The organism is Achromobacter sp. RT286_PF (assembly GCF_059760425.1).
On sequence record NZ_JCBAMR010000026.1, the window covers coordinates 1 to 90,436 of the forward strand.

Consider the following 90,436-nt stretch of genomic DNA (forward strand, 5'->3'; position numbering starts at 1 on the left):
AACAAGGTGTTCGGCGGGCCCGGCGGGATCGGGTTGTTGCGTTATGCCGGCGTTACGGGCACTTGGGCGCCGCGGCCTTGGCCAACTCGTCGATCGGGTCCAGATCCGGCTGGCGGGTCAGGTTGTAGTTCAAGTTGGGCGTTTGGCCGGCGATCGAACGCACGCGCAGCACGTTGTTGGCGGCCACCACGAACTCGGCGCGGACGTTACCGTTGCCATCCATCATGATGACGCGCGGCGGGCGTTCGTCGGTGGCGTCCCAGCAACCCTGTTCGGTTACGGCGGGGCCCTTGTTCGGGTCGTTTTCCAGATAGGCCGTGCGGCCACGCCAACGGCCGTTGGGCGCCAGGGTCAACGTCACGCGCTGCGCCGTGCATTGCATGGCGGGCGAGAAACACGGCAACGTGCCCATGTAGGTCTGCGGCTGTGGCACCAGGCTGTGGGCCGCGGCATTGGGAGCAGCGGCCGGGGCGGGCGTGGAAGCGGCAACGGCGGCGCTGTTGTCGGCGCCTTCCGGAACGGGCTGGCCGTCTTCCGTGGTCTGGCCACCGGCGGCGGCTTGCGCGGCTTGGTTCTGGGGTTTGCGAGCGTCGGGCTTCAGGGCGATTTGCACTTGCGACGGCGCGCGGATGACGCTGCGGTAGCCGGCGCCCGATCCCTGGTACTGGGCATCGGTCACCGTGCTTTCAGCCGGGGGGTCGTAATAGCCTTCGGTTTTTTGCTGGGCGCAGCCTGCCGCACCTAGTGCGGTACCGGCCAGCAGCAGCCCCATGACGCTGAGTTTGCGGGATCGGGTAACGATGTCGACGCGGGCGGTCATGGCAGCTTATCCGTGAATTGAGTCTGTCTCCGATTTTACGCACTTATGCGAAGATTCGATACGTTCCCTTAGCCACTCTTGGGTGTAGTCAGCACTTTATGCACAATAAACGACACGGCCGCCGATTTGCTGTCGGCCTTTTGGCCGACGGACGGGGCGCTGGATCTGGCGCTGGGTCTGGCGCGCGCCTTTGTCGCGGGCGGGCATGAACGTGCTGCGACACGCTTTCGATATTCCCTTGGGCGCCTTCATTGCGCTGGCCGCGTTGGCGGGCTTGTTCGTCGGCAATTGGCTGACCGTGCTGACCTATCGGCTGCCTCGCATGATGGAACGCGAATGGCAGGCGCAATGCCTGGACGCGGTGGGCCGGGCGCGGCCCGACAGCCCCGACGGCCTGTTCCATCCGGCATCGCATTGCCCTGCCTGCCACGCGCCGGTGCGTGGCTGGCGGCGGCTGCCGGTGTTGGGCTGGCTTTTGCTGCGGGGCCGCTGCGCCGCGTGCGATGCCGTGATTGCGTGGCGCTACCCCGCCATTGAATTGCTGACCTGCCTGGTGTTTGCCGCCTGCGCCTGGCGCTACGGCGCCACGCCCGTCGCCTTGTGCGCCATGGGCTTGTCGGCCATGCTGATCGCCTTGGGCTGGATCGATTTTGAAACCACGCTGCTGCCTGATGTGCTGACGCAACCGCTGGTCTGGGCCGGCCTGCTCGTCAACCTGTTCGGCACCTTCACCACCTTGCCGCTGGCGGTGATCGGCGCGGTGGCCGGCTATGTGTTCCTGTGGGTTATCTTCCATCTGTTCCGGCTGCTGACCGGGCGCGAAGGCATGGGCTATGGCGACTTCAAATTGCTGGCCGCGCTGGGCGCCTGGTTTGGCGCCGAGTCGCTGCCGATGCTGTTGCTGGCGGCCTCGTTGGTGGGCGTCTTGATCGGCGGCGCGCTCACGCTCAGCGGTCGCGCGGGCCGGGGGCAGCCGCTGCCTTTCGGACCCTACCTGGCATTGGCCGGTATCGTGATGTTGCTGTTGGGTGGCGACGAGGGCTTGTGGTTGTTGATGCGCCAGGCGTGAGCCGGCGGGAAAGGATAGGCATCATGTTCAAGATTGGGCTGACGGGCGGCATCGGGTCGGGCAAGTCCCGCGTGGCCGACATGCTGGCGGACTGGGGCGCAACGCTGGTCGACACCGATGAAATCGCGCGCGCGCTGACCGCCGCTAATGGCGCGGCCATGCCCGCCATCGCGACCGAGTTCGGCGCCGATGCGTTGACCCCGGACGGTGCGCTGAACCGCGACTGGATGCGCGAGCGCGCCTTCGCCGACCCCGCCGTGCGGCAGCGGCTTGAAGCCGTGCTGCATCCCATCATCTCCGAAGAAACACGGCGCCAGGCGGCGGCCGCGACCGGATCGTATCTGGTCTTTGTGGTGCCGCTTTTGGTGGAGTCCTTACAGCGGTGGCGCGGGCGCGTTGACCGCATCTGCGTGGTGGACTGCGACCCCGACACACAGGTGGCTCGCGTGCAGGCTCGCAGCGGGCTGACGGAGCCCGCCATCAGGCGTATTATGGCGGCACAGGCTGCGCGGCAAGTCCGCCTGGAGTCCGCTGACGACGTCATCATCAACGACGGCGCCACAACACCCGAGCAATTGCGCGCGCAGGCAAAGACCTTGCATGACCGCTGGCTTGCGCTGGCGACCACCCAGGGCCGGTAAGCGCAAGCGGGCCGGCACCCTTCCACATCCCGGCCGGCTGGCTGACCACTGATGGGCCTGTAAAAAAGCGTGATTGTTTACGAATACCCCTTCAATGAGCGCATCCGCGCCTACCTGCGATTGGAATACCTGTTCGACAGGTTGTTCTTCTTTGCCCAGGCAGGGGATTCACGCCAACATCAGGTTGCCGTTACTTCTCTTTTCGATTTGCTCGACGCCTGCGAACGCACGGACGTGAAAGGCGCGGTGCTGCAAGACCTTGAACGCCAGCGCATGGCGCTGGTGGGTCTGCGCGATCACCCCGGCGTGGCGCAGGATGCGCTGGAAGCCATGCTGCGCGAACTGGAAAAAGTGGCCACGGCATTGGCCGCGCCCGGCAAGACCGGCCAGTCGCTGCGCGAAAACGAATGGTTGACCAGCCTGCGTGGTCGCTTGTCCGTGCCGGGCAGCGCCACGCAGGTCGACATGCCGTCCTACTTTGCCTGGCAGAACAAATCCGAAGCCGCCCGCCTTGCGGACCTTCAGGCCTGGATCTCACCGTTTCTTGCCCTGTACGACGGGCTGACGCTGGCGTTGCGGCTGCTGCGCGAGTCCGGCCGCAAGACCGACATCGTGGCCGAGCAGGGCGCCTACCAGCAGATGCTGGGCGGCAAGCAGTTTCATCTGCTGCGCGTGTGGGTCGACCCCGAGCAAGGCGTATTCCCCGAGATCAGCGCCAATAAGTACATGATCTGGATACGTTTTTCCACGCAAGACGGCGAATTCAAGCCCCAGCAGGTGGCCCGCGACGTCGCCTTTCAGATGACGTTGTGCAGCTCGTAGGCTGCTCCCTTGCCCGCCTACGGCCGCCGCAAGGCTGATTCTTGTTGCGGCCAGTTTCAACTGGCGCCCGCGATGCGCGAAACGGAACCCGACTAGTAGACAATACGGCTTTCTGCATTAGTGCCGGAACCGTTTCCATGTCCGAAAGTCGTCCTGTTTCCCCACCGTCCCGCTGGACCCGCCGCCGCATTGGCGGCTTGGTCGTGTTGCTGCTGGTGGTTGCCGGTATTGCCTGGCTGGTGCTGCGGCCCGCTGCCAAGCAGGGCGGTCCGGCCGGCGCGCGAGGCCCGGGCGGCGGCCGGCCCCCCGCGGCCGCGATGGCCAACCTGCCCGTCCCGGTGCGCATCGCAACCGCCACCAAGCAGGACATCGACATCTACCTGAAGTCTCTGGGCACCGTCACCGCGTACAACACGGTCACGGTGCGCAGCCGCGTCAGCGGCGAACTGGTCGACGTGAAATTTCAGGAAGGCCAGCAAGTGAAGGCCGGTGATGTGCTGGCGCAAGTCGACCCGCGCGCCTTCCAGGTGGCGCTGGACCAGGCGCGCGGCACGCAGATGCAGAATCTGGCCCAGCTTGAAAACGCGCGGCGCGACCTGCAACGCTATCAAGCCCTGTTCAAGCAGGACTCCATCGCCAAGCAGCAGGTCGACACCCAGGCCGCGCTGGTGCGCCAATACGAAGGCACCGTCAAAAGCGACCAGGCCAATGTGGACAACGCCAAGTTGCAGCTGGATTACGCCCGCATCACCGCGCCCATCAGCGGCCGGCTGGGCCTGCGCCAGGTGGACCGGGGCAACCTGGTGTCCAGCTCCGATACCAATGGGCTGGTTGTCATTACCCAGACCCAGCCCATCTCCGTCGTCTTCACGCTGCCGGAAACCCAGCTGCCCGAAGTGCGTGGCGAAATCGCGGCCGGCCGAACCTTGGCCGTTGACGCGTACGACCGCGCCGACACGCGCCGTATCGCCACCGGCGTGCTGGAAACGCTGGACAACCAGATCGACGTCACCACCGGCACCTTGAAACTGAAGGCCAAGTTTGAAAACGCGGACGACGCGCTGTTCCCGAACCAGTTCGTCAACGTGCGCCTGCACGTGCTGACGCGCAAGGACGTCACCGCCGTCCCCACCGCCGCCATCCAGCAAGGCTCGGCCGGCGCCTTTGTGTTCCTGGTGCAGCCGGACAACACCATCGCCGTGCGCCAGGTCAAGCTGGGCGCCATCAACAACGGCATGGTCGCCGTGAACGAAGGGCTGCAACCGGGCGACCGCGTCGTCACCGAAGGCACCGACCGCCTGCGCGCCGGGGCCAAGGTTGAAATCGTGGGCGGCGCCGAAGTCATTCCCGCCACCCGCGACAAGACGCTGGGCGCGGGCGCCCCTGCCGGCACCACGCCGCCGTCCAAATAAGCCGAGCGCATCGTGAGTCCGTCGCGTCTGTTCATCCTGCGCCCCGTCGCCACCACGCTGGCGATGGTCGCCATCCTGATTGCCGGCTTCATCGCCTACCGCATGTTGCCCGTGTCGGCGCTGCCCGAGGTGGACTACCCGACGATCCAGGTGGTGACGCTGTACCCTGGGGCCAGCCCCGACGTGATGACCTCGCTGGTCACGTCCCCGCTGGAACGGCAGTTTGGGCAGATGCCGGGCTTGAACCAGATGTCGTCCACCAGTTCGGGCGGCGCGTCGGTCATCACCATGCAGTTCAACCTGACCTTGCCACTGGACGTGGCCGAGCAGCAGGTGCAGGCCGCCATCAACGCGGCATCCAACCTGCTGCCCAGCGACCTGCCGGTGCCGCCCACGTACAACAAGGTCAACCCCGCCGATGCCGCCGTGCTGACGCTGGCCATCACATCGCCCACCATGCCCTTGCCGCAGGTGCGCGACCTGGTCGACACGCGGGTGGCGCAGAAGCTGTCGCAGATTCCCGGCGTGGGTCTGGTCAGCGTGGCGGGCGGGCAGCGCCCGGCCGTGCGCGTGCAGGTCAACCCGCAGGCGCTGGCCGCCAACGGCCTGGCCATGTCCGACCTGCGCACCGCCATCGTGGGCGCCAACGTCAATCAGCCCAAGGGCAACCTGGACGGCCCGCTGCGCTCCACCACCATCAACGCCAATGACCAGCTGAAGTCGCCCACCGACTACAACGACCTGATCATCGCCTACAAGAACAACGCGCCGCTGCGTCTGTCCGACGTGGCGCGCGCGGTCGAAGGCGCCGAAGACACGCGCCAGGCCGCATGGGCCGGCGACAAGCCCGCCATCCTGTTGAACATCCAGCGCCAGCCCGGCGCCAACGTGATCGATGTGGTCAACCGCATCCAGACGCTGTTGCCGCAGCTGCGCGCCGCGCTGCCGGCCACGCTGGATGTCACCGTGGTGTCCGACCGCACGCAGACCATCCGCGATTCCGTCGAAGACGTGAAGTTTGAAATGCTGCTGGCCGTGGGGCTGGTGGTGATGGTGACCTTTGTGTTCCTGCGCAGCCTGACCGCCACGCTGATCCCCAGCGTCGTGGTGCCGCTGTCGCTGGTGGGCACGTTCGGCATCATGTATCTGGCCGGGTTCTCTATCAACAACCTGACGCTGATGGCGCTGACGATCGCCACCGGCTTCGTGGTGGACGACGCCATCGTCATGATCGAGAACATCGCGCGCCACATCGAAGAAGGCGAAACGCCGATGCAGGCGGCGCTCAAGGGGGCCTCGCAGATCGGGTTCACGCTGATCTCGCTGACGTTCTCGCTGATCGCCGTGCTGATTCCGCTGTTGTTCATGACCGAAGTCGTGGGCCGGCTGTTCCGCGAATTCGCCATCACGCTGGCGGTGTCCATCCTGATTTCACTGGTGGTGTCGCTGACCCTGACGCCGATGATGTGCGCACGCCTGCTGCGCGCGGAATCGGAACAGAAGCACGGGCGTTTTCACACCGCCACCGGCAACTTCATTGACCGCGTCATCGCCGGCTATGACCGGATGCTGCAAGTGGTGCTGCGCCATCAGCCCCTGACCTTGCTGGTGGCGCTGGGCACGTTCGCGCTGACCGTGGTGCTGTACATGGTGGTGCCCAAGGGCTTTTTCCCGCAGCAGGACACCGGGCTGATCCAGGCCATCACGCAGGCGCCGCAATCCATTTCGTTTCCGGCCATGGCCGAACGCCAGCAGGCCGCCGCGCGGCTGGTGCTGCAAGATCCGGACGTGCAGGCCGTGTCCTCGTTCATCGGTGTCGACGGCAGCAACGCCACGCTTAGCGCCGGCCGCATGCAGATTTCCTTAAAGCCGCAAGCCGAGCGCAGCGGCGATTTGCGCACGGTGATGGCGCGCTTGCAGGAATCGCTGGGCAAGCAGGACGGCCTGACCGTCTACATGCAGCCCGTGCAGGACCTGACCATCGAAGACCGCGTCAGCCGCACGCAATATCAGATGACGCTGTCCAACCCCGACCTGAAGGTGCTGAGCGAATGGACGCCCAAGCTGGTGGACCGGCTGCGCCAGGTGCCGGGCCTGAAGGACGTAACGGATGACTTGCAGGACGACGGCTTGCAGACCTGGGTCGAGATCGACCGCGATGCGGCCTCGCGCCTGGGCATTACGGCCGCCGTCATCGACGAAGCGCTTTACGACGCCTTCGGCCAGCGCCTGATTTCCACGATCTTCACGCAGTCGAACCAGTACCGCGTGGTGCTGGAAGTGCAGCCACAGTTCCAGATGAACCCGTCCGCGCTGGGGCAGATCCATGTGCCCACGGCCGCGGGCACGCAGGTGCCGCTGTCGTCCGTGGCGCACATCACCGAAGGGCGTACGGTGCTTGCCGTGAACCGGCTGGACCAGTTCCCGATGGTCACGGTGTCGTTCAACCTGGCGCCGGGCGCGTCCTTGTCCAACGCGGTCGAAGCCATCACCGCCGCCGAAGCCGAGATCGGCATGCCCGCCGGCGTCGAGACCCGCTTCCAGGGCGCCGCGCTGGCGTTCCAGAATTCGCTGACCAGCACGTTGTGGCTGATCCTGGCCGCCGTCGTCACCATGTACATCGTGCTGGGCGTGCTGTACGAAAGCTACATCCACCCCATCACCATCCTGTCGACCTTGCCGTCCGCCGGCGTGGGGGCCTTGCTGGCGCTGTTGATCAGCGGCACCGAGTTGGACATGATCGGCATCATCGGCATCATCCTGCTCATCGGCATCGTGAAAAAGAACGCCATCATGATGATCGACTTCGCGCTGGACGCCGAGCGCAAGCGCGGCCTGAGCCCGCGCGCGGCCATCCACGAAGCCGCGCTGCTGCGCTTCCGGCCCATCTTGATGACCACGCTTGCCGCCTTGTTCGGCGCCTTGCCGCTGATGCTGTCTTCGGGCACCGGCGCTGAATTGCGCCAGCCGCTGGGCCTGGTGATGGTGGGCGGCCTGCTGCTCAGCCAGGTGCTGACGCTGTTCACCACGCCCGTCATCTACCTGATGTTCGACCGCCTGTCGCGCCGCTGGCGTGGCGTGCGCGCGCCCGCCGCCGGGGACGCGTCATGATCATGTCGGCGCCCTTCATCGTCCGGCCGGTAGCGACCACGCTGCTTAGCGTGGCGGTTGTGATGGCGGGGCTGCTGGCGTTTTTCCTGTTGCCGGTGGCGCCCTTGCCGCAGGTGGATATCCCCACGATTTCGGTGTCGGCCAGCCTGCCCGGCGCCAGCCCTGAAACCATGGCATCCAGCGTGGCCACGCCGCTTGAGCGGTCGCTGGGCAGCATCGCGGGCGTGACTGAAATGACGTCCAGCAGCTCGCAGGGGTCTACCCGCGTGACGCTGCAATTTGATTTGTCGCGCGATATCAACGGCGCGGCCCGCGACGTGCAGGCCGCCATCAACGCGGCGCGTTCGTTGCTGCCTTCCGGCTTGCGCAGCAATCCCACGTATCACAAGTCCAACCCGTCGGACGCGCCCATCATGACCTTGGCGCTGACGTCCGACACGCTGGGCCAGGGCCAGCTGTACGACATCGCCTCCACCATCGTGGCGCAGAAGCTGGCGCAGGTGGACGGCGTGGGCGAAGTCACCGTGGGCGGCAGTTCGCTGCCGGCCGTGCGCGTCACGGTGCTGCCCGGCGCGCTGGCCAATCGCGGCGTGTCGCTGGACCAGCTGCGCAGCACGCTGGCCAACGCCAACTCGAACCGGCCCAAGGGCGTGCTGGAAAACGACCGCTACCACTGGCAGATCATGGTCAGCGACCAGCTCAGCCGCGCCGAGCAATATCGGCCGCTGATCGTGGCCTGGAAAGACGGCGCGCCGGTGCGCGTGTCGGATGTGGCCAAGGTCGAGGATTCCGTCGAAGACCTGTACCAGACCGGCTTCTACAACGACCGCAAGGCCATCCTGATGATCGTGCGTCGGCAGGCCGACGCCAACATCATCGAAGCCGTGAACGCCGTGCGCGCGCAGCTGCCCGTGTTGCAGGCGCTGATGCCGGCCGACGTGAACATGACGGTTGCGCAAGACCGCACGCCCAGCATCCGCGCGTCGCTGCACGAAGCCGAACTCACGCTGATCATCGCCGTGGGCTTGGTGGTGCTGGTGGTGCTGCTGTTCCTGCGCCGCTGGCGCGCGGCCATCATCCCCAGCGTGGCCGTGCCGGTATCGCTGATCGGCACGTTCTGCATCATGTATATGTGCGGCTTCACGCTGAACACCATTTCGCTGATGGCACTGATCGTGGCCACCGGCTTTGTGGTGGACGACGCCATCGTGGTGCTGGAAAACATCATGCGGCATGTCGAGAACGGCATGTCGCCCATGCGCGCGGCGCTGCGCGGGTCGCGCGAAGTGGGCTTCACGGTGCTGTCCATGAGCCTGTCGCTGGTGGCGGTGTTCATCCCCATCCTGCTGATGGGCGGCGTGGTGGGGCGGCTGTTCCGCGAATTCGCCGTGACGCTGTCGGCCGCCATCATGGTGTCGCTGGTGGTGTCCCTGACGTTGACGCCCATGATGTGCGCGCGGCTGTTGCGTCCCGAGCCCAAGGACGCCAAGCCGCCCGGACGGCTCGCGCGCTGGTCCGAACGCGGCTTTGAAGCCATGCTGGACGGCTATCGCCGCAGCCTGCGCTGGGCGCTGGCGCATGGGCGCCTGATGATGCTGACGCTGGCTGTGGCCGTGGGCCTGAACGTGTACCTGTACATGGCGGTGCCCAAGGGCTTTTTCCCGCAGCAGGACACGGGTCAGCTGCTGGGCTTTTTCCGGGTCGACCAGGGCACCTCGTTCCAGGCCACCGTTCCCAAGCTGGACGCGCTGCGCAAGGTGGTGCTGGCGGACCCGGCGGTGCAAAGCATGACGGGGTACGCCGGCGGGCGCGGCGGCAGCAACAGCAGCTTCATGCAGATCCAGCTCAAGCCGCTGGAAGAGCGCAAGGTGTCGGCCGATGTGGTCATCAACCGGCTGCGCGGCAAACTGCAAAACATGCCAGGCGCGCGCATGTTCCTGGTGTCGCAGCAGGACATCCGCATCGGCGGGCGTCAGAGCCAGGGCTCGTACGACTACACGCTGATGTCGGGCGACCTGCAATTGCTGCGCACCTGGATGCCCAAGGTGCAGCAGGCGATGGCGAAGATTCCTGAAATCACCGACGTGGATACCGATGTCGAGGACAAGGGCCGCCAGATCAACCTGGTGATCGACCGCGAGGCCGCAACGCGGCTGGGCGTCAGCATGTCCACGATATCCACGGTGCTGAACAATTCGTTCAGCCAGCGGCAGGTGTCGGTGATGTACGGGCCGCTGAACCAGTACCACGTGGTGCTGGGGCTGGAGCCCAGGTTTGCCGAAGACATTGAATCGCTCAAGCAGGTGGAAGTCATCACGTCGACCGGCGCGCGCGTGCCGCTGCTGGCGTTTGCAAGCCTGGAAAACGGCAACGCGCCACTCAGCGTGCAGCACCAGGGTTTGTTCGTGGCGGACACGGTGTCGTTCAGCCTGGCGCCCGGCGTGTCGCTGGGTCAGGCCACCGCCGCCATCGATGCGGCCGTGGCGCGCATCGGCCTGCCGTCGGACCAGATCCAGGCGGGCTTCCAGGGCACCGCCGCCGCCTTGCAGCAAACGCTGGCGCAGCAGCCGTGGCTGATCCTGGCGGCGCTGGTCACGATGTACATCGTGCTCGGCATTTTGTACGAGAGCTTCGTGCACCCGCTGACAATCCTGTCCACCTTGCCGTCCGCCGGGCTGGGCGCGCTGCTGGCGCTGCTGCTGGTGCGGCAGGACTTCACGCTGATTGCGCTGATCGGCGTGTTCCTGTTGATCGGCATCGTGAAAAAGAACGCCATCATGATGGTGGACTTTGCGCTGGAAGCGCAGCGCGTGCAGGGCATGGCGCCGCGTGAAGCGATCTTCCAGGCGTGCGTGACGCGCTTTCGCCCCATCATGATGACGACCATGGCCGCCATCTTCGGCGCGCTGCCGCTGGTGCTGGCAACCGGCGCGGGCGTCGAGATGCGCCAGCCGCTGGGTATCACCATCGTGGGCGGCCTGGTCCTCAGCCAGATCCTGACGCTGTACACCACTCCCGTGGTCTATCTTTACCTGGACCGTTTTCGCCTGTGGGCATCGCGCTGGCGCGCCCGGCGAAATGACGCCCCTGCTTCCATAGAACCTACATGATCCGACCCAAGCCGTTTGCCGCATCCTTCCTACCCCGCAGCGCCGTCACGCTGGCGCTGTGCGCGCTGCTTGGCGCGTGCGCGGTCGGCCCTGATTACCAACGCCCCGCGCTGGATGTGGGCGCGTCCTACAAGGAAGGGCAGGGGCAAGAGCAGGTAGACGGCTGGAAGCGGGCGGAACCGCGTGACGTGGCCGACCGTGGCAAGTGGTGGCAGGTGTATGGCGACGACACGCTCAATTCGCTGGTCGAGCGCTTGAACACGTCGAACCAGACCATTGCCCAGGCCGAGGCCAATTACCGTCAGGCGCTGGGCCTGGTGCGCGCCGCCCGCGCGGGCTTCTATCCCACCGTGGGCGCCAGCGCCGGCATGTCGCGCGCGGGCGTCGGCACGGGCTCGTCATCGTCGTCAGGCAATGGCAGCAATGTGTCGAACCAGTATTCCGTGACCGGCAGCGTCAGCTGGGAACTGGACGTGTGGGGACGCGTGCGCCGCAGCACGGAATCGTCCGAGGCCAGCGCGGCGGCCAGCCTGGCCGACTTGGCCGCCACGCGCCTGAGTGCGCAGGCGGCGCTGGTGCAGACCTATCTGCAACTGCGCGTGCTGGACGAACAGAAACGCTTGCTGGACGCTACCGTGGCGGCGTATGAAAAGTCGCTGCAACTGACGCAAAACCGCTATGAAGTGGGCGTGGCGGGGCAGGCCGACATCGCCGTGGCGCGCACGCAGGTGGAAAGCACGCGCGCCCAGTCGATTGACCTGGACTGGCAGCGCGGCCAGTACGAGCACGCCATCGCGGTGTTGATGGGGCAGGCCCCGTCGCAGTTCAGCCTGCCGCCGGCGGTATTTGCCTTGCAGCTGCCGCAGATTCCGGTGGGGCTGCCGTCCGAACTGCTTGAGCGGCGGCCGGACATCGCCGCCGCAGAACGTCGCGCGGCCGCGGCCAATGCGCAGATCGGCGTGGCCGAGGCCGCGTGGTTCCCCTCGCTGATCCTGTCGGCCGACGGCGGCTTTCGCAACGGCCAGTTCGCCGACCTGCTGACGGCGCCCGCGCGCTTCTGGTCGTTGGGCCCGGCGTTGGCGCTGACCCTATTCGATGGCGGCGCGCGTGCCGCGCAAGTCGAGCAGGCGCGCGCCGCCTACGACTCGCAAGCGGCCGCCTATCGCCAAGCGGCGTTGGTCGGCCTGCGCGAAGTTGAGGACTATCTGATCCAGCTGCGCGTCATGGAAAACGAACAGACCGTGCAACGCCGCGCGCTGGAGTCCGCGCGCGAGTCGTTGCGCCTGATCCAGAACCAGTACAAGGCCGGCCTGGTGGACTATCTGAGCGTGGCGGTGGTGGACGCCACCGCGCTTAACAGCGAGCGCAATGCGCTAAGCCTGCTGGGCACGCGCCTGGTTGCCAGCGTGAACCTGATCGTGGCCTTGGGCGGCGGTTGGGACGGTTCCTAGGGATAACGCGTAATCCTCTTCGCATTCGTTGACAAGCTTTCTGCGCCGGTTCTTAATGCTAGTGCGTAAAAAGTGACCAGTTGGTCACTTTTCTTGCGCTCTGTCGTCACGCTGCACCGACGCCGAATTCCGTTTGATCACACGCACACAAAAATCTGCGAAGGGGAACAAGGATGGGCTGGTCAATTCAATGGCGCACCGCTTTACGGGCGGCGCGTTTTTCCAGCGTGGCGGCGGTCGCTACGTTGGCGTTGTCGGCGGCGGCCTCCGCGCAGGCATGGCCCGAGCGGCCGATCACGTTGATCGTGCCGTTTCCGCCGGGCGGCACCACCGATCTGTTTGCGCGCACCATTGCGCAGCACATGGCGCCCGCGCTGGGCCAGTCCATCGTGGTGGAAAACAAACCGGGCGCGGCGGGCAACCTGGGCGTTGCCGCTGCGTCCCGCGCGCAGGCCGATGGCTACACCATCGTGCTCGGTTCGGTCGGCACGCAGACGGTCAACCAATACCTCTACAGCAACATCGGCTTCAACCCCGCCACCGACCTGGTGCCGCTGGGCATGATCGCGTCTACGCCCAACGTCATGGCGGTGGCCGCCGATTCGCCCTGGCGCAACCTGGGCGATGTGATGAAGGCAGTGAAGGAAGACCCGGGCAAGTATTCGTATGCGTCGCCCGGCGTTGGTTCGTCGGTTCACCTGACGGGCGCGTATTTTGAATCGGCGGCGGGCTTGCAGATGCTGCACGTGCCGTTCAAGGGTTCGTCGGCGGCGATACCCGCCGTGATCGGCGGCCAGGTCGACATCCTGATGGATAACCTGCCCAGTTCCATGTCGGCGCTGAAGCCGGGCGGACGCCTGCGCGGCATCGCGGTCACCTCGGCCGAACGCAGCCCCGCCGCGCCCGACTTGCCCACGATGGCGGAGGCGGGTTTGCCCGGCTTCGAGGTCACCGCGTGGTCGGGCCTGTACGCGCCGCGCGGCACGCCGGCGCCGGTGGTCGACAAGCTGATCGCCGCCATGCGGCAAGCGCTGAAGTCGCCGCGGTTGCAGCAGTCGCTGGCGCAAGGCGGCGCCACGCCGGGCAACGTGTTCGGCGCGGACCTGGCGGCGTTCGAAGTCAAGGAACGCGCCAAGTGGGGCAAGCTGATCCAAAGCCGCGGCATCAAGGCGGACTGATTTCGCGCCCGGCGATTCAGGCTGGGCGCGCGTTCATTGCAGCGCGAAAGCCGCCGGCTCCACGGCGGGGTCGCGGCCCCGCATCAAGTCCGTCAACATGCGCGCGCTGCCCAGGGCCAGCGTAAAACCCAAGCCGCCGTGGCCGGTGTTCAACCACAGGTTGCGATAGGGCGTGGCGCCGATCAGTGGCTTGCCGTCGGGCCGCGCGGGCCGCAGCCCCGCCCACGCAGCGGGCGGCCCCGACGCATTCAGGTCCGGAAAGAACTGCGTCACATCGCGTTCCAGGCTGCGCACGCGCTGCGGATCGACCCCGCCACCGCTCGTGCCGATATCGACCATGCCCGCCACGCGCAGGCGCTGGCCCAGCCGCGCATAGACCACCTTGCGGCGGATGTCACTGATGCTTGCCGTGGGCGCCACGCTATCGGGCGTCAAGGTATAGGTCAGGCTGTATCCCTTCAGCGGATAGATGTGCAGGTTCAGCCCCAGTGGCCGCGCCAGCGCCTGCGCGCCCATGCCGCCGGCCAGCACGAAGTGGTCGGCCGACAGATCGCCAACGGTGGTGTTGGCGCTGGTGATGCGGCCGCGTTCATGGCGCAGCGCCTTGACCCGCGTGTCGAAGTAAAAGCGCACCGGGTCGGGCGCGGCGCGCAGGATGCGTTCCAGTTCCATGCACAAGCGTTGGCAGTCGCCGGCGTCTTCAGTAGGCGTGTACAGCGCGCCCTGGATGCTGCGCCCGATCGCGGTCAGCGCGGGCTCCATCGCCACGCAGGCGTCGGCGTTCATCACCTGTTGTTCGCAGCCCAGCCCGCCCAGGTAATCGCGTTGCGCCAGCGCGTGCCGGTACGCCGCCGCGTCCTGGTAGACCAGCAGCTTGCCCGCTGATGAAAAGTCAAAATCGGGCTGCTCGTTGCGCACCAGCTCGTGCACGCACAGGCGGCTGTACATGCCCAACGCCAGCAGCTCGCGCGTGGTGGACCGGTTCTTGGCGCGCGTGCAGGCACGCAGGAAGCCGATGCTCCAGCGCCATTGGTCCGGGTCCAGGCGCGGACGAAAGCGCAGCGGGGCATCCTGCGCCAGCAGCCAGGACGGCAGTTTGGGCAGCACGGCGGGGTCGGCCAGCGGCGCAACAAAGCTATAGCTCAGCTGCGCACCATTGGCCATGCTGGTGGCCTGGCCCGGGCCGGAGCCCGCGTCCACCACGGTAACGCGATGGCCCTCGCGATGCAGGAAGTAGGCGGTGGCCATGCCGACCACGCCCGCGCCGATGACAACAATGTGCATGATGCTCCAAGCCGGGCGCTGCGCGTGGCGCGCAGCGCGGAGGGTTGCGCCGGGCGGACCCGGCGTCGGGGATCAGTCCCAATGTGATGGGGTGTTGCGCGCCGGTCGTCACGCCGCCCAGGTGGGCGTTTCGAAGCCGGGCGCGGCGCGGTCGTCGCCGCGCAGCAGGCGGCCGGGGCGCGCGCCCGTGGGGGCGCCGTCTTCCTCGACCAACTGGCCGTTGACCAGTACGGCGTGGATGCCGGTGGACGGCAGCGTCGGTTCGGCAAAGCTGGCCAGGTCGGCGACGGTGGCGGCGTCGAACACCACCACGTCGGCATAACAGCCGGCGCGCAGCACCCCGCGATCTTTCATGCCGAATTGCGCGGCGGTCAGGCTGGTCATGCGGCGCACCGCCTCTTCCAGGCCCAGCACGCGCATCTCGCGCACATAACGCGCCAGCACGCGCGAAAACGCACCCCACAAACGGGGATGCGGGCGCTGATCATGCGGCAGGCCATCCGAGCCGATCATCACGCTGCCGTGCCCGATGACACGCTTCACGTCGGCTTCGTCCATCGAGAAATAAATTGCGCCACCCGGCGACAGCTCTTCGGCCAGGCGGGTGGGGTCCTTGCCTTCGCGCTCGGCCAGTTCGCGCAAGTCCACGCCCTGGATTTCCGGGCGCGTCTGCGACCACGTGACGATGATTTTTTCGCCGGCCGCCACGCGGCGCGGTTCCAAAATGGTGGACGACGCGGCGTAGGGATACACGTCCATGCCCAGTGGCTGGTCGGCGCGCACGCGGTCAAACAGCGCCAGCGTTTGCGCGGTGCGCCCGTGGTTGTGCTTGCCGGTGACCTTGTGGTGCGACAGGATGGCCGGCACGTCGGCGGCGCGCCCGATCAGGAAGGCTTCTTCCATGGCATCGCAGACGTGGTCGGCTTCATCGCGCAGGTGTGTGGTGTACAGGCCGCGCCAGGCCGACAGCGGTTCGGCCACGCCGATCACTTCTTCGGTGCTGGCGTGCATGGCGGTGGGGTAGTACAGCCCCGTGGACAAGCCCGCCGCGCCGGCCGCCATGGCTTCGTCCAGCGCGCGGCGCATGGTGGCGATTTCGGCTTTGTCGGCAGGGCGGTCAAGCCGGTCCATGGCGGATACGCGCAGGCTGGAATGGCCTACCAGCGCCAGGCTGTTGACGGCGGCGGGCGCGGCGTCCAGCGCGGCGGCGTAGTCCTGCATGCGCGCGTAGAGTTCGCCCGTGTGCTTGGCCAGGAGGTTCAGCGGGGGCGGCACCACGTCACCCGGCGTGCGCACGGGCGCCAGGCTGATGCCGCAATTGCCCGTGACCACGGTGGTGACGCCCTGGCTGACCTTGGGCCGCATCAACGGCGTGCCCAGCAGCGCGCGGTCATCGTGGGTGTGGCAATCGATGAAGCCGGGCGACACCACCTTGCCGGCGGCGTCCACGCGATGCCGCGCGCGCCATGACGAGCCATCGCCGATGGCCGCGATGCGTTCGCCCTGGATGGCCAGGTCCGCGCGAAAGGCGGGCCCGCCCAAACCGTCGGCGATCTGGCCGCCGGTGATGATGATGTCGTAGTCGTGCTGATCGGTTTGCGCGGGCATGAAGGGCTCAGGTGGCGGGGTCGGCGGCCGGCGATTTGCCTCGGCGCGCCTCCAGGGTGGCAAGGGATTCGGAATTCAAGGGGTCTGGAAAGCCATGGGACACCAGGTGTTCCAGCGCGCCGCTGATGCGGTCCCAGCCTTCGGGCGTGCGCAGCGGCACGCCCAGGAAGTGGGATTCGGTCTTGCCGCGCAGCATCAGGTACAACACGCCGGCCAGCATGACGCTGACCATCGCCGGCATGTCCACGTCGGGGGCCAGGCCATCGACGCGGTCGATGAAACCGCGCGCCGCGCGTTCCCGCCGTTCGGCCAAGGGCGCCGACACCTCGTTGCGTTCGATCAGTTCCCAGCGGCGCACTTCGCGCAGGGTTTCGTTGCCGGCCAGCGCGTCGATCTGCGCGCGCAGCATCGACATCACCAGTTCGCCCGGCGTGCGCTGGCTGGATTCATCAGCGGCCAGCAACCCGGGGTTGCGCGTCCAGAAGTCCTGCTCCTGCATCCAGGCCAGCATCAGGCCCGGCATGCCGTCGAAGTAGCGGTAGATCAGTTCTTTGCTGACGCCGGCGCGTTTGGCGATGGCGTTGATGCCCACGCCGCCCATGCCCGTTGCAAGGATCTGGTCTTGCAGCGCCTGCAAAATTTGTCTTTCGGTATTTTCGCGACGGGACATGGCCTATTCCTTCATGAGGATGAGGGAGCGGGCGGGGTCCGGCACGCCGGTCACCTGCCCGTCGGCCAGGTCGGCAATGAGTTCGCTGACGGTATGGCCGATACGCCCGCCATCTTGCCAGACTTCACTGCCCAGGTAGACCGCGTTCGCCCGGCGGGCGCCATGAGGCAGCGACGGGTCGGCCTGTTCGATGGAAAGTATGCCTCCGCGTGCATCGACGTGCACGCGATCCTGCGTGGCGCGGATGATCGGCGTGCCCGCGTACAGTCGCAATGCGCGGTAGGAAGCGGTTGTACCGGTCAAGGCGTACCAGGCCAGGTCCGCCATGGCGTGCGCCAGCGGCGCGCACGGATGAATGGAGTTGTGCAGCACGGCCACACGGCAGTCGCCGTTATCGTGCCGGGCCATGCCGTGATCGGGGCGGCGCGACACGCGCTGCGTATTGCCCCAGCCCAGTTCGCCCGTGACGGATAACGCGATCAGGCCCGCGTCGATTTCGGGGTGCGCGCCCAGCACGCGCGCGACGGCGTCGCCGGGCTTCGCTCCGCCCGCCATCAGCCGCAGCGTGGCCACGTTCAGCGGCACGCCGTCCGCGCCTGGGCGATTGGGCAGGCGGTGGCCCGTGACCAGCCCCACGCCATCGGCGCCCGGCAGGAACTGCACCAGGGGCTCGGGGCGGTCCGGCCCGCTTTCGATCAACGCCGCGCGCCGGGCCTGCAACCAATGTGCCGGCAGGTCCAGCGCGCTGACGCCGCCGCGCTGGCACGACGCGTGGTGCACGCGGCCCGCGTAGTCCAGGATGGCCAACACCGCGAAGCCGCCGATGGCGCCATGGCCCATCAGCTCGGCGGCCAGCGCCGCCGCGTGGACTGCCGCGCCCGCGTTGGGTCCCGCCGCCGCTACGCCGATCGTCATCGCTAGTCCGTATTGCTCGTCACGGGATCGACGATGTTCAGGTTGGTGATAAAGCGCTGGAACAGCATGGCCAGCGCCAGCGGGGGCAGCGCCGCCAGCATGCTGGCGGCGGCGAACAGGCCCAGGTCCGCGCGAAAGCCCGGCATCAGCGGCGACAGCCCCAACAACGACGCCGACAGCGTTTGCGCCTGCGTGCCGCCCGTCAGCACGATGGCGAACAACAGGTCATTCCAGCCAACCAGGAACGCGATGATGAACGCCGCCGCAATGCCCGGCAGCGCCATGGGCAGCGTCACGTGGCGCAGCATCTGCCAACGCGTGCAGCCGTCCATGCGCGCCGCGCGCTCGATCTCAACGGGCAGCGATGCGAAGTAGCCCATCAATACCCAGGACAGCAAGGGGATCACGGCGGTCAGGTATACGATCCACAGCCCGAACAGGCTGCCCGCCAGGCCGATGGCGGCAAAGAACACGTAGTACGGAATCAGCAACGCAATCGGCGGCAAGGTGCGGGACGCCAGCAACACGTAAAGCAGCGGGCCCTTGAACGGAAATTCAAAGCGGCCCAGCACGTAGCCCGCCAGCGTGGCGATGGCCGTGCCCACGGCCGCCGCCGGCAGCGCCACCAGCGCGCTGTTCACAAAGCCCGTCATGATGGCCTTGGTCTGCCCGCCAAAGATCGAATCCGATGTCGACATGCCCAACACGCGCAGGTAGTTGTCGAACGTGAACCCCCCCACGTTGTGCGCCACGCCCATGATGATGGCCGACTCGTCCATGAATGACGCCTTCAGCGTCCAGTACAGCGGGAACAAGCACCAGAAGGCGACCAGCGCGACGCCGGCCCCGACCAGCCAGGGGCGCCAGCCTTCGCCGGTGACTTGGGCAGCGTCATTGCGCATGGGCGGCTCCTTGGGGGCGCTTCTTGCGGATCAGCATGAAGTAGGCGGTGGCCAGCAACAGCGACAGCACGGTCAAGAGAAAGGCCGCGGCCGAGGCCAGGCCATACTTCGAAAATTCAAAGTTGTAGCGGAAGATCAGCAGCGGCAGGATCTGCGTGGACGTGCCCGGCCCGCCGCGCGTCAATGAGAACAGCAGGTCGAACTGGCGCACCGCTTCCACCGTCATCACCACCAGCACGATCAACGTGGTGTGTTTCAAGTGCGGCAAGGTGATGTGCCGAAAGCGCGACAGCGGCCCCGCGCCGTCCACGCGCGCCGCGCGGTACAGATCGCGCGGAATCGTCTGCAACGCGGCCAGGTAGAAGAAGCTGCCCAGCGGCGCGATATGCCAGACAAACGCCAAGGCGACCCAGAACAACGCCCAGTCGCTGGACAGCCAGACGGTGGCCGCGTTGGCCAGGCCCAGCGGCGCCAGCAGCCCGGTCAGCGCACCAAAGCTTGGGTTCAGCAAAAACGAAAACACCGTCGCCGTCACCACCTGCGACATGGCCCAGGGCAACAGCGCCAGGCCGCGCACCAGGCCGCGCAACGGCATCTCTTCGTTCAGCACCAGCGCGATGCCCAGCGCGGCCACAAACGAGCCCACGACGCACATCGCGACAAAGCCCAGGCTGCGCCAGATGGCGTCAATGACGGCGGGGTCGGCCAGCACTTCGCCATACAGGTCCGTGCCGACGAACTCCTCGGTGCGCAGGATGGCGTTGGTGTCGTGCAGGCTGAGCCAGAACGAATAGCCCAGCGGCACGCCGATGATCAGCGTGTTCAACGCGTACACCGCCACGATCACCGTCAGCGCAAAGCTCAGGTCCGACATCTCGCGCCCACCGGGGCGCGCGGCGGCCGGGCGTGCCGGCGACAGGCTGGCGGCGCTCATCGACGCGGCTCCTCGCCGCCATGCACGCGCAGCCCCTGTGCGTCGAACAGGTACAGGCGCGCCGCGGGCAGCGCCAGGGCAATCGGCGCGCCAACCTCGTAGCGGCGTTCGGGCGGCAAACGGGCGCGCAGGCGCGGGCCGTCTTCGCCGCCCACGCACACGTCCACGAACTGGTCGGGCCCCACCGGTTCAACGGCCCACACGCTGCCTTGCAGCAGCAAGCCGTCGCCCGCCAGCGGCGCGGGCGCCATGGCTTCGGGCCGGATGCCCAAGGTGGCGGCGCTGCCCTCGGGCAAGGCGCGCGCCGCCGCCTGCAGCGCGGGCGGCAGCACATAGACATTGCCCGCGGCGTGCAGGGCCGGCGCGCCATCTTGCGCGTGCAGCGTGCCGCCAAGAAAGTTCATGCCGGGGTTACCGATGAAATCCGCCACTTCCATGTTGGCCGGGCGGCGGTAGATGGTGTCGGGGTCGGCGAATTGCAGCAGGTTGCCGCCCGACATGACGGCGATGCGGTCGGCCAGCGTCATGGCTTCGACCTGATCGTGCGTGACGTAGATGAACGTGGCTTGCAGCGTGCGGTGCAGGCGCTTGAGCTCGACGCGCATGTCAGTCCGCAGCTTGGCGTCCAGGCTGGACAGCGGTTCGTCGAACAGGAACAGGTCGGGGTTGCGCACTACCGCACGGCCGATCGCCACGCGCTGGCGCTGCCCGCCCGACAGCTGATAGGGCTTGCGGTCCAGCATGGACTGCACGCGCAGCAGGCTGGCGGCCTGGTCCACGCGCGCGCGCACCTCGGCCGACGGCATCTTCTGCATGCGCAGCGGAAAGCCGATGTTCTCGCGCACGGTCATGTGCGGATACAGCGCAATGCTCTGGAACACCATGGCCACGTTGCGGCGGTGCGGCGGCACCTGATCCACGCGTCGATCCGCGATGCGGATTTCGCCGCCGGTGGGCGTGTCCAGCCCCGCGATCATGTTCAGCGTGGTGGTCTTGCCGCAGCCGGACGGCCCCAGCAGCACCACGAATTCGCCGTCGCGAATGTCCAGGTCCAGCGAGCGCACGGCCTGGAAATGCGTGTACGCCTTTTGAATGCCTTGCAGGGTTACGCTGGCCATATCAGCTCCGCTTCAGGATCTTGGCGTACTTCTTGTAAAGCGCATCCCAGCGGGCGCGCAGCTCGGTCGCCACCTGGGCGGGCGTCTTCGACCCTTTGATCAGCAGGTCCTGCGCGATCATCTCGTGCATGCCGGTATCCCATTCCTGATACCAGGGCGCCTTCAGGATGTGCGCGGCAACGGCCTTTTCGCGGCCTTGGAATAGCCACTGGTAGACCTGCTCGGCCTGCGGGGGGTACATCCATTTCATAATCGCGGCGCGGCTTTCCGGATCGCGATACAGCTCGGGAAACGGCACTTCCAGATTGGCCTTGGCGATCCAGTTCTTGTGCGTGGTGAGCTGGCCCGCCTTGTCGCGGTAGCCGAAGTACTTCACCAGTTCCCACAGCGCGGCCTGCTCGGCGTCGCTGCGCTTGCGGGTGGACATGCACAGCAGCGCGTGGCCCACCAGCACGGTGTCGTGCGTGGCGCCCGGCACGACCGGGTTGTAGCTGGAATACGCGGCAATCTGGCTCTTGGCCGGATCGTTGTAGTTAAAGCTGTAGTAGTCGATGTTCAGGTGAAACGCGTGCTGGCCCTTCATCCACGAGCTGGATGTTTCGGTGCCCGACCACGTCAGCACGGCGCGCTGCACCAGCTCGTCGTCCCACCAGCGTTTCCAGTCCGTCAGCACTTTCACGATCGGCGTGTCGGGGCCAAAGGTGGCGCGTAATTCGCCGTCCACGAAGCGCTCGCCTTCGGCAAAGCACTGCGCGATCAGCGCCCACGGCAGGCCGGTCCACGCGTTGTACCAGGGCATCAGGAGCGGGTGTTCGCACAGGCCTTTTTTCTTGATGTCGCGCGCCTGCTTTTCGACGGTGGCCCAATCCCGCGGGTAGTCGGCGGCGTTGGCGGTGCCTTGGAAACCGGCTTCGCCCAGCATCTTCTCGTTGCGGAACAACGCGAAGGGCCCGCCGTTGTAATACGTCAGGCCCAGGTAGCGGCCGTCGGTGGCACGGGCATCATCGACGATGCCGGGAAACATCTGCTTCTGGATGTCGGCCAGGCCGGGCATGTCGTCGATGGCGCGTATCCATCCCGCCGCGTACCAGCGCGACGCCTGGCCGCGCTGCGCATAGAACATGTCCAGCGGGGCCTTGGCTGCCAGCTGCGTTTCCAGCACGGCGGCGTAGTCGCCGGGGATGGGCGACAGGTTCACCGGCACTCCGCTTTCCTGGGTGAAGCGCGCAGCGCCCTGCTGCACGATTTCGCTGCCCCACGGCCAGAAGGCAAAGGTCAATGGCGATACGGGTTGCGCCAGGCCGGGCAGGGGCCAGCCGGTGGCGGCAAGCCCGGCCGCGCCGGCCAGACCGGCGGCGCCGCGCAAGAGGAAGTCGCGGCGGGCCGGGTCGGCGCTGCCATCAAGGGGAAAACGCTGGGGCATGCTGGACTTCCTTGTTGTGGGGACGACGACAAAGAGAGGGTGCAGCGACGACGGTGAAGAGGCGTTCCAGGCTAGATGTGACTACGTGGTCACATTGTGGTGATCAAGATATTGCTTTCGGCCCGGAGGCAGCAAGGGGGGAGTTTCCCTAGGGGGCCACGCAGCGGCGCTGCAAGGGCCTGGGTAGCGCGACGCCGCTGCGATCGAGGCGCCATGCAATGAAAAACGCCGCGCCGTGGCAAGCACGGAACGCGGCGTCTGGATGCCACCAGCCGAAGAAAAGCGGCGCGTTAGGTACCGGGTCCGTTTCCGCCGGCCAGCCGCGTCAGATCACGCCGCGAATGCCGGCGATACCGTGCGCGCCATGCCGCAATGCTTGGGACACGGTGCTGGTCGACTGGCCGCCCAACGCAAACACCGGGATGCCCGCATCCCGGTTGCCTTGTACAAAGCCTTCCCAACCCAGCGTGGCCGCGCCGGGGTGGCTGGGCGTATCCAGCACGGGCCCCAGCACTGCGAAGTCCGCGCCAAGTTCGCGCGCGTGCACCACCTGTGCGTTGTCGTGCGCCGACACGCCGACGAGCGCACCCGCCGGCAACTCCGGGCGCGCATGCAGGCGCGCGGCATCTGCGGTGCGCAGGTGCACGCCGTCCGCCTCTTTCCACCACGCCGCCGGGTGCGCGCTGTTGACCAGCAGCCGCGCGCCGGCCGCGCGGCAACGCTTCTTTACCTGATGCAGCACTTCATGCAGCGAGGCCGCGCCGGGGCCGTCGGGCCACTGCGGTTCACGGAACTGCACCAGCTTTACGCCGCGCGCCAAAGCGGCTTCCAACCGGCCCAGGAAGGCCGGCACGCCCGCGCGCGATTCGATGGAGCTGATGCCATAAGTGGTGGGCAGTTGCAGCCAGCGCAGCGGCGGCAGCGTGGCGGGCAGCAAGTCGCCGACCGATGCCGCGTTGGCCGGGTCCACCCATTCCAGGCGCTGGTTTTCCAGCCCTTGCGGTTCGCCTTCCCACGCCGTGACATGGCAGAACGCCAGGCGCACCGTGGTGTGGGGATAGACGTGCACATAGGTCACCCACGGGCGCGACTGCGTCACGCGGATGCCCAGCTCTTCCTGCAATTCGCGGGCCAGCGCTTGCAGCACGGTTTCGCCGGGTTCCAGCTTGCCGCCCGGCAGCTCCCACCAGCCCGACCAGGGCTTGCCCTCGGGCCGCTGGCCCAAGAGCAGCATGCCGTCGGGACGCAGGATCAGGCCCGCTGCAACGTCAACGATCTTTTCAGACATGGCGGGCCGCCCAATCGCGCGCGAACTGATAGGCCACGCGGCCCGAACGCGATCCGCGTTCAATCGTCCATTGCAGCGCCTCGGTGCGCGAGGGCTCGATGTGCGCCTCCGGGCAGCCCAGCTCGCGCAGCCAGTGGTAGACGATGTCCAGGTAGTCATCCTGCTTGAACGGATAGAACGACAGCCACAGCCCGAAGCGTTCCGACAGCGAGATCTTTTCCTCGACGGTTTCGCCGGGGTGGATTTCGCCATCGGGCTGATGCTTGGCCTGAAGGTTCTCGCTCATGTATTCGGGCATCAGATGACGCCGGTTGGACGTGGCGTAGATCAGCACGTTGTCGCCCGAGGCCGACACCGAGCCGTCCAGCACCGACTTCAACGCCTTGTAGCCGGGCTCGCCTTCTTCAAACGACAGGTCGTCGCAGAAGACGATGAAGCGCTCGGGGCGCGGCGCGACCAGTTCGACGATGTCGGCCAGGTCGCCCAGGTCGGACTTGTCCACTTCGATCAGGCGCAGGCCCTGGTCGCCGTACGCCGCCAGCATCGCCTTGACCAGCGAGCTCTTGCCGGTGCCGCGCGCGCCGGTCATCAGCACGTTGTTGGCAGGCTTGTTCGCCAGGAACTGCCGCGTGTTGCGGTCGATGGTGGCCTTCTGGCGCTCGATGTGCTGAAGGTCCTGCATGTCGATGCGCGCCACGTGGCGCACGGCGTCCAGCCAACCGCGCGAGCCGCGCTTGCGCCAACGGAACGCGTGCGCGCTCCAGTCGATCTCGGGCGTGGCCGGCGGCAGAAAGGCCTCAAGCTGCGCCAGCACGCGCTCGGCGCGCTGGATCAGGGTGGTGAACTCGCTAGCGCTCATGGCCGATCACGAACGGTAGTCGGCGTTGATGGACACGTATTCGTGCGAGAAGTCGCAGGTGTAGACGGTGTCAGACACCTGGCCGCGGCCCAGCGCGATGCGCACCAGGATTTCGGCCTGCTTCATCACGCGCTGGCCATCGGCTTCCTGGTAGTCGGGGTTGCGGCCGCCGTTCTTGGCCACCAGCACATCGTCCAGCCACAGGCGGATGTTGGACACGTCCAGGTCGTCGATACCGGCATAGCCCACGGCCGCCAGGATGCGGCCGAGGTTGGGGTCCGACGCGAAGAACGCGGTCTTGACCAGCGGCGAATGCGCCACGGCGTAGGCCACCTTCAGCGCTTCTTCGGTGGTGCCGGCTTCTTCGACGCGGATGGTCATGAACTTGGTGGCGCCTTCGGCGTCGCGCACGATCTTGGTGGCCAGTTCCAGCGCGGCGGCGGTCAGCGCGTCGCGCACGGCGGCGTAGGCGGCGTCCGATTCGCTGTTGACGTTCACGCCCGATTTGCCGGTGGCGGCGATGATGAACGAATCGTTGGTGGACGTGTCGCCGTCAACCGTGATGCGGTTGAACGACGCGTCGGCGATTTCACCGGCCAGCTTGCGCAGCAGCGGCTGGGCAATGCCGGCATCGGTGGCCAGGAAGCTGAGCATGGTCGCCATGTTGGGGCGGATCATGCCGGCGCCCTTGCTGATGCCGGTGAAGGTGACGGTCTTGCCGTCGATCCGCACCTTGGCCGACGAGATCTTGGGCAGCGTGTCGGTCGTCATGATGCCGTGCGCGGCGCTGGACCAGTGGTCGGCGCCCAGGTTGGCGATGGCGCCCGGCAGGCCGGCGACCAGGCGGTCCAGCGGCAGGGGCTCAAGGATGACGCCGGTGGAGAACGGCAGGACTTCGGCGGCGGGCACGCCCAGCAGCTTGCCCAGCGCTTCGCAGGTGTCCTGCGCTTTCTTCAAGCCTTCTTCGCCCGTGCCGGCGTTGGCGTTGCCGGTATTGATGACCAGCGCGCTGATGGGGCCGCCGGCGGCCAGGTGGGCCTGGCAGACCTGCACCGGGGCGGCGCAGAAGCGGTTGCGGGTGAACACGCCCGCCACGCTGGTGCCTTCGGCCAGGCGGAACACGGTCAGGTCACGTCGGTTGGCTTTGCGGATGCCGGCCTCGGTGACGCCGATTTCAACACCGGCTACAGGAAAAATTTCGGACTCGGAGGGGATCTGCAAATTAACGGCCATGACTTCGTCTCTTGAGTAGGCAGGACAAAATCGCCGCCGGTAAGGCGGCGCGCGGGGGGAAAGCTTCGTATTATCCCACCGCTTTGCGGCAGGGGTTTGTCAGGCGGCGGCCGGTGGGGCAGGGTGGCCCCTGGCGGGCAAGGCGGGCAAGGCGGTCAGGGAGCCATCCGCATGGCCGCCACGTCCAGCACGCCGGCCTGGCGGTTGGTCAGCACGCTGCGCACCGTGCCGTCGGGCGCTTGCAGCACCGAGTTGCCGGCGTCGACATCTTCCCCCCCATTGCGGCGCGCCGAGCGCCCGCGTGACGGCGAAAACAACAGGTCGCCCGCTTGCGCGCCCGGCAGGCGCGGGTTGGCGGCCAGCACGCGGGTGCCGGGCGGGTAGGTCATGGCGCCCAGCGTGGTCTCGCGCGCCAGCAGGCCTTCAAAATCCAGCAGGCGGCGCTGGCTGTCCAGCCGCATGTCCACCTTCAGCAAGGGCAGTTGGCGCAACGTCACGGCGTCGCTGCCCTCGGTACGCAGCAACCAGCGCGGCGTGCTGGCGCCCGCCTCGGGCGGCGTGCCGCGCGCGGCCTCGTCCACTTTCAGCCAGGCGCCCGGCGGCACCGGCTGCTGGTCCAGCGTATTGCCCACCGCCAGATGGCAGCTGGCAAAGCGCGGCTGGCCGCCTTGCAACACGAATTCCAGGCGATGTCCGTGCGCGCACAGCCAGCCTTCCTGCGCCTGGTCGCGGGCAATTTCGACGGACAGGGTTTCGGGTTGCTTGGGGGTGGCGGCGTAGCGGAACAGGCGGGTGGCGGACACGCCCAGGATGGCGGCGGGTTGCGCGTCGGGGAAGACGGCGCGGTCGAACGAGGCCAGTTCCCCCGGCCGGGTCAGGCTGAGCACGGTGCCGGCGGGCATGTCCACGCCGGACAGGCGCGTGGCGTGGGCCAGCGTTGTCTTGCGGCCGGCGTCGGCCTCGGCGTCGCGGTGGGCGGCAAACCACAGGCTGAACTGCTGATAAGGAAAGATAGCGCCGACCAGCGCAAGAATGGTCATCAGCGTCGTGCCGATGCGCCGGTGGTCGCCCAGCCACAGCCGCGCGCTGGGCGTGGTCGCCAGCACGGCCAGCCAGGTCAGCAAGGTCGCCAGGCAGGCCAGCGACGCCGCCATCAGCACATAGAAATTACCGCCAGGAAGGGAAACCGGAATCATGGCGGCAATTATGCGCCAAACCGGGGTCGGTTTTCAGCGCTGGCGGGGGGCAAAGCGTGGCTTATGGCTTGGCGGATTCCGAGCGGGTGGCCACCACTTGCAGCTTCAGTTCGCCCAGCGCCTGGAACAGCGCGTTGCGGGTGGACTCGGGCAGGTCGCCAAACATGGACTTGACCCAGGTTTCATGGGCGCGCGCCATGCGGGCAAAGCTTTTCTTGCCCTGGGGCGTGAGCTTGATGAGCGAACTGCGGCGGTCGGACTCGACCTTCGTGCGCACCACCAGCCCTTCCTTTTCAAGCTGGTCGGTAATGCCGGTGATATTGCCGTTGGTGACCATCATGTGCCGCGAGAGCTCGCCCATCTTCATGCCCTTGGGCGCGCGTTGCAATTGCGCCATCAGGTCGAAGCGGGGCAGGGTGGTGTCGAACTCGTTACGCAGGCGGCTGCGGATTTCGCTTTCGATGAGATTGGCGCAGGTGAGCATGCGCAGCCAGAGGCGCAACGCATGGTGGTCGTCGGGCGCGGCGCGGGATTCGAGATCAGGAGCGTCAGTCATCGGCGTTTTCTTGAGGTTCGGCAAGATGTCGGGTACTGTCGCGCGTGCGCCGTACCCAGCGTGTCGTCGAAGTGGTCATCGTTGATGGGGGGCTGGTAAACCCGCGGTAGAGACCCCGCTGGTAAAAACCCTAGTCTTGTTTTGAAGAATACTTTAAACCTAAACTATGAACCGCGCCAGCTTTCCCTATGCCGCGCGCAGAAGTCATTCGAATCGCACCCTCAATAAGAACACCCTCTGCGCGGGCTCGCGCACGGAGCACACCACCATGCGTTTGATCACTTCCCTTATCGCCGCCGCCGCGCTGGTTCCGGCCGTGGCCATGGCCGACGCCGTCAAGGTCGGCATCGCCAACGATATCTCCGGCCCGTTCTCGGCGCTGGGCGCCGAAGCGCGCGATGGCTTCAACCTGGCCATCAAGCAACTGGGCAGCAAGCTGGGCGGCCAGCCCGCCGAATTCGTGCAGACCGACATGGGCGGCAACCCTGACCAGGCCCGCCAATTGGTCACGCGTTATATCCAGCGCGAAAAAATCGATTTCTTCACCGGCCCGATCGGCTCGAACGTGGCGCTGGCCGTCGGCCCCGCCCTGTTCGCCGCCAAGGTGCCGTACCTGTCGAACAACCCGGGCCCCAGCCAGTTCGCCGGCGCCCAGTGCAATAACTACTGGTTCGGCACGTCGTACCAGAACGACGCCTTCCACGAAGCCGCCGGCAAGGTCGCCGCCGACCGTGGCTTCAAGAAAATGTTCATCATGGCCCCCGACTATCCGGCGGGCAAGGACGCGTTGACGGGCTTTAAGCGCGGCTACAAGACCGCCCCGGGCGACGAGGTCTACACCAAGCTGGGCCAGATCGACTACGCCGCCGAGATCGCGCAGATTCGCGCCGCCAAGCCGGACGCCGTCTACATCTTCCTGCCGGGCGGCATGGGCATCAACTTCGTCAAGCAGTTCGTGTCGGCCGGCCTGTCGCAAAGCGTCAAGCTGATCGGCCCGGGCTTCTCGGCTGACGAAGACGTGATCCAGGCCGTGGGCGAACCCATGCTGGGCATGTACAACACCGCCCAGTGGGCGCATGACCTGGACGTGCCGCAGAACAAGGTGTTCGTGGACGCCTTCCGCAAGGAATACAACGGCCGTTACCCGTCGGTTTACGCCGCCCAGGCGTACGACGTGATCATGGCCATGGACGCCGCCGTCAAGCAGGCCGGCGGCAAGGCCTCGGATCGCGCGGCCGTCATCGCCGCCCTGGAAAAGGCCGACTACCCGTCGGTGCGCGGCAGCTTCACCTACGGCAAGAACCACTATCCGATCCAGGCCTATTACCTGCGCGTCGTCGACAAGGACGGCAGCGGCCGCATCACCAACAAGCTGGTCGGCAAGGTGTTCGACAAGTACCAGGACGTCTACGTCGGCGAGTGCAAGCTCTGAGGTAAGACGCCCAAGCGCGCGTCAGCCGTGGTTTCCGGCCCAGCCGGACGCGGCCGGCGCGCGCCGCCGTCCCATGTAGGTTTGAATCGCACGCGCACCGCCATCAAGGCGCGCGGCAGGGGGAAGTGTTCATGACGTTTACGCTGATCGTCGAGCAATTGCTGAACGGTCTGCAGTTTGGGTTGATGTTGTTTTTGATCGCGGCCGGGCTGACCCTGGTTTTCGGCATCATGGACATCATGAATCTGGCTCACGGCTCGCTCTACATGGCCGGCGCCTATGTCGCCGCCGAAACCATGCAGCGCACAGGTTCATTCACCGCCGCCGTCCTGGTGGCGGCCGTCGCTACCGGCCTGGTCGGCGTGGTGCTGGAACTGACGCTTATCCGCCGCCTTGCGCTGCGCGACCATCTGGCCCAGGTGCTGGGCACCTACGCCGTCATCCTTATCGCCAATGACCTGGTCAAGATGATCTGGGGCCCGGCGCCCGTCATGCTGAACATGCCGGCTGTGTTGTCAGGTCCGGTGCGGCTGCTGCCCGACCTGCTGTACCCGGCCTATCGGCTGATGATCATCGTGTTCGGCGTGGCCGCCGCCGCGGGGCTGTACTGGTTCGTGACGCGCACCCGCGCCGGCGTGCTGGTGCGGGCCGGCGCGTCCAATCGCCAGATGGCCACGCTGATGGGCGTGCGCGTGCCCTTGCTGTTCCTGGGCGTGTTCGTGCTGGGCGCCATGCTGGCCGCCGTGGCCGGCGCGTTGCTGGGGCCGATCACGTCGGTGCAGGTCGGCATGGGCGAAGAAATCCTGATCCTGGTGCTGGTGTGCATCGTCATCGGCGGCATCGGATCGATTCGTGGCGCGTTTGTCGGCGCCTTGCTGGTAGGCATGGTCGACACGGCGGGGCGGGCCTTCCTGCCCATGTTGCTGCGCCAGGTCTTTTCGCCCGCTGTCGCGTCCAGTGTCGGTCCGACGCTGGCAGCCATCGCCATCTACGTATTGATGGCGGCCGTGCTGGTGTTCCGGCCCTCGGGCCTCTTTCCGGCGCGGGGTTGATGATGAAAAGCACAATCTGGACGGTGGTCCTGTTGTTGGCGCTGGCGGCGTTCCCGCTGGTCGCGCCCGCACTGGGGCTGGACTTCTACATTTCGTTCGTGCGCCGCGTGCTGATCTACGCCCTGGCCGCGACCAGCCTGAACCTGATCCTGGGTTACGGCGGCATGGTGGCGCTGGGTCACGCGGCCTTCTTTGGCGCGGGCGCCTACGCCGTGGGCATCCTGGCGATGTCGGGCATCACATCGGCGTTTATCGTCTGGCCGGTGGCGATGCTGCTGGCGGCCGTGCTGGCCGCGATCACGGGGGCGATCTCGCTGCGCACGCGTGGCGTCTACTTCATCATGATCACGCTGGCGTTCGCGCAGATGCTGTTCTACATCTTCATTTCGCTGCGCCAGTACGGCGGGGAAGACGGGCTGAACCTGCCCGGCTATTCCACCTTGCCGGGCATCGACCTGGCCAATGACGTCAGCTTCTATTACCTGGTGCTGGTGCTGTTTGCGCTGCTGATGTGGGTGTTCAGCCGCGTGGTGTCGTCGCGCTTTGGCACCGCCTTGCAGGGCATTCGCGAAAACGAATCGCGCATGGAGTCCATGGGCTATCCCGTCTACCGCATCAAGCTGGTGGCGTTCACGCTCAGCGGCGCGGCGGCGGGCCTGGCGGGCGCGCTGCTGGCCAATCACAACCTGTTCATTTCTCCCAGCCTGATGCATTGGACGCAGTCGGCCAACCTGCTGATCATGGTGCTGGTGGGGGGCATCGGGCTGCGTTGGGGCGGTGTGGCCGGCGCGGTCGTGATGCTGACGCTGGAAGAAGTGCTGCGCTTGTGGACGGAATACTGGCACCTGCCGCTGGGCGTGTTGCTGCTGTGCGTGGTGTTCGGCGCGCCGCGCGGTCTGGTGGGCCTGTTCGGCCCGATGTTCGGCGGACGCGCCGCTGCCCAATCCGGCAAGGTGGGATCATGAGCCTGTCATCCATTGCCCAGGCCACCTCGGCAAATACGCCCGCCTTGCAAGCCACCGGCCTGGTGCGCCGCTTTGGTGCGCTGGTGGCCACCGACAATGTGTCGCTGTCCTTGAATCCGGGTGAGATCCACGCCTTGATCGGGCCCAACGGCGCCGGCAAGTCCACGTTGATCCATCTGTTGTCCGGCACCTTGGCGGCCGACTCGGGCACGCTGACGGTCGGCGGACGCGACGTGACCGGCCTGAACGCGCACCAGCGGGTGGCGGCCGGTTTGTCCCGGTCGTACCAGATCACCAATATCTTCAAGCAGTCCAACGTGTTGGACAACCTGGTCCTGGCGGTGCAGGCGCACGCGGGCAGCAGCTTCCGGTTCTGGAAGCCGCGCGCCGCCGAGGCTGCGCTGTACGAACAGGCGCGCGAGCTGGCGCGTGAATGCGCCATCGACGCCAGCCTGCTGGACCGCCCGGCCGGCACCCTGCCGCACGGCGAGCAGCGCAAGGTGGAATTCGCGCTGGCGCTGGCCGCGCGTCCCAGTGTGCTGTTGCTGGACGAGCCCATGGCCGGCATGGGGCCGGACGAAACCGTCCGCCTGACCGAGCTGATCGAAAGCCTGCGCGGCCGGGCCGCCATGCTGCTGGTCGAACACGACATGCAGGCGGTGTTCCGCCTGGCCGACCGTTTGTCGGTGCTGGTGTATGGCCGCGTCATCGCCACCGGCACCCCCGACGACATCCGCGCCAATCCCGAAGTGCGCCAAGCCTACCTGGGCGACGAGGAGACCGCATGATGCTGACCATTGAATCGGCCAAGAGCGGCTACGGCGCCAGCCAGGTGCTGTTCGGCGTGGACCTGCAAATTGGCGCGGGGCAGGTGGTGACGCTGCTGGGCCGCAACGGCATGGGCAAGACCACGCTGCTGCGCACCCTGTTCGGCCAGTTGCCGCTGCGCGGCGGCAAGATTCACTTTGCGGGCCAGGACATCAGCGGCTGGAGCACGGACCGTATCGCGCGGGCCGGCGTGGCCATCGTGCCGGAAGGTCGCCAGTGCTTTCCGAACCTGAGCGTGCGCGAACACCTGACCGCTTTCGTGGCGGGCCGCAACCCCGACATTACGGACCCGTGGACGCCCGACCGCGTCTTCGACCTGTTCCCCCGCCTGCGCGAACGCGCCCGCAACATGGGCAACCAGTTGTCAGGCGGCGAACAGCAGATGCTGGCTATCGGCAGGGCGCTGGTGACCAATCCGCGCCTCTTGATCCTGGACGAAGCCACCGAAGGGCTGGCCCCCAAGATCCGCGAAGAGATCTGGCATTGCCTGGCGCGTCTGCGCGAAGCCGGCCAGACCATCCTGGTCATCGATAAATATGTCGAAAGGTTGCTCAGCCTGGCGGATCAGCACGTCATCCTGGAACGCGGCAAAGTGGTCTGGACGGGCGACTCGCCCGCGCTGGACGCCGACCGTGGCCTATGGGAACGCTATCTGGGCGTGTAGTAATAAAGCTGCACAGGGGCGGGTGAGCGGAAAAATAATAAGAAAAAAGTAGGAAATAAAACGCAATAAACCGGCATTTTCATTGCTGCGTTGAAACACAAGGTGTCTGGCTCGAATCCAGACGTTTGCAGCTGTTTCAAAAGCCCCCGCTGTTCTCTACACTTGTCGCGCCTGTCCCCATCGCGTGTGCTTGCCGACTGGGTACGCACGTGACGCACGTTATGTCTTATCAAGTTGTCAGGAAGACTTCGCATGGCGAAATGGGGTTTGCGCAAAAAATCATTGATGGCGCTGTTGCTGGCGTGCGTGGTCGCCTTGGCGCCTGCCGCCGTCATCGGTTGGTTGGTGCTGGACGGCGTCCGGGACCACTTCGGACGCGCCTTCGCCGATAACTTCACGCAGCTGAACCGGCAACGCATCCTGGCGCCGGTGTCGCGCGAACTGGCCTTGTCCTTGCGGCTGGCCGACAGCGAAGTCACTCGCCGCTGGCTGCGCAACGAAAACGATCCCGCCGCCCGCGAGCTGTTCTTTCGCGAGGCCGACGGCTATCGGCGCGACTTGCTTGGGCGCGCCTACTTTATCGCCAGCGCCGCCTCCGGCAACTACTACTTCAACGACGACCAGCCGCTGTCCGAGGCGCCGCGCTATACGCTCAGCCCCTCGGCAGCGGACGACGGCTGGTTCTACGCCACGCTGAAGTCGCCGGCCAAATACAACATCAACGTCAACCCCGACCTGAAGCTCAAGACCACCAAGGTCTGGATCAACGCGCAGGTGCGCGACGGCGACAAGGTGGTGGGGCTGACCGGTGCGGGGCTGGATGTGGGCGGCTTCCTGCGCGAATTCGTCAACAGCGGCCAACCTGGCGTTACGCCGATCATCGTTGACGAAGACGGCGCCATCCAGGCGCACATGGACCCCACGCTGATCGCCTACAACTCGGGCGCGGGCGGCGGCGCGGCGGACCGCGGGCGGGTGTTCAGCCTGCTGGACGCGGGGCCGGGCCGGGAAGAATTGCGCGCGGCCATGCATGCCGCGCAGGCAGACCCGCAATCGGTGCAGACGGCCTGGGTCGTCATGGATGGCGCGCGCCAGCTGGTGTCGGTGGCGTATATGCCCGAACTGCACTGGCACGTGCTCACCCTGGTGGACCTGGGCGCCGCGCGCGTGCTGGACACCGACTGGCTGTGGCCGGCCGCCATCGGCCTGGTAGTGCTGTTCGCTGCCATGCTGCTGTGCTTTGGCTACGCCATTGAACGCCTGATGCTGCGCCCCTTGCGCCGCTTGCAGCAATCGGCACGCGCCATCGCCGACGGCAGTTACGACGTGCGCCTGCCGCCGGGTGGCCAGGACGAAATCGGCGACCTCAGCCGCGCGTTCGGCGTCATGGCCGACAAGGTCCGCCAGCACACGGCCGAACTGGAGAGCAAGGTGCGCGAGCGCACCTCTGCCCTGGAAGACGCCAACCGCGCCATGGCGGCCGCGCACAAGAAGATCGGCGATTCCATCGACTACGCCAGCCTGATCCAGCGCGCCATCCTGCCCGACCGCCAGATGACGCAATCGCTGGGCGCGCACCACTTCGTGCTGTGGAAGCCGCGCGATGTGGTGGGCGGCGACTTCTACGTGTTCCGCTCCGATGGCGCCAACTGCCTGTTGGGCATCATGGATTGCGCGGGCCACGGCGTGCCGGGCGCGCTGATGACGATGCTGGCGCGCGCCGCGATCGATCTGGCGATTACCGAGGTCGGCCCCAGCGACCCGGCCGGGGTGCTGACCCGCACCGACGGCGCCATCCGCGCGATGCTTGCGGATGCGCAATTGCCGCGCGCGCTGGCCACGAATACCGATGCGGGGCTGGTATATATTGACCGCCAATCCGCGCGCCTGCGCTATGCCGGCGCGAAGATCAGCCTGTACGCCAGCGATGGCGAGACCCTGCGCGAAATCCAGGGCGGCAAGCGCGCGCTGGGCGACAAGCGGGTGGGCGTCTATGAAAACATCGACGTGCCGCTGCAATCCGGCTGGACGTATTACCTGGCCACCGACGGCTTCCTGGACCAGGCCGGCGGCGAGCACGGATTCGGTTTCGGCAACACGCGTTTCGCGGAAATGCTCAAGAGACACGCGCGGCAGCCGTTAACCGAGCAAGCCGCCGCGTTTTCGCAGGCGCTGGCGCAATACCAGGGTGGCCGTCCCCAACGTGACGACATCACCCTGCTGTCTTTCCGTTTCGAATAAACGTTATCAGGGCGGTAACCCCCTATGAATGCCTCCGATCTCTACGCGTTGGGCGAACGGTTCAACCAGAACCGGACCCTGCTTTGCTTTAACGGGCCGATCTCCCGCAGCCTGATCGAGGAAATCGGCAATGCGCTCAAGAATTACCTGAACGCGGAACATGCGCGGCCGGCCGAAGCCATGGACGTCTTTTCGGTCTATATCGAAATGATCCAGAACATCCGCCAATACGCCACCGCCAATGGCGATGCCGAAGCCTGCGCCACGGTGGTCATAGGCCGCCGCGACGAAAGCCGCTACGTGGTGTCGGCGGGCAACCGGGTCAAGGCCGAGGACGGCCACGCGCTGGTTGCGCGCATCCGCGAACTGGCCGCGCTGGACAAGGCGGCGCTCAAGGCCGAATACAAGGCGCAGCTGCACAAGCCGCGCGCCCAGGGCGTGGCCTCGGGCGCGGGCCTGGGCCTGATCGATATTGCGCGGCGCGCCGGCGCTCCGCTGGAAGCCAGCCTGACGCCCACGGCGGGCGAGGGCGTTGCGTTCTTCAGCCTTAGCGTTGTGATCTGAAGGCTACGCGCGCAGCCAAGAATCATTTTCGGAGTATCTGATGAAAGACCTGAACATTCCCGGGACGCAGTCCACGCCCGCCATCACCGCCGACGCCGCTGCCGGCGTGCTGGCGATGCGCGGCGACTCCTACCCCGAGAATTCGTTTGAATTGTTCGGCCCGGTCATTGAATGGGTCGAAGCCTATCTGCTGGGCACGACGGCCCCGTTGCGCCTGGAACTGGAGCTGCTGTACCTGAACACCAGCAGCATCAAGTCCGTCATGGACATCTTCGACCTGCTGGAAGCGGCCCATTGCAAGGGCCAGCCGGTCAGCGTGACCTGGTTCTACGACAAGCGCAACGAGCGTGTCGGCGAGCTGGCCGAGGAATTCAAGGAAGACTGCACCTTTCCGTTTTCGGTGGTTGGCCGCGAATGAAACCGGGCGCCGCCGAGCTGGATCGCCGCATCGCCGAACTGCTGGCGGACCCTGCCCATACCGGCCACCCGCTGCGCGAGGCGCTTGAAGCGCTGTGGCGGCACACGGCCGAACAGATGGCGCGCATCGAACGCGTGACGCAGTTGTCGGACGCGTACCAATCGATGGCGCACGAGCGCGAGCTGGGCCTGTGCGACCAGTTCGACCGCCAACTGCGCCGATTGACGCGCATTGCCCGCATTTCCGACCACTACCAGAACATGATGCGGGACTTGAACACCGCGCTGGAGGAAACGTCCAGCCGCGATCCGCTGACGGGCCTGCTGAACCGGCGCGCGCTGATGGACATGATCAAGCAGGAAGTGGGCCGCGCCTCGCGCAGCAACGAGAGCTTCGTGGTTGCCATGCTGGATGTGGACCACTTCAAGGCGGTCAACGACCGCTATGGGCACGAAACCGGCGACCGCGCGCTGGTTGAACTGGCCGGGGTGCTGCGCGAAAGCCTGCGCACCGGTGATCTATGCGGACGTTGGGGCGGCGAAGAATTCCTGGTGATGCTGCCCAACACGCAACCCGAAGCCGCCCAAGGCGTCATGGACAGGCTGGTCGGCGCGGTGCGCGGGCTGGCGGTGGCGGCGGGCGAGCACGACGTATTGAGGCTGACGGTCAGCATCGGCATGGCGCACTACCAATCCGGAGAAACCTTTTCCGAAACGCTAAGCCGAGCGGACCAGGCGCTGTATCTGGCCAAGCAGGACGGACGCGATCGCGTCGCCCTTGGTTTTCCAAAGCGCTGAATGAAACCGGATCTGCTGTTTTCCGGTATGGAGCCCCTTATGCTTGACACTCATCAGGCAAGCGTTTCAAGCGCGGGCCCCCAGGGCGCCGCGTGGCATACCCAGAATTACCTGGCGTCGATGGATCGGGCGCTGTTGCTGTTCGACTTTGACGCTGATGGCGCGCTATTGAAGGCCAACGCCAATTTCCTGGCGGCGGTTGGCTATACCCGCGAAGAGGCGCTCACGCTGCGCCACGACATGCTGTGCGACAGCCTGGACGAAGGCAAGGGCATCGCCAGCGGCGAACGCATCTGGACGCGCTTGCGTCGGGGCGAACATTTTTCCGGCACGTGTCGCTACCGCATGAAAGACGGGGGCAGCCTGTGGATCGAAGCCACGTACCTGCCTTTGCCCGACGAGGACGGCGCCATCACGCGCGTGTCGGTGGTGTCGCGCAAGTCGATTGCCGACGCGGAACGGCAGGAAGAGATTCGCTTGCTGCTGCTGGGCATCAACGAAACGGGCAACGCGGTGGCGGTGTCCGGTTGCGATGGCCGCATCGTCTACGTGAACGACGGCTTTCAGCGCATGCTGGGCTTTGCGCGCGGCGACGCGCTGCATCAGGAACTGGGCGAGTTGCTGGCGGGCGGACGCCCGGACGGCGGCACGCGCGAAGAACTGGACCGCCGCATCGCTTGCCGCGAAGGCTTCCATAAAGACGTGCTGGTCTATGACCGCTGCGGCAAGCCGTTGTGGGTGTCGGTCATGGCCAACTCGGTCTTCGATGACCGTGGCACGCTGGTCAACATCGTGGATGTGCTGACCGACATTACGCCCACCAAGGTGCACGAGGTGCTGCAACGCCGCGTGCTGCAAGCCATGGTGAACGAGGCGTCGGTGGTCGAGGTCATGAACATGGTGTGCCGCGAGGTCGAGCGCCTGGCGCCCGAAGTGGCGGCGACGGTGTTGCGGGTGGACGATACGGGGCATCTGCGCCCGCTGGCGTCGCCGAGCATGCCGGACGCCTACTCCAGCGCGCTGGACGGGGTGAAGATTGGTCCGAACGTGGGCGCCTGCGGCACGTCGGCGTTCCTGGGTCGGCCGGTCATCGTGCCGGACATCGCGACGGACCCGCTGTGGGACGACTACCGCCATCTGCCGCTGCCTGAAGACATCAAGGCATGCTGGTCGTCGCCCATCAAGTCCAGCGATGGCCGGGTGATCGGTACGTTCGGCTTTTACTTCCGCGAACGCCGTCTGCCGGACGATTTTCATCATCGGCTGGTGGATGTGTGTGTGTATCTGTGCGCGCTGGCGCTGGAACGCGAGGAAGCGCGCGCGCGTATTCGTCAGTTGGCGTTCTATGACGAGCTGACGGGTTTGCCGAACCGCAATCTGTTGCTGGCGCAGGCCGAGCAGGCGATTGCGCGGGCGGAGCCGGAACGCAAGCGGGTGGCGGTGCTGTTCCTGGACCTGGATCGGTTCAAGCAGGTGAACGATACGCTGGGACATCCCATCGGCGATGCGTTGCTGCGGGATGTGGCGCAGCGTTTGCGCCGGCTGGCGCGGGCGTCGGACATCGTGGGCCGCTTGTCGGGCGACGAGTTTGTGATGCTGATGCCGGACTTCGAGCATGGCCGTCTGACGGCGGCGGCGGAACATGTCCTGGTGGCGTTGGCCCAGCCGTTTTCGGTGGGCGGCGTGACGTTGAATCCGTCGGTCAGTATCGGGATTAGCGTGTTCCCGGAGAACGGCCGCGATATGGATACGTTGCTGCGCCATGCGGACATGGCGATGTATCAGGCGAAGACGGCGGGGCGGAACCGCATTTCTTTCTTCAGCGCGGAAATGAACCGTCAGGCGCAAGAGCGTCTGGCGCTGGAAGCGGCGCTGCGGGATGCGTTGGAAGCGAAGGCGTTGCGGCTGCATTATCAACCGCAGGTCGGGTTGAAGAACGGCAGTCTGTATGGAATTGAGGCGCTGGCGCGATGGCGCCATCCGACGTTGGGCGATATTTCGCCGGCGCGGTTCGTGCCGTTGGCCGAGGAATGCGGGCTGATCGGCGACCTGGGGGACTGGGCGCTGCGCGAGGCGTGTTCGCAGTTGGCGATCTGGCGCAATAACGGTTTGCGGGTGCCGTCGGTGTCGGTGAACTTGTCGGCCACGAATTTCCATAATCTGAATCTGCCCCGGATGATTGCGGCGACGTTGGCGGAATTTGGGCTGGCGCCTGCGGATCTGATGCTTGAGATTACGGAAGGGGTGGTGCTGGATGCCACGGCCGGGACGCTGCGCACGATTGCGGAGCTGCATCGCCTGGGAGTGCGGCTGTCGATGGATGACTTCGGAACCGGGTATTCCAGCCTGGGGCACTTGCGGCGGCTGATCGTCGATGAGCTGAAACTGGATCGCAGCTTTGTGCAGGGGCTGGAAAGCGATGATGCGGCGCGGGCGTTGACCAGTGCGGTGATACGGATTGGTGAAAGCTTGAGCCTGCCTGTGGTGGCTGAAGGCGTCGAGAATGAAGAGCAGCGACGGTTTTTGATCGAGCAGGGGTGTGCGGCGGGGCAGGGGTTTTTGTTTTCGCCGCCGTTGCCGGCGGGGGAGTTGGAGGAGTGGTTGCGGGGGAGGTAGGTGGCTGTTTTGGGTTTTTGGGTTTTGGGTTGGCGTTGTTGGGCGGGTGTTGAGTGCTTGGGGCGGGTGTTGGGTTCTTTTGACGCCCGGCGCGGCGACGGCACGGGGCGGCGGGTCAACGATTGCGGTCCGGAGCCTTCGCTCCGGACTGCCCCGTCGTCATCCTCGTTGTCGCCTGCGGCGACTGCCTTCGGATTCCCTCGGGCTTATCGACTCCCCACCGCCCCGTGCCGCCGCCGCGCCGGGCTGCGATCGGGCATTGTGATCGGTCGCTGGGGCGGGTGGGGTTCTTAAGGGTGTAGCCACGGGTGGGGTGGGGCGGAAGGTCTTGCGGGGCCCGCCCCAGGCCGGCCGCGCGGGCGGCCTTTTGGGGCTTACGCGCTTTTGTGCGTCGGTGGGGGGGCGCTCTCGCGCTTTGGGGGGCGGATCTTGCGTGCGTTGGCGCGCTGGCTCTGGCTCTCGTTCTCTGCTTCTCTTCCTCTGCTTCTCTTCCCCGCTTCTATTCCTTTCTTTCAGTTTGCCTTGCTGGCTCCGCGCGGCCGGTGCGGCACTATTTTGTGGTCCGTGCGGTTTGTCTTTTTTGCGGTGACGTTCGTTGCCGTGTCCCTTTTTTCTGGTTTTCCTAATAGCTTTCCCGCATTTGCGCACCCCTCACTTCAGGTATATATTTCAAGCCTAAACTATCCAGACCTAAATATCCGCGGCGCCCCGCTCCGATACACGAGCGACTGTCGCGTACCTCGGAGCGTATACGGCAATGAAAATAGTCTGCATCGGCGGCGGTCCCGCCGGCCTGTATTTTGGTCTGCTCATGAAGTTGCAGAACCCCGCGAACGAAGTGACGGTCATCGAACGTAATCGTCCGTATGACACCTTTGGATGGGGCGTGGTGTTTTCGGATGCCACCATGCAGAACTTGCGTGAAGCCGATCCCGTGTCCGCTCAGACCATTGGCGATGCGTTCAACCATTGGGATGACATCGACATCCATTTCAAGGGCCGCAGCATCCGCAGCAGCGGGCACGGTTTTATTGGGATTGGGCGCAAGAAGCTGTTGAACATCTTGCAGGCGCGTTGCGAGGATGTGGGCGTGAAGCTGGTGTTCGAGAACTTTGTTCAGGACGATCAGGCCATTGCCCGCGAGTACGACGCGGACCTGGTGATTGCGTCGGACGGCATCAACAGCCAGATCCGTACGCGCTACGCGGATACGTTCCACCCGGATATTGACCAGCGTCGTTGCCGCTTTGTGTGGCTGGGCACGAAGAAGGTGTTTGATGCGTTCACGTTTGCGTTCGTGCAGACGGAACACGGCTGGTTCCAGGCGCATGCCTATCGTTACGAAGATGGCATGTCGACGTTTATTGTCGAGACGCCTGAAGAGACGTGGCAGGCGGCGGGCATTGAGCAGATGAGCCAGGAAGAGGGCATTGCGTACTGCGAAAAGCTGTTTGCGCCCTGGCTGGATGGCAATGCGCTGATCAGCAATGCGTCGCACCTGCGTGGCTCGGCGATCTGGATCCGTTTCCCGCGGGTGATCTGCAACACCTGGGTGCACTGGAATACGCTGGACACGGCGCGCGGTCAGCGTCGGGTGCCGGTGGTGCTGATGGGCGATGCGGCGCACACGGCGCACTTTTCCATTGGCTCGGGCACCAAGCTGGCGCTTGAGGATTCCATCGAGCTGGCGCGCTGCCTGAGCGGCGCCGAGGGCAGCGTCGAGGCGGGGCTGAAGCACTATGAAGAGGTGCGCAGCGTCGAGGTGCTGAAGATTCAGAACGCGGCGCGCAATTCCACCGAGTGGTTCGAGAACGTTGAGCGTTACGCGGAACTGGAGCCGGAGCAATTTGCGTATTCGTTGCTGACGCGTTCGCAGCGCATCTCGCATGAAAACCTGCGCTTGCGTGATCCGGCGTGGTTGGAAGGGTTTGAGCGCTGGATTGCGGAACGTGCCGGTGCGCCGGCGGCGCCGGGTCAGCGTCCGGCCATTCCGATGCTGACGCCGTATCAGGTGCGCGGCGTGCGCTTGAAGAATCGCATTCTGGTGTCGCCGATGGCGATGTATTCGTGCACGGACGGCGTGCCGGGTGATTTTCATCTGGTGCACCTGGGGGCGCGCGCCATGGGCGGCGCGGGGCTGGTCATGGTTGAGATGACTTGCGTGTCGCCGGATGGGCGCATCACGCCGGGGTGCCCGGGCCTGTGGAACGACGAGCAGACGCAGGCGTTCAAGCGCATTGTGGATTTCGTGCATGGCAATAGCGATGCGCGGATCGGTGTGCAGCTGGGCCATGCGGGCCGCAAGGGGTCAACGCAGCTGGGCTGGCAGAAGATCGATCACCCGTTGGCGGAAGGGAATTGGCCGTTGCTGTCGGCCTCGGCGCTGCCGTACATCGAAGGGGTGTCGCAGACGCCGCGCGCGATGACGCGTGCCGACATGGACGATGCGCGCGACAACTTTGTGGCGGCGGCTCGGCGCGCGCAAGCGGCCGGTTTCGATTGGCTGGAGCTGCACTGCGCGCACGGCTACCTGCTGTCCAGTTTCATTTCGCCGCTGACGAACCATCGGGACGACGAGTACGGCGGCAGCCTGGAAAACCGCTTGCGCTTCCCGTTGGAGGTCTTCAAGGCGGTGCGCGAGGTGTGGCCGCAGGACAAGCCGATGTCGGTGCGGATTTCGGCCAGCGATTGGGTGGAAGGCGGCATCACGGCCGACGACGCGGTGGAGATCGCGCGCCATTTCAAGGCGGCGGGCGCGGACATGATCGATTGCTCGTCCGGTCAGGTCAGCAAGGAAGAGAAGCCGGTTTACGGCCGCATGTTCCAGACGCCGTTCGCGGATCGCGTGCGCAACGAGGCGGGCATTCCCACCATCGCGGTGGGCGCCATTTTCGAAGCGGACCATGCCAACGGCATCATCGCGTCGGGCCGGGCGGATCTGTGCGCGTTGGCGCGTCCCCATCTGGCCGATGCCTCGTGGACGCTGCGTGAAGCGGCGCGCGTGGGCTATCGCGATGTGGCCTGGCCCAGCCAGTACTTTGCGGGCAAGCGCCAGCTGGAAACCAACTTCGAACGCGCTGCCGCGATGGCGCAACTGGATATCAAATGACAAGTCTTGCGCAACCGCTGGCGGGGCGCCACGCCTTGGTGACGGGGGGCGCGCGCGGCATCGGGCTGGCCAGCGCGCGTGCGCTGCTGGCGCGTGGTGCACGCGTGACGCTGCTGGGCCGTGATGGCGCGGCGCTGGAAGCGGCCACGGATAGCCTGGCGGCGTTGGGGCAGGTGCAGTCCGTCAGCGCCGACATCGCGGACGAAGCGTCGGTACGCGCCGCGTTTGCACAGGCAGAAGCAGAATTCGGCCCGGTGCTGGTGTTGGTGAACAACGCGGGCCAGGCGGTCAGCCAGCGCTTTGACCGCACCGACGCCGCGCTGTGGCACCAGATGATCGCGGTGAACCTGACCGGCACGTTTCACTGCATCCAGGCTGCGTTGCCCGGCATGCTGCAGGAAAAATGGGGCCGCGTTATCAACGTGGCCAGCACGGCGGGCCTGATCGGCTATGGGTATGTCAGTGCTTACTGCGCCGCCAAGCATGGCGTGATCGGGCTGACCCGTTCACTGGCGCTGGAAACCGCGCAGAAGGGCGTCACCGTGAACGCGGTGTGCCCGGGCTACACCGAGACCGACATCGTGCGCGGCGCGGTGGCCAATATCGTCGACAAGACCGGCATGACGCCGGACGCCGCGCGCGCCAAACTGGCCGAGCGCAACCCGCAGGGCCGCCTGGTGCAGCCCGAGGAAGTGGCCGAAACGGTGGCATGGCTGGCGTTGCCGGCCTCTGCTTCGGTCAACGGGCAGGCGATCGCCGTGGACGGCGGCGAAGTGATGACCGGCTAGGCCGGCGCCCCATCAACCCCTGGATAACGAACGGAGACACCATGAGCAAGCAGTCCGAAGAGCACACCATGAAGCACCACAAGCGTCCGCTGGCCGGCTATCAGGCGCAGACGTTTCTGTGGGAGGTGTCGGCCGACGGCAAGATCGGCACGGTCACGCTGAACCGGCCCGAACGCAAGAACCCGTTGACGTTCGATTCGTACGCCGAACTGCGCGACCTGTTCCGTTCGCTGGTGTATGCCACCGACGTGAAAGTCGTGGTGGTGACGGGCGCGGGCGGCAACTTCTGCTCGGGTGGCGATGTGCACGAGATTATCGGGCCGCTGACAAAGATGAGCATGCCCGAGCTGTTGGACTTCACCCGCATGACGGGCGACCTGGTCAAGGCGATGCGCGCCTGCCCGCAGCCCATCGTGGCGGCGGTGGATGGCGTGTGCGCGGGTGCGGGCGCCATGGTGGCGCTGGCCGCCGATATGCGCTTGGGCACGCCGGCGGCGCGCACGGCGTTCCTGTTCACCCGCGTGGGTTTGGCGGGCGCCGACATGGGCGCGTGCACCTTGCTGCCGCGCATGATCGGCCAGGGCCGCGCATCCGAATTGCTGTACACCGGCCGCGCCATGACGGCGGACGAGGGCGCCAGCTGGGGTTTCTTCAACGCGCTGCATGATTCGGCCAAGCTGGCCGAAGCCGCGCAGACGCTGGCCGCGCAACTGGCCGCCGGCCCGACGTTCGCGCATGGCGTCACCAAGAAGTTGCTGCATCAGGAATGGAACATGGGTGTGGACGAGGCCATCGAGGCTGAAGCCGAGGCCCAGGCCATCTGCATGCAGACGCGCGACTTCCATCGCGCCTACGAGGCCTTCGTGGCCAAGCAAAAGCCGGTCTTCGAGGGGAACTGATGATGCGTGACGCAAGCTGGCTGGACTGGCCTTTTTTTGACGATGCGCACCGCAAGCTGGCGCACGAGGTGGACGCCTGGTGCGAGGCGTCGCTGGGCGACGTTGACCATCACGACGCGGACGCCGCGTGCAAGAAGCTGGTCAAGGCCATGGGCCAGGCCGGCTGGTTGCGCTACGCGGTGGCGGGCGGCCCGGGCGGTGCCTGGGGCGGCGCGCTGCCGGAAGTCGATTCGCGCGCCGTGTGCATCCTGCGCGAAACGTTTGCGCGCCACGAAGGTTTGGCGGATTTTGCCTTTGCGATGCAAGGGCTGGGCAGCGGCGCCATCTCGTTGATGGGCTCGGACGAATTGCGCCAACGCTACCTGCCGCGCGTGGCGCGGGGCGAAGCCATTGCCGCCTTTGCGCTGTCGGAACCCGATGCCGGTTCCGACGTGGCCGCGCTGGCTTGCGAAGCCAGGCAGGAAGGCGACCATTACGTACTGAACGGCACCAAGACGTGGATCTCGAACGGTGGCATCGCGGATTTCTACGTGGTGTTTGCCCGCACCGGCGAGGCCCCGGGCGCGCGCGGTATCAGTGCCTTTGTGGTGGATGCCGACACGCCGGGGTTTGACGTCAGCGAACGCATCGAACTGATCGCGCCGCACCCGCTGGCCACGATCACGTTCGACAACTGCCGCGTGCCGGCCTCGCATCGTTTGGGCGATGCGGGCCAGGGCTTCAAGCTGGCCATGATGACGCTGGATATTTTCCGCGCCTCGGTGGCGGCGGCCGCGCTGGGGTTTGCGCGCCGCGCGCTGGACGAAGGCCTGGCGCGCGCCAAGTCGCGCCGCATGTTCGGCCAGACGCTGGCCGACCTGCAACTGACGCAAGCCGCGCTGGGCGACATGGCGACCGCCATCGACGCCTCGGCGTTGCTGACGTATCGCGCCGCGTGGATGCGCGACGTGCAAAAGCTGCGCACCACGCGCGAAGCCGCGATGGCCAAGATGACGGCCACGGAATCGGCGCAGACCGTGATCGACCGCGCCTTGCAGATGTTTGGCGGCGCGGGCGTGGTATCGGGGATGCCGGTGGAGAAGCTTTACAGGGAAATCAGAGCGCTGCGTATTTACGAAGGCGCCACCGAAGTGCAGAAGTTGATCATTGCCCGTGAATTGTTGAAGTCGTAAGGGGCCATCGAGCCCTCGCCTTCCAGCAAGAAAAAACCACACCGCACCGCATCGCACATCAAGGGGAATTTCATGGAAGTATCCGCCCACATCGACACCTTTGCCCGGGACAATCTACCCCCGGGCGATCAATGGCCCGAGTTCCTGCTTGATGGCCCCGACGTGGCCTACCCCAAGCGGTTCAATTGCGCTGTTGAACTGGTGGATGCCATGGCCGATCGCGGCTTTGGCGATCGCGTTGCGCTGCGCTGGCGCGACGGCGACAAGCAAGCCACGATGAGCTATCGCGAGCTGGCCGCGCTGACCAACCGCATTGCGCGCGTGCTGACTGAGGACATGGGCCTCGCGCCCGGCAACCGTCTGCTGCTGCGCGGTCCGAACAACCCGATGATGGCGGCGGCCTGGCTGGCCGCGATCAAGGCGGGGCTGGTGACGGTGCCGACGATGCCGCTGCTGCGCGCCAAGGAACTCAAGCAGATCATTGAAAAGGCGCAGATCCAGGCGGTGCTGTGCGATGCGCGCCTGAAGGAAGAAGCACAGTTCTGCGCGCAGCCCGACCACGAGCATCATTGCCCGCAGCTGACGCAGGTGATGTTTTTCAATGACGCCGCGCCCGATGCGCTGGACGCGCTGGCCGCCACCAAGCCCGACGATTTCACCGCTTGCGATACCGCCGCCGACGACGTGTGCCTGATCGCCTTTACCAGCGGCACCACGGGCTCGCCCAAGGGCTGCATGCACTTTCATCGCGACGTGCTGGCGATGTGCGACCTGTTCCCCAAGCATGTGATCAAGCCTGGCCCCGACGATATCTTCTGCGGCACGCCGCCGCTGGCCTTCACGTTTGGCCTGGGCGGGCTGCTGTGCTTTCCCCTGCGCGTGGGCGCCAGCACGGTGCTGGCGGAAAAGCTGTCGCCGGAAAGCCTGCTTGAACTGATCCAGGACTTCCGCGCCACCATCGTTTTCACCGCGCCCACGTTCTACCGCCAGATGGCCGCGCTGGTCGGCAAGTTTGATTTGTCGTCGCTGAAGAAAAGCGTGTCGGCGGGCGAAGCGTTGCCGGACGCCACGCGTCAGTTGTGGAAGCAGGCCAGCGGCATCGAAATGATCGATGGCATCGGCGGCACCGAAATGATCCATGTGTTCGTGTCCAGCCCGCCCGAGGCCGTCAAGCGCGGCGCCATCGGCAAGGTGGTGCCGGGCTACGTGGCGCAAGTGGTGGACGACGATATGAAGCCGGTGCCCAACGGCACGGTCGGCCGCCTGGCCATCAAAGGCCCCACCGGCTGCCGCTACCTGGCCGACGAGCGCCAGCGCCGGTTTGTACAGCAGGGCTGGAACCTGCCGGGCGACACGTTCATGCAGGACGATGACGGCTATCTGTACTATCAGGCGCGCAACGACGACATGATTGTCTCGGCCGGCTACAACATCGCCGGGCCGGAAGTGGAAGACGCGCTGCTGCGCCACGAAGCCGTGGCCGAGTGCGGCGTGGTCGGCGCGCAGGACGACGAGCGCGGCCAGTTGGTCAAGGCGTTTGTGGTGCTCAAGCCCGGCTACACGGCCAGCGATGCGCTGGTGGCCGACATGCAGGCGTTCGTAAAGGCCAGCATCGCCCCGTACAAATATCCGCGCGCCATTGAATTCGTGACCGCATTGCCCCGTACCGAAACCGGCAAGCTGCAACGCTTTGCGCTGCGCAAGATGGCTTGAACGCGAAGTCGGGAAATCAGGAAATCAGAAACTCAGGAACTCATCATGGCCGCAGCATTCACCAGCCAGGTAGAAGTCCGCTTTCGTCATTGCGACCCGGCGGGCATTGTGTTCTACCCCCGCTATTTCGAAATGATCAATGACTTTGTCGAAGAATGGTTCGACAAGGGCATGGGCCTGCCTTTCCATGCCCTGCATGTGGACCGGCATATCGGCACGCCCATGGCGTCGGTGACGTGCGATTTCAGCGCGCCCAGCCGCTGGCATGAACGCCTGCGCCAAACGCTGGAAGTCCAGCGTATCGGCGGCGCGTCGTTCAAGGCGCTGGTGCGCTTTGAAGGGCCGGACGGACAGTTGCGCCTGTCAGCCACGCTGACGATCGTGACGGTGGATTTACGGACGATGAAGTCCATGCCCATGCCTGCCGACCTGCGGGAACGCATGCAGGCTTATCTGGTTCCCGCGGCCTGACGCCGCGAGACCACCCAGTCGTTTGTTTTTTATAAATAGGATGAGACGTTATGAAGATTCTGCAACCGCCGGATTGGATGGCGCCCCGGGGCTATTCGAATGGTGTGCTTACCGAAATGACGGTGGGCAGCAAGCTCGTGTTCGTGGGCGGGCAGGTGGGGTGGAATGGGCAGCAGCAATTCGAATCGGATGATCTGGCGGACCAGGTCCGCCAGACGCTGTCGAACATTGTCGCCATCCTGGCCGAAGGCGGCGCCAAGCCCGAACACATCGTGCGCATGACGTGGTACGTCACCGACAAGGAGGCCTATGTGGCGGCGTATCCGGCCATCGGCAAGCACTACCGCGAGTTCATCGGCCGGCACTTTCCGGCGATGACGGCGGTGGAAGTGGCGGACCTGGTCGAGGACCGCGCCAAGGTTGAAATCGAAGTGACGGCGGTGGTGCCCGCCACCTGAGCTGGGGCCAAGGGCGGCTTGATTCCGGGGCTTTGCCCCGGGCCGCGTTCTACCCTTGCCCGCGCCGCGTCTCGCGCGGCAGTTCGCCAAACCGTTCCCGGTAATACTCCGAGAACCTGCCCAAGTGCCCAAAGCCCACGCCCAGCGCCACGTCGGTGACGCTGGCGTGGGCGTCTGTCTTGAGCTTTTGCCGCGCCGTGTCCAGCCGCAGCGCGCGCAGCGCGATCATGGGCGTGGTATCCCGGTGTTCCTGAAACAAGCGGGTCAGCGCGGTGGCGCTGGCGCCGGCGTGGCGGGCGATGTCGGTCAAGGTCAGCGGGGCCGCCAGGTGCTCGCGCATATACGATTCCGCCAGCGTCAGGCGGCGCGGCAAGCGGGGCGACTGGCCCGCGTGCGACTGCCAGCTGTTGGGCTGGTTGTACAGCAGGTGCAGCACCAGCGTGTCTTCCAGGTGTTCCAGCCATGCCGAGGGCGGGCGCAGGGCGCCGTCATCCAGCGTGGGCAGCAGGTGAATCATGCTGGTGACCATGCTGCGCCAGGCCGCGCCCACGGGGTTGTCCAGGCGCAGCGCGGGGCTGAAGTCCAGCGGCAGGGTGGCGGCCTCGCCAAAGGCGCGGCGGCCGATGGCTTCGAGCTTGCCGCGTGGAATCTTCAACAGCAGCTGTTCGCAGCCGGCCTCCCAGTGCAGCCGCAGCGGGCGATTCGGCGCGATGACGGCGGCGCAATCGGGATGGGCGTCCACGCAGTCGTCGCCGCATTCAATGCGCGCGCGGCCCCGCAGCGGCACCTGCACCAGCATGAAATCCTGCAAGCGGTCGGGCTCAATATGCACTTCGGCGCCGTAGCGCAACGTACAGACCGTCAGCGCGCCAAACCGGCCCCGGTTCAGCTCGGCGTCCACGCGGCCGCCCTTCCAGGTCAGCCGGTGTTCCTTCAGCGCTTCGGACACGCGCGTGCGTGTCTCGTCCTGTTGCGTGGAGCTGAACACGCGGCGCTTGAATAGCGGCGCAAGTTCTCGTCGTGACCAGCCGTGCATGGAAGCCTCCGGAACGGGAACGCTCCCGTATCGGGGGCCAGAATAAATTAATCGGCCAGGGTTTGGAATTAAGTGAATCCCGGATAAGGCTGGGCGGAAACGGATAGAGCGGCGCACCCGGGCGGCATACGCTAGCCCAAGCTCTCTTGCGGGTATTGGAGGGCGTCGTCACGGCGCGTAAGCTTGGCGACTTCGATCGGCGGCATGCGTGTACCGACGGCAGACGGGATCTGTCAGCTTTGCGCCAGCGTGGCTGGCGGCGAAAACGGGGTGGCCCATGATTCAACATCTTTGGAGCCGGCGCGCGCTGGCGGCGCTGGTCTGTATGTCCGCCATGGCAAGCGCCGGGGCGGCGGACAAGGTCAAGGTGGGGTTGCTGACGACGTTGTCCGGGCCGGGGTCGGCGCTGGGCAATGAGATCCGCGACGGCTTCAATCTGGCGCTGCAACATACCGGCGGCAAGCTGGGCGGCCTGCCTGCCGAAGTCATCGTGGCCGATGACCAGCAGAAGGCGGACGCAGGCCGCCAGGCGGTGGAACGCCTGCTCAAGCGCGACCGCGTGGATGTCATGACGGGCATCGTGTTCTCGAACGTGCTGCTGCCGGTGATGCCCGCCATCTTGCAATCGAACACGGTGTACCTCAGCACCAACACGGGCCCCGAGAACTACGCGGGCGCTGGCTGCAACCCCAACTTCTTCGCGGTGGCCTGGCAGAACGAGGACATCCCCGCCGCCATGGGCAAGTACGCCATGGACCAGGGCTACAAGCGCGTGGCGCTGATTGCGCCCGACTACCCGGGCGGCCGCGAATCGCTCAACGGCTTCAAGCGTCTGTACAAGGGCGGGCTGTCCGAGGAGATCTACACGCAGCTGGGCCAATTGGACTACGGCGTAGAGATTACCCGGCTGCGCGCCAGCAAGCCCGACGCGGTGTTTTTCTTTTTGCCCGGCGGCATGGGCGTGAACTTCATCAAGCAATTCAACGGCGCGGGCCTGTCCAAGGACATCGCGCTATTGGCCCCCGGTTTCTCGGGCGACGAAGACACCATCGCGGCGGTGGGCGCGCCGATTGCGGGCATGCGCAACACGTCGCAGTGGGCCGCCGACCTGGACAACCCGGCCAACCAGAAATTCGTCGAAGACTTCAAGAAGACCTACAAGCGCACGCCCACGCTGTATGCCTCGCAGGGCTATGACGCGGCCATGCTGCTGGACAGCGCCGTGCGGCAAACGGGCGGCAAGCTGGACGCCGACGCGCTGCGCCCGGCGCTGCGGCGCGCGGATTTCAAATCGGTGCGGGGCGACTTCAAGTTCAACCGCAACCAATACCCCATCCAGAACTACTACCTGCGCGTCGTCGAGGCGGGCGCGGACGGCAAGCTGGCCAACAAGCTGTCGGGCACGGTGCTGACGCAGTACCAGGACCCGTTCGCCGCCGCCTGCCAGATGAAATAGGCGCCGGCCGCCACGGCAATCGCGCCGCGGGCACGTTGCAACACAGGAGAACCGCATGACCCCATCCATCACGACGCGCGAGGTGACCGTTCCCTCGCACGACGGCAAGACCTTCAGCGCCTATCTGGCCGTGCCCGCCTCGGGCCATGGCCCGGGCCTGGTGCTGTGCCAGGAAATCTTCGGCGTGAACGACTTCATGCGCCGCGCCGCGCAGCTGCTGGCCGAAGAGGGCTACGTGGTGCTGGTGCCCGACCTGTTCTGGCGCCAGCAACCCGGCATTGAACTGACCGACGGCCCGGCCGACATGCCGCGCGCGTTCGAGCTGTATCAGGGCTTTGACGTCGAGCAGGGCTTAAAGGACATTGCCGCCACCATCACCCTGCTGCGCGACTTGCCCGAGCAGCAGGGCGGCGTCGGCGTACTGGGCTATTGCCTGGGCGGCAAGCTGGCCTATCTGGCCGCCTGCCGCACCGATGTGGACGTGGCCGTGGGGTATTACGGCGTGGGCATCGAAGACAGCCTGGACGAAGCCGCCAACCTGCGCGGCCGCCTGGTGCTGCACATTGCCGAGCAGGACGGTTTCTGTCCGCCCGCCGCGCGCCAGCGCATCCTGGACGCGCTGGGGGGCAAGCCCGGCGTCGAGCTGTACGTGTACCCGGGCATGGACCACGCTTTTGCGCGCACGGGCGGCGATCACTACGACAAGCCCGCCGCGTTGATGGCGCACCAGCGCAGCATGGCCGCGCTGCAACGCGCCATCGGCCCCGAGTTCGATTATTCGTACTTGTGGGACAAGCACTGCGAATACGAATTCGGCACGCGCGACGTGGCCGCCACGATGGCGACGATGGTGGCCGAACCCTACGTGAACCACATCCCCACCATGACGGGCGGCGTGGGCCACAAGGAACTGTCACGTTTCTACCAGCACCATTTCGTCAACGGCAACCCGCCCGACACGCGCCTGATTCCGCTGTCGCGTACCGTGGGCGCCACCCAGATCGTGGACGAACTGCTGTTCTGCTTCACGCACACCACCGAGATCGACTGGATGCTGCCCGGCGTGCCGCCCACCGGCCGCACCGTGGAAATTCCGCTGCTTGCCGTGGTGAAGTTCCGGGGCGACAAGCTCTATCACGAGCACATCTATTGGGACCAGGCCAGCGTGCTGGTGCAGGTGGGCCTGCTGGACCCCACCGGCTTGCCGGTGGCGGGCCGCGAGACCGCCGCCAAGTTGCTGGATGAAACCCTGCCGTCCAACACGCTGATGGCGCGTTGGAAAGACAGCGAGAACAAGTAGGAGCGCCTGATGTCTTACACCGACCAACAACTGTCCGAGATGGTGCGTGGCGACAGCGTGCACCGAGGCGTCTACACCGATCCGGCCATCTTCGACCTGGAGATGCAACGCATCTACGGCCGCGCCTGGATCTACGTGGGCCATGAAAGCCAGGTGCCCAAGACGGGCGACTATCACACCACCCGCGTGGGCGATCAGGACGTGCTGATGGTGCGCGCGTCCGACGGCCGCGTGCACGTGCTGTACAACCGCTGCCCGCACAAGGGCGCCAAGGTGGTGGCGGACGGCGAGGGCTGCGTGGGCAAGTTCTTCCGCTGCCCGTACCACGCCTGGACGTTCAAGCTGGACGGCAGCCATCTGGGCGTGCCGCTCAAGCAGGGCCTGGAAGGTACGTCGTATGACCCCACCGACCCGGCGTTCTCGATGCGCCGCCTGGCGCGCGTGGAAAGCTATCGCGGCTTCGTGTTCGCCAGCCAGGCCAAGGAAGGCCCGGCGCTGGTCGACTTCCTGGGCGGCGTGCGCTCGTCCATCGACAACCTGTGCGACCGCTCGCCGGTGGGCGAGGTGGAAGTGGCCGGCGGCATTTTCCGCGTGATGCAGCGGTCGAACTGGAAGGTGTTCTACGAAAACCTGCACGACACGATGCACGCCCGCGTCACGCACGAATCGTCCTACGCGGCGGCGCGCGACGAGGCCAAGGAAATGGGCGAAATGCCGCTTGAGCTGCACATCATGGACGGCAACGGCGAGCCCTACGAATTCTGGGAAAAGCTGGAGCTGCGCGCCTACGACAACGGCCACGGCTATATGGAAGGCATCTTCAACCCCGGCGCCGCCGAACGCGATCCGGTGTCGCGCGCGCACTTCGACACGCTGAGCGCCGCGTATGGTGAAGACCGCGCGCGTGAAATCCTGGGCATGAACCGCCACAACACCGTCATCTACGGCAGCGGCTCGCCTCACACGGTGTTTCAGCAATTTCGCGTGATTCGCCCCATTGCCGTGGACCGCACGCTGATAGAAATCCAGACGTTCCGCTGCAAGGGCGCGCCCGACGGCGTCTTCAAGCGCGCGATGCTGTACGCCAACGTTATCAATTCGCCGTCGTCCAACGTCATGCCCGACGACATTGAGCTCTACAACCGCTGTCAGGAAGGCAACGCCACGCGCGGCGGGGAATGGGTCAGCATGCACCGCTATCACGGCAGCGACCGCAGCGACGCGGACGGCATGGTGTCCGTCAACGGCACCAGCGAACTGCCCATGCGCAACCAGTTCCGCGCCTGGAAGACCTACATGGAGGCCGGCGCGGCGTCGAACGCGCCCGCCACGGGAGAAGGCGCATGCTGCTAGACCTGGATTTCGATGTCGGCACGGCCGACCTGTCGCCCGCCGAGGTGCCCGCCGATGCGTATCACCGCATCGCGCAGTTCCTGTATCGCGAGGCCCGGCTGCTGGACGAGCGCCGCTACGACGACTGGCAGGCGCTGTGGACGCAGGACGGCATGTACTGGATGCCGCGCGTGCACGGGCAGCAAAGCCCGTACGACCATATCTCGCTGTTCTGGGAAGACCGCATGCTGCGCGATGTACGCATCCGGCGGCTGGAGCATCCGCGCAACTGGTCGCAGCAGCCGCCTACGCGCAGCGTGCGGCTGGTGGGCGGGGTGCAGGTGGAAGGCGTGGACGCGGGCGGCAACCTGGTGGTGCATTCCGCGTTCCAGATGACCGAATGGCGCAAGCGACAGCCGCGCCAGCTGGCGGGCCGCTACACGCACAAGCTGGCCGCCGAAGGCGACAGCTGGCGCATCCGCATGAAGCGCGTGGACCTGGTCAATTGCGACGACGTGCACGATGTGTTCGAGGTGTTCGTGTGATGTCGGCGGATACCGCGGTGCTGGCGCTGCACTACCAGAACGACGTGCTGCATCCCGACGGCAAGATCCGCGTCGGGCTGGATGCGGACAATGGCGCGCGCCAGCGCCTGCTGGATAGCGCGGCGGCGCTGCTGGAGGGTGCGCGCGCGCAATCGTTGCCCATCGTGCACGTGCGCATTGCGTTTCGTCCGGACTACGCCGACCTGCTGCCCAACTGCGCCATCTTTCGCAACGTGGCGTCGATTGGCGCGGTACCAGAGGGCCAGTGGGGCAGCGAGTTCTACGACGGGCTGCAACCCGTGGCGGCAAGCCCGCGCGAGTTCGTGGTGAAGCACACCCGCATCAGCGCCTTCTACGGCACGCCGCTAGAGGAAACGCTGCGCGTAATCGGCGCGCGCCGGCTGGTGGTGGCCGGCGTGGCCACGCATTCGGTGGTGGAAGGCACGGTGCGCCACGCCGCCGATATTGGTTTTGAGGTGATGGTGGCCGAGGACGCGTGCGCGTCCGCCGACCTGTCCGTGCATGAGGCCTCGCTGGCCAGCATGCGGCTGATTGCGCAAACGGGTTCGGTGGCGCAAGCGATGCGCTGGGCAGCCGCGCCGCATTGATCAAGGATTCTTCATGGACTTTTCAGGCTTTCCCGGCTTGGCCGGCAAGACCGCCATCATCACCGGCAGCACGCAGGGCCTGGGCGCGGACATCGCGCGCGGCCTGGCGGCGGCGGGCGCCAACGTGGTGCTGGTGGGGCGCAACGCACCGGCCGGCCAGGCACTGGCGCAAGAACTGGACGGGCGCGCGCTGTATTGCGAAACCGACATCGGCGAGGATGCGCAGATTCAGCGCTGCATCGACGCCGCGCTGGCGCGCTTTGGCCGGCTCGACATTCTGGTGAACAACGCCTGCCAGTACGCCGACCGCGGGCTGGCGTCATCGCGCGACGAATGGCACGCCACGCTGGACACCAACCTGGTGTCCGCCGCCATCTTCACGCAGCTGGCCGCGCCGCATTTGCCGCGCGGGGGCGTGGTGGTCAACATGGGCAGCACGGGCGGCAAGTTCGGCGCGGCCGGGCGCGCGCTGTATCCGGCGTCCAAGGCGGCCATGCTGCAAATCACCAAGAACTTCGCGGTGGAATTGGCGCCGGCCGGCGTGCGCGTGCTGGCGGTGTCGCCGGCGTGGACGTGGTCGCCGTCCGTTGAACAGCTGTCGGGCGGATCGCGCCAGGCGGCGGACGCCGTGGGGGCGCATTTTCATCCGCTGGGCCGGGTCGGGTCGGGCGACGAAATTGCCGCCGCCGTGTGCTTCGCTTGCTCGGACGCGGCCTCGTGGATGACGGGTGTGGACATCCCGGTGGACGGCGGCTTTTCCATCCTGGGCCCCGACCGTGGCATTTCGCCGCGCGTGTGGTTCAAGGAACTGGCACCCTGAGCCCGCCGAGCCGAGCTAGCGGATAACGATCTCGCCTTCTTCCAGACCGGCCTTGCCGCCCACCTGGTCTTCCAGGAATTCCTGCACCTTGTTGCCCAGCTGAATCTTCGCGCCGCTGCAAAAGCGGCGCGTGGCGGTGACGGTGGCCGTGTGCAGCGGTTGCAGGTCGCGCACGAGTTGCCCCTCTTCCTCGTCCAGGGCGATCAAGTCGCCGCTGAGTTTGACGTGGGTGTTGCGCGCGCGCTCGACCACGTCGCCCGGGGCGCGTTGCGGATTGGCCTGCAAGAACATCAGCAGCTGTTCCAGCTTGGCCTTTTCCTCGTTCATCTTCAGGCGCTTGCGCGTCAACGCGGAACGCTTGATGTCGGCGTGCGGGTCCAGCCCGGCTTGGACCAGGGTGGGGATGCCCGACGGTGAACCGATGGTGCCGGCGCGCACGGCGTTCAGCGCGCGGATCTGGCCGCCGGTGATGGCGCTTTGCTGCGTGTTGGGCGGCCCAACGTGGACGCTGCCGCCCGCCGCGATGCTGCTCTGGCGGATCTCGCGTTCCACTTCGACGTCCTGCCCGGCGCTGATGATCGCGTTTTCGATGAATTTGGCGCGCAGCATGCCGCCACAGACGATGTGCGCGGTGCGCGCGGTGGCGGACGGGTCCTGCAAGGCTTCCGCCATGCCGATGATGCCGCCCTTGACCGTGACGCTGCCACCGGCTTCCACCAGGGCCGCTTCGATGGTGCCGTTGACCACGACGTCGCCCGTCACGCGTACTTCCATCGTGGCGGCGATGTCGCCGCGCACTTGCAGCGAGCCTTCAAAGGTGATGTTGCCGGTGGACAGGTTGACGGCGTCCACCTCGACCATCGGGTTCACCTGCACGCCGTGGCTGATCAAGGTGGGCGTGCCCGCAATGGTGGCGCGCAGCAGCAGCGGATCTTCTGGGTCCACCTCGACGCCCGACAGGTCGCGGGAAAACGGGGTGTCGGGCAGTTCATCGGGCAAGGCCGGTTCGCCCAGCACGGTGACGCCGTCCACGCCGGGCAGCGGCGGTATGCGGCGCATCAAGGGCGTGCCGGGCGATACCAGCAGCAGGCTGCCCAGGTCGCGGTAGTCCACCTGCGCCAACTCATCGATTTCCTGCGCGCGCGGTTTCAGGCGGTCCAGCAGGCTTTCGAAGCGGGTGGGGGTGCCGCGCGTGGGCGGCGTGCCCCGGGCGATGACCACGGTTTCACGCGTGCCCTTTTCAACGGCCTCGGCCAGCGCCTGGTCGAGCACGCCGTGCACGATGCCGCGGTCGGCCACGGCCTGGCGCAGCGTGTCCAGCGTGACCGGCTTGCCGCCCTTGGGCGGGTGCAGCGTCAGCAACGCGGTCATGCGGTTGGGGTCCAGTTCCAGCTCGAACGCGCCGTCCACCACCATGCCCACCGGGAATTGGACCGGTTCGGTGGCGGTGCGGCAGCGGTCGATAAAGGCCAGCACGGCGTGGTTGTCCAGCGCTTCGGCGCCCCAGCCGTTGGCGACGGCGGCGGCGGTTAGCGTGTCCCAGCTGGGGATGTCGGTATTGAAGGGCGGGGCGGGTTCGGCTTCGACGGCCAGGTCGGCGTCGGCCTGCTGCGCATCGGCGTCGCCGTCGGCGGAGGCGGAACCTGAGTCGGTCGCGGCGTCGGGACCGGCGCCGGCAGAGGATTGTGCGGGGTCTTGGGCAGAGGGGTCCTGGCGTGGGGGCGGCGTGTAGATTGCCGTCAGGACGTTGGTGCTGGCTTCCAGCACCAGCTGGAGCGTGTTTTCTGCGTCCATCTTTGCCTCTCCGTGCCTGGCACGATCGGCCAGGTTCATTCATTTGGAAAATAATCGAAATATTACGACATATTGAGCTTCGCGTCCGCCGTATGTCCTAGGTATGTCCCCCAGGTTCCCAGCGGGCGCGTCCTCGGGCAAGGGACTAGGGCGTAGGGCCTAGCGACAAACCGGGTCGACCGCCGCAGCATAGGGGCTCGCCAACGCGTCTTTGGACGCCGCCGGAGCCCCAACCATGGACCCTCGACACCGACCCATTCCGCTGGCCTTCAACGCCTTTGTGGCACGTGCGGGCGGCATGGCGGTGCTGATGGCGATTGCGTTGGGCGCTCTGGCGCTGGCGCCCTCGCGCCCCGCGCAGGCTGCCGAGATCTACCGCTACAAGGACCCCTACGGCGTCTGGCGCGCCATGAAGGTGCCGACCGGCTATGCCAAGCATTACAAGCGGGCGCAGACGCGGACGGCGTGGCGGGGCAACGGCATGAAGGTCTGTCTGGACTGCGCGCCGCAAGCCGGCGACGGCGCCCGCCTGGCCGCGCTGGCACCGACATCACGCGCGCTGCGCTGGGGCGAGGCCAAGCCTACCGCGCACGATGGCCTGATCGAACGGGCCGCCCAGGACTCGGGCGTGGACCGCGCCTTGCTGACGGCGGTCATTGCGATTGAATCGGGTTTTCGTAGCGATGCGCGTTCGCCCAAGGGCGCGCTGGGCTTGATGCAGCTGATGCCGGCGACAGCGGCGTCGGTGCTGGCGGTGGACGATATCGAGCGCGCCCTGGTGGACCCGGCAACGAATGTGCGGGCGGGCTCGCGCCATCTGCGTCGGCTGATCGACCAGTATCCCGGCCGGCTGGATCTGGCGCTGGCGGCGTACAACGCGGGGGAAGGGGCGGTGCGCAAATACGATGCGGTACCGCCGTATGCCGAAACGCAGGCGTATGTGCGGGACGTGACGGCCCTGTACGAGCACTACAAAACGCCCTGAACAGAAACCGGCGCCAGGCTTGCCGCCCGGCGCCCGTGCCGCCCGGATGCCTAGATGGCGGCGAAGACCTTTTCAGCGATATCCAGCGTGGACTGGATCACCGCGTCGTCGTGCGTGGCCGACACAAAGCCCGCTTCGAATGCCGACGGCGCGAAGTGCACGCCGTGGTCCAGCATGGCGTGAAAGAAGCGGTTGAACGCGGCGGTATCGCATTGCGAGACTTCGGCGAACGACGTCGGGATCGTGTTGCTGAAGTAAATGCCGAACATGCCGCCCACCGAGTCGGCCGAAAACGCCAGGCCGGCGGCGCGAGCGCGTTCTTGCAGGCCCTGGGCCAGCTTGGCGGTTTGCGCGGCCAGCTTGTCATAGAAGCCGGGCGCGGCAATCAAACGCAGCGTGGCCAGGCCGGCGGCCACGGCCACCGGGTTGCCCGACAGCGTGCCCGCCTGGTAGACGCCGCCCAGCGGGGCGATGTGCTTCATGACGTCGGCGCTGCCGCCGAAGGCGCCCACCGGCATGCCGCCGCCGATCACCTTGGCCAGCGTGGTGATGTCCGGCTTGACGCCGGTCAGCCCCTGCACGCCTTGCGGACCTACGCGGAAACCCGTCATCACTTCGTCAAAGATCAGCAGCGCGCCGTGCTGGGTGCAAACTTCGCGCAGCCCTTCCAGGAAGCCGGGCGCGGGCTTGATCAGGTTCATGTTGCCGGCAACCGGCTCGACGATGATGCAGGCGATGTCGGCGCCGTGCTGGGCGAAGGCTTCGCGCACGGCATCCAGGTTGTTGTATTCCAGGGTCAGCGTGTGCGACACGAATTCCGGCGGCACCCCGGCCGAGCTGGGGTTGCCGAAGGTCAGCAGGCCCGAACCGGCCTTGACCAACAGGCTGTCGGAGTGCCCGTGATAGCAGCCTTCGAACTTCACGATCTTGGCGCGGCCGGTGGCGCCGCGCGCCAGCCGGATGGCCGTCATGGTGGCTTCGGTGCCCGAGCTGACCAGGCGCACCTGCTCCAGCGAGGGCAGGCGCGAGATCAGCACTTCGGCCAGATCGATTTCGGCTTCGGTGGGGGCGCCGAACGACAAGCCGTTGACGGCCGCTTCCTGCACCGCGCGCACCACTTCAGGGTGCGAATGGCCCAGGATGGCGGGGCCCCACGAACCCACGTAATCGATGTACTGCTTGTCGTCCGCGTCCCACACGTACGGCCCTTGCGCGCGCTTGATGAAGCGCGGCGTGCCGCCCACGGAGCGGAAGGCCCGCACGGGCGAGTTGACGCCGCCGGGGATGCTGCGGCAGGCGCGATCGAAAAGCTGTTCGTTACGGGACATGGCGTTCAAGGCTTGCGAAGAGGGTTGGCGGAATAGGGCGCGGAGCAGGCCACTGCGGCGGCACGGATGCTGGGCGCTTCGAAAAGGGCGGTGATGACGGCGATGGCGTCGGCGCCGGCCTGGGCCACCAGCGGCGCGTTGTCGGGCGTGATGCCGCCGATGGCGACCACGGCGGGCCGGGGCGCGTCGCGCTCGTCGACGAGGCGGCGCGCTTCGGTCAGCACCGACAGCGGCGCGCGCACGGTGTCCGGCTTGACGGTGGACGCGAACATGGCGCCAAAGGCGATGTAGTCGGCGCCGGCGTCCAGCAGTTCGCGGGCGCGGGTCAGGTCGTCGTAGCTGGAGCCGCCCAGAATCAGGTCGGGGCCGGCTTCGGCGCGGATGTGCGCCAGGCTTTCGTCGTCGCGGCCGACGTGCGCGCCGTCGGCGCCCACGTCCAGCGCCAGGCGCCAGTCGTCGTTGATCAGGAACACCACGCCAAGCTCGCGGCACAGCGGCGCCAGGGCGCGCGCTTGCGCCGCACGCACGGCGTCGGGCACGTTCTTGCGGCGCAATTGCAGGGAGCGCATGCCGCCTTCAGCGGCCTTGCGCACGGCTTGCAGCAGGCGGTCGGTGTCGTCCCATTCGGGCGTTACGCCGTACAGGCCGGAAGGAAAGCGCAGGGGTTTCATTGCGGTTGGATCCGGTTGGGAATGCGCCGGCCCATGCCCGGCAGGAAGCTGGCGGCCACCGAGGCATCGGCATGTGCCAGGCCCTGGCGCACGGCTTCCGGCATGTCCAGCCCGCGCGCCAGCATGGCGGTGATGGCCGTGGCGGCCAGGCCGCCGGCGTCGCCGTTGCGGTCGGGCGGGGTCTGCCAGGGCCAGGTGTGGGTCTGGCCGCTGGGGCCGAGCAGCACGTTGGCGAAGTGGCCGGGCCGCTGCGGGCTGCCCAGCACCAACACCCACTGCGCGCCGGCCGCCACCAGGGCGTGCATGGGGGACGGGGCGTCCCCGATATCGATGTCGCCGTCGGCGTGCCACTGGGCCAGCCGCAGGTGTTCGATGACAAGCAGATTCGTCTGCGGCAGCACCAGCTCCAGCGTCGCGGCCAGGAGGTCGTCGGCGTCGTCTTCATCGGCGGCGTCGGCGGGCAGCGGGGCGCGCTGGCCCAGGTGCAACACCAGCGGCACCTGGCTGTAGTCAGCGGCCACCTGCGCGGCCACGCTTGCCGTTTCCGCGGTGTATAGTCCGCCCACCTTGATGGCCTGCACGGACATATCTTCCAGCAGGCAGCGTGCCTGGTCGTCCAGCAGGTCGGGCGAAACGGGATGGATTTCTTCGATGCCGGCAGTGTCCTGCACAGTCAGTGCGGTCACGGCCGCCAGGCCATGACAGCCCAGGCGGGCGCAGGTAACGGCGTCCGCGGGCAGGCCGTCCGATCCCGAGGGATCAAACGGGCCGAAGACCAAAACGAGAGGGGGGGTAACGGGGGCCACGTGGACAGCGCTTGAGCTTTGAGCGGAGTACCCGGACTCATTTTGAGGTGAATCAGGGGAACCCCTATTGGGTTTCGGTAAGATTGTCCCCATTCTAATGGAAGCCCCCCACCTTTGCCCCGCCACGGGGAACCGGGTCGGGAATTGATGTAAGAGAGAACTATGCGTACTTGGATGTGTCTGATTTGCGGCTGGGTCTATGACGAAGAGGCCGGCCTCCCCGACGAAGGTATCGCGCCCGGCACCCGCTGGGAAGACGTGCCGCCGAACTGGGTCTGTCCCGAATGCGGCGCCCGGAAAGAGGATTTCGAATTGATGGAAATCTGAACCCGACCCGCTGACCCATTCCGCCAGGGCTCGTAAGATGGGGCATCGCCCCATCCAACGCAACCGACGACGGTCTGCCGACAGGCAAGCTGGCCACGCCGCCGTGTGCCACGTCGACGGTTCTTTCAGACTACCCAAAGGGGTTGCCATGACGGAAAAACACCACGAATCCGCCACCACGCAGGCGGCCAACTTTGCCAACCAGTTCCTGATCGCCATGCCCGGCATGGTCGAGGGCAGCCTGGCCGGCTCGGTCATCTACGTGTGCGAACACACCGAGCGCGGCGCGCTGGGGCTGGTCATCAACCGGCCTACCGACCTGACGCTGGGCACCTTGTTCGAGCGCATCGAACTGACGCTTGAAATCGGCCCCGTCAAAGACACGCTGGTTTATTTCGGCGGCCCGGTCCAGACCGACCGCGGCTTCGTGCTGCACGCGCCCGCGGGCGACTACAGCTCCAGCATCAAGATGGGCGCCATGGCGCTGACCACCTCGCGCGACGTGCTGCAAGCCGTGGCCGACGGCAACGGCCCCGAACGCATGCTGGTCACGCTGGGTTATGCCGGCTGGGGCGCGGGGCAGCTGGAAAGCGAGATGGGCCAGAACGCGTGGCTCAGCGTCGGCGCCGACGATCACATCATCTTCGACGTACCCGCCGAAGACCGCTACCCGGCCGCGCTCAAGCTGCTGGGCATCGATCCGGTCATGCTGGCGGGCGATGCGGGCCATGCCTGAAGAAACACTGCTTGGTTTTGACTTCGGCGAAAAAAAGATCGGCATCGCCATCGGCAACACGCTGACGCGCCAGGCGCGCCCGCTGGAAATCATCTTCAGTGAAATCCGCGATGCGCGCTTTGGCCGCATCGCGGCGCTGTTGCAGGAATGGCAGCCGCACCGTGTGGTGGTAGGGCTGGCGCTTGACGCCGATGGCGGCGAACAACCCGCCACCGCGCGCTGCCGCCGCTTCGCCAACCAACTGCACGGCCGCTTCGGCATCGCCGTTGAACTGGTCGACGAACGCGGTTCCAGCATGGAAGCGCAGCGGCTGCTGGGCACGCACGCCGCCGACGACGCGATGGCAGCGGCTGTTATCCTGCAACGATATCTGGATACCCTGCCAGCGCCGTGATACGCGCGGCCCGGCTTCTTCTATGCTCAATCCGCAACTTGATCGCCGCGGCGAACTCATCCATCTGCTGACAACGGAAGGGCTGCCCAAGCGCCACGTCCAGCGCTTGCTTGACGATGCGCGCGGCTATGCCCGCTCGGCAGAGACGGCGCCGACGCCCTCCGTGCCCGTCTCCCCCACATCGTTCTCCCCGACGTCCTTCTCCCCCACGTCCGACGCCATCGCCGCGCCATGTCCCGTGTTCCTGTCCCTGGCTGACGACCGCGAGGCGTATGCCGCCTGCGCGACGCGCCTGTCCCTGCTGCCCGTGGTCCTGGACGCGCAAGCCGTGGACCCGCAAGCCGGCGATCCCCTGGCGCAGACCGTGGCCGGTTTGCAGCCGGGCGTGCTGGTATTGCGCCACGCGGCCAGTGGCGCGGCGCATTGCGCCGCCGCGCATGCCGCGCCGGGACTGCGCATTCTTAATGCCGGCGATGGCTCGCATGCCGACCCCTTGCCTGCCCTGGCGCTGGTGCAGGCGATGCTGAACGCAAGGCAGGACCTGACCAACCTGGCCGTGACGCTGGTGGGCGACGTGCGCCATTGCGGCGTGGCGCGTTCCGTCATCCACGCCATGACCACGCTGGGCGTGCCCGAAGTGCGCGTGGTCGCGCCGCGCACCTTGCTGCCGGAAGGCTTGCCGCAGCTGGGCGTGCGCGAATGCGGCAGCCTGTACGAAGGCTTGCTGGACGCCGACGTCATCATCGTCTTGCCGTTGAAGGTTGAGCAGATCAGCGGCGCGCTGCTGCCGTCCGCGCGCGAATACGCACATGGCTACGGCCTGACGCCCGCCGCGCTTGCCGCCGCCAAACCCGATGCGCTGCTGTTGCCCGTGGGCGCATTGACGCCGGGCGTGGAAGTGGACGGCGACGTGGCCGCCAGCCTGCCGCCCGTGCAGGCGCAGTTGGCGGACCTGGAACAGCATCTGCGCCTGGCCGCGTTGAGCCTGCTGGCCGGAGACGCGCCATGAGGCTGCATATCGCCAACGGCCGCCTGATCGATCCCGCCAATGCGGTGGACGGGCGGCATGATCTTTACCTTGCCGATGGCCATGTCGTCGCGGTGGGCACCGCGCCCGACGGCTTCCAGGCCGACCGTGTATTCGATGCGCAGGGCCTGGCGGTGTTGCCCGGCCTGGTCGACTTGTCGGCCCGCGTCGCGCAGCCTGGCCACGCGACCGGTCTGGCCTTCGCGCCCGCCGAATTGCGCGCGGCATTGGCAGGCGGCGTGACGCGCCTGGTGATGCCGCCGGATGCCGACGCCGCGCCGGACGAACCGGGCAAGGTCGACGCGCTGATGCGCCAACAGGAAGCCGGCCACCCGCGCATCTACCCGCTGGGCGCGATGACGGTGGGGCTGGCGGGCCAGACACTGACTGAGATGGGCTTGCTAGCCCAGGCCGGTTGCGTGGCGTTCGCACAGGGCGAACATGGCATCGCGGATACCCGTGTGCTGTGGGGCGCGATGCGTTATGCCAGCGGGCTGGGCCACACGCTGTGGCTGCGCCCGCAAGACCCGTGGTTGGCGCCGCGCGCCGTGGTTGCCGGGGGCGCCTATGCCGAACGGCTGGGGCTGGAAGGCCTGCCGCCGCAAGCGGAAACGATTGCGTTGAATACGATTTTTGAATTGCAGCGGGCAACGGGCGCGCGCGTGCACCTGACGCGGTTGTCCACGGCGGCGGGCTTGGCGCTGCTGCGCGCGGCCAAGCGCGAGGGGCTGGCGGTGACGGCGGACGTGTCGGTCCACAACCTGCACCTGACCGACGTGGACATCGGATTCTTCGACACGCACTACCACCTGCAACCGCCGCTGCGCGGCCAGCGTGACCGCGACGCCATCCAGGCGGCGTTGGCCGACGGCCTGGTTGCGGCGCTGTGTTCGGACCACACGCCCGTGGACACGCTGGGCAAGGCGGCGCCGTTCGCGTCGTCCACGCCAGGGGCAACGGCGTTGGAGCTGTTGCTGTCCTTGACCTTGAAATGGGCGCGTGACCATCGTGTGCCGCTGGCCGACGCGCTGGCGCGCGTCACATCCGGCCCCGGCGCCGTGTTGAACAGCCTGGAGAATAGCCGGACGGTCGGCTGGGCATTTACCCCGGCAGTCGGCTCAGCAAGCAGCGCGGCGCGGGCCGGGCAACTGGGCGTGGGTGCGCCCGCCGATGCTTGCGTGGTGGACCTGGACGCCGAATGGCTGGTGACGCCGTCGGCGCTGCAAAGCCGCAGCCCGCACACGCCGTTCGCGGGTATGATGCTGCCCGGTCGGGTACGCGCCACCGTGGTCGGTGGCCAACTGGCCTGGGAGACTTCAGTTTGAAGCTGCTGCGCTTTGTGTTACGGCTGGCCCTGGTGCTGCCGCTGATTGTCTATGGCCTGGTGTGCGTGGGCCTTGTCTACCCCTTCATCCGCCCCGCGACGCGCGCCTGGCTGAACCGTTCATGGTCTCGCGCGTTGATGGCCGTCTGTGGCCTGAAGGTCGCTTTCAAGGGCGAACCCCGCATGACCGGGCCCGTGCTGCTGGTGGCCAACCATGTGTCGTGGATCGATATCTTCGTCCTGAATTCCGCGCGCCCCACCTCGTTCGTCGCCAAAAGCGAGATCCGCAAATGGCCGGTGATCGGCTGGCTGGTGGCGGGCGCCGGCACCTTGTTCATCGAACGCGGCCAACGGCACGCGGTGCACGCGATGGGCGAGGCCATGCAGGCCCGGTTCAAGCTGGGCGATGCGGTGGGGCTGTTCCCGGAAGGCACCACGACCGAAGGCTTCGACCTGCTTCCATTTCATGCCAGCCTGTTCGAACCTGCGCGTTCGGCGGCCGTTGAGATCCAGCCGGTGGCGCTGCGCTTCCTGCGCCACGGCAAGCGCGACGGCTTTGCCGCCTTTGTTGGCGAAGAAAGCCTGGTGGCCAATCTTTGGCGCGTGTTGGGCGCGACGGGGCTGGCCGTTGAAGTGGTGTTCCTGCCGCCGCTGGCGGCGCGGCATCCGGATGGCAGCCTGCCCACGCGGCTGGAGCTGTCGCATCAGGCTCGCGACGCAATCCTGGGCGTGTTGTAACGCCCGCGCCCGACCCACCGGCGGGCTTCAGATGCCGCCGGAAAACTCGCAGCAACTCTCGGCCAGCTCGGCCACGCTTTCACAAAACGCCACGTCCGCGTCACGGCGGAACATCGCGCTGTAGACCGATTGCGGCGGCGCGGTGCTGGTGCGCGCAATCACCAGCTGCTTCTTGCTGACCATGTCCGCAAAGTAATCGCGCGGCAGGCAGCTGACGCCAAAGCCGGCGGCGGTCAGCCCCGCCATTGCGATCAGGCTGTTGATCGTGAAGATATTGCTGTCGGGCGTGTGCGGCCGCAGCCACCCGTCGTAAATCATGTTCAAGCCCGATTCGCGGCTTTGCCGCAGCAGCGGCAGGCGCGCGATGTCGGCGGGCGTGTAGACGCGGCTGGCGTCGATCAGGTCGGGGCTGCCCATCCACGCGAATTCCAGCCGCTGTAGCGCCACCACCTGCAAGTTCGGTTCCGCGAATTCCCCATGCAGGAACGCCATGTCCAGCTGCCCGGCCTGCAAGCGCTTGAGCAGGTCGGCGCCCAGGTCGATGTGCGGCTCGAGCGTGATGCGCGGATAGTGCGCGCGCAGCAGGCGGATCAGCGCGGGCAGCCACGTCATCGCCGTGATCTCGGTGATGCCGAAGCGAAACGTGCCGGTCAGCGTGTGCTGGCCTTTCAAGCGCACCAGCAAGCGGTCGCGATGCCCCAGCATTTCTTCGGCCAGCGCATAGACCTCGTGCCCGCGCGCCGTCAATTCCGCGCGGTGGCCCGATCGGTCGAACAGCGCCACGTCGAAGTCCGCCTCCAGTTCCTGGATGCGCTTGGTGATGGCCGATTGCGTGGTGTGCAGCTTTTGCGCCGATGCCGAAAACGTGCCCAGCCGCACGGTCCAGTACAGCGCCTCGATCTGCTTGAAGGTCAGCATGTCGAGCCCTGAGCAAGGGTGATGTTCATTCCGAAATTTCCGCCTAGGGCTAACCCGTATATTCTTAAAAGCGATATAGATCGTGGAAATTTAATCCCTTTTTCTGAAAACGAAAAGCTCGCAACATGCGCTCTGAACCCACCCCGACCGCCGGCATCCCGATGTCTTACCCCCCTTGCCACCGGCGGCTTTCGATAGAGGACGTTGCAGATCGTCATGGCTCAGATTCTTACCGGCGCACGCCAATTGCCGGCTTCCCCCGTTGCTCCCGCCGCCGTACTCCAAGCCCTGGCCGGCATCGTCACGCCGCACCTTAGCGACAACCTGGCGCGCCGCGAAGGCATCTCGGGCCTGCACCGCTACAACCGCAGCGGCAAGCTTGTTGGCACTGCCTTGACCGTCAAGACCCGCCCGGGCGACAACCTGATGATCTACAAGGCCATGATGCAGATCCAGCCCGGCCACGTGCTGGTGGTGGATGCGGGCGGCGACTTGTCCAACGCCGTTCTGGGCGAAATCATGAAGCGCTATTTGCAGCTGCACGGCTGCGCCGGCGTGGTGGTCGACGGCGCGATCCGCGACGTGGCCGCGTTCGAGGCCGACAGCTTTCCCTGCTATGCGCGCGGCCACATCCATCGTGGCCCGTACAAAGACGGCCCGGGCGAAGTCAACGTGCCCGTGTCGATCGGGGGCCAAGTCATTCAACCCGGCGACATCCTGGTGGGCGACGAAGACGGCCTGGTCAGCTTTCCCGCGTCCGACGCGCAAAGCCTGATCGAGGCCGCCCACGCGCACGCCGCCAAGGAAGAACGCATCATGGCCGAGATCGCCAAGGGCGATAAGACGCAAAGCTGGATGCAGGCCGCTTTTGCCGCCAAGGGGCTGGCATGAACGCTGCCGACTCCGCCTTCCTGGCCGACCGCGCCCTGGCCATCAAGCCATCGCCCAGCATGGCCGCCAAGACGCGCGTGGATCAACTGCGCGCGCAGGGCCGCGACATCGTCGACTTCACGGTCGGTGAGCCGGACCTGCCCACGCCCGCGCACATCGTGAAAGCCGGCATCGACGCGCTGAACAGCGGCGACATCCGCTACACCGCATCGGTCGGCGCCAAGCCGCTGCTGGAAGCGGTGCGCGCCAAGTTCCAGCGCGAGAACGGCCTGGACTACGGCCTGGACGAACTGATCGTGGGCGTGGGCGCCAAGCAGCTCATCTTCACGGCGCTGGCCGCCTCCGTGCAGGCCGGCGACGAAGTCATCATCCCCGCGCCGTACTGGGTGTCGTACCCGGACATGGTGCTGGTCAACGACGGCAAGCCGGTGGTGGTCGCCTGCCCCGAAGCCGACGGCTTCAAGCTGACGCCGCAAGCGCTGGAACAAGCCATCACGCCGCGTACGAAGTGGCTGCTGCTGAACACCCCCAGCAACCCCACCGGCGCGATGTACAGCGAAGCGGAGCTGCAAGCGCTGGGCGAGGTGCTGGCGAGCCATCCCCACGTGTGGTTGCTGACCGACGAAATCTACGAACACCTGGCGTATGGCGATGCGCGCCATGCCTCGCCGGCGGCCGTGGTGCCGGCACTGGCGGGCCGCACGCTGACGATCAACGGCGTGTCAAAGGCCTATGCGATGACGGGTTGGCGCCTGGGTTACGCGGGCGGTCCCAAGCCGCTGATCCGCGCCATGGCCACGCTGATCTCGCAAAGCACCAGCTGCGTCAGCGCCATCAGCCAGGCGGCCGCCCGCGTGGCCTTGACCGCAGACCAGCACTGCGTCACCGACGCCGCCGCCATCTTCCATGCGCGGCGGGACCGCATCGTGTCTTTGCTGAACGCCGTGCCCGGTATTCGCTGCCCGCAACCGCAGGGCGCGTTCTACGTCTATCCGTCGGTGGAAGGCTTGCTGGGCAAGCGCACGCCCGGCGGCCGCGTGCTGCAAACCGATTTGGACGTGGTGATGTACCTGCTGGATGACGCGGGTGTCGCCGTGCTGGACGGCGCGGCCTATGGCTTGTCGCCGTACCTGCGCCTGAGCTTTGCCACATCGATGGAAAACATCGAAGAAGGATGCCGCCGCATCGCCCAGGCTTGCGCGGCGCTGGATTGACCTACATACCGATACTCAAGGGGAATATTCATGAAGACCACCATCGCCAGCCTTCTTGCCGCCGTGGGCGTTGCCGCCACGCTGGCGCCCGCCGCGCACGCGGACACGTTGCAGGACATCAAGGCGCGCGGCAAATTCATTTGCGGCACCATGGGCACCGCCGAGCCCTTCAGCTTCCAGGACCCCAAGACCCGTGCCGTGGTCGGCTATGAAGTCGATATGTGCCAGGCCGTGGCCGACAGCCTGGGCGTGCCGCTGGAGCTCAAGCTGATCGCCGTTGAGGCCCGCATCCCCGAATTGATCGCGGGTCGCGTCGACGTGGTGGCGGCCAACCTGGGCTGGAGCCCCGAACGCGCGCAGCAGATCGATTATTCGCACCAGCATTTCGTCAGCCTGCAAAAGATCCTGGCCCGCGATTCCGAGAAAGACCTGAAGGCGCCCGCCGACCTGGCCGGCAAGCGCGTCAGCGCCGTGCGCGGCTCGTCGTCCGAGCAAGGCGCTCGCAAGAACATCCCCAACGTGGACCCCGTGACGTTCAAGGACCCCAGTGGCGCGTTCCTGGCCTTGCAGCAAGGCAAGGTCAGCGGCTTTGTCGGGTCTGAGCTGATGCTGGTCAAGCTTCAGCATCAGGCCGCCACCAGCGCCGTGCCCGTCAAAATTCTGGAGCCGGCGCTGTTCGTGGAGCCCTGGGGCATGGGGGTGCGCAAGGGCGACACGGCGATGTTGAACCAGGTCAACAAGGTGCTGGACGGCATGGAGGCATCTGGCCAGGCCGGTAAGGTGTTCGACAAGTGGTTCGGCGCCGGCACGCAGTTCAACATGAAGCGCGACTTCCGCATCGAAGCCATCAAGGGTTGATGCGCGACGCGCGCCGGAGCCTGTCTCGATGCATTACGTTTTCGACTTCAACGCCATTTTCCAGGGCGAGTATCCAACGTGGCTGTGGAGGGGATTCGTCACCACCCTGGCGCTGGCGGGGCTGTCCTGGGTGCTGGCGTTCGGCGTGGGCAGCCTGCTGGCGGTGATCCGCCTGACGGGCTCGCCCGTGGCCAACGCGGTGATCGCCACCTATGTGGCGTTTCATCGCAACGTGCCCATGCTGGTGCACATCCTGTTCTGGTACTTCGGCGTGCCGGCGCTGCTGCCGCAAGGGGCCAGCGACTGGCTCAACAGCCACGGCAGTGAATTCATCATGTCGTGCATCGCCATCGCGCTGGTGATGTCGGCCTACATCTGCGAAGACCTGCGCAGCGCCGTGCGCGGCATTGCGCCGGGGCAGGTCGAGGCCGCGCGGGCGCTGGGCCTGGGCTTCCTGCGCACCATGCGCTGCGTGGTGCTGCCACAGGCGTTTCGCATCGCCATTCCGCCGCTGCTGAACCAGACGCTGCTGTTGTTGAAGAACACCAGCCTGGCGATGGCGATCGGAGTGACGGAGCTGACGGCGGCCGGGCGCGAAATCGAGAACTACACGTTCCGCACGTTCGAGGCCTATGCGGTGGTGACGGCGATTTATCTGGTGCTGTCGTTCCTCATCATGGGTGGCGGCGCGATCTTGCAACGACGGTATCGTCCGCTGGGGGCGCGCTGATATGTGGGACATCCTGAAAGACAACTGGCTGCTGCTGCTGATCGGGCAGTATCCGCACGGCCCGGTCGGCGGCCTGGTCGCCACGCTGGGCCTGGCGGCGATCAGCCTGGCGTTGGCGCTGCCTTGCGGCGTGCTGCTGGCGCTGGGCCGGATCAGCCCCTACCGGATCTTCTACTGGCCGTCGTCCGCCGTGGTGTATCTGGTGCGCGGGCTGCCGCTGCTGATGTTTATTTTCTGGGCATACTTTTTCGTGCCGCTCATCATCGGCCGGCCCGTGGCGGGCACGACCACGATGGTGGTTGCGCTGGTGTGCTACGAAAGCGCGTACCTGGCCGAGATCATCCGCGCCGGCATCCAGGCGTTGCCGCCCGGACAGCAAGAGGCCAGCCGGGCGCTGGGCCTGTCGTATATGCAGACGATGCGGCGCGTGATCCTGCCGCAGGCGCTCTACAACATGCTGCCCAGCATGCTGAGCCAGTTCGTCTCGACGGTGAAGGAAACGTCGCTGGCCTACGTCATCAGCGTGCAGGAGCTGACCTACGCCGCCAACCAGATCAACAGCGTGTTGCTGACCAAGCCGTTTGAAGTGTTCGGCTTGCTGGCGATGACCTATTTTGTTTTGAATTTTGGCCTGAGTTCCTTGGTGCACCTGACCGAACGACGTATCGGCAGACGGCGCGCCGGGCTGGGGGCCGCCCCTAAAGTGGTGCCGACATGATCCGATTTTCACAAGTGCAGAAGTGGTATGGCGATTACCAGGCGCTGGCCGACGTGACCGAAGAGGTCAGGCAGGGCGAAGTCGTCGTGGTGTGCGGGCCGTCGGGATCGGGCAAATCCACCTTGATCCGCACCATCAACCGGCTGGAACCCATCCAGAAGGGCCTCATTGAAGTGAACGGGCAGGACATCTACGGGCCGAAGGTGCACCTGGACCAGCTGCGCAGCCACATCGGCTTCGTGTTCCAGCAGTTCAACCTGTTCCCGCATCTGTCCGTGCTGGAAAACCTGATGCTGGCGCCGCTGCAATTGAAACGCGCGCGGCGTCCCGAAGCGCGCGAGCGGGCGCTGCAATTGCTGGAACGCGTGGGCCTGTCGCACAAGGCAGAGGCGTATCCCGCCCAGTTGTCGGGCGGTCAGCAGCAACGTGTGGCGATTGCGCGTGCGTTGGCGATGAACCCGCCCGTGATGTTGTTTGACGAGCCGACCAGCGCGCTGGACCCCGAGATGGTGGGCGAGGTGCTACAGGTGATGAAGGGCCTGGCCAAGGACGGGATGACGATGGTGTGCGTGACGCACGAAATGGGTTTCGCGCGTGAAGTGGCGGACCGCGTGTGGTTCATGGACGCCGGGCGCATCGTGGAAACGGGCACGCCCGACGCGTTCTTCAGCCGGCCCGCAACCGTGCGCGCGCAGAAGTTCCTGGCCGAAATCCGTCACTGAGCGCGTGGCGGCGTCAGTCCGACAGCGGGTTCTGGAATTGCGAGCACTTGACCTGGACCAGCTTGCGGTCTTGCAGGCGCAAGGCTGTCAGCGCGCCGCCCCAGACGCAGCCCGTGTCCAGGCAGATCACGTCGGGGCGCTGTAGCAGGCCCAGCGTGGACCAGTGGCCGAACACGGTTGTGATGTCGCGCGTGGCGCGATTGGGCACGTCAAACCAGGGCACCAGGTTGGGCGGCCACGCGCCGGGGGCCACCTTGGTGGCAAATTCCATGTGGCCGTTGGGCGTGCACAGGCGGATACGCGTCAGCGCGTTGATGATGACCCGCATCCGCTTGCCGCCCTTGTGGTCTTCTTTCCACGTGGCCGGCTCGTTGCCGTACATCTTTTGCAGCGCCTTGTGCCAGTTCGGGCCGCGCAGCGCGTCCTGCACTTCGCCGGCCAGTGACAGGGTCTTGGCCACGTCCCACTTGGCCAGCGTACCGGCGTGCACCAGCAGATGGCCTTGTTCAAAATGGGCCAGCGGGCGAAAGCGCAACCAGTTGATGAGTTCGGCGGCGTCGGGCGCGCGAAGGATCGGGTCCAGCGTGTCGGACTTGGACGGCTTGCGCACGCCGGCCGCGGCGGCCAGCAGGTGCAGGTCATGGTTGCCCAGCACCGAGGTGGCGCGGTCGCCCAGATCGATGATGCGGCGCAGGGTTTCCAGCGATTGCGGCCCCCGGTTGACCAGGTCGCCCGCGAACCAGAAGCGCGAACGGGGGTCTCCGACCAAGTCGGGATGGGCCAGCAAGCGGTCCAGCGGCGAGCAGCACCCCTGCACGTCGCCGATCATCCAGATACTGCCGTTCATGCGGGACTCTTGCTCCAGGGCCAGCGTTGTTGGACCACGCGCGTGATCGTGTGGCGGTATTCCATGTAGCTCATCGCGCCCAAGGCCAGGGCCATGGCACCGATGTTCGGACCCAGCGCTGTCAGCCATGACGGCCATTTGCCCAGCATGCCGACGTTAAGCGCCAGCTGGTTCAGCATGAAGAAGCCCACGCCCAGCAGGATGCCGATGAACACTTTGGCGCCCACGCCGCCACGGCGGGTTTGCATCAGGCCGATAGGCGCGGCAATGGTGATCATCACCAGCAGCGTGAACGGATACGCCAGTTTGCGCCACAGGGCCACCACCTGTCGACCATATTGCAGCTGGTTGTCGCGCAAGTACTGCACGTAGTCCAGCAGGGTGACGATGGACATGCGTTCGGGCGTCAGCACGCGGGCCAGCAGGCGTTCGGCGCTAAGCGTGGTGTCCACCGTGCGCTCGGGCACCTTGGCGACCGAGGCGGGCGGGTTCTTGGGTTGGCGCGCGTTGGCCAGCGCTTCGGCCGCGTCGTCGTCCAGGCGGGTTTCCGACACGTCTTTCAGCACCAGGTCGCCATGCGCGAACAGGCCGGTGGGCGCCGTGGACAGCACGGTCAGCGTCTGGTCTTTCTTGAATTCGTAAAGGGTGATGCCGGCCACCTGGCCGTCGCCCTTGAGTTCGGCGATGTTGATGATGCGCATGCCGCCGTTGGCGGTGGGTTCCTTGAACCAGTAGCCGCTTTTCAGGCGGTCGCCGCCGGCCTTGCCGCGAAACATCAGGTTGGCTTCGCCGCTTTTGATTTCGGCCCAGGGCGTGACGTATTCGGACAACAGGGCGGCGCCGATCATCAGCGGGATGGTCACCACCCACAGCATGCGCAACAGCCGCATGCCGCTGACGCCCGAGACGCGCAGGATGACCAGTTCGTTGCGCTGGGCCAGGCCGGCCAGCGCCAGGATCGCGCCGATCAACAGGCCGATGGGCAGCAGATCGTACAGACGGGTGGGTATGGCCAGCGCCTGCATGTAGAGCAGGGCCATCATGGAGAACTTGTCGCCCACGTTGTCCAGGTCGTCTACCAGCGCGAAGAATGTGAAAAGGCCGAGCAGGGCCATAAGGACCACTGCACAAGAGCGATAGATTTCGCGGGCCAGGTAGCGACGGGCGGTACGCATGAAAATGTGGGGAAGCGCTAAACGTGAAAGCTTAACAAATCCCACCGCCCAGGGTGCGAAGTGCGCGTAGCGGGCGGCGGGTTCGGGAGGTCAGGAGACGCAAGAATGCGTCACGGGGACGTCAACGTGGATCAGGGGATGTCCACCATCTGCATCCGGCGGGTCAGTACCCCCACGCGGGAGTTCAGGTAATTGGAATTGCGGCGGGTGTCGTAGAAGCGCGGGTTGGGCAGCATGGCGGCCAGCCGCGCGGACTGGCTGGCGCTGAGGTTGGCGGCCGACGTATTGAAATAGTGCTGCGCGGCGGCTTGCGCACCAAAGACGCCCACGCCCCACTCGGCCACGTTCAGATACAGCTCAAGAATGCGTTCCTTGCTCATGACGTGTTCGATCATGTAGGCCAGGACCAGTTCCTGCCCTTTGCGGATGTAACTGCGCGAACTGGACAGGAACATATTCTTGGCCAGCTGCTGCGTAATGGTGGAGCCGCCGCGCATCTTGCTGCGGCCGGCTTCTTCCTGGCGCTGGTTGTATTCCCAGGCCTTGCGGATGGCGTCCCATTCGATGCCGTCGTGTTCGGTGAACTTGGAATCCTCGGACGCCACCACCGCGCGCTTGAGGTTGCGGCTGATCTTGTCGTAGGGGACCCATTCGTATTTCAGCTGGAAGGCGGGGTTGCCTTCGCGCAGGCGCGAGCGTTCTTCGCGCATGATCGCGCTGCTGCCGGGATCGCGGTAGTTGTACCAGACCACCTGCGAGAACAGCCAGAATTGGTACAACAGCACCGCGCATACCAACGCCATCAGCACGCCGGTGATGATCCGGAACCAGGATCGGCCCTGCTTGCGCGTCGCCATGCCGCTTAGTGTCCGGCCGCCAGGGCCTCGCGCAGCGCGGCCAGCACCGGCGCCGGGTCGGGGCGCACGCCATGCCAGATCAGAAAGCTCTCGGCGGCCTGGCCCACCAGCATGCCCAGGCCATCGGCCGTCAAGCTGGCCCCGTCGGCATCGGCCTGCTTCATGAAGGCGGTGGGCTTGGCGCCGTACATCATGTCGTAGGCGGCGGCGCCCGGCGCGTACAAACCGGGCGGCAGGTCCGGCGCGGCATCCTGCAAGCCGCTGGCCGTGGCGTTGATGACCAGGTTCCAGCCGCCGGGCCGCGCGGCGTCGGTCAAGCCGCCCGCCGTGACCTGGGTTTGGGGCGACACGCCGGTGGCGCGCCAGGCATCGGCCAGTTCCAGCGCCTTGGACGCGGTGCGGTTCACGATGTGGATGCGCGCGCAGCCGGCTTGCGCCAGCGGTTGCAGCACGCCGCGCGCCGCGCCGCCCGCGCCCACCATCAGCACGGCGGCATCGGCCAGCCGCAGGCCCAGGCGTTGCAGGTCCGACACCAGGCCCACGCCATCGGTATTGCAGCCGTGCCAGGCGCCATCGCGCCAGGACAAGGTGTTGACGGCGCCGGCCAGGCGCGCGCGGGCGGACAGGTGGCCCGCCGCCAGCGCGTAGGCATCCAGCTTGAAGGGCACCGTGACGTTCAGCCCCAACCCGCCCTCGGCAACGAATGCGGCCACCGCGTCGCCAAAGCCGTCGACCGGCGCCAGCAGGCGCTCGTAGCGCAGCGGCTTGCCGGTCTGCTGGGAAAACATGGCGTGGATCTGGGGCGAGCGGCTGTGCGCGACGGGGTTGCCGATGACGGCGTAGCGGGCAAGAGGGGGCGCCTCGGTCATGGGGCTTGGGTTTCCAGGGTGTCGTTGACGAAATGCCACGTACGGGTGATGACCAGCACGTCGGTGTCGCGCGCGATATCGGGGGGGAAGGGCGGGAAGGGCGCGGCCAGCTGGACGATGCGGCGCGCGGCTTGGTTCAACACGGCATGCGGGGACGGCTGGTCGATTTCCACGTTGGCGATGCTGCCGTCGGCGCGCACCGATACGGTAATGCGCAACGATCCGTAGATGCGTCCGCGCGCCTCGTCCGGGTAGTGCTGGGTGCCGACGGTTTCGATGCGGGCGCGCCACGCGTCCAGGTAGGCGGCGTAGCGCGAGGCTTCGGCGGACGGCGCGACGAACTGCTTTCGGGGTTCGTTGCTGTATTGCTGGACGCGCGCGGCCAGCGCGGCAACCTGGGCATTCTGGATCACGCTGGCCTGGTCCTCGGCGTCCTTGCCCAGGTCGGCGCCGTCGGGCCAGGGGTTGACGGCCTGGCGTTCGGCGCCGGCCTGTTGCGCCGAGCGCAATTGGGTCATCAGGCGGGTTTGTTCGGCTTCCAGCTGCACCTGGCGGCGGCGCATGGCTTCCAGCACGATGGTCTCGGCGGCTGCGCCGGTCTGGGGCAGCGGCGTGGTGGTCATGCCTTGTTCGGCATTGCCGCCACCGGTCATCTGGTTTTGCGCCTGGGCGCGCGGCGCCTCGGGCGGGGTTTCGCTGCGGGCGTTCAGCAGCACCACTTCCAGGCTGGTTACGGGCGGCCGGGTAAGCGCGGGCACGCCGAAGCGCCACGCCAGGGCGCCGGCGTGCACCAACAGCGATATTGCAATGCCGATGCGCAGGTAGTGCTGGGCGGGAGCGCCCAGCCACCGCATATAACGGCCTAGCGGGGAGGAGGAATCAGGGCGTTGCACGGACGCATTGTAAGGCGAGTCCGCGCCGCCCGGACAGGCCGGCCAACCGCTTGTAACAGCTATTGGACGGCATGCCGGGAAGGCGGGCGGGCGGCCGGCGCCCGGCGCCGCCCCGGCCCGATCAGGCCTGCTTGCGCGGGAACACCCACACCTTGCTGGCCGGCAGGGCCAGGCGGCTGGGGCCCGGTTCGCGGCCTTCGGGACCATAGGCGCGCAGCGCCAGGGTGTTGGCCGGGTCCGCGTCGGGCGTGCGGAACAGGTATTCCCAGCGGTCGCCCAGGTACATGCTGGTCAACAGCGGCATGTCGATGTGGTTGCCGTCGGGGTCGTCCGCCAGGCGCACTTGTTCAACCCGGATCACGGCGGTGCCGTCCTGGCCGGCCGACACGCCTTCGCCCGCCTTGCCCCACAGCGCCCAGCCACGGCCCTCGATGCGGGCACGGCCATCGCGCACTTCGGTGACCTTGCCTTCCAGCCGGTTGTTGCTGCCCATGAATTCCGCCGTGAACAGCGTGGACGGCGAGCCGTACATTTCCTGCGGCGTACCCTGTTGTTCGATCTTGCCGTTGTTCAGCAGCAGGATGCGGTCGGAAATGGCCATGGCTTCGCTCTGGTCATGCGTCACCATCAGGGCCGACAGCCCCAGGCGGATGATCAGCTCACGCAGGAAGGCGCGGGCTTCTTCGCGCAGCTTGGCGTCCAGGTTGGACAGCGGCTCGTCCAGCAGGATGACGGGCGGGCTGTACACCAGCGCCCGGCCGATAGCCACGCGCTGTTGCTGGCCGCCCGACAGCGCATGCGGATGGCGCTGGCCCAGCTTGCCCAGGCCCAGCTGGTCCAGCACGGCCTGCACGCGTTCGCGCACTTCGGCCGACGGCACCTTGCGCAACTTCAGCGGGTAGGCCACGTTTTCAAACACGGTCTTGTGCGGCCACAGCGCGTAAGACTGGAACACCAGGCCCAGGTTGCGCTCTTCGGCCGGAATCTCCTTGCGCGCGCCGCCGTCATAGACGATGCGATCGCCAATGGTGATGCGGCCGCGCTTGGGGCCTTCCAGCCCGGCCACGGCGCGCAGCAGCGTGGTCTTGCCGCTACCCGAGGGGCCCAGCAGCGACACCACTTCGCCTTGGCGCAATTGCATCGACACGCCCTTCAGCACGGGGTTGTCGCCGTAGTCCAGGTGCAGGTCTTCTACAGAAAGCTCAATCATGAAGTTTGACTCCGAATCGCAGGGCGATGCCCAGGCCGATCACGACCAGAACGATATTGATGAAGGAAAGCGCGGCCACGATGTCGATGGCGCCGGAGGCCCATAGCGACACCAGCATGGAACCGATGGTTTCCGTGCCGGGCGACAGCAGGTAGACGCCGGTGGAGTATTCGCGCTCGAAGATCAGGAACATCAGCAGCCACGAACCGATCAGGCCGTACTTGGCTAGCGGCACCGTGACGTGGCGTGTGACCTGGCCGCGGCGCGCGCCGGCGCTGCGGGCGGCCTCTTCCAGTTCGGGGCCCACTTGCAGCAGGGTCGACGAAATCAAACGCAGACCGTAAGCCATCCAGACCACCGTGTAGGCCAGCCACACGCTGAAGATGGTGCTGCGCATGGCGCGCAGCCATTCGATGAAGTTCTCGCGCAGCCATTCGGCGAACGGCAGCGCCGACAGCCAGCCGTTTTCGTCCACGTCCAGGGCGTTGTCCAGCCACATCGGCACAAACAGGAACACCCACAGGAAGGCCAGGCCGGCCAGCAGGCCGGGCACGGCGCGCGGCACCAACACGCTGTAGTCCATGAAGCGCGTCACGTTGTCGGGCTTGCGGTGCATGGCCAGGCCCACGAACATGTAGCACATCACCGCCAGCGCGCCGCCGAACACCCCGATGGCGACCGAGTTCACAATGGCGCGGATCAGGTTGGGCTGTGCGAAGACCGTACGGAAGGCGTCCAGCGACAGCACGTCGAACAGCGACACGCCCATGCCCCAGTTGGACACGAACGCGCGCAGCAGCACGCCCAGCAGCGGCACGATAATGGTGACCACCAGCCAGAACGCCACGACCGCGCCGGCCGCCCAGCGCCACTTGCCCAACGGCAGCGGACGAGCGCGCGAGGCTTTGCCCTTGACGGTGACGAAGCGATTCGCGGTACGCATCAAACGGCGTTGCAGCATCACCAGCGGAATCGTCATGCAGATCAGGATCACGGCCACGGCGGCCATCAGGTGATACGACGGAATGCCCAGCTTGTTGGTCAGCTTGTACAGGTACGTGGCCAGCACCAGGTTGCCTTCGGGATCACCCAGCACCAGCACCAGGCCGAACACCTCCAGGCCCAGGAAGAACAGCAGCACGGTGGCGTACAGCATGGCCGGGCGCACCATCGGCAGGCTGACCGACACCATCACGCGCAGCGGCGACGCGCCGGCCACGCGAGCCGCTTCTTCCACGTCGGAGCCCATGCTGCGCAGCGCCGACGAGATATACAGGTACGCGTGGGGCACGTGCGTCAGGCCGGCGATGATGACGATGCTGGTCAGCGAATAGACGTTCCAGGGCACGAAGCCCAGGATGTTCTGCGCCCAGATCGAGAAAAAGCCCACCGGGCCGGCGGCCACGACGTAGCCAAAGCCCAGCACCATGGGTGACACGAACACCGGCACCAGGATCAGCGGTTCGATCCAGCGGCGGCCGGGCAGGTCGGTGCGGATCATCAGGAAGGCCAGCATGCCGCCTAGCGGAATGGCGATGATGGCCAGCCCGAAGGCCAGGATGAAGCCGCTTTTCAGCGCCTTGTAGAAATCCGGGTCCGCGAAGATGAAGCGGAACGCGTCCAGGCTGAAAACCTTGGACGGGGCAAAGAAGGGCGCGGATAGAAAGCTCTGGACGATGATGAACGACAACGGCACATAGATGGCCAGGGCCGTAATCAACACCACCACGCCGCGCGGCAGGGACTGCCATTTTCTGCGCAATGACTGCATGGGGAAATCCTGTATTCAAAGTGACGCGACGGTCGCGCCGCCCGGGTAGGGGCAGGCCCGCCCGGGGGGCGGTCAGGCGGGCGGCAGGCTGCCGTCCGCTACGCGTATGGGGCGCCGGGGCGGGCGCGCCGCGCCCCGGACCCGCGCGGCCTTACTTGCCGGCCGCGGCGCGCCAGTCCTTGATGAACTGAAGGCGCTTGGTCTGCTCAAGGTAGTCCAGCAGCGTTTCGTTGACCGGAATCGGCTTGAGCGAGGCGCCCAGCTTCTTGGTCATGCCGTCCACATCGTTGTCGCCGTCGATGTCATCGCGCACCGAGGCCAGGTCGGCCTGGTTGGCCATGATTTCCTGGCCCTTCCGGGACAGCAGGTAATCCATCCACAGCTTGGCGGCGTTGCGGTTCTTGGCCTTCTTGCTGATGAACGCCACGCGCGACAGCACCAGCGCGTAGTCGGTCGGGTAGGCCACGCCCAGCGACGGGTCGGCCTTGGCGCGGGTTTCGGCGTACGAACCCAGGATGTTGTAGCCGATCAGGTTTTCACCCGAGGACACGCGTTCCATCATGGTGCCGGTGGACGATTGCACGACCAGGCCGCCCTTGGCGATGTCTTTCAGCGTGTCGAAATACTTGGGGTCGTTGGCCTTGTCCTGCACGGCCAGCATGAAGCCCACGGCCGACTTTTCGATGTCGTAGGTGGTGACCTTGTTCTTGAACTTGTCGGGCTGGCTGGCAATGAGCTTGGCCAGCGCGCCGTGCGTGGTGGGCACTTCGGCGGCGGGGATCAGGCGCTTGTTGTAGATGAACACGGCCGGCTCGTAGGTCGTGCCGTAGGCCGAATCCTTCCAGACGGCCCAGGCCGGCAGCTTGCCGGCTTCGGGCGACTTGTATTGCAGCGCGTAGTCGGTGGCCAGCTTTAAGGCCGAATCCATCGACGAGCTCCAGACGATGTCGCCGCTACCGCCGCCCGCCGCCTGCTCGCTGATGTAGCGGTTGTAGAGCTCGGTGCTGTTCATGTCGTTGTATTCGACCTTGACGCCCGGATACAGCGCTTCGAAGCCCTTGATGATGGGGCCGGCGGCCTTGGTGTCGGTGGTCGAATAGATGACGACCTTGCCTTCCTTCTTGGCGCCGTCCAGGATCTTTTGATAGTCGGCCGGGTAACCCGCCGGCACGGCCTGCGCGAAGGCGCTGCCGGTGGCGATGGCGAAAGCTGCGGCGCAGGCGGCCGCCAGTTGGGACTTGGCAAGCATGTGTTCGTCTCCGATTGGAATTGGTCTATAGCGGGATCTGGGTCCAGCCTGCGGCCATCTTAGGAGGCGGCGTCTGTCGTCGTCCTGTCATGGGGGCGATAAGCGGCTAGGGGTAATCCCTGGCCTTGCCGCGCCCCGCCTACGGCCGCTTGGGCGTGTCCGTCACCAGCCGCACCCAGTTCTGCACGAAGCGCGAATGCCGTCGCTGGTCCAGCCCCACCAGCAATGCCGGGCTTAACACCACCGGCTGCACGATGCCTTGCGAGCGCGCCAGCACGGCCTCGGAGGTCCAGCGGCCCGGCGTGTCTTCCATGATGGAACCCAGCGCCGCGTGGCTGGACGCCACCTGCTGGCCGGCCGGAGACAGCAGCCAGTCCACCAGCGCGCGCGCCAGATCGGGGCTGGGCGCGCGCCGCGAGATCAGCACCGACCGCGCCAGCACCAGCACATAGTCCTGCGGAAACACCACGCCGATCTTGCTGCCGGCGGCCTGGCGCGACAGGGCGTATGAACCCAGGATGTTGTAGGCCAGGTCCAGTTCGTCGTTCTCGATGGCGTCCAGGATCTGCGCGCTGGTGGGCGACAGCCGCACGCCCACTTGCCCCATCGCGTTGGCCAGCCCCCAGAAGTTGGACGACACCAGTTCGTCTTGCTCGGCTAGCAGATAGCCCAGGCTGCTGGCGGCGATGTCGTAGGTGCCGACACGGCCTTGCAGGCTGGCTTGCTCGCGTTCCAGCAGGCGCAGGATGTCCTGCCGCGAGCGCGGCACGGTGGCCTCGGTAAAGCGCTTGGGGTTGTAGACGATGACGGCCGGTTCGAACGTGAAGCCGTAGACCTCGTTGCGCCAGACCGCCCACGACGGCAGCTTGGACGCGTAGGGCGACGAGTACGCCTGCGCATAGCCGTCGTTGGCCAGCCGGATCTGCAAGTCCGACGCCGAACTCATCAGCACGTCTACGTTTTTCAGGCGCCCGTCCACGGTCGCTTCGTACAGGTCGCGGCTGCTGATTTCGCGATACACCACCGACACGTCGGGCCGCAACGATTGAAAGCCCTGGATCAGCGGCGCGACGACGGGCGTGTCCGTGGGCCCGGCGATGACCAGCGTGCGCGACGTGGGCTGCGGCGCGGGGTAGCGCGTGACGATTTCGTCCAGATCGGCCGCGCGCGCATCCTGCGGGGCGGACACCAGCAGCATCGCCGCCGTGCACGCCGCGCCCAGCCACGCCGCCACGTGGCGTCCGGCCGGCTGTTGTTGCAGCGGCAGGATGACGCGCGCCGACAGGCCGCCGCCCGGCCGATCATGCAGCCATAGCGACCCCCCGTGCGCCGTCGCCACCGAACGCACGATGGCCAGCCCCAGGCCAGATCCCGGCTGCGACTCGCCGGCCCGTCCGCGCGTAAAGCGCTGCTGCACGGCTTCTTTTTCGTCGTCCGAAATGCCTGGCCCGCGATCGGACACCGTCAGCGCCACGCGGAAACCGGCTACCGGCGTGGCCTGGATGTCCACCGTGCCGTCGGGCGCATAGCGCAAGGCGTTGTCCACCAGGTTGCGCAGCATCTCGCGCAAGGCCACCCGGTCACCGGCCAGTCGCGCGCGGCGCACTTCCGGCGCGATCTCGATGCGCAGGCGCTCGGCTTCCACCGGGCCGATGCGCCGGCGCGTTTCGTTGATGGTCTCGGCAACGCCCACGGATTCCGGTGGCCCCTTGCCCAGCCGGTGCGTGATGGTGGCGTCCATCAGCAGCTGGTTGATCAGCTGGCTGGCATGCGTGGCGTTTTGGTGGATGCGTACGATGCGTTCGCGCAGCCGCTTGGGGTCGGTCTCGTCCAGCGCCACTTCGGCTTGCGCGCGCAGCGAGGCCAGTGGTGTGCGGACCTGATGCGTGGCGTCCGCCACCAGCGTGTTCAGCGTGTCCATGATGATGGACAGGCGCTGCATGAAGGCGTTCAGCGCTACGACCAGGCGGCGCACTTCGCGCGGTACGGGCGTGGTCACCGGCGTCAGGTCTTCGGGGGCGCGGGTGCGCAGGTCGCGTTCCAGCACGGCCAGCGGCGCAAACGCGCGCTGCACGCCAAACCACAACAGGCCCAGCGCCACCAACGACACCACCACCAGCGGCAGGACGCCACGCCCCAGTATTTCGTCGGCCAGTTCATCCCGCGACCCCAGGGTCTCGGCCACCCGCACCGTGACCCAGCCGGCATGCTGGCTGGCCGACACCAGCCGCCCCACGGTCGCCACGCGCACCGGCTCGTCGTGGTAGGTGACGTAGGCGAACACCGGCGTGGCGGCTTGCGCCAGCGGCAGCTTGGGCGCCAGGTCGCCATAGCCGGTGATGAGGTGCCCATTGGAGGTGCGCGCTTCGTAAAAGACCCGTTCGCCGCCCGACAGCATGGCCAGCGACGACACCGGCGGCTCGACGGTGACGCCTTCGTCATCGATCTGCACGGACCCGGCAATGGTCAGCGCCGACGCGGCAAGCAGGCGGTCGAACGCCTGCTCGGCGGCGCGCTGGGCATAACCCCGCAGGAAAAAAACCAGCCCGATCAGCGCGCAGGCCAGCAGCGCCGCGCCCAAGGTGAAGACGCGGCGCCGGATCGAGGCGCTTTCAGGGATGTTCATGGCTGCGGGCCTGATAGCCGACGCCGCGCACGGTGATGATGTCGATCGACGCGCCCGCCAGCTTCTTGCGCAGCCGCGAGATCAACAGTTCCAGCGCGTTCAGCGAGCCGTCGTCCAGGTCGAACAGCTGGTTCATCAGCCGCTCTTTCGCCACGGTCTGGCCAATGCGGCCCACCAGGATCTCAAGCAGGCGGAATTCGCGCCGGCCCAGTTCCAGCGGTGTACCCGCCAGCGTCACGCTGCGCCCGGCCAGGTCCAGGCTCAGGTTGCCGTAGGAGGTGGTGCTGCTGGTTTGCCCGGCCGGCCGGCGCATCAGCGCGCGCAGCCGCGCCTCAAGTTCACGCAGGTCGAAGGGCTTGACCAGATAGTCGTCCGCGCCCAGGTCCAGCATGTCGATCTTGTCTTCGATTTCGGCGCGCGCGGTCATGACCAGCACCGGCGCTTCCAGCCCGGCGGCGCGCAATTCACGGATGACCGAGAAGCCATCCTTGCCGGGCAGGTTGATGTCCAGCACCAGGGCGTCCCAGGTTTCGTCCAGGCCCCAGCGCAAGGCCGCGACGCCGTCGCGCACCCATTGCACGCTGTGGCCGGCCGACCGCAGCTTGCTCTCCACCGCATCGCCCAGATCAAGGTTGTCCTCGACCAGCAAAATGCGCATGTTGCGTCTCCGTCTTGTTATGGTCCTCTGCCGCGGGCAACCCCTCTTGCGCAATGGCGGGAGGGGCTGCCCGCGGCAGGGACGTTTTTTATGCTTTTTTTACGTTGCGCTGTCGCGCTGGATGCATCCTACGTGCTTGCGGGCTCGGGAGCCAGCTGGCCGACATACCGGCAGTCCAGTTCCAGCGCCAGTTCATCCATGCCCAGGATGTCGATTTCAACGGGCGTGCCGCGTTCCAGTTCGGGCATGCCGCCCACGCGCGTCACCAGCGGCGCGTTGGCAAATCGCACCAGATCATCGCGCAGCACGTGCGCCACCGTGCGGGTGATGCCGTTTTGCTTCAACCAGCGCAGGCACCAGTAGCGTTCCATGGCGCTTTGGAATTCGGCCCAGGCCGCGTACTGCGCATCGAACGCGCCGATGATGGCGAACAGGTCGGCGTCGCGCGGCTTGAACGGCGCCACCAGACGCGCCGATACGCCGTGTTCCACCGCGGCGATCAGCTGCCATTGGTTGACCAGGTCGACATAGCGGCGCAGCGGCGACGTGCTCCACGCATACTGCGGCACGCCGATAGCTTCGTGCGGCAAGGCCTGCGTGCTCATGCGTACGCGGCCCGCCTGTTGCGACCGATAAATGCCCGGCACGCCGTGTTGGTGCAGCAAGCCGCCCCACAGGTTGTTGGCCAGGATCATGTATTCGGCCACCATGCGGTCCAGCGGCGCGTTGCGCTGACGCGGCACCAGGCGCACCGGCGTGTCCGGGTCGTCGGGGTTGCCGTCCAGGTAGAAGCTGTATTCCACGCGGGAATTGTTTTCGGGCTTGCCGCGCACGTTTTCGCGTTGCGCCGACAGCGCCTGCGCCAGTTTCCACAGCGGACGCAACCAATGGCCGTAGGGAATGTCGGTCGACGGGTCGGCCAGGCTGGCCTCGGTGACTTGCGCGTCCAGCATGTTGTGGCGCAGGTTTTCACGCACCACCACCCGTTCCAGGCGCGTGTCGGATTCGATGATTTCGCCCGTTTCCGGGTCGGCCACCACATACAGCGACAGCACCGGCACTTCGCGCCCGGCATCCAGCGAGAACGCCTTGATGACGTTGTCCGGCTGCATCGGGATCTTGTCGCCCGGCATGTACACCGTGGACAGGCGGGCGCGCGCCAGCTTGTCGAATTCGCTGTCGCGGGTCACGGTCAGGCCGGGGGCGGCCACGTGCACGCCCACGCGCAGGCGGCCGTCGGGCAACGTCGTGACGGACAGCGCGTCGTCGATCTCGGTCGTGGTGACGTCGTCCACCGAATAGATCTCGGCATCGGACAACGGCAGTTCGCGGTCGATGGGCGGCAGTTCCAGTTCCGGGAATTCCAGGCCGCGCGGGAAGTTGACGGCCAGGAAGCGGCGCTTGTGCAACGCCAGCGCGTGCGGCCATGCGCCCAGTTCCAGCAGCAGGCGGTCGGGGCTTTTGCCCAGCTTGGCGCAGGCGGCGTCCAGCGCCTTCCATTGCTGCGAATTCTTGTCCGGGCGGATCAGCAGCGTTTCGGCAACCTGGGCAATGGGTTCGGGCAGGCGGCCGGCGGCCATCTCGTCGACCCATTCCTGTTGCTGCTCGGCCTGGCGCTGCTTCTTTTCCAGCGCCGCCAGCGCAGCGGCCAGGATGTCCGGCGGGGCAGGGCGGTAACGGCCCTTGCCACGGCGGTGAAAGTACGCGGGCGCACTGTGCAGGCGCATCAGCAGCGCGGCATGTTCCACCGGCGTGGGGGCGTGGCCGAAGTAGTCGGCGGCCAGCGTGGGCGTGTCGAACTCTTCTTGCGGCGCGCATTCCCACAGGAATTGCAGATCCAGTTCGTCGGCGGCCGCGGCCGCCTGGCTCATCAGCGCCGCCGGTTCGGGCGACGCGAAATTGAACAGGGTATTGGCGCGCTTGATCTTGCTGCGCTTGCCCGACTCTGACTCCACCTGCAAGCTGGCGTCGGTTTCGGACAGGATGTTGCCGGCCTTGAAGCTGCCGTCATCTTCGTAAAACACATACATGGTGGGGATCTTCCTGGGCGGCGCGTACGCACCGCCTTGCGCAGCGAAATAGAGTGTTGATGTCTGGTACTGATTATTGAGGGCTAACCTGCTTGCCGCCAAGGGCGAATTCAAGCACCTCGGGCATCCAACGTTCGAAGTCGGACAAACCGTGGTCGCTGCCTTCGACGATACGCTGCCGGCAACCCGCGTAGCGATCGCGCATTTCACGCCAATCCAGGACCTCGTCGCCCGTGGCCGCCAGCAGGAAGTACCGGTCGGGATGGGTGATGCGGGGGACGTGGATGGCGGCCAGTTCGTCTACATATTCAGGCAAAAAGACGAACGGCGCGTCGGAATGATACATGTGGTGCTCGCCGACCTGGGTGGCCAGGTCGCGCGCGGCCTCGACGGCCGGGTTCAGCAGCACCGCCTTGCAATCCAGTTGTTCTGCCAGCCAGGTGGCGTAGAAACCGCCCAGCGACGAGCCCACCACGGTCAGTGCCCTGGGGCTGTCCGCGCCTTGCAGTTGGCGCTGCGCAATGCCCGTCGCCAGCGCAATGGCTTGCCGGGGGCTGGCGGGCAGCTGGGGGCAGGCCCACTGCGTGGCCAGGCCAAGCCCGGCCATGGCATCGGCCATCTGCCGGGCTTTGGTGGAACTGGGCGAGGAACGAAAACCGTGCAGGTAGAGAATCATTTCGTGCTCGTCCAATTAAGAGGGATCAGCGGCGTGCCCGCAGCGCGTCCAGCAGCTTGCCATGGACGCCGCCAAATCCGCCGTTGCTCATGACCAGCACCTGGTCGCCGGGGCGGGCGGCGGCGGTCACGGCCGCGACCAGCGCGTCGATGTCATCGTAACTGGAAGCTCGGTCGCCCAGCGGCGCCAGGACCACGGCCGGATTCCAGCCCAGCGCATGCTTGCCGCTGTGGGCGCCAAAGCAGAACACGAGGTCGGCGTCGGCCAGCGCGTCGGGCAGGCGGGCGGCCATGGTGCCCAGCTTCATCGTGTTGGAGCGCGGCTCCAGCACCGCCAGGATGCGGGCCGACCCGACTTGGCGGCGCAGCCCTTGGACGGTGGTGGCGATGGCGGTGGGGTGGTGCGCAAAATCGTCATAGACCTTGACGCCGTCCACGGTGCCGCGCAGTTCCATGCGGCGCTTCACGCCCGCAAAACGCGTCAGCGCGGCAATGCCTTCCGGGGCCGACACGCCCGCGTGCTCGGCGGCGGCCAGCGCGGCCAGCGCGTTCATGCGGTTGTGCTCGCCGGTCAGGTTCCAGCGCACGGTGCCGATGTCGACCCCGCTGCGTATCACCGTGAAGGCGCCGTCATCATCGGGCGGGGATGCCTGCCAGGCGCCATCCGCGCCGAACGTGACCGTTTCAGACCAGCAACCGCGCGCAATCACGCGGTCCAGTGCATCGCAATGGGCGGGCCGTACGATGCGGCCGGACGCGGGAATGGTGCGCACCAGATGGTGAAATTGCGTTTCGATGGCTGCCAGATCCGGGAAGATGTCGGCGTGGTCGTATTCCAGGTTGTTCAGGATGGCGGTGCGCGGGCGGTAATGGACAAACTTGGACCGCTTGTCGAAGAACGCCGTGTCGTATTCGTCCGCTTCGATCACGAAGGGGCGGCGCGTGGGGTCATAGCGGGCGGATACATGCAGGTCCGCCGCCACGCCGCCGATCAGGAAGTTGGGGGCAAGGCCGGCGGCTTCCAGTATCCAGGCCAGCATCGAGCTGGTCGTGGTTTTGCCATGCGTGCCCGCCACCGCCAGCACGTGCGCGCCCGGCAGGATGTTGTCGCCCAGCCATTGCGGGCCGGACACGTAGCGCGCGCCCGATTCCAGAATGGCTTCCATCAGGGGGTTGCCGCGGCTGACGACGTTGCCGATCACGTACAGGTCGGGGGCCAGCGCCATCTGGTCCGCGCCAAAGCCTTCGATCAGGTCGATGCCTTGCTCGGACAGCTGCGTGCTCATCGGCGGGTATACGCCCGCATCGCAACCAGTGACCTTGTGGCCGGCGGCCCGCGCGATCAGCGCCAAGCCGCCCATGAACGTACCGCAGATGCCAAGAATGTGCAGGTGCATTGAAAACTCTCCTGTCCGGCATTGTATATATAGCGGCCACCGGCCATGCCGCCCGGGGAGCGCGCAAAATACCGGCAGCGGTTATGATCGCGCCATGAATCGACGCCTACTTCTATCCGCCGGCGTGGCCGTGGCCGCCACGGTCGCCGGGGGCTATACCCTGTTGGGGCAGAAGTCCCGCACGTCTGCACCGCCCACTGAGGCCGGCGACCCGGTTGCCGCCTTGATGCAATTGCAGATGCCCGACCTGCATGGCGCGACGCAGTCGCTGGCCAACTGGAAGGGCCAGCCGATGGTGGTCAATTTCTGGGCAACGTGGTGCGCGCCGTGTGTGCGCGAGATGCCGGAATTGGATGCCTTGCAGAAAAAATACCCGAATGTCCGCTTTGTCGGCATCGGCGTTGATTCCGCAGCGAACATGCAAAAATTCGTCGAGAAAGTGCAAGTTTCGTACCCCTTGTGGGTGATCGGGGCAGGTGCGATCGATACCTTGCGCAAGCTGGGCAACCCCAGCGGCGGCTTGCCTTTTACCATCGTGTTCAACGCTGATGGCGCAATTAACCGGAAGATACTGGGCGAAATCCAACCCGACGACCTGAACCAAACCTTATCCGGTTTGAAGGCATAAGTCTGTTGGACAAATAGTAGGAATTGGCGTAAAAAGCTGGTTTATCGGCTGTTTTGCCAACAATTCCACCGTTGGCAATCCACTCATTGGCAAGCGCATGGCGCAAAACATACTGGTATTGCATGGCCCGAATCTAAACCTGCTTGGCACCCGGGAACCTCATATCTACGGCAGTTTGACGCTGCCTCAGATCAATGAGCGCCTGGAGCTGCTTGCAGGGGAATTGGGCGCCAAGCTGGCTGCTTGGCAAGGCAATCACGAAGGCTCGCTGGTTGACCGCATTCAAGCGGCCCGGCAAGACGGCACAGACTTCATCATCATCAACGCGGCGGCTTATACGCACACCAGCGTCGCTATCCGCGATGCGCTGGCTGGGGTCGCGATCCCATTTATTGAAGTACATTTGTCCAATCTGTATAAGCGAGAGCCCTTCAGGCATCACTCTTATCTGTCCGACTTGGCGGTAGGCCTTATCTCCGGCCTGGGCGCGGACGGCTACGAGGCGGCTCTGCGTTACGCAGTGCGGCACTGATCTCGCACCAAACTCACGGCTTTTACATCTTATACGGCGCGGACCCCACGCTGGGACGCCGCCGACACTATCTCGGGAAGCAGCTTCTATGGACCTTCGAAAACTCAAAACCCTGATCGACCTGGTGGCTGAATCGGGTATCGCCGAGCTGGAAATCACCGAAGGCGAAGGCAAGGTACGCATCGTCAAGTTCTCGCAAACCTTGCAGCCGGTGGCTTACCACCAGCCCGAAGCCGGCGCGCAAGCCGCGCCCGTCGCACAAGCCGCCGCGCCCGCCGCGCCGGCCGCCGAAGCCGCCCCGGTCATCCAGGGCCACGTCGTCAAGGCGCCGATGGTCGGCACGTTCTACCGTTCGCCGAACCCGGGCGCCGCCCCGTTCATCGACGTGGGCGCCACCGTCAAGGAAGGCGATCCGCTGTGCATCATTGAAGCCATGAAGCTGCTCAATGAAATCGAAGCCGACAAGTCCGGCGTCATCAAAGAAATCCTGGTCGAAAACGGTGAGCCCGTCGAGTACGGTCAACCCCTGTTCGTCATTGGCTGATAGCTGAAAATGTTCGAAAAAATCCTGATCGCCAATCGGGGCGAAATCGCCCTGCGCATTCAGCGCGCTTGCCGTGAGCTGGGCATCAAAACCGTGGTCGTGCACTCCGAGGCTGACCGCGAGGCCAAGTACGTGCGCCTGGCCGATGAATCCGTGTGCATCGGGCCCGCGCCGTCGCGTGACAGCTACCTGAACATGCCGGCCATCATTTCGGCCGCCGAAGTGACGGATTCCGAGGCAATCCACCCGGGTTACGGGTTCTTGTCCGAAAATGCCGACTTTGCCGATCGCGTCGAAAAGAGCGGCTTCGTCTTCATCGGCCCGCGTCCCGACACCATTCGCCTGATGGGCGACAAGGTCAGCGCCAAGCGCGCCATGATCGAAGCGGGTGTGCCGGTGGTGCCCGGTTCTGAAGGCGCGTTGCCGGAAGATCCGCAGGAAATCATCCGCATTGCGCGCGAAGTGGGCTACCCGGTCATCATCAAGGCAGCAGGCGGCGGCGGTGGCCGTGGCATGCGCGTGGTGTACACCGAGGCCGCGCTGTTGAACGCCGTCACCATGACGCGTTCGGAAGCGGGCGCCGCGTTCAACAACCCGGAAGTCTATATGGAGAAGTTCCTTGAGAACCCTCGCCATGTGGAAATCCAGGTGCTGGCCGATGGTGGCCGCAACGCCGTCTGGCTGGGTGAGCGCGACTGCTCCATGCAGCGCCGCCACCAGAAGGTCATCGAAGAAGCGCCGGCTCCTGGCATCGCCCGTCGCGCCATCGAGCGCATCGGCGACCGCTGCGCCGACGCTTGCCGCAAGATGGGCTATCGCGGCGCGGGCACGTTCGAGTTCCTGTTTGAAAACGGCGAGTTCTATTTCATCGAAATGAACACCCGCATCCAGGTCGAACACCCGGTCACCGAACTGATCACCGGCATCGACCTGGTGCAGCAGCAGATCCTGATCGCCGCTGGCGAAAAGTTCACGCTGCGCCAACGCGACATCGCCTTCAAGGGCCATGCCATCGAATGCCGCATCAACGCCGAAGATCCGTTCCGTTTCGTGCCCAGCCCCGGCCGCATCACCAACTGGCACACGCCGGGCGGCCCTGGCGTTCGGATTGATTCGCACGCCTACAACAGCTACTTCGTGCCGCCCAACTACGATTCGATGATCGCCAAGGTCATCACGTATGGCGATACGCGTGACCAGGCATTGGCGCGCATGCGCATCGCGCTGTCGGAAATGGTGGTGGAAGGCATTTCGACCAACATCCCGCTGCATCGTGAATTGCTGCAAGATGCCCGCTTCATCGAAGGCGGCACCAGCATCCACTATCTGGAAAACAAGTTGGCTCAGCGTCCCTGACCGACGACCCGGGGCCTCACGGCCCCTTTTTACGTTTTATGGTCTATCGGGCCG

80 protein-coding genes and 1 pseudogene are annotated in these 90,436 nt (G+C 66.2%); 48 read left to right on the forward strand and 33 right to left on the reverse strand.

The window, feature by feature from the left end:
- Window positions 1–52 precede the first annotated feature (52 nt).
- Window positions 53–820 carry a copper resistance protein NlpE N-terminal domain-containing protein gene (locus AC6LJY_RS18970; protein WP_314365338.1) on the reverse strand — a complete coding sequence of 256 codons (768 nt, stop codon included), beginning with the start codon at window positions 818–820 and terminating at the stop codon, window positions 53–55.
- Between the two features lie 205 nt (window positions 821–1,025).
- Between AC6LJY_RS18970 and AC6LJY_RS18975 the strand changes: the two genes are divergently transcribed.
- The 8 genes from AC6LJY_RS18975 (at window position 1,026) to AC6LJY_RS19010 (ending at window position 13,614) form a co-directional block, all read left to right on the forward strand.
- Window positions 1,026–1,889, forward strand: a complete 864-nt coding sequence (locus AC6LJY_RS18975) for a prepilin peptidase (RefSeq protein WP_498136543.1) — start codon at window positions 1,026–1,028, stop codon at window positions 1,887–1,889.
- A 23-nt stretch (window positions 1,890–1,912) separates the two neighbouring features.
- Window positions 1,913–2,530, forward strand: a complete 618-nt coding sequence (gene coaE / locus AC6LJY_RS18980; RefSeq protein ID WP_120153674.1) for a dephospho-CoA kinase — start codon at window positions 1,913–1,915, stop codon at window positions 2,528–2,530.
- 69 nt (window positions 2,531–2,599) lie between these two features.
- A complete protein-coding gene (gene zapD / locus AC6LJY_RS18985) occupies window positions 2,600–3,352 on the forward strand; it encodes a cell division protein ZapD (RefSeq protein WP_485132545.1) in 753 nt (250 codons plus the stop codon).
- A gap of 137 nt (window positions 3,353–3,489) precedes the next feature.
- The gene (locus AC6LJY_RS18990) at window positions 3,490–4,764 is read left to right on the forward strand and encodes an MdtA/MuxA family multidrug efflux RND transporter periplasmic adaptor subunit (RefSeq protein ID WP_314365346.1); all 1,275 of its coding nucleotides are present in this window, start codon (window positions 3,490–3,492) and stop codon (window positions 4,762–4,764) included.
- A gap of 12 nt (window positions 4,765–4,776) precedes the next feature.
- Entirely contained in the window at window positions 4,777–7,875 is a 3,099-nt protein-coding gene (locus AC6LJY_RS18995; protein ID WP_046807383.1) for an MdtB/MuxB family multidrug efflux RND transporter permease subunit, read from the forward strand.
- Window positions 7,872–10,985 carry a multidrug efflux RND transporter permease subunit gene (locus tag AC6LJY_RS19000; protein ID WP_046807384.1) on the forward strand — a complete coding sequence of 1,038 codons (3,114 nt, stop codon included), beginning with the start codon at window positions 7,872–7,874 and terminating at the stop codon, window positions 10,983–10,985. Before AC6LJY_RS18995 ends, AC6LJY_RS19000 begins: the two co-directional genes overlap by 4 nt.
- A complete protein-coding gene (locus tag AC6LJY_RS19005) occupies window positions 10,982–12,436 on the forward strand; it encodes an efflux transporter outer membrane subunit (RefSeq protein WP_498136544.1) in 1,455 nt (484 codons plus the stop codon). The genes AC6LJY_RS19000 and AC6LJY_RS19005 overlap by 4 nt, the downstream gene beginning before the upstream one ends.
- A 173-nt stretch (window positions 12,437–12,609) precedes the next feature.
- The gene (locus tag AC6LJY_RS19010) at window positions 12,610–13,614 is read left to right on the forward strand and encodes a Bug family tripartite tricarboxylate transporter substrate binding protein (protein WP_498136545.1); all 1,005 of its coding nucleotides are present in this window, start codon (window positions 12,610–12,612) and stop codon (window positions 13,612–13,614) included.
- Between the two features lie 33 nt (window positions 13,615–13,647).
- Here the strand turns inward: AC6LJY_RS19010 and AC6LJY_RS19015 are convergent.
- The 13 genes and pseudogenes from AC6LJY_RS19015 to AC6LJY_RS19075 all read right to left on the reverse strand — a co-directional run.
- Window positions 13,648–14,913, reverse strand: a pseudogene (locus AC6LJY_RS19015) (D-amino acid dehydrogenase); the annotation flags it as partial.
- Window positions 14,914–15,006: 93 nt separating this feature from the next.
- Entirely contained in the window at window positions 15,007–16,506 is a 1,500-nt protein-coding gene (locus tag AC6LJY_RS19020; RefSeq protein ID WP_498136546.1) for an N-acyl-D-amino-acid deacylase family protein, read from the reverse strand.
- A gap of 7 nt (window positions 16,507–16,513) precedes the next feature.
- The gene (locus tag AC6LJY_RS19025; protein WP_332612332.1) at window positions 16,514–17,176 is read right to left on the reverse strand and encodes a TetR/AcrR family transcriptional regulator; all 663 of its coding nucleotides are present in this window, start codon (window positions 17,174–17,176) and stop codon (window positions 16,514–16,516) included.
- A gap of 3 nt (window positions 17,177–17,179) precedes the next feature.
- Window positions 17,180–18,091 carry a DUF6963 family protein gene (locus AC6LJY_RS19030; protein WP_498136547.1) on the reverse strand — a complete coding sequence of 304 codons (912 nt, stop codon included), beginning with the start codon at window positions 18,089–18,091 and terminating at the stop codon, window positions 17,180–17,182.
- 2 nt (window positions 18,092–18,093) lie between these two features.
- Window positions 18,094–18,993, reverse strand: a complete 900-nt coding sequence (locus AC6LJY_RS19035) for a carbohydrate ABC transporter permease (RefSeq protein WP_332612329.1) — start codon at window positions 18,991–18,993, stop codon at window positions 18,094–18,096.
- Window positions 18,983–19,927, reverse strand: coding sequence for a carbohydrate ABC transporter permease (locus AC6LJY_RS19040; RefSeq protein ID WP_332612328.1), 945 nt, complete (start codon window positions 19,925–19,927; stop codon window positions 18,983–18,985). The genes AC6LJY_RS19035 and AC6LJY_RS19040 overlap by 11 nt, the downstream gene beginning before the upstream one ends.
- Window positions 19,924–21,045: an ABC transporter ATP-binding protein gene (locus AC6LJY_RS19045; protein WP_498136548.1), complete on the reverse strand. Its 1,122-nt coding sequence runs from the start codon at window positions 21,043–21,045 to the stop codon at window positions 19,924–19,926. Before AC6LJY_RS19045 ends, AC6LJY_RS19040 begins: the two co-directional genes overlap by 4 nt.
- A 1-nt stretch (window position 21,046) precedes the next feature.
- Entirely contained in the window at window positions 21,047–22,468 is a 1,422-nt protein-coding gene (locus AC6LJY_RS19050; protein ID WP_332612324.1) for an ABC transporter substrate-binding protein, read from the reverse strand.
- A 325-nt stretch (window positions 22,469–22,793) separates the two neighbouring features.
- Window positions 22,794–23,756 carry a Nudix family hydrolase gene (locus AC6LJY_RS19055; RefSeq protein ID WP_498136549.1) on the reverse strand — a complete coding sequence of 321 codons (963 nt, stop codon included), beginning with the start codon at window positions 23,754–23,756 and terminating at the stop codon, window positions 22,794–22,796.
- Window positions 23,749–24,615, reverse strand: a complete 867-nt coding sequence (locus AC6LJY_RS19060) for a DUF815 domain-containing protein (RefSeq protein ID WP_314365360.1) — start codon at window positions 24,613–24,615, stop codon at window positions 23,749–23,751. Before AC6LJY_RS19060 ends, AC6LJY_RS19055 begins: the two co-directional genes overlap by 8 nt.
- A gap of 6 nt (window positions 24,616–24,621) precedes the next feature.
- Complete coding sequence (gene argJ, locus AC6LJY_RS19065) at window positions 24,622–25,848, reverse strand: bifunctional glutamate N-acetyltransferase/amino-acid acetyltransferase ArgJ (RefSeq protein ID WP_314365361.1); 1,227 nt, start codon at window positions 25,846–25,848, stop codon at window positions 24,622–24,624.
- A 155-nt stretch (window positions 25,849–26,003) separates the two neighbouring features.
- Window positions 26,004–27,044, reverse strand: coding sequence for a hypothetical protein (locus tag AC6LJY_RS19070; protein WP_104144766.1), 1,041 nt, complete (start codon window positions 27,042–27,044; stop codon window positions 26,004–26,006).
- A gap of 61 nt (window positions 27,045–27,105) precedes the next feature.
- A complete protein-coding gene (locus AC6LJY_RS19075; protein WP_314365364.1) occupies window positions 27,106–27,600 on the reverse strand; it encodes a MarR family winged helix-turn-helix transcriptional regulator in 495 nt (164 codons plus the stop codon).
- A gap of 268 nt (window positions 27,601–27,868) precedes the next feature.
- Here AC6LJY_RS19075 and AC6LJY_RS19080 point away from each other — a divergent pair, with 268 nt between their 5' ends.
- From AC6LJY_RS19080 to AC6LJY_RS19160, 17 genes are all read left to right on the forward strand, one after another.
- Window positions 27,869–29,032 carry an ABC transporter substrate-binding protein gene (locus AC6LJY_RS19080; protein WP_046807391.1) on the forward strand — a complete coding sequence of 388 codons (1,164 nt, stop codon included), beginning with the start codon at window positions 27,869–27,871 and terminating at the stop codon, window positions 29,030–29,032.
- A 131-nt stretch (window positions 29,033–29,163) separates the two neighbouring features.
- Window positions 29,164–30,084 (forward strand): branched-chain amino acid ABC transporter permease, encoded by a 921-nt coding sequence (locus AC6LJY_RS19085; RefSeq protein ID WP_046807392.1) that lies wholly within the window; start codon window positions 29,164–29,166, stop codon window positions 30,082–30,084.
- Window positions 30,084–31,049, forward strand: coding sequence for a branched-chain amino acid ABC transporter permease (locus AC6LJY_RS19090; protein ID WP_219991639.1), 966 nt, complete (start codon window positions 30,084–30,086; stop codon window positions 31,047–31,049). Before AC6LJY_RS19085 ends, AC6LJY_RS19090 begins: the two co-directional genes overlap by 1 nt.
- On the forward strand, window positions 31,046–31,837 hold the full coding sequence (locus AC6LJY_RS19095; RefSeq protein WP_219991640.1) for an ABC transporter ATP-binding protein: 792 nt from the start codon (window positions 31,046–31,048) through the stop codon (window positions 31,835–31,837). The genes AC6LJY_RS19090 and AC6LJY_RS19095 overlap by 4 nt, the downstream gene beginning before the upstream one ends.
- Window positions 31,837–32,541, forward strand: coding sequence for an ABC transporter ATP-binding protein (locus AC6LJY_RS19100; RefSeq protein ID WP_046807400.1), 705 nt, complete (start codon window positions 31,837–31,839; stop codon window positions 32,539–32,541). The genes AC6LJY_RS19095 and AC6LJY_RS19100 overlap by 1 nt, the downstream gene beginning before the upstream one ends.
- A 252-nt stretch (window positions 32,542–32,793) precedes the next feature.
- On the forward strand, window positions 32,794–34,782 hold the full coding sequence (gene siaA, locus AC6LJY_RS19105; protein ID WP_205571601.1) for a biofilm regulation protein phosphatase SiaA: 1,989 nt from the start codon (window positions 32,794–32,796) through the stop codon (window positions 34,780–34,782).
- Between the two features lie 24 nt (window positions 34,783–34,806).
- Window positions 34,807–35,346 (forward strand): biofilm regulation protein kinase SiaB, encoded by a 540-nt coding sequence (gene siaB / locus AC6LJY_RS19110; protein WP_120153693.1) that lies wholly within the window; start codon window positions 34,807–34,809, stop codon window positions 35,344–35,346.
- Between the two features lie 40 nt (window positions 35,347–35,386).
- Window positions 35,387–35,764 (forward strand): biofilm regulation phosphoprotein SiaC, encoded by a 378-nt coding sequence (siaC, locus tag AC6LJY_RS19115; RefSeq protein WP_104144762.1) that lies wholly within the window; start codon window positions 35,387–35,389, stop codon window positions 35,762–35,764.
- Window positions 35,761–36,561 (forward strand): biofilm regulation diguanylate cyclase SiaD, encoded by an 801-nt coding sequence (siaD, locus tag AC6LJY_RS19120; RefSeq protein WP_046807397.1) that lies wholly within the window; start codon window positions 35,761–35,763, stop codon window positions 36,559–36,561. Before siaC ends, siaD begins: the two co-directional genes overlap by 4 nt.
- On the forward strand, window positions 36,562–39,177 hold the full coding sequence (locus AC6LJY_RS19125; RefSeq protein ID WP_046807398.1) for a sensor domain-containing protein: 2,616 nt from the start codon (window positions 36,562–36,564) through the stop codon (window positions 39,175–39,177).
- A 757-nt stretch (window positions 39,178–39,934) separates the two neighbouring features.
- Window positions 39,935–42,286, forward strand: coding sequence for a bifunctional salicylyl-CoA 5-hydroxylase/oxidoreductase (locus AC6LJY_RS19130; RefSeq protein WP_498136550.1), 2,352 nt, complete (start codon window positions 39,935–39,937; stop codon window positions 42,284–42,286).
- On the forward strand, window positions 42,283–43,074 hold the full coding sequence (locus AC6LJY_RS19135) for an SDR family NAD(P)-dependent oxidoreductase (protein WP_046806570.1): 792 nt from the start codon (window positions 42,283–42,285) through the stop codon (window positions 43,072–43,074). Before AC6LJY_RS19130 ends, AC6LJY_RS19135 begins: the two co-directional genes overlap by 4 nt.
- A 41-nt stretch (window positions 43,075–43,115) precedes the next feature.
- Window positions 43,116–43,973 (forward strand): enoyl-CoA hydratase family protein, encoded by an 858-nt coding sequence (locus AC6LJY_RS19140; protein WP_046806569.1) that lies wholly within the window; start codon window positions 43,116–43,118, stop codon window positions 43,971–43,973.
- 2 nt (window positions 43,974–43,975) lie between these two features.
- Window positions 43,976–45,145 carry an acyl-CoA dehydrogenase family protein gene (locus tag AC6LJY_RS19145; RefSeq protein ID WP_046806576.1) on the forward strand — a complete coding sequence of 390 codons (1,170 nt, stop codon included), beginning with the start codon at window positions 43,976–43,978 and terminating at the stop codon, window positions 45,143–45,145.
- A gap of 72 nt (window positions 45,146–45,217) precedes the next feature.
- Window positions 45,218–46,858, forward strand: a complete 1,641-nt coding sequence (locus tag AC6LJY_RS19150; RefSeq protein ID WP_120153701.1) for an AMP-binding protein — start codon at window positions 45,218–45,220, stop codon at window positions 46,856–46,858.
- Between the two features lie 45 nt (window positions 46,859–46,903).
- Window positions 46,904–47,329: an acyl-CoA thioesterase gene (locus AC6LJY_RS19155; protein ID WP_046806567.1), complete on the forward strand. Its 426-nt coding sequence runs from the start codon at window positions 46,904–46,906 to the stop codon at window positions 47,327–47,329.
- 50 nt (window positions 47,330–47,379) lie between these two features.
- Complete coding sequence (locus tag AC6LJY_RS19160) at window positions 47,380–47,787, forward strand: RidA family protein (protein WP_498136551.1); 408 nt, start codon at window positions 47,380–47,382, stop codon at window positions 47,785–47,787.
- A gap of 49 nt (window positions 47,788–47,836) precedes the next feature.
- Here AC6LJY_RS19160 and AC6LJY_RS19165 read toward each other — a convergent pair whose 3' ends face one another.
- A complete protein-coding gene (locus AC6LJY_RS19165; protein WP_485801106.1) occupies window positions 47,837–48,823 on the reverse strand; it encodes an AraC family transcriptional regulator in 987 nt (328 codons plus the stop codon).
- Between the two features lie 277 nt (window positions 48,824–49,100).
- Between AC6LJY_RS19165 and AC6LJY_RS19170 the strand changes: the two genes are divergently transcribed.
- The 6 genes from AC6LJY_RS19170 to AC6LJY_RS19195 are packed head-to-tail and all read left to right on the forward strand — an operon-like array spanning window position 49,101 to window position 54,884.
- Window positions 49,101–50,279, forward strand: a complete 1,179-nt coding sequence (locus AC6LJY_RS19170) for an ABC transporter substrate-binding protein (RefSeq protein ID WP_314364984.1) — start codon at window positions 49,101–49,103, stop codon at window positions 50,277–50,279.
- Window positions 50,280–50,334: 55 nt separating this feature from the next.
- Window positions 50,335–51,579, forward strand: a complete 1,245-nt coding sequence (locus AC6LJY_RS19175) for a dienelactone hydrolase family protein (protein WP_046806564.1) — start codon at window positions 50,335–50,337, stop codon at window positions 51,577–51,579.
- 9 nt (window positions 51,580–51,588) lie between these two features.
- Window positions 51,589–52,932 carry an aromatic ring-hydroxylating dioxygenase subunit alpha gene (locus AC6LJY_RS19180; protein WP_319308533.1) on the forward strand — a complete coding sequence of 448 codons (1,344 nt, stop codon included), beginning with the start codon at window positions 51,589–51,591 and terminating at the stop codon, window positions 52,930–52,932.
- Complete coding sequence (locus AC6LJY_RS19185; RefSeq protein ID WP_046806562.1) at window positions 52,923–53,456, forward strand: aromatic-ring-hydroxylating dioxygenase subunit beta; 534 nt, start codon at window positions 52,923–52,925, stop codon at window positions 53,454–53,456. Before AC6LJY_RS19180 ends, AC6LJY_RS19185 begins: the two co-directional genes overlap by 10 nt.
- Window positions 53,456–54,064 carry a cysteine hydrolase family protein gene (locus AC6LJY_RS19190; protein WP_498136552.1) on the forward strand — a complete coding sequence of 203 codons (609 nt, stop codon included), beginning with the start codon at window positions 53,456–53,458 and terminating at the stop codon, window positions 54,062–54,064. Before AC6LJY_RS19185 ends, AC6LJY_RS19190 begins: the two co-directional genes overlap by 1 nt.
- A gap of 13 nt (window positions 54,065–54,077) precedes the next feature.
- Window positions 54,078–54,884, forward strand: a complete 807-nt coding sequence (locus tag AC6LJY_RS19195) for an SDR family oxidoreductase (RefSeq protein ID WP_120153709.1) — start codon at window positions 54,078–54,080, stop codon at window positions 54,882–54,884.
- Between the two features lie 15 nt (window positions 54,885–54,899).
- Here the strand turns inward: AC6LJY_RS19195 and AC6LJY_RS19200 are convergent, their stop codons facing one another.
- Window positions 54,900–56,678: a FapA family protein gene (locus AC6LJY_RS19200; RefSeq protein ID WP_314364973.1), complete on the reverse strand. Its 1,779-nt coding sequence runs from the start codon at window positions 56,676–56,678 to the stop codon at window positions 54,900–54,902.
- A 235-nt stretch (window positions 56,679–56,913) separates the two neighbouring features.
- Here AC6LJY_RS19200 and AC6LJY_RS19205 point away from each other — a divergent pair, with 235 nt between their 5' ends.
- Entirely contained in the window at window positions 56,914–57,663 is a 750-nt protein-coding gene (locus AC6LJY_RS19205) for a lytic transglycosylase domain-containing protein (protein ID WP_314364970.1), read from the forward strand.
- A 50-nt stretch (window positions 57,664–57,713) separates the two neighbouring features.
- On the opposite strand, the gene hemL is transcribed toward AC6LJY_RS19205, so the two are convergent.
- Genes hemL through AC6LJY_RS19220 form a run of 3 tightly spaced genes read right to left on the reverse strand, consistent with a single transcriptional unit; the run spans window position 57,714 to window position 60,468 of the window.
- Window positions 57,714–58,991 (reverse strand): glutamate-1-semialdehyde 2,1-aminomutase, encoded by a 1,278-nt coding sequence (hemL, locus tag AC6LJY_RS19210; protein ID WP_046806558.1) that lies wholly within the window; start codon window positions 58,989–58,991, stop codon window positions 57,714–57,716.
- 5 nt (window positions 58,992–58,996) lie between these two features.
- Entirely contained in the window at window positions 58,997–59,662 is a 666-nt protein-coding gene (gene thiE / locus AC6LJY_RS19215; RefSeq protein WP_046806557.1) for a thiamine phosphate synthase, read from the reverse strand.
- A complete protein-coding gene (locus tag AC6LJY_RS19220) occupies window positions 59,659–60,468 on the reverse strand; it encodes a hydroxymethylpyrimidine/phosphomethylpyrimidine kinase (RefSeq protein WP_104145197.1) in 810 nt (269 codons plus the stop codon). The genes thiE and AC6LJY_RS19220 overlap by 4 nt, the downstream gene beginning before the upstream one ends.
- A 162-nt stretch (window positions 60,469–60,630) precedes the next feature.
- Between AC6LJY_RS19220 and AC6LJY_RS19225 the strand changes: the two genes are divergently transcribed.
- The 6 genes from AC6LJY_RS19225 (at window position 60,631) to AC6LJY_RS19250 (ending at window position 65,014) form a co-directional block, all read left to right on the forward strand.
- On the forward strand, window positions 60,631–60,795 hold the full coding sequence (locus AC6LJY_RS19225; protein ID WP_003814980.1) for a rubredoxin: 165 nt from the start codon (window positions 60,631–60,633) through the stop codon (window positions 60,793–60,795).
- Between the two features lie 148 nt (window positions 60,796–60,943).
- On the forward strand, window positions 60,944–61,531 hold the full coding sequence (locus AC6LJY_RS19230; protein ID WP_219991645.1) for a YqgE/AlgH family protein: 588 nt from the start codon (window positions 60,944–60,946) through the stop codon (window positions 61,529–61,531).
- Window positions 61,524–61,925, forward strand: a complete 402-nt coding sequence (ruvX, locus tag AC6LJY_RS19235; protein WP_046806574.1) for a Holliday junction resolvase RuvX — start codon at window positions 61,524–61,526, stop codon at window positions 61,923–61,925. The genes AC6LJY_RS19230 and ruvX overlap by 8 nt, the downstream gene beginning before the upstream one ends.
- A 22-nt stretch (window positions 61,926–61,947) precedes the next feature.
- Window positions 61,948–62,934, forward strand: coding sequence for an aspartate carbamoyltransferase (locus AC6LJY_RS19240; RefSeq protein WP_498136553.1), 987 nt, complete (start codon window positions 61,948–61,950; stop codon window positions 62,932–62,934).
- Window positions 62,931–64,277: a dihydroorotase gene (locus AC6LJY_RS19245; RefSeq protein WP_498136554.1), complete on the forward strand. Its 1,347-nt coding sequence runs from the start codon at window positions 62,931–62,933 to the stop codon at window positions 64,275–64,277. The genes AC6LJY_RS19240 and AC6LJY_RS19245 overlap by 4 nt, the downstream gene beginning before the upstream one ends.
- Entirely contained in the window at window positions 64,274–65,014 is a 741-nt protein-coding gene (locus tag AC6LJY_RS19250) for a lysophospholipid acyltransferase family protein (RefSeq protein WP_046806552.1), read from the forward strand. Before AC6LJY_RS19245 ends, AC6LJY_RS19250 begins: the two co-directional genes overlap by 4 nt.
- Before the next feature lie 27 nt (window positions 65,015–65,041).
- On the opposite strand, the gene AC6LJY_RS19255 is transcribed toward AC6LJY_RS19250, so the two are convergent.
- Window positions 65,042–65,932: a LysR family transcriptional regulator gene (locus AC6LJY_RS19255; protein ID WP_046806551.1), complete on the reverse strand. Its 891-nt coding sequence runs from the start codon at window positions 65,930–65,932 to the stop codon at window positions 65,042–65,044.
- Between the two features lie 216 nt (window positions 65,933–66,148).
- Here AC6LJY_RS19255 and AC6LJY_RS19260 point away from each other — a divergent pair, with 216 nt between their 5' ends.
- The 6 genes from AC6LJY_RS19260 to AC6LJY_RS19285 are packed head-to-tail and all read left to right on the forward strand — an operon-like array spanning window position 66,149 to window position 71,065.
- A complete protein-coding gene (locus tag AC6LJY_RS19260) occupies window positions 66,149–66,823 on the forward strand; it encodes an RraA family protein (protein WP_046806550.1) in 675 nt (224 codons plus the stop codon).
- Window positions 66,820–68,037, forward strand: coding sequence for an aminotransferase class I/II-fold pyridoxal phosphate-dependent enzyme (locus tag AC6LJY_RS19265; protein WP_498136555.1), 1,218 nt, complete (start codon window positions 66,820–66,822; stop codon window positions 68,035–68,037). The genes AC6LJY_RS19260 and AC6LJY_RS19265 overlap by 4 nt, the downstream gene beginning before the upstream one ends.
- Before the next feature lie 30 nt (window positions 68,038–68,067).
- Entirely contained in the window at window positions 68,068–68,895 is an 828-nt protein-coding gene (locus AC6LJY_RS19270) for an ABC transporter substrate-binding protein (RefSeq protein WP_046806548.1), read from the forward strand.
- Window positions 68,896–68,923: 28 nt separating this feature from the next.
- Window positions 68,924–69,625 (forward strand): amino acid ABC transporter permease, encoded by a 702-nt coding sequence (locus AC6LJY_RS19275; protein WP_498136556.1) that lies wholly within the window; start codon window positions 68,924–68,926, stop codon window positions 69,623–69,625.
- A 1-nt stretch (window position 69,626) separates the two neighbouring features.
- Entirely contained in the window at window positions 69,627–70,343 is a 717-nt protein-coding gene (locus AC6LJY_RS19280; protein ID WP_046806546.1) for an amino acid ABC transporter permease, read from the forward strand.
- Window positions 70,340–71,065 carry an amino acid ABC transporter ATP-binding protein gene (locus tag AC6LJY_RS19285; RefSeq protein WP_046806545.1) on the forward strand — a complete coding sequence of 242 codons (726 nt, stop codon included), beginning with the start codon at window positions 70,340–70,342 and terminating at the stop codon, window positions 71,063–71,065. Before AC6LJY_RS19280 ends, AC6LJY_RS19285 begins: the two co-directional genes overlap by 4 nt.
- 13 nt (window positions 71,066–71,078) lie before the next feature.
- On the opposite strand, the gene AC6LJY_RS19290 is transcribed toward AC6LJY_RS19285, so the two are convergent.
- From AC6LJY_RS19290 to mpl, 13 genes are all read right to left on the reverse strand, one after another.
- Window positions 71,079–71,912 (reverse strand): symmetrical bis(5'-nucleosyl)-tetraphosphatase, encoded by an 834-nt coding sequence (locus AC6LJY_RS19290; protein ID WP_046806544.1) that lies wholly within the window; start codon window positions 71,910–71,912, stop codon window positions 71,079–71,081.
- A complete protein-coding gene (gene lptG, locus AC6LJY_RS19295) occupies window positions 71,909–73,087 on the reverse strand; it encodes an LPS export ABC transporter permease LptG (RefSeq protein WP_104145191.1) in 1,179 nt (392 codons plus the stop codon). Before lptG ends, AC6LJY_RS19290 begins: the two co-directional genes overlap by 4 nt.
- Window positions 73,088–73,218: 131 nt before the next feature.
- Window positions 73,219–73,944: a monofunctional biosynthetic peptidoglycan transglycosylase gene (gene mtgA, locus AC6LJY_RS19300; protein WP_046806542.1), complete on the reverse strand. Its 726-nt coding sequence runs from the start codon at window positions 73,942–73,944 to the stop codon at window positions 73,219–73,221.
- Between the two features lie 5 nt (window positions 73,945–73,949).
- A complete protein-coding gene (aroE, locus tag AC6LJY_RS19305) occupies window positions 73,950–74,813 on the reverse strand; it encodes a shikimate dehydrogenase (protein ID WP_314364706.1) in 864 nt (287 codons plus the stop codon).
- Window positions 74,810–75,667: a TonB family protein gene (locus AC6LJY_RS19310; RefSeq protein ID WP_046806540.1), complete on the reverse strand. Its 858-nt coding sequence runs from the start codon at window positions 75,665–75,667 to the stop codon at window positions 74,810–74,812. Before AC6LJY_RS19310 ends, aroE begins: the two co-directional genes overlap by 4 nt.
- Before the next feature lie 160 nt (window positions 75,668–75,827).
- Window positions 75,828–76,916: an ABC transporter ATP-binding protein gene (locus tag AC6LJY_RS19315; RefSeq protein WP_046806539.1), complete on the reverse strand. Its 1,089-nt coding sequence runs from the start codon at window positions 76,914–76,916 to the stop codon at window positions 75,828–75,830.
- Window positions 76,909–78,687: an ABC transporter permease gene (locus AC6LJY_RS19320; RefSeq protein WP_046806538.1), complete on the reverse strand. Its 1,779-nt coding sequence runs from the start codon at window positions 78,685–78,687 to the stop codon at window positions 76,909–76,911. Before AC6LJY_RS19320 ends, AC6LJY_RS19315 begins: the two co-directional genes overlap by 8 nt.
- Before the next feature lie 151 nt (window positions 78,688–78,838).
- Window positions 78,839–79,936 carry an ABC transporter substrate-binding protein gene (locus AC6LJY_RS19325; protein ID WP_314364702.1) on the reverse strand — a complete coding sequence of 366 codons (1,098 nt, stop codon included), beginning with the start codon at window positions 79,934–79,936 and terminating at the stop codon, window positions 78,839–78,841.
- 139 nt (window positions 79,937–80,075) lie between these two features.
- Window positions 80,076–82,562, reverse strand: a complete 2,487-nt coding sequence (locus AC6LJY_RS19330; RefSeq protein ID WP_104145188.1) for a sensor histidine kinase — start codon at window positions 82,560–82,562, stop codon at window positions 80,076–80,078.
- The gene (locus AC6LJY_RS19335; RefSeq protein WP_046806535.1) at window positions 82,549–83,220 is read right to left on the reverse strand and encodes a response regulator transcription factor; all 672 of its coding nucleotides are present in this window, start codon (window positions 83,218–83,220) and stop codon (window positions 82,549–82,551) included. Before AC6LJY_RS19335 ends, AC6LJY_RS19330 begins: the two co-directional genes overlap by 14 nt.
- Before the next feature lie 128 nt (window positions 83,221–83,348).
- Window positions 83,349–85,250: a ribonuclease catalytic domain-containing protein gene (locus AC6LJY_RS19340; RefSeq protein ID WP_485132529.1), complete on the reverse strand. Its 1,902-nt coding sequence runs from the start codon at window positions 85,248–85,250 to the stop codon at window positions 83,349–83,351.
- A 73-nt stretch (window positions 85,251–85,323) separates the two neighbouring features.
- Window positions 85,324–85,926: a YqiA/YcfP family alpha/beta fold hydrolase gene (locus AC6LJY_RS19345; RefSeq protein ID WP_314364697.1), complete on the reverse strand. Its 603-nt coding sequence runs from the start codon at window positions 85,924–85,926 to the stop codon at window positions 85,324–85,326.
- Window positions 85,927–85,951: 25 nt separating this feature from the next.
- Window positions 85,952–87,322, reverse strand: coding sequence for a UDP-N-acetylmuramate:L-alanyl-gamma-D-glutamyl-meso-diaminopimelate ligase (gene mpl / locus AC6LJY_RS19350; protein WP_498136557.1), 1,371 nt, complete (start codon window positions 87,320–87,322; stop codon window positions 85,952–85,954).
- 94 nt (window positions 87,323–87,416) lie between these two features.
- Between mpl and AC6LJY_RS19355 the strand changes: the two genes are divergently transcribed.
- The 4 genes from AC6LJY_RS19355 to accC all read left to right on the forward strand — a co-directional run bounded on the left by AC6LJY_RS19355 (window position 87,417) and on the right by accC (window position 90,382).
- Window positions 87,417–87,950, forward strand: coding sequence for a TlpA family protein disulfide reductase (locus AC6LJY_RS19355; protein WP_046806532.1), 534 nt, complete (start codon window positions 87,417–87,419; stop codon window positions 87,948–87,950).
- A gap of 97 nt (window positions 87,951–88,047) precedes the next feature.
- Complete coding sequence (gene aroQ, locus AC6LJY_RS19360; RefSeq protein WP_314364690.1) at window positions 88,048–88,482, forward strand: type II 3-dehydroquinate dehydratase; 435 nt, start codon at window positions 88,048–88,050, stop codon at window positions 88,480–88,482.
- 88 nt (window positions 88,483–88,570) lie between these two features.
- Window positions 88,571–89,026, forward strand: a complete 456-nt coding sequence (gene accB / locus AC6LJY_RS19365) for an acetyl-CoA carboxylase biotin carboxyl carrier protein (protein ID WP_046806530.1) — start codon at window positions 88,571–88,573, stop codon at window positions 89,024–89,026.
- Window positions 89,027–89,035: 9 nt separating this feature from the next.
- Window positions 89,036–90,382, forward strand: coding sequence for an acetyl-CoA carboxylase biotin carboxylase subunit (accC, locus tag AC6LJY_RS19370; RefSeq protein WP_046806529.1), 1,347 nt, complete (start codon window positions 89,036–89,038; stop codon window positions 90,380–90,382).
- Window positions 90,383–90,436: the final 54 nt, after the last annotated feature.

Coding starts and splice junctions, on each gene's coding strand:
- AC6LJY_RS18970 (WP_314365338.1), bottom strand. CDS start 820: ATGACCGCCCGCGTCGACATCGTTACCCGATCCCGCAAACTCAGCGTC.
- AC6LJY_RS18975 (WP_498136543.1), top strand. CDS start 1,026: ATGAACGTGCTGCGACACGCTTTCGATATTCCCTTGGGCGCCTTCATT.
- coaE (WP_120153674.1), top strand. CDS start 1,913: ATGTTCAAGATTGGGCTGACGGGCGGCATCGGGTCGGGCAAGTCCCGC.
- AC6LJY_RS18990 (WP_314365346.1), top strand. CDS start 3,490: ATGTCCGAAAGTCGTCCTGTTTCCCCACCGTCCCGCTGGACCCGCCGC.
- AC6LJY_RS19000 (WP_046807384.1), top strand. CDS start 7,872: ATGATCATGTCGGCGCCCTTCATCGTCCGGCCGGTAGCGACCACGCTG.
- AC6LJY_RS19005 (WP_498136544.1), top strand. CDS start 10,982: ATGATCCGACCCAAGCCGTTTGCCGCATCCTTCCTACCCCGCAGCGCC.
- AC6LJY_RS19010 (WP_498136545.1), top strand. CDS start 12,610: ATGGGCTGGTCAATTCAATGGCGCACCGCTTTACGGGCGGCGCGTTTT.
- AC6LJY_RS19020 (WP_498136546.1), bottom strand. CDS start 16,506: ATGCCCGCGCAAACCGATCAGCACGACTACGACATCATCATCACCGGC.
- AC6LJY_RS19025 (WP_332612332.1), bottom strand. CDS start 17,176: ATGTCCCGTCGCGAAAATACCGAAAGACAAATTTTGCAGGCGCTGCAA.
- AC6LJY_RS19030 (WP_498136547.1), bottom strand. CDS start 18,091: ATGACGATCGGCGTAGCGGCGGCGGGACCCAACGCGGGCGCGGCAGTC.
- AC6LJY_RS19035 (WP_332612329.1), bottom strand. CDS start 18,993: ATGCGCAATGACGCTGCCCAAGTCACCGGCGAAGGCTGGCGCCCCTGG.
- AC6LJY_RS19040 (WP_332612328.1), bottom strand. CDS start 19,927: ATGAGCGCCGCCAGCCTGTCGCCGGCACGCCCGGCCGCCGCGCGCCCC.
- AC6LJY_RS19045 (WP_498136548.1), bottom strand. CDS start 21,045: ATGGCCAGCGTAACCCTGCAAGGCATTCAAAAGGCGTACACGCATTTC.
- AC6LJY_RS19050 (WP_332612324.1), bottom strand. CDS start 22,468: ATGCCCCAGCGTTTTCCCCTTGATGGCAGCGCCGACCCGGCCCGCCGC.
- AC6LJY_RS19055 (WP_498136549.1), bottom strand. CDS start 23,756: ATGTCTGAAAAGATCGTTGACGTTGCAGCGGGCCTGATCCTGCGTCCC.
- AC6LJY_RS19060 (WP_314365360.1), bottom strand. CDS start 24,615: ATGAGCGCTAGCGAGTTCACCACCCTGATCCAGCGCGCCGAGCGCGTG.
- argJ (WP_314365361.1), bottom strand. CDS start 25,848: ATGGCCGTTAATTTGCAGATCCCCTCCGAGTCCGAAATTTTTCCTGTA.
- AC6LJY_RS19070 (WP_104144766.1), bottom strand. CDS start 27,044: ATGATTCCGGTTTCCCTTCCTGGCGGTAATTTCTATGTGCTGATGGCG.
- AC6LJY_RS19075 (WP_314365364.1), bottom strand. CDS start 27,600: ATGACTGACGCTCCTGATCTCGAATCCCGCGCCGCGCCCGACGACCAC.
- AC6LJY_RS19080 (WP_046807391.1), top strand. CDS start 27,869: ATGCGTTTGATCACTTCCCTTATCGCCGCCGCCGCGCTGGTTCCGGCC.
- AC6LJY_RS19085 (WP_046807392.1), top strand. CDS start 29,164: ATGACGTTTACGCTGATCGTCGAGCAATTGCTGAACGGTCTGCAGTTT.
- AC6LJY_RS19090 (WP_219991639.1), top strand. CDS start 30,084: ATGATGAAAAGCACAATCTGGACGGTGGTCCTGTTGTTGGCGCTGGCG.
- AC6LJY_RS19095 (WP_219991640.1), top strand. CDS start 31,046: ATGAGCCTGTCATCCATTGCCCAGGCCACCTCGGCAAATACGCCCGCC.
- AC6LJY_RS19100 (WP_046807400.1), top strand. CDS start 31,837: ATGCTGACCATTGAATCGGCCAAGAGCGGCTACGGCGCCAGCCAGGTG.
- siaA (WP_205571601.1), top strand. CDS start 32,794: ATGGCGAAATGGGGTTTGCGCAAAAAATCATTGATGGCGCTGTTGCTG.
- siaB (WP_120153693.1), top strand. CDS start 34,807: ATGAATGCCTCCGATCTCTACGCGTTGGGCGAACGGTTCAACCAGAAC.
- siaC (WP_104144762.1), top strand. CDS start 35,387: ATGAAAGACCTGAACATTCCCGGGACGCAGTCCACGCCCGCCATCACC.
- siaD (WP_046807397.1), top strand. CDS start 35,761: ATGAAACCGGGCGCCGCCGAGCTGGATCGCCGCATCGCCGAACTGCTG.
- AC6LJY_RS19125 (WP_046807398.1), top strand. CDS start 36,562: ATGAAACCGGATCTGCTGTTTTCCGGTATGGAGCCCCTTATGCTTGAC.
- AC6LJY_RS19130 (WP_498136550.1), top strand. CDS start 39,935: ATGAAAATAGTCTGCATCGGCGGCGGTCCCGCCGGCCTGTATTTTGGT.
- AC6LJY_RS19135 (WP_046806570.1), top strand. CDS start 42,283: ATGACAAGTCTTGCGCAACCGCTGGCGGGGCGCCACGCCTTGGTGACG.
- AC6LJY_RS19140 (WP_046806569.1), top strand. CDS start 43,116: ATGAGCAAGCAGTCCGAAGAGCACACCATGAAGCACCACAAGCGTCCG.
- AC6LJY_RS19145 (WP_046806576.1), top strand. CDS start 43,976: ATGCGTGACGCAAGCTGGCTGGACTGGCCTTTTTTTGACGATGCGCAC.
- AC6LJY_RS19150 (WP_120153701.1), top strand. CDS start 45,218: ATGGAAGTATCCGCCCACATCGACACCTTTGCCCGGGACAATCTACCC.
- AC6LJY_RS19155 (WP_046806567.1), top strand. CDS start 46,904: ATGGCCGCAGCATTCACCAGCCAGGTAGAAGTCCGCTTTCGTCATTGC.
- AC6LJY_RS19160 (WP_498136551.1), top strand. CDS start 47,380: ATGAAGATTCTGCAACCGCCGGATTGGATGGCGCCCCGGGGCTATTCG.
- AC6LJY_RS19165 (WP_485801106.1), bottom strand. CDS start 48,823: ATGCACGGCTGGTCACGACGAGAACTTGCGCCGCTATTCAAGCGCCGC.
- AC6LJY_RS19170 (WP_314364984.1), top strand. CDS start 49,101: ATGATTCAACATCTTTGGAGCCGGCGCGCGCTGGCGGCGCTGGTCTGT.
- AC6LJY_RS19175 (WP_046806564.1), top strand. CDS start 50,335: ATGACCCCATCCATCACGACGCGCGAGGTGACCGTTCCCTCGCACGAC.
- AC6LJY_RS19180 (WP_319308533.1), top strand. CDS start 51,589: ATGTCTTACACCGACCAACAACTGTCCGAGATGGTGCGTGGCGACAGC.
- AC6LJY_RS19185 (WP_046806562.1), top strand. CDS start 52,923: ATGCTGCTAGACCTGGATTTCGATGTCGGCACGGCCGACCTGTCGCCC.
- AC6LJY_RS19190 (WP_498136552.1), top strand. CDS start 53,456: ATGTCGGCGGATACCGCGGTGCTGGCGCTGCACTACCAGAACGACGTG.
- AC6LJY_RS19195 (WP_120153709.1), top strand. CDS start 54,078: ATGGACTTTTCAGGCTTTCCCGGCTTGGCCGGCAAGACCGCCATCATC.
- AC6LJY_RS19200 (WP_314364973.1), bottom strand. CDS start 56,678: ATGGACGCAGAAAACACGCTCCAGCTGGTGCTGGAAGCCAGCACCAAC.
- AC6LJY_RS19205 (WP_314364970.1), top strand. CDS start 56,914: ATGGACCCTCGACACCGACCCATTCCGCTGGCCTTCAACGCCTTTGTG.
- hemL (WP_046806558.1), bottom strand. CDS start 58,991: ATGTCCCGTAACGAACAGCTTTTCGATCGCGCCTGCCGCAGCATCCCC.
- thiE (WP_046806557.1), bottom strand. CDS start 59,662: ATGAAACCCCTGCGCTTTCCTTCCGGCCTGTACGGCGTAACGCCCGAA.
- AC6LJY_RS19225 (WP_003814980.1), top strand. CDS start 60,631: ATGCGTACTTGGATGTGTCTGATTTGCGGCTGGGTCTATGACGAAGAG.
- AC6LJY_RS19230 (WP_219991645.1), top strand. CDS start 60,944: ATGACGGAAAAACACCACGAATCCGCCACCACGCAGGCGGCCAACTTT.
- ruvX (WP_046806574.1), top strand. CDS start 61,524: ATGCCTGAAGAAACACTGCTTGGTTTTGACTTCGGCGAAAAAAAGATC.
- AC6LJY_RS19240 (WP_498136553.1), top strand. CDS start 61,948: ATGCTCAATCCGCAACTTGATCGCCGCGGCGAACTCATCCATCTGCTG.
- AC6LJY_RS19245 (WP_498136554.1), top strand. CDS start 62,931: ATGAGGCTGCATATCGCCAACGGCCGCCTGATCGATCCCGCCAATGCG.
- AC6LJY_RS19255 (WP_046806551.1), bottom strand. CDS start 65,932: ATGCTGACCTTCAAGCAGATCGAGGCGCTGTACTGGACCGTGCGGCTG.
- AC6LJY_RS19260 (WP_046806550.1), top strand. CDS start 66,149: ATGGCTCAGATTCTTACCGGCGCACGCCAATTGCCGGCTTCCCCCGTT.
- AC6LJY_RS19265 (WP_498136555.1), top strand. CDS start 66,820: ATGAACGCTGCCGACTCCGCCTTCCTGGCCGACCGCGCCCTGGCCATC.
- AC6LJY_RS19270 (WP_046806548.1), top strand. CDS start 68,068: ATGAAGACCACCATCGCCAGCCTTCTTGCCGCCGTGGGCGTTGCCGCC.
- AC6LJY_RS19275 (WP_498136556.1), top strand. CDS start 68,924: ATGCATTACGTTTTCGACTTCAACGCCATTTTCCAGGGCGAGTATCCA.
- AC6LJY_RS19280 (WP_046806546.1), top strand. CDS start 69,627: ATGTGGGACATCCTGAAAGACAACTGGCTGCTGCTGCTGATCGGGCAG.
- AC6LJY_RS19285 (WP_046806545.1), top strand. CDS start 70,340: ATGATCCGATTTTCACAAGTGCAGAAGTGGTATGGCGATTACCAGGCG.
- AC6LJY_RS19290 (WP_046806544.1), bottom strand. CDS start 71,912: ATGAACGGCAGTATCTGGATGATCGGCGACGTGCAGGGGTGCTGCTCG.
- lptG (WP_104145191.1), bottom strand. CDS start 73,087: ATGCGTACCGCCCGTCGCTACCTGGCCCGCGAAATCTATCGCTCTTGT.
- mtgA (WP_046806542.1), bottom strand. CDS start 73,944: ATGGCGACGCGCAAGCAGGGCCGATCCTGGTTCCGGATCATCACCGGC.
- aroE (WP_314364706.1), bottom strand. CDS start 74,813: ATGACCGAGGCGCCCCCTCTTGCCCGCTACGCCGTCATCGGCAACCCC.
- AC6LJY_RS19310 (WP_046806540.1), bottom strand. CDS start 75,667: ATGCGGTGGCTGGGCGCTCCCGCCCAGCACTACCTGCGCATCGGCATT.
- AC6LJY_RS19315 (WP_046806539.1), bottom strand. CDS start 76,916: ATGATTGAGCTTTCTGTAGAAGACCTGCACCTGGACTACGGCGACAAC.
- AC6LJY_RS19320 (WP_046806538.1), bottom strand. CDS start 78,687: ATGCAGTCATTGCGCAGAAAATGGCAGTCCCTGCCGCGCGGCGTGGTG.
- AC6LJY_RS19325 (WP_314364702.1), bottom strand. CDS start 79,936: ATGCTTGCCAAGTCCCAACTGGCGGCCGCCTGCGCCGCAGCTTTCGCC.
- AC6LJY_RS19330 (WP_104145188.1), bottom strand. CDS start 82,562: ATGAACATCCCTGAAAGCGCCTCGATCCGGCGCCGCGTCTTCACCTTG.
- AC6LJY_RS19335 (WP_046806535.1), bottom strand. CDS start 83,220: ATGCGCATTTTGCTGGTCGAGGACAACCTTGATCTGGGCGATGCGGTG.
- AC6LJY_RS19340 (WP_485132529.1), bottom strand. CDS start 85,250: ATGTATGTGTTTTACGAAGATGACGGCAGCTTCAAGGCCGGCAACATC.
- AC6LJY_RS19345 (WP_314364697.1), bottom strand. CDS start 85,926: ATGATTCTCTACCTGCACGGTTTTCGTTCCTCGCCCAGTTCCACCAAA.
- mpl (WP_498136557.1), bottom strand. CDS start 87,322: ATGCACCTGCACATTCTTGGCATCTGCGGTACGTTCATGGGCGGCTTG.
- AC6LJY_RS19355 (WP_046806532.1), top strand. CDS start 87,417: ATGAATCGACGCCTACTTCTATCCGCCGGCGTGGCCGTGGCCGCCACG.
- aroQ (WP_314364690.1), top strand. CDS start 88,048: ATGGCGCAAAACATACTGGTATTGCATGGCCCGAATCTAAACCTGCTT.
- accB (WP_046806530.1), top strand. CDS start 88,571: ATGGACCTTCGAAAACTCAAAACCCTGATCGACCTGGTGGCTGAATCG.
- accC (WP_046806529.1), top strand. CDS start 89,036: ATGTTCGAAAAAATCCTGATCGCCAATCGGGGCGAAATCGCCCTGCGC.